This is a genomic window from Streptomyces sp. NPDC048612, from assembly GCF_043199295.1.
Lineage (GTDB): Bacteria > Actinomycetota > Actinomycetes > Streptomycetales > Streptomycetaceae > Streptomyces.
The window spans coordinates 111,250-226,592 of the sequence record NZ_JBICVV010000002.1; the positions used below are offsets into that span (position 1 = coordinate 111,250).

Annotated in this window: 79 protein-coding genes and 1 pseudogene (1 of these 80 running past the window's edge); 44 read left to right on the forward strand and 36 right to left on the reverse strand. The window is 70.8% G+C overall.

What is annotated here, in order from left to right; all coding sequences use genetic code 11:
• Positions 1-254: 254 nt before the first annotated feature.
• Positions 255-662: a rodlin gene (locus ACGFN2_RS03905; RefSeq protein WP_393357295.1), complete on the reverse strand. Its 408-nt coding sequence runs from the start codon at positions 660-662 to the stop codon at positions 255-257.
• Between the two features lie 243 nt (positions 663-905).
• Positions 906-1,151, reverse strand: coding sequence for a chaplin (locus tag ACGFN2_RS03910; protein ID WP_362611073.1), 246 nt, complete (start codon positions 1,149-1,151; stop codon positions 906-908).
• Positions 1,152-1,639: 488 nt separating this feature from the next.
• On the opposite strand from ACGFN2_RS03910, the gene ACGFN2_RS03915 reads away from it, so the two are divergent.
• Together ACGFN2_RS03915 and ACGFN2_RS03920 are read left to right on the forward strand one after the other, a co-directional pair.
• Positions 1,640-3,313 (forward strand): bifunctional 3'-5' exonuclease/DNA polymerase, encoded by a 1,674-nt coding sequence (locus ACGFN2_RS03915; protein ID WP_393357298.1) that lies wholly within the window; start codon positions 1,640-1,642, stop codon positions 3,311-3,313.
• A gap of 159 nt (positions 3,314-3,472) precedes the next feature.
• Positions 3,473-4,489 carry an alpha/beta hydrolase gene (locus tag ACGFN2_RS03920; RefSeq protein ID WP_393357300.1) on the forward strand — a complete coding sequence of 339 codons (1,017 nt, stop codon included), beginning with the start codon at positions 3,473-3,475 and terminating at the stop codon, positions 4,487-4,489.
• A 41-nt stretch (positions 4,490-4,530) separates the two neighbouring features.
• Here ACGFN2_RS03920 and ACGFN2_RS03925 read toward each other — a convergent pair whose 3' ends face one another.
• Positions 4,531-5,160, reverse strand: a complete 630-nt coding sequence (locus tag ACGFN2_RS03925) for a TetR/AcrR family transcriptional regulator (RefSeq protein WP_393357302.1) — start codon at positions 5,158-5,160, stop codon at positions 4,531-4,533.
• A 130-nt stretch (positions 5,161-5,290) separates the two neighbouring features.
• Between ACGFN2_RS03925 and ACGFN2_RS03930 the strand changes: the two genes are divergently transcribed.
• Entirely contained in the window at positions 5,291-5,989 is a 699-nt protein-coding gene (locus ACGFN2_RS03930; RefSeq protein ID WP_393357304.1) for a spheroidene monooxygenase, read from the forward strand.
• A gap of 815 nt (positions 5,990-6,804) precedes the next feature.
• On the forward strand, positions 6,805-7,257 hold the full coding sequence (locus tag ACGFN2_RS03935; protein WP_362611063.1) for a RidA family protein: 453 nt from the start codon (positions 6,805-6,807) through the stop codon (positions 7,255-7,257).
• 355 nt (positions 7,258-7,612) lie between these two features.
• Here ACGFN2_RS03935 and ACGFN2_RS03940 read toward each other — a convergent pair whose 3' ends face one another.
• Both ACGFN2_RS03940 and ACGFN2_RS03945 read right to left on the reverse strand, forming a co-directional pair.
• Positions 7,613-8,857, reverse strand: a complete 1,245-nt coding sequence (locus ACGFN2_RS03940) for an acyltransferase family protein (protein WP_393357989.1) — start codon at positions 8,855-8,857, stop codon at positions 7,613-7,615.
• A 362-nt stretch (positions 8,858-9,219) separates the two neighbouring features.
• Complete coding sequence (locus ACGFN2_RS03945) at positions 9,220-10,104, reverse strand: glycerophosphodiester phosphodiesterase family protein (RefSeq protein WP_362602947.1); 885 nt, start codon at positions 10,102-10,104, stop codon at positions 9,220-9,222.
• A gap of 419 nt (positions 10,105-10,523) precedes the next feature.
• Between ACGFN2_RS03945 and ACGFN2_RS03950 the strand changes: the two genes are divergently transcribed.
• The 7 genes from ACGFN2_RS03950 (at position 10,524) to ACGFN2_RS03980 (ending at position 16,318) form a co-directional block, all read left to right on the forward strand.
• The gene (locus ACGFN2_RS03950; RefSeq protein ID WP_362602949.1) at positions 10,524-11,198 is read left to right on the forward strand and encodes a response regulator transcription factor; all 675 of its coding nucleotides are present in this window, start codon (positions 10,524-10,526) and stop codon (positions 11,196-11,198) included.
• Positions 11,199-11,208: 10 nt separating this feature from the next.
• Positions 11,209-12,402 (forward strand): sensor histidine kinase, encoded by a 1,194-nt coding sequence (locus tag ACGFN2_RS03955; RefSeq protein ID WP_393357307.1) that lies wholly within the window; start codon positions 11,209-11,211, stop codon positions 12,400-12,402.
• A gap of 313 nt (positions 12,403-12,715) precedes the next feature.
• A complete protein-coding gene (locus ACGFN2_RS03960) occupies positions 12,716-13,207 on the forward strand; it encodes a hypothetical protein (RefSeq protein ID WP_393357309.1) in 492 nt (163 codons plus the stop codon).
• Between the two features lie 37 nt (positions 13,208-13,244).
• Positions 13,245-13,691, forward strand: coding sequence for a hypothetical protein (locus ACGFN2_RS03965; RefSeq protein ID WP_393357311.1), 447 nt, complete (start codon positions 13,245-13,247; stop codon positions 13,689-13,691).
• Positions 13,692-13,703: 12 nt separating this feature from the next.
• Positions 13,704-14,381 carry a two-component system response regulator CseB gene (gene cseB, locus ACGFN2_RS03970; protein WP_393357313.1) on the forward strand — a complete coding sequence of 226 codons (678 nt, stop codon included), beginning with the start codon at positions 13,704-13,706 and terminating at the stop codon, positions 14,379-14,381.
• Positions 14,382-14,386: 5 nt separating this feature from the next.
• Entirely contained in the window at positions 14,387-15,589 is a 1,203-nt protein-coding gene (locus ACGFN2_RS03975; protein WP_362602962.1) for a HAMP domain-containing sensor histidine kinase, read from the forward strand.
• 150 nt (positions 15,590-15,739) lie between these two features.
• Entirely contained in the window at positions 15,740-16,318 is a 579-nt protein-coding gene (locus ACGFN2_RS03980; RefSeq protein ID WP_362602965.1) for a hypothetical protein, read from the forward strand.
• Between the two features lie 70 nt (positions 16,319-16,388).
• On the opposite strand, the gene ACGFN2_RS03985 is transcribed toward ACGFN2_RS03980, so the two are convergent.
• The 3 genes from ACGFN2_RS03985 to ACGFN2_RS03995 all read right to left on the reverse strand — a co-directional run bounded on the left by ACGFN2_RS03985 (position 16,389) and on the right by ACGFN2_RS03995 (position 19,463).
• Positions 16,389-17,093, reverse strand: coding sequence for a class I SAM-dependent methyltransferase (locus ACGFN2_RS03985; protein WP_362602968.1), 705 nt, complete (start codon positions 17,091-17,093; stop codon positions 16,389-16,391).
• Between the two features lie 89 nt (positions 17,094-17,182).
• Positions 17,183-18,478 carry an acyltransferase family protein gene (locus tag ACGFN2_RS03990; protein ID WP_393357317.1) on the reverse strand — a complete coding sequence of 432 codons (1,296 nt, stop codon included), beginning with the start codon at positions 18,476-18,478 and terminating at the stop codon, positions 17,183-17,185.
• Positions 18,471-19,463, reverse strand: coding sequence for an alpha/beta hydrolase (locus tag ACGFN2_RS03995; RefSeq protein ID WP_393357319.1), 993 nt, complete (start codon positions 19,461-19,463; stop codon positions 18,471-18,473). The genes ACGFN2_RS03990 and ACGFN2_RS03995 overlap by 8 nt, the downstream gene beginning before the upstream one ends.
• Positions 19,464-20,486: 1,023 nt before the next feature.
• Between ACGFN2_RS03995 and ACGFN2_RS04000 the strand changes: the two genes are divergently transcribed.
• From ACGFN2_RS04000 to ACGFN2_RS04060, 13 genes are all read left to right on the forward strand, one after another.
• Positions 20,487-23,333, forward strand: coding sequence for a BTAD domain-containing putative transcriptional regulator (locus tag ACGFN2_RS04000; protein ID WP_393357321.1), 2,847 nt, complete (start codon positions 20,487-20,489; stop codon positions 23,331-23,333).
• Positions 23,334-23,492: 159 nt separating this feature from the next.
• Positions 23,493-24,674 carry a cytochrome P450 gene (locus ACGFN2_RS04005; protein WP_362602983.1) on the forward strand — a complete coding sequence of 394 codons (1,182 nt, stop codon included), beginning with the start codon at positions 23,493-23,495 and terminating at the stop codon, positions 24,672-24,674.
• Between the two features lie 113 nt (positions 24,675-24,787).
• The gene (locus ACGFN2_RS04010; protein ID WP_393357323.1) at positions 24,788-26,332 is read left to right on the forward strand and encodes a tryptophan halogenase family protein; all 1,545 of its coding nucleotides are present in this window, start codon (positions 24,788-24,790) and stop codon (positions 26,330-26,332) included.
• A gap of 146 nt (positions 26,333-26,478) precedes the next feature.
• Positions 26,479-27,057 (forward strand): flavin reductase family protein, encoded by a 579-nt coding sequence (locus tag ACGFN2_RS04015; protein ID WP_393357325.1) that lies wholly within the window; start codon positions 26,479-26,481, stop codon positions 27,055-27,057.
• Positions 27,051-28,430, forward strand: a complete 1,380-nt coding sequence (locus ACGFN2_RS04020; protein ID WP_393357327.1) for a cation:proton antiporter — start codon at positions 27,051-27,053, stop codon at positions 28,428-28,430. Before ACGFN2_RS04015 ends, ACGFN2_RS04020 begins: the two co-directional genes overlap by 7 nt.
• Before the next feature lie 162 nt (positions 28,431-28,592).
• Complete coding sequence (locus ACGFN2_RS04025) at positions 28,593-31,097, forward strand: amino acid adenylation domain-containing protein (protein WP_393357329.1); 2,505 nt, start codon at positions 28,593-28,595, stop codon at positions 31,095-31,097.
• Positions 31,081-32,076 (forward strand): TauD/TfdA family dioxygenase, encoded by a 996-nt coding sequence (locus ACGFN2_RS04030; RefSeq protein WP_393357331.1) that lies wholly within the window; start codon positions 31,081-31,083, stop codon positions 32,074-32,076. The genes ACGFN2_RS04025 and ACGFN2_RS04030 overlap by 17 nt, the downstream gene beginning before the upstream one ends.
• A 64-nt stretch (positions 32,077-32,140) precedes the next feature.
• Positions 32,141-33,178 (forward strand): 2,3-diaminopropionate biosynthesis protein SbnB, encoded by a 1,038-nt coding sequence (sbnB, locus tag ACGFN2_RS04035; protein ID WP_362603001.1) that lies wholly within the window; start codon positions 32,141-32,143, stop codon positions 33,176-33,178.
• Positions 33,179-33,190: 12 nt separating this feature from the next.
• Complete coding sequence (gene sbnA, locus ACGFN2_RS04040) at positions 33,191-34,186, forward strand: 2,3-diaminopropionate biosynthesis protein SbnA (protein ID WP_393357333.1); 996 nt, start codon at positions 33,191-33,193, stop codon at positions 34,184-34,186.
• Positions 34,183-34,419 (forward strand): MbtH family protein, encoded by a 237-nt coding sequence (locus tag ACGFN2_RS04045; protein WP_393357335.1) that lies wholly within the window; start codon positions 34,183-34,185, stop codon positions 34,417-34,419. The genes sbnA and ACGFN2_RS04045 overlap by 4 nt, the downstream gene beginning before the upstream one ends.
• Positions 34,419-35,402 (forward strand): TauD/TfdA family dioxygenase, encoded by a 984-nt coding sequence (locus ACGFN2_RS04050; RefSeq protein ID WP_393357337.1) that lies wholly within the window; start codon positions 34,419-34,421, stop codon positions 35,400-35,402. Before ACGFN2_RS04045 ends, ACGFN2_RS04050 begins: the two co-directional genes overlap by 1 nt.
• Positions 35,403-35,438: 36 nt before the next feature.
• A complete protein-coding gene (locus ACGFN2_RS04055) occupies positions 35,439-36,407 on the forward strand; it encodes an ATP-binding cassette domain-containing protein (RefSeq protein ID WP_393357339.1) in 969 nt (322 codons plus the stop codon).
• The gene (locus ACGFN2_RS04060) at positions 36,404-37,162 is read left to right on the forward strand and encodes an ABC transporter permease (RefSeq protein WP_362603016.1); all 759 of its coding nucleotides are present in this window, start codon (positions 36,404-36,406) and stop codon (positions 37,160-37,162) included. The genes ACGFN2_RS04055 and ACGFN2_RS04060 overlap by 4 nt, the downstream gene beginning before the upstream one ends.
• Positions 37,163-37,220: 58 nt before the next feature.
• On the opposite strand, the gene ACGFN2_RS04065 is transcribed toward ACGFN2_RS04060, so the two are convergent.
• On the reverse strand, positions 37,221-37,397 hold the full coding sequence (locus ACGFN2_RS04065; protein ID WP_362603019.1) for a hypothetical protein: 177 nt from the start codon (positions 37,395-37,397) through the stop codon (positions 37,221-37,223).
• A 150-nt stretch (positions 37,398-37,547) separates the two neighbouring features.
• A complete protein-coding gene (locus ACGFN2_RS04070; protein WP_362603021.1) occupies positions 37,548-37,733 on the reverse strand; it encodes a hypothetical protein in 186 nt (61 codons plus the stop codon).
• A 106-nt stretch (positions 37,734-37,839) separates the two neighbouring features.
• Between ACGFN2_RS04070 and ACGFN2_RS04075 the strand changes: the two genes are divergently transcribed.
• The 6 genes from ACGFN2_RS04075 to ACGFN2_RS04100 all read left to right on the forward strand — a co-directional run bounded on the left by ACGFN2_RS04075 (position 37,840) and on the right by ACGFN2_RS04100 (position 61,655).
• Positions 37,840-38,676, forward strand: a complete 837-nt coding sequence (locus ACGFN2_RS04075; RefSeq protein ID WP_393357342.1) for a Scr1 family TA system antitoxin-like transcriptional regulator — start codon at positions 37,840-37,842, stop codon at positions 38,674-38,676.
• A complete protein-coding gene (locus tag ACGFN2_RS04080; RefSeq protein WP_393357344.1) occupies positions 38,673-38,876 on the forward strand; it encodes a DUF397 domain-containing protein in 204 nt (67 codons plus the stop codon). Before ACGFN2_RS04075 ends, ACGFN2_RS04080 begins: the two co-directional genes overlap by 4 nt.
• Before the next feature lie 193 nt (positions 38,877-39,069).
• Positions 39,070-47,271 (forward strand): amino acid adenylation domain-containing protein, encoded by an 8,202-nt coding sequence (locus ACGFN2_RS04085; RefSeq protein ID WP_393357346.1) that lies wholly within the window; start codon positions 39,070-39,072, stop codon positions 47,269-47,271.
• 66 nt (positions 47,272-47,337) lie between these two features.
• Positions 47,338-55,212 carry an amino acid adenylation domain-containing protein gene (locus ACGFN2_RS04090; RefSeq protein WP_393357348.1) on the forward strand — a complete coding sequence of 2,625 codons (7,875 nt, stop codon included), beginning with the start codon at positions 47,338-47,340 and terminating at the stop codon, positions 55,210-55,212.
• The gene (locus ACGFN2_RS04095) at positions 55,213-60,879 is read left to right on the forward strand and encodes an amino acid adenylation domain-containing protein (RefSeq protein WP_393357350.1); all 5,667 of its coding nucleotides are present in this window, start codon (positions 55,213-55,215) and stop codon (positions 60,877-60,879) included.
• On the forward strand, positions 60,876-61,655 hold the full coding sequence (locus tag ACGFN2_RS04100; RefSeq protein WP_393357352.1) for an aspartate/glutamate racemase family protein: 780 nt from the start codon (positions 60,876-60,878) through the stop codon (positions 61,653-61,655). The genes ACGFN2_RS04095 and ACGFN2_RS04100 overlap by 4 nt, the downstream gene beginning before the upstream one ends.
• Here ACGFN2_RS04100 and ACGFN2_RS04105 read toward each other — a convergent pair.
• Positions 61,592-62,371: a thioesterase II family protein gene (locus ACGFN2_RS04105; protein WP_393357354.1), complete on the reverse strand. Its 780-nt coding sequence runs from the start codon at positions 62,369-62,371 to the stop codon at positions 61,592-61,594. The two genes, ACGFN2_RS04100 and ACGFN2_RS04105, sit on opposite strands and share 64 nt — an antisense overlap.
• Before the next feature lie 224 nt (positions 62,372-62,595).
• Here ACGFN2_RS04105 and ACGFN2_RS04110 point away from each other — a divergent pair, with 224 nt between their 5' ends.
• Complete coding sequence (locus tag ACGFN2_RS04110) at positions 62,596-63,795, forward strand: NAD(P)/FAD-dependent oxidoreductase (RefSeq protein WP_362603044.1); 1,200 nt, start codon at positions 62,596-62,598, stop codon at positions 63,793-63,795.
• Here the strand turns inward: ACGFN2_RS04110 and ACGFN2_RS04115 are convergent.
• Positions 63,752-64,276 carry a MerR family DNA-binding transcriptional regulator gene (locus tag ACGFN2_RS04115; RefSeq protein ID WP_393357356.1) on the reverse strand — a complete coding sequence of 175 codons (525 nt, stop codon included), beginning with the start codon at positions 64,274-64,276 and terminating at the stop codon, positions 63,752-63,754. The two genes, ACGFN2_RS04110 and ACGFN2_RS04115, sit on opposite strands and share 44 nt — an antisense overlap.
• Positions 64,277-64,288: 12 nt before the next feature.
• Positions 64,289-65,539, reverse strand: coding sequence for a threonine ammonia-lyase IlvA (ilvA, locus tag ACGFN2_RS04120; protein WP_362603049.1), 1,251 nt, complete (start codon positions 65,537-65,539; stop codon positions 64,289-64,291).
• 481 nt (positions 65,540-66,020) lie between these two features.
• On the opposite strand from ilvA, the gene nshR reads away from it, so the two are divergent.
• On the forward strand, positions 66,021-66,830 hold the full coding sequence (nshR, locus tag ACGFN2_RS04125) for an NshR/TsnR family 23S rRNA methyltransferase (protein ID WP_393357358.1): 810 nt from the start codon (positions 66,021-66,023) through the stop codon (positions 66,828-66,830).
• 128 nt (positions 66,831-66,958) lie between these two features.
• On the opposite strand, the gene ACGFN2_RS04130 is transcribed toward nshR, so the two are convergent.
• The 14 genes from ACGFN2_RS04130 to ACGFN2_RS04195 all read right to left on the reverse strand — a co-directional run bounded on the left by ACGFN2_RS04130 (position 66,959) and on the right by ACGFN2_RS04195 (position 83,304).
• Positions 66,959-67,333 carry a hypothetical protein gene (locus ACGFN2_RS04130; protein WP_393357360.1) on the reverse strand — a complete coding sequence of 125 codons (375 nt, stop codon included), beginning with the start codon at positions 67,331-67,333 and terminating at the stop codon, positions 66,959-66,961.
• 66 nt (positions 67,334-67,399) lie between these two features.
• Positions 67,400-68,068 (reverse strand): DUF5825 family protein, encoded by a 669-nt coding sequence (locus tag ACGFN2_RS04135; RefSeq protein ID WP_393357362.1) that lies wholly within the window; start codon positions 68,066-68,068, stop codon positions 67,400-67,402.
• Positions 68,069-68,091: 23 nt separating this feature from the next.
• On the reverse strand, positions 68,092-70,041 hold the full coding sequence (locus ACGFN2_RS04140) for a RiPP maturation radical SAM C-methyltransferase (RefSeq protein ID WP_393357364.1): 1,950 nt from the start codon (positions 70,039-70,041) through the stop codon (positions 68,092-68,094).
• 20 nt (positions 70,042-70,061) lie between these two features.
• Positions 70,062-71,198 (reverse strand): hypothetical protein, encoded by a 1,137-nt coding sequence (locus ACGFN2_RS04145; RefSeq protein WP_393357366.1) that lies wholly within the window; start codon positions 71,196-71,198, stop codon positions 70,062-70,064.
• Positions 71,199-71,319: 121 nt separating this feature from the next.
• Positions 71,320-71,475: a thiocillin/thiostrepton family thiazolyl peptide gene (locus ACGFN2_RS04150; protein WP_073444393.1), complete on the reverse strand. Its 156-nt coding sequence runs from the start codon at positions 71,473-71,475 to the stop codon at positions 71,320-71,322.
• Between the two features lie 97 nt (positions 71,476-71,572).
• Positions 71,573-71,728 carry a thiocillin/thiostrepton family thiazolyl peptide gene (locus tag ACGFN2_RS04155; protein ID WP_073444393.1) on the reverse strand — a complete coding sequence of 52 codons (156 nt, stop codon included), beginning with the start codon at positions 71,726-71,728 and terminating at the stop codon, positions 71,573-71,575.
• A 206-nt stretch (positions 71,729-71,934) separates the two neighbouring features.
• The gene (locus ACGFN2_RS04160) at positions 71,935-72,861 is read right to left on the reverse strand and encodes a thiopeptide-type bacteriocin biosynthesis protein (RefSeq protein WP_393357369.1); all 927 of its coding nucleotides are present in this window, start codon (positions 72,859-72,861) and stop codon (positions 71,935-71,937) included.
• Complete coding sequence (locus ACGFN2_RS04165; RefSeq protein ID WP_393357371.1) at positions 72,842-75,424, reverse strand: lantibiotic dehydratase; 2,583 nt, start codon at positions 75,422-75,424, stop codon at positions 72,842-72,844. The genes ACGFN2_RS04160 and ACGFN2_RS04165 overlap by 20 nt, the downstream gene beginning before the upstream one ends.
• 115 nt (positions 75,425-75,539) lie before the next feature.
• The gene (locus ACGFN2_RS04170) at positions 75,540-77,414 is read right to left on the reverse strand and encodes a YcaO-like family protein (protein ID WP_393357373.1); all 1,875 of its coding nucleotides are present in this window, start codon (positions 77,412-77,414) and stop codon (positions 75,540-75,542) included.
• Positions 77,411-79,123, reverse strand: coding sequence for a hypothetical protein (locus ACGFN2_RS04175; protein WP_393357375.1), 1,713 nt, complete (start codon positions 79,121-79,123; stop codon positions 77,411-77,413). Before ACGFN2_RS04175 ends, ACGFN2_RS04170 begins: the two co-directional genes overlap by 4 nt.
• Positions 79,124-79,150: 27 nt before the next feature.
• Positions 79,151-79,849 carry a tpaF gene (locus ACGFN2_RS04180; protein ID WP_393357377.1) on the reverse strand — a complete coding sequence of 233 codons (699 nt, stop codon included), beginning with the start codon at positions 79,847-79,849 and terminating at the stop codon, positions 79,151-79,153.
• A 3-nt stretch (positions 79,850-79,852) separates the two neighbouring features.
• A complete protein-coding gene (locus tag ACGFN2_RS04185; protein ID WP_393357379.1) occupies positions 79,853-81,466 on the reverse strand; it encodes a tpaE in 1,614 nt (537 codons plus the stop codon).
• Positions 81,467-81,507: 41 nt separating this feature from the next.
• Positions 81,508-82,116 (reverse strand): TOMM precursor leader peptide-binding protein, encoded by a 609-nt coding sequence (locus tag ACGFN2_RS04190; RefSeq protein ID WP_393357381.1) that lies wholly within the window; start codon positions 82,114-82,116, stop codon positions 81,508-81,510.
• 15 nt (positions 82,117-82,131) lie between these two features.
• On the reverse strand, positions 82,132-83,304 hold the full coding sequence (locus tag ACGFN2_RS04195; protein WP_393357383.1) for a YcaO-like family protein: 1,173 nt from the start codon (positions 83,302-83,304) through the stop codon (positions 82,132-82,134).
• A gap of 809 nt (positions 83,305-84,113) precedes the next feature.
• On the opposite strand from ACGFN2_RS04195, the gene ACGFN2_RS04200 reads away from it, so the two are divergent.
• The 5 genes from ACGFN2_RS04200 to ACGFN2_RS04220 all read left to right on the forward strand — a co-directional run bounded on the left by ACGFN2_RS04200 (position 84,114) and on the right by ACGFN2_RS04220 (position 89,535).
• A complete protein-coding gene (locus ACGFN2_RS04200) occupies positions 84,114-84,746 on the forward strand; it encodes a class I SAM-dependent methyltransferase (protein ID WP_393357385.1) in 633 nt (210 codons plus the stop codon).
• A 397-nt stretch (positions 84,747-85,143) separates the two neighbouring features.
• Positions 85,144-86,352: a cytochrome P450 gene (locus ACGFN2_RS04205; RefSeq protein WP_393357387.1), complete on the forward strand. Its 1,209-nt coding sequence runs from the start codon at positions 85,144-85,146 to the stop codon at positions 86,350-86,352.
• A gap of 416 nt (positions 86,353-86,768) precedes the next feature.
• Entirely contained in the window at positions 86,769-87,170 is a 402-nt protein-coding gene (locus ACGFN2_RS04210) for a very short patch repair endonuclease (RefSeq protein WP_393357389.1), read from the forward strand.
• A complete protein-coding gene (locus ACGFN2_RS04215; protein WP_393357391.1) occupies positions 87,167-88,162 on the forward strand; it encodes a DNA cytosine methyltransferase in 996 nt (331 codons plus the stop codon). The genes ACGFN2_RS04210 and ACGFN2_RS04215 overlap by 4 nt, the downstream gene beginning before the upstream one ends.
• Positions 88,163-88,173: 11 nt before the next feature.
• A complete protein-coding gene (locus ACGFN2_RS04220) occupies positions 88,174-89,535 on the forward strand; it encodes a DNA cytosine methyltransferase (protein ID WP_393357393.1) in 1,362 nt (453 codons plus the stop codon).
• Between the two features lie 21 nt (positions 89,536-89,556).
• On the opposite strand, the gene ACGFN2_RS04225 is transcribed toward ACGFN2_RS04220, so the two are convergent.
• The 3 genes from ACGFN2_RS04225 to ACGFN2_RS04235 are packed head-to-tail and all read right to left on the reverse strand — an operon-like array spanning position 89,557 to position 93,608.
• A complete protein-coding gene (locus tag ACGFN2_RS04225) occupies positions 89,557-90,435 on the reverse strand; it encodes a DUF6339 family protein (RefSeq protein ID WP_393357395.1) in 879 nt (292 codons plus the stop codon).
• Positions 90,432-91,427 carry a hypothetical protein gene (locus tag ACGFN2_RS04230; protein WP_393357397.1) on the reverse strand — a complete coding sequence of 332 codons (996 nt, stop codon included), beginning with the start codon at positions 91,425-91,427 and terminating at the stop codon, positions 90,432-90,434. The genes ACGFN2_RS04225 and ACGFN2_RS04230 overlap by 4 nt, the downstream gene beginning before the upstream one ends.
• Positions 91,428-91,430: 3 nt before the next feature.
• Entirely contained in the window at positions 91,431-93,608 is a 2,178-nt protein-coding gene (locus ACGFN2_RS04235) for a helix-turn-helix domain-containing protein (protein ID WP_393357399.1), read from the reverse strand.
• Positions 93,609-94,121: 513 nt separating this feature from the next.
• Here ACGFN2_RS04235 and ACGFN2_RS04240 point away from each other — a divergent pair.
• The 5 genes from ACGFN2_RS04240 to drmB all read left to right on the forward strand — a co-directional run bounded on the left by ACGFN2_RS04240 (position 94,122) and on the right by drmB (position 106,303).
• The gene (locus tag ACGFN2_RS04240; RefSeq protein ID WP_393357401.1) at positions 94,122-94,334 is read left to right on the forward strand and encodes a hypothetical protein; all 213 of its coding nucleotides are present in this window, start codon (positions 94,122-94,124) and stop codon (positions 94,332-94,334) included.
• Between the two features lie 191 nt (positions 94,335-94,525).
• On the forward strand, positions 94,526-99,289 hold the full coding sequence (locus ACGFN2_RS04245) for a sacsin N-terminal ATP-binding-like domain-containing protein (RefSeq protein ID WP_393357403.1): 4,764 nt from the start codon (positions 94,526-94,528) through the stop codon (positions 99,287-99,289).
• On the forward strand, positions 99,286-101,187 hold the full coding sequence (locus ACGFN2_RS04250) for a UvrD-helicase domain-containing protein (RefSeq protein WP_393357405.1): 1,902 nt from the start codon (positions 99,286-99,288) through the stop codon (positions 101,185-101,187). Before ACGFN2_RS04245 ends, ACGFN2_RS04250 begins: the two co-directional genes overlap by 4 nt.
• Positions 101,184-104,441 carry a helicase-related protein gene (locus ACGFN2_RS04255; RefSeq protein ID WP_393357407.1) on the forward strand — a complete coding sequence of 1,086 codons (3,258 nt, stop codon included), beginning with the start codon at positions 101,184-101,186 and terminating at the stop codon, positions 104,439-104,441. Before ACGFN2_RS04250 ends, ACGFN2_RS04255 begins: the two co-directional genes overlap by 4 nt.
• The gene (drmB, locus tag ACGFN2_RS04260; RefSeq protein WP_393357409.1) at positions 104,438-106,303 is read left to right on the forward strand and encodes a DrmB family protein; all 1,866 of its coding nucleotides are present in this window, start codon (positions 104,438-104,440) and stop codon (positions 106,301-106,303) included. The genes ACGFN2_RS04255 and drmB overlap by 4 nt, the downstream gene beginning before the upstream one ends.
• A 124-nt stretch (positions 106,304-106,427) precedes the next feature.
• Here the strand turns inward: drmB and ACGFN2_RS04265 are convergent, their stop codons facing one another.
• Entirely contained in the window at positions 106,428-106,661 is a 234-nt protein-coding gene (locus ACGFN2_RS04265; RefSeq protein WP_393357411.1) for a hypothetical protein, read from the reverse strand.
• 29 nt (positions 106,662-106,690) lie between these two features.
• On the opposite strand from ACGFN2_RS04265, the pseudogene ACGFN2_RS04270 reads away from it, so the two are divergent.
• Positions 106,691-106,837, forward strand: a pseudogene (locus ACGFN2_RS04270) (site-specific integrase); the annotation flags it as partial.
• Positions 106,838-107,131: 294 nt separating this feature from the next.
• On the opposite strand, the gene ACGFN2_RS04275 reads toward ACGFN2_RS04270, so the two are convergent.
• Both ACGFN2_RS04275 and ACGFN2_RS04280 read right to left on the reverse strand, forming a co-directional pair.
• Positions 107,132-108,067: an HNH endonuclease gene (locus ACGFN2_RS04275; RefSeq protein WP_393357413.1), complete on the reverse strand. Its 936-nt coding sequence runs from the start codon at positions 108,065-108,067 to the stop codon at positions 107,132-107,134.
• Positions 108,068-108,275: 208 nt separating this feature from the next.
• Positions 108,276-108,902 (reverse strand): hypothetical protein, encoded by a 627-nt coding sequence (locus ACGFN2_RS04280; RefSeq protein ID WP_393357415.1) that lies wholly within the window; start codon positions 108,900-108,902, stop codon positions 108,276-108,278.
• Positions 108,903-109,306: 404 nt separating this feature from the next.
• Between ACGFN2_RS04280 and ACGFN2_RS04285 the strand changes: the two genes are divergently transcribed.
• Positions 109,307-111,244 carry a DNA cytosine methyltransferase gene (locus ACGFN2_RS04285; protein ID WP_393357417.1) on the forward strand — a complete coding sequence of 646 codons (1,938 nt, stop codon included), beginning with the start codon at positions 109,307-109,309 and terminating at the stop codon, positions 111,242-111,244.
• A gap of 477 nt (positions 111,245-111,721) precedes the next feature.
• On the opposite strand, the gene ACGFN2_RS04290 is transcribed toward ACGFN2_RS04285, so the two are convergent.
• The 3 genes in view from ACGFN2_RS04290 to ACGFN2_RS04300 are tightly spaced (each overlapping or abutting the next) and all read right to left on the reverse strand, a layout consistent with a single transcriptional unit that may run on beyond the window.
• Positions 111,722-113,743, reverse strand: coding sequence for an AIPR family protein (locus tag ACGFN2_RS04290; RefSeq protein WP_393357419.1), 2,022 nt, complete (start codon positions 113,741-113,743; stop codon positions 111,722-111,724).
• The gene (locus tag ACGFN2_RS04295; RefSeq protein ID WP_393357421.1) at positions 113,736-114,743 is read right to left on the reverse strand and encodes a PD-(D/E)XK motif protein; all 1,008 of its coding nucleotides are present in this window, start codon (positions 114,741-114,743) and stop codon (positions 113,736-113,738) included. The genes ACGFN2_RS04290 and ACGFN2_RS04295 overlap by 8 nt, the downstream gene beginning before the upstream one ends.
• Positions 114,740-115,343, reverse strand: partial view of a Z1 domain-containing protein gene (locus ACGFN2_RS04300; RefSeq protein ID WP_393357423.1) — the 3' end only. 2,186 nt of this gene lie beyond the right edge of the window; the window shows 604 of its 2,790 coding nt (coding positions 2,187-2,790); its start codon lies beyond the right edge, outside the window; it ends in the stop codon at positions 114,740-114,742. Before ACGFN2_RS04300 ends, ACGFN2_RS04295 begins: the two co-directional genes overlap by 4 nt.

A 115,343-nucleotide genomic window follows, 5' to 3' on the forward strand; every position in this document is an offset into this window, starting at 1 on the left:
GGGACGAAACTCCCACCCGAAGGTTTTCGGAGGAATCGCCCGATGGGTGCAAGACCGTTTCGGGAGATTGCCACCATGCATACGACGCGGAAAAAGCACCGGAGTTTCGAACGGACGAGGCACTCGCCGAATGCGAATTCTTTCCGACAGGGGGATCGAGAAGTTCCGCCCCTCGGTTCCCTGGGGGGTACCGCAGGCCCCGGACCGCTCATGAAAGGAGAGCCGACGGTCCGGGCCTGCGGCCGACGGCCGACTCAGTGGTTGCCGACGCCGTTGCCCGACAGGATCGGGATGTCGCTGAGGATGTGCGACAGTGGCTCGTCACCCTTGGCCTGCGTCGAGTTCTCCGTGCACTGCTGGTTCTGCGGGTTGGACAGCACGTTGATGTCCTGCACCGCGATCGGGACCGCCCCTGCGAGGAGCTGGGCGGTCACCTTGCCCACAGCGAGGCAGGGCTTGTTCAGCGAGCCCTGGATGAGCTCCAGCTGCGGGCTCATGCTGCCGCGGGTGGTGGAGTTGCCGAACGCGCTCTTGGCTCCATTGCCGTTGACGGTCGACGTACCGTGGTGGTCCCCGATCGCCATCGCCTGGGGAGCGGCCGTCGCCGTGATTCCTACGACGGACGCGGCTACGGCCGTCGTGGCCAGGACCTTCTTGATCACGATTTACCCTTCTCGAAGCGGAGTGCCCGTATCCGGAGCGCACTGGTCAACTCGCTTCTGGGGGCGCGGTTTCGCCGTTTCACCCGAATGCCACGAAACCATAGATAGATATCACCGCGGACGGCCAACATTGCGTCCCACAGCGGGTTTTGCACGGCGAAGGCCGGTACGAATTCTTCGTACCGGCCTTTGCCGCGAGAGCCGGCCGCCCGAAGGCGGCCGGCCTCAAGAGCTCTGCGGTGTTCAGACGTTGAGGCAGGTGTTGCCGAACGCCGGGTTGAGCAGGCCGACGATGTTGATGGTGTTGCCGCAGACATTGACCGGCACGTCGACCGGAACCTGGATGAGGTTGCCGGAGACCACACCAGGAGAGTTCTGGGCAACTCCCGCCGCGCCGGCGCCGCCGTGCGCACTGGCCACACCGGCTCCGCCGACAACGGCGAGCCCCGCGACGGCGGACAGGACGGCGGCCTTGGAAACAAACTTCACGGTGAACCTCTTCACTGAGCAGCAAGCAGAAAACTGAACGCGTCGCTTAGAGCGACAAGCTGCTCAACTCATCAACCGCGCCGGAGGTAGCGGTTCAATCGGGTGAATGCGCGAGCGCAAGTCCGGGAGAAGTGGGCGGCATTGGCGAGCGGGATATGGCCGTGTGCGCCGGCGTCCCAACAAGGCGCCGGACAAAGCAGATTGTCGGCCGGGGTGTGTGTACGGGCGGTGGGGTGGTGGCCTGTGAGCCGTAATGGGGGCGGCGAATGCGGGGGGGGGTGGGGAGTGGAGGGTGTCTGAGCTCGTCCGCGGTGTGGGGCGCGGGCGGCTGTCCGGCGTGCGGGGCGGGGCAGCGGCCGGGTTCGGTCGTGGTTCCGTCGGGCCGGGGTGACGTCGTCGGCCGGTGTCGCTGCCGGGGCCCGGTGCCTCTGTCGGGGTATTCGTGCTGGTCAGGGTGATTGTCAGTGGGTGGTGCGAGACTCGAAGGCATGAGATGGGCGGTGGTGGAGACGGGCGACGGGGGTGCTCGTCTCTGCCCGCTCGGGGCGGACGGACGGGCCGCGGGGCCGGTGGTGCGGGAGCGTTCGCTCGCGGAGGCGGTGCGGGGGCGGCCGGAGGTCGAGCGGTGGGTGTGGCGGTCCACCGGGGAGATCTACCGGCGGCTGTGGGCGGCGGGGGTGCGGGTCGAGCGCTGCTATGACGTGGAGGCCGCGGAGGCGCTGCTGATCGGCCACGAGGAGGGCCAGTCGGGCCAGCCGCGTTCGCTGGCCGCCGCCTGGGCGCGGCTGCACGGTCTGCCCGTCCCCGAGGACGCGCCGGTGCGTACGGCCGAGACCCAGCCGTCGCTGTTCGAGCCGGGCCCGGTGCCGCTGCCGCCCGGGACGGACGAGCTGACGGCACTGCTGGAGGTCTACGCCGGCCATGTGGCGCGTACGGAAAGGGCCGAACATCCGGACCGTATGCGGCTGCTGCTGGCCTCGGAGTCCGCGGGCATGCTGGTCGCCACGGAGATGGGGCGGGCCGGGGTGCCCTGGCGGGCCGATGTGCACCGCGCGCTGCTCGACGGGCTGCTGGGCGGGCGGTATCCGGGCGGGCTGGAGCCGCGCCGGATGGCGGAGCTGGCCGACGAGGTGTCGCGGGCCTTCGGGGGTGCGCGGGTGCGCCCGGACCTGCCGAACGAGATCATCAAGGCCTTTGCCCGGGGGGGGATTTCCCTCACCTCGACCCGTAAGTGGGAGCTTCAGCAGATCGATCACCCGGCGGTGGCGCCGCTGCTGGAGTACAAGAAGCTCTACCGTCTGCACACCGCTCATGGGTGGTCCTGGCTGCAGCAGTGGGTGCACGACGGCCGGTTCCGCCCCGAATACCTGCCCGGTGGCACGGTCTCCGGCCGCTGGACCGCCAATGGCGGCGGCGCGCTGCAGATCCCCAAGGTGATCCGGCAGGCCGTGCGCGCCGATCCGGGGTGGCGCCTGGTGGTGGCCGACGCCGACCAGATGGAGCCGCGGGTGCTGGCGGCCGTCTCCCGGGACCGGGGGCTGATGGAGGTGGCCGGCAGCGGCGAGGACCTGTACGCGGACCTGGCGGCCCGTGCGTTCGGCGGGGACCGCGCCCGCGCCAAGCTCGGGCTGCTGGGCGCCATTTACGGGCAGACGTCCGGTGACGCCCTCAAGCACATGGCCGATCTGCGCCGCCGCTATCCGGCCGCGGTGGCGTATGTGGACGAGGCGGCGCGGGCGGGTGAGGAGGGCCGGCTGGTCCGCACCTGGATGGGCCGTACCTGCCCGCCCGCGTCCGTGGCGCCGCCCGACGAGGCGGGCCTCCCCCAGGAGGAGCCCGCGGGGTACGGCGGCAATACTGCGGCCGCCCGGGCCCGCGGCCGGTTCACCCGCAACTTCGTCGTGCAGGGCAGCGCGGCCGACTGGGCGTTGCTGATGCTGGCCGCGCTGCGCCACTCGCTGCGGGCGGGCGGACTCCGCGCCGAGCTGGTCTTCTTCCAGCACGACGAGGTGATCGTGCACTGCCCCGCCGAGGAGGCCGCGGCGGTCGCCGAGGCGGTCACGGCGGCGGCCGGGACGGCGGGGCGGATCGCGTTCGGGGAGACTCCGGTCCGCTTCCCGTTCACCACGGCGGTGGTGGAGTGCTACGCGGACGCGAAGTGAGGGCCGGCGGAGGCGGATGGGGCGACGCGGAGGCGGATGGGATGGCTGGATAGCCGGCTGGCTGCGGCACGTCGGCGGACGGCGGGCGGCGCGGGCAGGCAGAGTGAAGATCGTGAGCAGAAGTCGCAGCACGTCCGATCCGAACGAGGAGTGTCCCGTATGAGTGCTCAGTCCGAATTGCAGCTCCCGACGGCGATGCGGGTGCATCCCGAACTGGTCCCGGTGTTCGAGGCGTTGGCGCAGCGCTCCTCCGATCCGTACGAGGACATCGGGGCCACCCGCGCGCGGCTCCACAAGCTGCTGGCCTCGTTACCGGCCGACCGTACGGGGGTGCGCAGCGAGCGGTTCGAGGTCCCGCGGGCGGACGGCAGTGCCCTGATGGTCGAGGTCTACCGGCCGGAGGACGGGGCGGGTACCGGCTCCGAGGGGGCCGGTCGCGCGTTGCCCGCCGTGCTGCACTTTCACGGTGGCGGGTTCGCCGTCGGCCGGTCGCTGCCGGGGCAGGACCGCACGGCGCTCGCGCTCTGCCGTGAGCTGCCCGCCATCGTCGTCACCGTCGAATACCGCCTCGCCCCGGAACACCGTTATCCGGCCGGGGTGGAGGACTGTTATCGCGCCCTGGAATGGACGGCCGAGCGTGCCGCCGAGCTGGGCATCGATCCCGCGCGGATCGCCCTCGCCGGCAAGTCGGCGGGCGGTGGGCTCAGCGCCGCGGTCACCCTGATGGCCCGGGACCGCGGCGGCCCGGCGGTCCTCCACCAGTCGCTGTGCATCCCGGACCTGGACGACCGGGTCGGGGCGGAGGAGGGCGCGGCGGCGGCCGACGTGGCCGAGGACGCGCGGGTGACCACCCGGCGGAGCGTGCAGCGGGCGTGGCGGCACTATCTGCCCGAGGGGACGGGCGCGGCGGACGCCTATGCCGCGGCGGCGCGCGCCACCGACCTGTCCGGGCTGCCGCCGGCCTCCGTGCTGGTCTGCGATCTCGATCCGATGCGCGATGCGGGGCTGGCGTACGCCCGGCGGCTGATGGATGCCGGGGTGCCGGTCACGGTCCGCAATGTGCCCGGCGCCTGGCACGGCTTCGAGCTGTTCGCGCCGGACAGCCGGGTGGCGAGGGAGATGGCGGCGTACTGGACGGGGCAGTTGAGGGCGGCGCTGTATCCGGTGGTGGCCTGAACCGGAGGCCGGTCTCCCCCGCCTGAGCGGGGCGCCGGGGCTCAGTCCGGGGCGCCCGGCGTCTCCGTGGCCGGGCCGCCGACGGTGGAGATCAAGCCACGGGTGATCCGCGTCATCGTCCCGACCAGCAGCTCGCGAGGCTGGTCGGGGCGCTCCAGCCACCACAGCGCGAGGCCGTACAGCGCGCTGCGGATCGCCTCCCCCAGGGGCTCCAGCTCGGCCTCGGGGATACCGGGCACGAATGCGCGCAGCAGCTCCACGTCCGTTTCGCGCTGCCGGCGCTGCAGTTCGCGGTGGAAGGCCTGCACCTGGGCGTCCCCGGTGGTGTCCCGGAACATCATCCGCCAGGTGTACGGATGGCTCTCCACATACCCGAACCAGGCCTCGTACATCGCCGTCATCCGGGTGTCCAGGTCGCCCTCGCCGTGCAGGAGTTCGCGGACCGGGGCGGCGGCCAGCTCGTCGCGGTGCCGCTCCAGCAGGGCGAGGTGCAGCTCCTGCTTGGAGTCGAAGTGGCGGTAGAGCATCGGCTTGCTCAGGCCCGCCTCGGCGGCGATCTCCCCGATGGTGGTGCCCGCGAAGCCGCGCTCGGCGAACAGCCGGGCCGCGACCTCCTCGATACGGGTCCTGGCTTCCGCGCGCGCGGCGCGGCTCCGGTCGATCTCGCTCATCCGGGCCCCTCCCTGCGATCTGGCTCGATCTGGTGGTGAATTCGGCTCGCCATGGCCGGTCCGATCGAGGATACTGGATCGTGTACCACTTGGTATACGCACGAGTAACTCTGAGATGCGGGGGCTCATCGTGATCGTTTCCGTGCATATCGCCGACGTCGGCGTCCGCGCCGTGCGCAGTGTCCTGCGTGCGCGCCCACGGCCCGGGACGACCCCCGGCCTGCGGTACGCCGAGACCACGCTCACCGGTGCCATCGCGGCCGGACCGCCCAAGGTGCGCCCCGGCCGCGCCGCGCTGCTCGCCTCGTGGGACGACGATGCCGCGCTCGACCGCTTTCTCGCCGAGGACCCGCTGGCGCGGCTGCTGGCCGGCGGCTGGCATGTGCGGTTGCGGCCGCTGCGGTTCTCCGGTTCCTGGGGTCCGATGCCGGTCGAGATCGGGCCCGGCGCCGCGCAGGACGAGGAGGACGGGCCGGTCGCCGTGCTCACCCTCGGGCAACTGCGACTGCGGCGCGCCCTGCCGTTCCTGCGCGCCAACTCCCGCGCCGCCGGCCGGGCCGCCGCCGACCCCTCGATGACCGCTTCGGTCGCCCTGGCCCGGCCACCCCGCTTCGTCGGCACCTTCTCCCTGTGGCAGAGCGCGTCGGCGATGCAGCGCTACGCCTACGGCTCCGCACAGCCCGAGCACCAGGAGGTGATCAGGAACCACCAGGAGCAGCCGTTCCACCACGAGGCCGGCTTCCTGCGATGCCGCCCCTACGGCGCGCGGGGCCGCCTGGACGGCCACGAACCGGTCACCGAGGCGGGCCTGACGCCGCGCATACCGTGAGGCGCGGCGGGGCGAGGCTCCGCACGGGCGAGCGGGGCGGGGGGCGACGCGGCCGGTGCGGGTGGCGGGGACGGTGTCGGTGGCGCGGGTCCCACGGGGGTGGGCCCGCGTGGCCACAGACCGGGGCCGGGTGGGCCTGGCGGTTGTTCGGTGACGCGAGTTCCACGGGGGTGGACCCGCGTTGCCACGGGCAGAGGCCAGGCGGGCCCGGCAGCTGTTCGGTGACGCGAGTCCCACGGGGGTGGACCCGCGTGGCCACCGGCCGGGACCGGGCGGGACCGGCAATTGTGCGGCGTCGGGCCGTCGCGGCCGTGCGGCGTTATGACGCTGGTCCGGCGGGTGTGTACGGTGCGACGCCGTCCGTCGCGACCGTCCCGCACCGCCGGGCAGCGGTCCCGTCCCCCTTGCCGTGCGATGCCGTGGTGCCCTGGGGATCTGTCCGGTACGTCCTAGACTCGCCGAGGGGTGCCCGGTGGTGAGTGGTGGGTGCCTTCGGTGGTTGGTGAGCGGTGGTGCGGGCTTTGTGCCGGAAGGGCTGCGAGGGCTGTGGGAGCCGTGCCGTCCGGGTGGTGCAACCTCAGTGGTTCAGGTCTTCCCCAAGGGGAGCGGAGCGGCTTCAATCGCTGGACGGATGAGATGAGTTGGCGGCGGAGGGAGTCGGCTGGATGGGTGCCGGGACCGGGATGAACGCTGGGGCGGAGCGGCCTGCTGAGAACGGCCCGAATGCGGGGGCGGGGGCGGACGCCGGAGCAGGTGCGGACGCGGGTGCCGGTGCGGGTGCCGGTGCGGACACCGGAACGGGTGCGAGTGCCGGCATGGGTTCGGTGGCGGGGTCCGGCGCGGAGGCGGCGGGTGGGAGTGGGGGTGACGGCGGGCTGGAGCGGGTGAATCCCGGGCATCTTGCGCCGCCGACGGGGTTCAGTCATGCCGTGCGCGCGGCTCCGGGCACTCTGGTGTTCCTCGCCGGGCAGACCGCGCTCGACGGTGCGGGCCGGATCGTCGGCGACGGGGTCGTCGAGCAGTTCGAGCGGGCGCTGAGGAACCTTCTGGACGTCGCGGCGGCGTCCGGTGCCGGTCCGTCCGACCTCGCCAAGCTCACCGTCTTCGCCGTCGATGTCGCGGACTACCGACGGCATGCGCGCGAGATCGGGCGGGTGTGGAAACGGCTGGTCGGCGGCGACTATCCGGCGATGGCCGTGATCGGTGCCACCCGCCTGTGGGACGAGACCGCGCTGGTCGAGATCGAGGGCATCGCCGTCGTCCGCTAGCGAACCGGGGCGGGGCCGACCGGCCCGACGGCACCGGCCCGTTCCCGGCGCGCCCAGCCAGTTCCCGGCGCCCCGGCCCGCTCCCGGTCGCCGACCTGTTTCGGCGCCCCGGCTGGTTCCCAGTTCGCCGACCAGTTCCCGGCCCCCCGCCCGCCGTTCTGCGCGGCCGCCCGCCCCGTTACGTGCATGCCAGGGCCCCTTCCGTACACCTCAGGGGCGCCCGTCCCATACACACCAGGGGCGCGCGTCCCGCCGGTCTTCCGGCGGGGCGGGCGCCCCTGAGGCTGTTCTTGGACGTACGCCCTGTGCTGTACGACGCTGACGCGTCACCCCGTGCGGTGGGGAGTGCGGCCGGTCAGTTGCGGCTGCGGGCCATTCCCACCGGGTCCTTCTTGAAGGCCCAGGTCATCTTGGGTTCCATCGCCCAGCGGAAGGCCCGCTGCACGGGTGGTGTGCACAGCACGGTGACCACGGTGCCCGCGATCAGCGTGAGCACGACCGCGCCCCACGGCGTGTGCATCCACGGGTTGTCGTACCAGTCCCAGAAGCGCGAGCCCTTGGCGAGGAAGCCGTGCAGCAGGTAGCCGTAGAGGGTGCCCGCGCCCAGCGCCGTGCACCACATCGTGCGGCCCGGAATCCAGGCGAAGAAGCAGGCCACCAGCACCAGCGAGCAGCCGAACATGGCCAGCGTCATCACCGCACCGCTCCACCACGGGGCGGCGAGTTCCTGGGCGGCGTCACGGTGGTAGAACCAGGCGGCGTTCATCCGCGGGGCCGCCCAGTAGGCGAAGACCAGCGCCGCGGCGAAGACCGGTACGGCCAGGATGCGCGCCTTCTTGCGGCGGACCAGCTTGAAGTGCTCCGGCCGCAGCGACAGCCCGATCACGAAGAACGGCAGGAACTGCAGCACCCGCTGGAGGTCCATGTCGTCGCCGATGTCCGGGGACAGTGACGCGAGGACGGCGATGGTCAGCGCCAGTGGGACCGGCCAGCGCACGATCTTCCACAGCGGGGTGGTCAGCCGCCAGACGAACAGGGCCAGCAGGAACCAGGTCAGATACCAGGGGTCCGTCAGGCTCACCGGGTAACCCGGGTCGTCGTCCGCCCACCTCTTGAAGAGCGTGTAGGCGACTTCGAAGAGGATGTACGGGACGGCGACGCCGGTAATCAGCCGCTGGAGCCGGTCCTTGCGCATATCGAAACTGCGCGAGAAATAGCCGGAGATGATGATGAACGCCGGCATATGGAAGGCGTACACGGTGATGTAGAGCGCGGCGGCGGAGCGGCTGCCGTCGCGCAGCGGCTCCCAGGAGTGCCCCATCGCCACCAGCACGATGGCCAGATACTTCGCATTGTCGAAGAAGGCATCGCGCGGCTTCGCCGTGGCACCGGCCTTGGCATCGTTCTTCGCCTGGTCCGTGCCGCGGCCCTTGGCATGGCTTCTGGGCGCGGCGTGCGCGCTGCCGCCCGCCGCGGGCCGGTCGGCCGTCGCCGTCCCGGAGGCGGCCGCCGGTGCTCTCGTGGCCGTGGCCGTGCCCGTGGCCCCGGCGGTCTCCGGCGGTGCCGGTGTGCCGGTCCGACTCAGCGTGTCATGCGACATCTGCCGCGGCGGGGGGAGCGGCACCCGCCGTTCGCCGTACGCCGGATATTCGTTCTTCAAGGAGCCTCCCGAAAGGTTCCCAGGGGAGGAGCTGGACGCTGGCCCGCGCCGGGCCGTATATCGGAACCCAAAAGCCAAATCCTGCGTCTTAGTTCTTTTACGGGGAGTGTGGCGGCGTCGAACATCCCAGGCACCTTAGCCCCGCGGCGGGAATCACGTAAATCCCCGCCGGTCACGGCCACACACGGCGCATCCGCCCTCCACAGCACCTTCACGCACGGTAGAGGGCAGGCCGGACCGCGCGTGCGGGCCGGCACCCTGAGAGATCTGGACAATGCTGCCTTAATCTACGGCTGTTGCCCCTATTGAATAACACCTTCGACGCCTCTGGCCCGCACGGACCGCGCGGTGGTGTTCTTCGCCACGTCCCACGCATAGACCTCCAACCGGCGGCCGTGCGGGCCGTGCAGCCGGTGCACGGCGGCCAGCCAGCGTGAACTCAGCGCGGACACCCGGGGGTTGATCTGGTCCGCGAACCGCGCATAGCGCGCCAGGTCGCGCACATCGGGCGCGCCGAGAATGCCGGTACGCACCTGCGGCACAAGTTCGTGCACGGTTTTCACGCACCGCACGCAGAAGCTCTGGACCACCAGCCGGCTGCGGACATGGGCGCGATCCAGCCACCCTCGTGCCCGTAGTTCACGGATGACCTGTGCCTCGATTCCGGGATACTTCTCGGGTGCCTTGATCTCCAGCAAAAGGCGCTGCCCGTTATGGTCCAGACGGGACAGGTAGGCGGCGAGTGTGGGCACCCGCTCCCCTCTGAAGCGCTTGCCGAACCAGCTGCCGGCGTCCAGCCGCGCGATCTCGGCGGCGGTGAAATCCCCCACCCGCCACGGCGCCCGCCCGGGAAACACCCGGGCCGCGTCCGTCGTCCGCCGCAGCGTGGTGTCGTGCAGCACCACCAGCCGGCCGTCCCGGGTCCGCTGCACGTCGTTCTCGACCCAGACGAACCCGCGGCGGTGGGCGGCGTCGACGGCGGCGAGGGTGTTCTCGGGCGCGTGACGGGAGGCGCCACGGTGGGCGATCACCCGGGTCGCCGCGGTGCCGGGGCCGGCCCGCGTCCCGCTGCTCACGGCGACGTCCGCGAACTCGTCCGGCCCGGTCGCCATCGCGGACGCCGACACCGCGGCCAGCGTCAGGTAGGCGAGGCCGGCGGCGGGGACGCGCAGTGCTCTCCGATGCATGCGGCGGCCTCCTGCGTCCGCTCGCCCGACGGCGCCGGCCGCGTCGGGCATGCCCCCTGAGGCCCTTCCTCCCGTCCAGGAATGCCGCTGTCTCCTCAACATGCCCGCATCCCGCGCCACCCGCCACGCGAAGGCCGGCCGCCGCCACTCCGCCGCGCCCGCCCCGGCGGCCTTCTTCTCGCAGGTCAGGTGGGTGGGGGTGAGGTGCGGAGGGGGTGGGCGGGGCGGTGCAGGACGGCCCGCCATCCGTGCGGCCGGGGCCGGGCCGTACGTGGGCGAGGCACCGGTCCCATCGGCAGCGTGCCGCCCCTTCGGCCCGGCACCGCCCTCGCCGAGCCCCCGGGCAGCACCCCGCCCCCGCCCCCGCCGGTTGCCGAAGACCGCCCCCGTCCCCGCCCCGTACGGCAGAATCCCTGCCCGTGACGATTCGCTTATTGATCGCCGACGACCACGAGATGGCCCGCCGGGGGATGCGCCGCATCGTGGAGAGCCAGCCCGACATGGACGTGGTCGGTGAGGCGGCGAACGGCGAGGACGCCGTGGCGATGGGGCGGGCGCTGAGGCCGGATGTGGCGCTGGTGGACATCCGGATGCCGCGGATGGACGGCCTGGAGGTGACCCGCCGGCTGGCCGGGCCCGGGGCAGCGGACCCGGTACGGATCGTCATCGTGACCACCTTCGACCTGGACGAGTACGTGTATCCGGCGCTGCGCTTCGGTGCCTCGGGGTTTCTGCTCAAGCGCTCGGGGCCGGCGCTGCTGGTGGAGGGCGTCCGGGCGGCGATGGCCGGGGACAGTCTGATCAGCCCGTCGGTCACCGTCCGGCTGCTGGAGCACGTCACCGGCCCCACGGCCCGCCGCCCCCGGCGCCGCGACGCCCTGCTGACCGGGCGGGAGGCGGAGATCGCCGGCAAGGTCGCCGAGGGCCGGACCAACGCCGACATCGCCCGGGAGTTGTTCATCTCCGCGGGCACCGTGAAAACCCATCTCGCCAGCATCCAGCGCAAGCTCCAGGTCCCCAACCGGGTCGGAGTCGCCGTGCGGGCCTGGGAGTTGGGCTACGCCACCGGGCGGACACCCGGGCGGCCCGCATAGCCTCACCGCCATGAAGGACAACGTTGCGGGGCGGCGCGGGCGGCGCGCCGGGTGGTGCGGGGCGGCCGCCACGGCGATGCTCCTCCCCGCCCTCGTCTCGCCCCCGGGTGGCTGGATACCGGCGGTCATGGCCGCGCTGACCCTGGCCGTGGCGCTCGCGGGGTGGCCGGTGGGGCGGGTCACGCTCGCGCGGGCGGCGGCCGGGGCCGCGGTGCTCTCGCTCGCCGCGGACGCCGTCTCCTTCGGGAAGGCCGGTCTCGCCCTCCTCTGGCTGCCGTTCGAGGCGGTCGCGCTGCTGGTCCTGCTGGAGCGGGTGGTACGCCGGGTGCCGGGCCGCGGGGCGGGCCTCGTCGGCGGGCTGACCGGCGCCGCCGCGGTGCTGCTGCCGCTGCGCTTCACCCTGCACGCCCCGCAGACCGGGCTCAAGGAGTCGGTCTTCCTGGCCGCGCTGGCCTTCGTCCCGGCCGCGTGTGCGGCGGGCGCCGGGCTCCACCTCCGGTCGCTGGACCACCGGCGGGTGCATGCCGTGGCGCTGGCCCGGCGGGAGCAGCGGCTCGACATCGCCCGCGACCTGCATGACTTCGTGGCCCATGAGGTGACCGGCATCGTGCTGGAGGCCCAGGCGGCCCAACTGGACGAGGACGGCGGCCCGGTGGCGCACCACGCGCTGCTGCACCGCGTCGAGCAGGCCGGGCTGCGGGCGCTGGATTCCATGGACCGCACGGTGGCGGCGCTCCGCGGGACGGACGGCCGCACCGGGGCGGAGCCGCCGCCCACCCGGCTGTACGGGCCGGACGATCTGCCCGGACTCGTCGGCCGCTTCGGCGCGATGACGGCGGCCGAGGTGTCGCTGTCCCTGGAGGACGAGTTGGCCGGGGCGCTCTCACGGGAGGCCGGGGACGCCGCGTACCGCGTGGTGCTGGAGGCGCTGACCAACGTGCGGCGGCATGCGCCGGGGACCGGGTGGGTCGAGGTGCGCGCCGGCCGGACCGCGGACGGGGCGGTGGAGATCGCGGTCACCGACGGCGCGGGGCCCGGCGCCCTCCCCCGGCCCTCCCCGGGGCGAGCGGGGCGCCACGGCGGCGGCACCGGTCTCGCGGGGCTCACCGAGCGGGTCGGCGCCGTCGGCGGTGCCCTGGAGGCGGGCCCGTACGGGCAGGGGTGGCGGGTCGGTTGCCGGCTGCCGGTGCCCGCCGTCCGCTGACCCGATGCCGCCGAACGGGCTGCAGCACCCTCGGCATTGGCGCCGGATGCGGCGGAATCGCCTTCTGGGGAGTCGAGTTGGGGGTTGAGGTGGCGCGCGGCGTCGGGGTGGGTCCGGGACGGCGGGCGCCCGTCTCCAACGCCCTGACCTGGTCTTTCTCTTGGCGGTTAGGGCGCTACCGACGGCGCTCTCCCGTATGTCGATCACGTTACAGAGGTCGATGAGCGGCTGTTACCCAGCTGTCAGGCCGCCGAGAAACGCCCCTCATAGCTTCTGTGACGCCCCCACTGATCAACACGATGGAGCGAGAACCATGAAGCGCACCACGAGCATCGCCCGGCGCCACAAGACGGCCCTCGGAACGGCACTGGCCGGTCTCGCCGTCCTCGGCACGGTCGCCACCGCCACCGGGGCGCAGGCCGCCACGGCCTCGGAGCACACCGCGAGCGCCGCCCGCGCCAACAGCACCCCCTACGTCATGAACCACATCGGCGAGGAGCACGCGGACAAGGGCAAGGCCGAGCGCAGCCCCGAGGCGCTGGTGCTCACCGAGCACACCTCGGCGGGCAACCTCCACTGGAAGGAGTGGGGCACGAAGAAGGCCGTCGCCACCGGCGAGATCACCGGCCTGTGGTGCGGCCAGGCCTGCCTCGACAAGCCCCTGAAGGGCACCCTGACGCTCTCGGACCCCAAGACCGTGAACGGCAAGAAGGTCTTCTCGTCCTTCACCGTGAAGCTGGCCGGCGGGAACGGTTCGTACGATGTCGAGGACCTCAAGGGCAAGCAGCACCTCGCCACCACCTGAGGTACCGCCCGCCACCCTCTGACGGAGAAGACTCCCGATGAACAAGCCCACGGCCCTGCTCACCGTCTGCGTACTGGTGCTGGCGGCCGTGGGCTGCTCGGGGTGCGGCCCTTCCGAGCAGCCCCATGTCGAGGGGCCCGCCCCGAGCCCCAGCCAGGTCCGCGGCCCGGTCTATGTGTCCGACACCATGGGCCATCCGCTGACCCGCCCCACGGGGTTCGGGCTCACCGAGTTCTCCACGGTCTCGCAGCTGAGCTGGCGCTTCTGGGGGCAGGGGAAAGCCGTGGCCACCGGCAGGCTGCGCGGCATGTGGTGCATCCCCCACTGCCCCCGCAACGGCTATCCGGCCACCATCGAACTCAGCCGTCTGCAGCGCCGTGAGAACGTCTCGTACTACACCTTCGCCACCGTACGGTCCTCCCACCTCCCGCCCCCCGACACGGACGACCTCAGCGCGGTGCGGCTGCCCCTCCCCGAGCCCTAGGAACCGCCACCCATGACCGACGTGCTGCTCGTGGAGGACGACTCCCTGTTGCGGGAGGCCACCCAACTGTCCCTGGAACGCTACGGATACCGGGTGCGCGCGGCCTCCGACGGGCTGGCCGGGCTGGCGGCGTTCCGGGAGCGGGTGCCCGATGTCGCCGTGCTGGACGTGATGCTGCCGCGCCTCGACGGGGTGGGCCTGGTGCGTCTCCTCCGGGCGGAGAGCACGGTGCCGGTGCTGATGGTGTCGGCGCGCACCGACCCGGTGGACGTCGTCCTCGGCCTGGAGGCGGGCGCCGACGACTACCTCACCAAGCCGTACGACATCCCGGTGCTGGTCGCCCGGATACGCGCGGCGCTGCGGCGTGCCGCGGACGCCGCCCGGCGCGCGCCGCGCGCGGACGACCCGGTGCTGCGCTTCGGCGACCTCACGGTGGACACCGCCTCCCTGAAGGTCCGCCGGGCGGGCCGGGCGCTCGGGCTCACCCCCACCGAGCGGCGGCTGCTGCTGGAGTTCGCGGCCGAGCCCGGGGTGGTGCTCTCGCGGGTCACCCTGCTGGAGCGGGTGTGGGACTACACCTGCGGCGGCGACACCCGGGTCGTCGACGTCCATGTACTCCGCCTGCGCGCCAAGATCGGCCACGAACGCATCGTGACCGTCCGCGGGTTCGGCTACAAGCTCGTGCCCTGACCGCCATGGGACTCCGTACCAAGACCGCCCTGGTCATCGCCGCGACCGCGGCCATCGTCGCCACCCTCATCGGGCTGCTGGTGCATCAGCTCACCGCCGCGGACCAGCGGAAGAACGCGGCGCACGCGCTCGACGCCCGGCTCGTCGAGGCGGTGAGCGCCTACGCCTCCGGGGTCGACAACGGCGCCCTGGTGAATCCGCGGGGGCTGCCCGGGGCGCTCCGCCGGACCGTCACCGACCGCCCCGTGCGGGCCACCTTCCTCCAGCACGCCGACGGCTCCGCCCCGGTGCTGTGGGCGGCCACCCGCAGCGGCCGGGAGATCGTCGCGGTCCGGCGCTCCTACGCACCGCAGGTCCGGGCCCTCGCCGACCTCGACCGGGTGCTGCTCGGCTCCGGGGCGGCCGTCACCGCGCTGGGCTGTGTGCTGGGCGTGGTCGCGGCGGCGGGCGCGGGGCGGCGGATCACCGCGTCCGCGCGCACCGCGCAGCGGATCGCGGACGGCGATCTGACCGACCGGGTGCGGCCCCGGGGCAAGGACGAGATCGCCCGGCTCGGCGCCGCCGTGAACACCATGGCCGACGCGCTGAGCGCCCGCCTGGAGGCCGAGCGCCGGGTCACCGCCGACATCGCCCATGAACTCCGCACGCCGGTGGCCGGGCTGGTGACCGCCGTCGGACTGCTGCCGCCCGGCCGCCCGGCCGAGCTGGTCAGCGGTGGGGTGGACACCCTGCGCAGCGTGGTGGAGAACGTCCTGGAGGTGGCCCGGCTCGATGTGCCGGGCGTCGAGCAGGCGCAGTGCGAGGAGGTGCTGCCGAGCGCCCTGGCACGGCGGGCGGCCGCGCTGGCGGGCGGGGACGTCGAGGTGCGGGTGGACGGCGAGTCGGTGGTGACGACCGACCACCGCCGGGTCGAGCGGATTCTGGCCAACCTGGTCGCCAACGCCCGGCTGCACGGCGCCCCGCCGGTGACCCTGGAGGTGGCGGGGACCGCGGTGCGGGTGCGCGACCACGGGCCCGGCTTCCCCGGCGAGCTGCTGACGCACGGCCCCCAGCGCTTCCGCACCGGCGCCCGGGAGCGGGGTGCCGGGGTCGGTCTGGGCCTGACCATCGTCGAAGGCCAGGCGCGGGTGCTGGGCGCCCGGGTGACGTACGAGAACCCGCCGGACGGGGGCGCCCTGGCCGTCCTGGAGCTCGCGCCGGACGTCTGACGGAGCGCACGGGCCGCGGATGCCGGGCGGCCCGGGACCGCGTGCCCCGGTAGGCCGAACGGCCGTACCCGGCGCCCTACCGCGGTACGGGTGCGGGGACACCGCCGGGGAGTGACGCGGGCGGGCACGGCGCGAACCTACGGTCCCGGCATGACGAACCGATCCCCCGCCGGCGAGCGGCGTCCGGACAGCGCGTCGGGCCCCCCGCCCCGGCTGGCCGCGGCGGCCCGGCACGCCGGTCTCGCGGTGACCTTGTTCCCCGCCGGTGCCCTCGCGGTCTGCTCCACCCTCACCGGTCACCGGGAGGCCGCCCGGCGGCGCTGGCTGCGCGCCGGGCCGCTGCCGCTCGGCGCCCCCGCGCCGGGCGCCGCCCGGCTGGTGTTCCACGGCGCGCTGACCATACTTCTCGGCGTCCTCGCCCTGCTGCTGGCCGGTGCGCTCGCCCTGGCGGTCGCCCGGGGGCTGCTGTACGGCTTCGTCGACCGGGCCCCGCACGACCACTCCTGGGGCGGCCCGTCCCTGGCCGGTGCCTGGCTGGCGCACTTCGCCGTCTCGCTGCCCTGTGTCGCCCTCGCGCTGGCCATACTGACCGGCGTCACCCGGCTCAACCGCCATACGACGGCCCCGCTGCGCGGTGAACACCGTCCCGCCTGGGCGCTGCCCACCGCGGCCGTGGCCTGCGCCCTCGGCCTGCTCTTCGTCGTCGCCTTCGTGCGTCAGCTGCCGTAACCGGCGCCCGGAACACCGAAGTCCCCCGCCTCGGCCGAGACGGGGGACTTCGTGGTGTGCCGCGGCGGGGTCAGGCCTGCGGGAGGTTGAAGTAGATCATCGGGTTGTGGCGGCTCTCCCGGACCGGCTCGCTGAGGTTCAGTTCCTTCTTCACCTCGGCCAGTCGCGCCGTCACCTCGGGGGCCTTCGCCACGGACGGGGTGAAGTACTCGACGTTCTGGGCGGCCAGCCACTTGATGACCACCGAGCCCTCGCTCATGGGCTTGGGGCGGCGGCCGTGGAAGACGTCGTGGACGCTGGTCGGGGTCCCGGGGCGGACCACCGGGAAGAGGTTGTCGATGTACCAGCGCGCGAAGCGGGCGCCGTGGTCGGCGTCGATGAAGAGGTAGTCGGTCTCCGCCGGGACCTTGGCGATGGTGTCCCGCAGGTCGCCCTTGGTGAACGTCCAGCGGCCCTCGGAGAGTTCGGCCGGCACGTTCTTCACGACGTTGTCGACGATGTCGAAGGAGTGGAGGTGGCCGGTGCCGTTGTCCCGCAGCGCGCTCAGAATCCAGGTCGTGGACCAGCCGCGGAAGGTGCCCACCTCCACGACGACCTCGGGCCTGAGGTCCCGCAGCAGCAGGTAGGTGATCTCCGCCTCGTAGTCGTCGAGCTGGGCCTTCACCGTCTCCTTGTTGTCCTGGAGGAACGTCCGCTGTGCGTCGCGCACCGCCCGCAAGTCGTCCGCGTACTTCTCGTAGAGCGTGCTTATCGATTCGATCGTGAGGGTGGACATCAATCCTCCGGAGGGGAGACGAGTGCGGGTACTGCGGACGTACGGGGGCTGCTTCTACGGTCGACGCGGCGGCGAACTACCTTCTCACATCAGGTTATTGTTCGGTTATTGCTCCGTTTCGCACGCGTAGCGTCCCGGTCCCGGACGGCCGTGACCAGCACGGCGAGGACGAGAACGAACACCGGAATCCACCCGCAGCGCGCCGCGGTCCACAGCGGGGCGCCGGGGCTGGTGTGCAGGCCCGGGAGGACCTGGCCGAGGCCCAGCGGGATGACGGTGGTGACGAGCATCGCGGTCTGGTGCCAGAGGAAGACCGTGAGGGCCGCGACGTTGAGCAGGGCCACCGCCGCCCAGAGGAACTGCCGCGGGGTGGCGCGGACTTGGTGCACCGCGGGACCCGCGGGAGCCGGCGCGGTGACCGCGCGGCGCAGCGGGTTGCGCAGCAGCAGGGCCGCGCCCGACTGCGCGAGGCCGAAGGCGACCAGCGCGAGGGTGGGCGGGTGGAGGTTGGACAGGGTGGTGCCGGGGGCGCCGGCCATGCCCGCGGGGTAACCGCCCCAGAGGATCAGCGCCGCCATGGCACCGGCACCGCCGAGCAGCAGCGCCACCGCCTGCCGTCCGCGGGCGAACCCGCCGGCCGCCCAGACCGCGCCGAGGCAGTACGGGACGAGCCAGCCCGCCGGGAGGTTCAGCAGGCGGAGGGCGTCGGCCCAGCCGCTGTCCGGGAACAGCGCGTGGGCGGCGTCCAGCGCGGCCACGACGAGGCAGGCCGCCACCGCGACGCGGGCCGGGGCCCGGTGCACCAGGGGAGTCGCCGCGATCAGCAGCGCGTAGACGCCGAGGAACCACAGGGGCGAGTACGCCAGCCACATCAGCGTGTGGATCGTCTCGTGCGCGGTGCCGGCGAGCACCAGGCCCAGCCAGACGAGCCCCCAGGTGAGGGCGAAGGCCGTCGCCGGGCGCAGGAGCCGGCCCAGCCGCCGGGTCAGCCAGGCCCGGTAGCCGATGCCGCGGGCCCGCGCCACGCGGTAGCCCTGGGCGCTGACCCGGCCGCCCACCAGGAAGAACACCGCCAGTGGCTGGAGCACCCAGGTCACCGGGGCGAGTCCGGGCCGGTCCCGCAGCGGGCTGTCCCCGGCCAGGTGGCCGCCGGCCTGGAGGACGACGCCGCTCACCAGCCAGTGGCCCAGGACCACGGCCACGAGGGCCAGCGCACGCAGCACGTCCGCCGCCCGGTCCCGCTCCGCCGGGGTCGACGCGTCCAGGCGCAGGACCGCCGCGTGCAGGGCCTGCCAGGGGGTGCGCCGCGCGGGGCGGGGGCGCGGCGGGACGGGGGGCCGCGGCCGCCGGGCCGGTGCCGCCGGGCGGAGTTCCAGATCAGTCATCGGAGACCTCCGCGCCCCGGCCGAGGGCGATCAGGGATATGGCGCGCAGCGCCGGTCCGCCGGGGCGGAGGTAGTCGCTGTGGCTGCCGGGGCCCGCGGGGAAGATCCGTGCGCCGAACGCGGGGGTGACGGGGTCGGTGCCGAACCCGACCTGCTCGCCCGGCAGATCGAGGCTGACGTGCGGGACGCCCTCGATCCAGTCGGTGGCGCCGCGGCCCGCCCACACCGGGACCCGGGTGTGCAGTTCGGCCCGGGAGCCCACGCCCGTTCCCGGGCTGCCGAAGAGCACCACGTCCGCGAGGGCGGACTCCTCCCGCGCGTCCATACGGCGCAGGGCAGTGGCGCAGACCACGGAACCGTAGGAGTGGCAGAGCACCGCCACGGGGGCGGGGTTCACCGTCCGCAGGTCCCCGAGCAGCCCGGCCAGCCGGCGGCCGCCGTCCAGCGCCCGGTCGGTGGACACGATGTCCCGGCTCATGGTGCGCGGCGCCGGGTAGCCGTACCAGGCGACCACGGCGGTCCTCCGGTCCGGCTGGAGCCTGCGCATCTCGGCGTGCAGCGCGCGGGCACCGCCGTTCAACGACGCGTGGACGGTGCCCAGTTTGTCGAAGGTGTCGACGGTGGTGTCCGAGCCGGGCACCACGACCGCGATCCGGTCGGCGTGCGCGAGGTCGCCCAGGACCTCCACGGCCCGGCCGTCGCCGCGCGGGCTGAACGAGAGGAAGTGCCGGTCCTTCCGCGCCATCCGGGCGAGCACACCGGCCCGGCCGTCGTCGCCCATGGCGCGGGCCGCGCGCGCGGACTCGGTGAGGAAGCGGTGGTTCGCCGCGTACCGCGCGGGCAGTTGGTCCGCCCGTACGGCGGGGAGCCTGGGCTGCGTCGGGGTGCCCGGCACCGTGGAACGTGCCGCGGCGGCGACCGTCACCACGATGGAGCATGCGGTGAGGGCCATCGCCAGCCCACGCCTGAGACGTGCCGCGCGCATCGCCGGCCTTCCTTCCTGTCCGTTCGGGGAACTGGAAGCCGAGGTTAATGACGCGGGCGGCGGGAGGAATCACACTGCGGAACGGACTTCGCGGTAGCTCTCACGTAGGGGGTGGGCTACCCACCGCGGGGCGCACCGGCGGCCCGGAGGGCGGTGCGGACGGTCCCGTGGGACGGGCCGCGGAGGGCCAACCGGCCTGCTGTCACACCCAGTCCTGGTTTTCCCGGTGGTGCGCGGAAACCGTACGGTCCGTCAGGCGGGCGGTATCGGCGAAGGCTAAAGCGGTGCGGCGGCCGATAAGGGACCGCGGACGAACGGGAATATCACGTCGGATGGTGGCGCCGGGCAGCGCAGTCAAGATTCCCCCTAGTTCAGACGTGCACGGGCGGTGGTCGACCGTCGATGCCATGCGGCGTGAATTTATCCGGGGACGGCTTCACATCGTTATCGGCCTGCTTTTCCGGGCGGCGGACGGAAGCCGCTGAGCGTCGTTCCGGCCGGCCGCTGCGGACTGCCGGTGTCCGGTGGGTGAACGCCGGAACAACGGCGCCCCCGATGACGGAAGTTCTCTTCCCGGGGCGCCTTTCTCGCACGGGACGGTGCTGCGCTGTCAGGGCGGTACCGGCGGCCTCCGCCCTCCGGCCGGTGACCTCTCCCCGGCGCCCGGTGGACACCCTCTCCCTCCACCGCGGCACTCCGCAACGGCGGTTCCCGGCCACCGTCCCGGTGCCCCGATGCCCCGTTCGGCGACAAAAGTCACCGTGCGAAAGCCCGCAAAAGTGGTGGAGTAGACCTCTGCCCCCGGCCTCCGCAGGAGCCACCCTCAGTGATCGCGTTACGATCCCTATAGTGGCTGGATCACGGGCCTGTGGGTCGTGCTACACGGGGGGTAACACAGCCATGCCAGAAGACCGTTCCACGCCTCGCGCAATCACCTACTCCGTCCTCCGGCCGCTCCTGGTGATCACCGACGGTGGCCGGATCGTAGGGGTTCACGGCCCCCGGCAGCGCACGATTCTGACCATGCTCATCCTGGCGTGGGGGCGTGTCGTGTCGGTCGACAGCCTGGTCGACGCGGTATGGGGCGACGAACCTCCGGCCACGGCCCGTACCCAGGTGGCCATCTGCATCGGTGCGCTGCGCAAGTCCTTCAAACAGGCGGGCGTCGAGGGCGACGTCATTCTGACCACCCACCCCGGATACCGCCTGGAGACCGGCGGGAGCGACCTGGACGCCCTGCGGTTCACCTCGCTCGTCGCCGAGGCCGCCGCGCACGTCAAGCAGGGCCGCCACGAACAGGGCCGCGCCCTGTACCGGCAGGCGCTCGACCTGTGGAAGGGGCCCGCGCTGGCGGGGGTGACGGGGCGTCCGGTGGAGGACGAGGCGACCCGGCTCGACGAGCGGCGCTACGCGGCCTACGAGGCCTGGTCCGAGGTGGAACTGGCCCTGGGCCACCACCAGGACATCATCTCCGAGCTGACCTCGATCGCGAACAGCTCCCCCCTGCACGAGCAGCTCCGGTACAACCTCATGCTCGCCCAGTACCGCACCGGACTCCGGGCCGAGGCCACCGAGGGATTCCGGATGTGGCGCCGCAACTTCGTCGACGAACTGGGTCTCGAACCGAGCGTGGCCATAAAGGAATTGCACGCCTCCATTCTTCAGGACGACCCCGGTCTCACCCTTCCGGTGCAAGTCAAACCGCTGGTGGTGCCCGCCCAACTCCCCCCGGACGTGGACCTTTTCCAGGGCCGGGAGACGGAACTCGGGAAACTCGACCGGCTGCTCGGGGAGAAATCCCCGCGGATGGGTCTCATCACCGGAGTGGCCGGCGTCGGGAAGACCGGTCTCATCGTGCACTGGGCCCATAAGGTCGCCGGGGAATTCCCGGACGGCCAGCTGTACGCCGATCTGGCGCAGTACGACGGCCGGGAGCCGGGCTTTGTCGCGGGCGCCCTGCTGGGGCGTTTTCTGCGGGCGCTCGGGGTGCCCGGCGACCAGATACCCTCCGACGCCGCCGAACTCGCCTCGCTCTACCGCAGTGTGCTCGCCGACCGGAAGTCGCTCATCGTCCTCGACAACGTTCGCACGATGCACCAGATCACACCGCTGCTGCCGGGCACCGGCCGCAGCTGTGTCCTCGCGGCGAGCCGGGAACAGCTCGCCGCCGACTCCGGCACGGTGCGGGTCGACCTGGGGCTGATGGCCGCGCACGAGTCCCAGACCCTGATCACCAAGATCGCCGGCGAGGGCCGGGCCACCTCGGAGAAGGCCGCGGTCAACGAGCTGTGCCGGCTGTGCGACGGGCTGCCGCTCGCGCTGCGGATCGCGGCGGCCCGCCTGGTCGCCAAGCAGCACTGGTCCGTCCAGCACCTGGTGGACCGGCTGCGCGACGAGCACCGCAGGCTCGACGAACTCAGCACCGGCGGCCTGGAGGTGCGCGCCAGCTTCGCCCTGAGCTACCGCGGCCTGCCCGAGCAGGCGGCCCGGATGTACCGGCTGCTGGGGCTGCTCGACGTACCGGACTTCCCGGCGTGGGTGGGCGGCGCGCTGCTCGACGTCTCGCCGGCCGAGGCCGAGGACATGATCGAGCGGCTGGTGGACGCCCATCTGCTCGCCCCGGTCGGCAGCGACGCCACCGGCACCATGCGCTACCGCTTCCACGACCTGCTGCGGCTGTACGCCCGGGAGCGGGCCGAGTCCGACGAGTCCGAGGACGGGCGCCGCGGCGCGCTGCACCGGGTGTTGCGCACCTATCTCACGCTGGCGGAGCGCGGCCACATCCGGGAGTACGGCGGCGACTTCGCGATCATCCACGGGTCGACACCGCGCCGGCACCTCGACGCCCCGCTCGTCGGCCGGCTGCTGCGCTCGCCGCTCGACTGGTTCGAGGCGGAGCGCCCGTCGCTGGTGGCCTCGATCCTCCAGGCCTGCGCGCTCGGGATGGAGGAGCCGGCCTGGGACCTGGTGATGTCGAGTGTGGTCCTCTTCGAGACCCGTAACTACTACGACGACTGGCGCACCGTCAGCGAGCGGGCGCTGGAGGCGAACCGGAACGCGGGGAACGTCCGCGGCGAGGCGGCGATGTGCTACGAACTCGCCTCCGTGGAGATGTTCCAGCAGCGCTTCGACACCGCCATGCCGCTCTTCACCCGGGCCTTCCAGCTCTTCGACAGCGTGCGGGAGGTGCACGGCCGCGCGCTGACCCTGCGGAACATGGCGATCACCGACCGGGTGCAGGGCGGCCTGCGCTCCGCGATGAGCCGGCTGGACGAGGCCCGCAACACCTTCCGGGTGGTGGGCGACGCGTCCGCCGAGGCGCACACCCTGAACCAGATGTCCCAGATCGAGCTGGAGTGGGGGAACCCGGACGCCGCGGTCCGGCTGTCCCTGGAGGCCGTGCGGATCGCCACCGCGCTCGGGGAGACCCGCGGGGCCGCCCAGGCGCTCAACCGGCTGGCCGCCGCCTATGTGAAGCAGCACCGCTTCGACGCCGCCAAGCAGTCGTACGACGGGGTGCTGCGGATCGTGCGCAGCAAGGGCGACACCCGGGGTGAGGCGTACGCACTGATGGGCATCGGGGAGACGCTGGTGGCCTCGGGCCAGTGCGTCGAGGCCGAGCGCATCCTGACCGACGCGCTGGAGATCGCGGAGCGGGTCGACGACCTCTTCCTGCTGGCCAAGGTCCATCTGGCGCTGGGCAGTTGCAGTCAGCTGCTGAACCAGCTCAGCCGGGCGAGCCAGCATCTGCTGATCGCGCGCAACACCTTCCACGAGATCGGCTCCGTGTGGGGGGAGCTGCAGGCGAGCGCGGACATCAGCCGGCTGTCGGCGGAGGAGTGCCAGGGCCGGCCGCTCCCGGGGCGCTGACGGGCGGGACGGCGCGGCGGCCGGGCGGGACGGCGGCGGCCGGGCAGGGCGGTGGTGGGCGCCGGGGCGGAGAGTGGGCGCCGGGGCGATAACGCACGGAAAACGGGGCCGCATAGCGTCCGCCGTCATGCGAGCCGGCCACCACCGACAGAGGTTTTGATGACTGTGCGCGACGAGATCGCCGTCCCGGACGCCGACGGCGGCGACGAGCTGTTCGACTGGCTCCGCGGGATGCGGTCCGGCCACCCCGTGTGGCAGGAGGGGGACGGGCCCTACCACGTCTTCCGCTACGAGGACGTGCAGCAGGTCATCTCCGACCCGAAGACGTTCTCCAACGACTCCAGCCGGGTCATGCCGCATCTGAAGCCGCTGACCGAGGGCCACATCAACGCGATGGACCCGCCGGACCACGGCAAGCTGCGCCGGCTGGTCAACCAGGCCTTCACCCCGAAGACGGTGGCCGGGCTCGAACCCCGCATCGCGGCCGTGACGCAGGAGCTGCTGGCCGGGGTCGACGCGGAGCGGTTCGACCTGGTGGACGTGCTGACGTATCCGCTGCCGGTGATCGTCATCAGTGAGCTGCTGGGGGTGCCCGCCTCGGACCGCGACCTGTTCCGGGTGTGGGCGGACCGGTTCATCGCGCTGGGCGACCGGCCGATCCCGCCGGAGGACTTCGTCGCCACATTCCAGGCCGCGACCCGGGAGATGGACGCTTACCTGCTGGGCCACTGCCGAAGGCGCCGGACGGACCCGGAGGACGACCTGATCAGCCGGCTGGCCACCGCCGAGATCGACGGGGAGCGGCTGACCGACGACGAGGTCGTGAAATTCACCGGAATCCTCTTCCTGACCGGTCATCTCACCACGACGCTGCTGATCGGGAATGCCATGCAGTGTCTCGACAGCCATCCGGACGCGTATGCGGAACTCCGTGCCGACCGTTCGCTGATTCCGTCCGCCATTGAGGAAGTGCTGCGCTTCCGCTCGCCTTTCACCACGGTCAGCCGGGTCACCGTGACCGATGTCGAAGTGGGTGGCCATCTCATTCCGGCGGACCGGATGGTGACCCCGTGGGTGATTTCGGCGAATCATGACGAGGCGCAGTTCCCGGACGCGCACCGCTTCGACATCCGGCGCACGCCCAACCGGCACGTCGCCTTCGGCCGCGGCGGGCACTTCTGTGTGGGCGCGCCGCTGGCCCGGCTGGAGGCGGAGGTGGCGCTCAACGCCCTGCTGGACACCTTCCGTGAACTGCGCGTCGACCACGGCCCCGAGGTCGCCTATCACGCCCGTGGAATGTACGGCGCCAAGAATCTTCCGATGACGGCCCGGCGGCACTGATATAGATCGCCCGCCTCCCGATAACGAAGTAAAAAACCCGCTGTCTAACTTCTCTGCGTGAATCAGCCCATCCGCCCTTCCCAGGCCCGTTCACGAACAACAGGAGTCACAGCGTGATTAATTCAGTGGTCATTGTCGGCGGCGGCACTGCGGGATGGATGAGCGCCTCGTACCTCAAGGCGGCCTACGGTGACCGCATCAATGTCACTCTGGTGGAATCCGACCGCGTCGCGACCATCGGTGTCGGCGAGGCGACGTTCAGCACGGTCCGGCATTTCTTCGACTACCTCGGCCTGGACGAGCGCGAGTGGATGCCGGAGTGCTCCGGCTCGTACAAGCTGGGCATCCGGTTCGAGAACTGGCGCCGGCCGGGGCACCACTTCTACCACCCCTTCGAGCGGCTGCGGACGTCCGACGGCTACACCCTGGCCGACTGGTGGCTCCAGGAGGGCGACCGCAGCGAGCCGTTCGACCGGTCCTGCTTCATCACCCCGGCGCTGTGCGAGGCCAAGCGCTCGCCGCGGCTGCTGGACGGCTCGCTGTTCGCGGGCGGGCTGGACGGTTCGCTGGGCCGTTCCACGCTGGAGGAGCAGCGGGCCCAGTTCCCGTACGCGTACCACTTCGACGCGGCGCTGCTGGCGAAGTTCCTGGCCAAGTACGGCACCGACCGGGGCGTCCGGCATGTCGTCGACGACGTGACCGAGGTGGGCCGCGACGAGCGCGGCTGGATCAGCCATGTCGCCACCCGTGAGCACGGTGACCTCACCGGTGACCTGTTCATCGACTGCACCGGCTTCAAGGGCATGCTGATCAACGAGACCCTGGAGGAGCCCTTCGAGTCCTTCCAGGACGTGCTGCCGAACAACCGCGCCGTCGCGCTGCGCGTCCCGCAGGCCGACCAGGCCACCACCGGGATGAACCCGTACACCACCGCGACCGCGATGGACGCGGGCTGGATCTGGAACATCCCGCTGTTCGGGCGGAACGGCAACGGCTATGTGTACTCCGACGAGTTCTGCAGCCCGGAGGAGGCGGAGCGCACCCTGCGCAACCACGTCGCGCCCGGCCAGGACGACCTGGAGGCCAACCACATCCGGATGCGCATCGGGCGCAACCGCCGCTCGTGGGTCAACAACTGCGTGGCCATCGGCCTGTCCAGCGCCTTCGTGGAGCCGCTGGAGTCCACCGGCATCTTCTTCATCCAGCACGGCATCGAGCAGCTGGTGAAGAACTTCCCGGACGAGCGCTGGGACCCGGCGCTGGCCGACGACTACAACCACCGGGTCGCCGAGGTCCTGGACGGGGTCAAGGAGTTCCTGGTGCTGCACTACAAGGCGGCGCAGCGCGAGGACACCCCGTACTGGAAGGAGGCCAAGACCCGCGCGCTGCCCGACGGGCTCGCCGAGCGCCTCGCGATCGGCTCCTCGCACCTGCTCGACGAGCGCACCATCTACCAGCCTTACCACGGCTTCGAGCAGTACTCGTGGATCACGATGATGCTGGGTCTCGGTCACGAGCCGGAGCGGCCGCGCCCCTCGCTCGCGCACATCGATCCCACGAACGCCCGCGCCGAGCTGGCGCGGCTCCGGGCGGACGCGGACGAGCTGGTCGCCGCGCTGCCCAGCTGCTACGAGTACATCGCCTCCCTCAACAGCTGAGCCCCCGGGCTCACTTCCGCTGCCGACGCCCCTACCCCCATCCCCCGGCGGGTACGGGCGTCGGCGCTTCACCCGCCCGTGCGGCCGGGAGTCGGGGGGCGGGTCCCCGCGACGGCCCCGGCGCACCAACCGGAGGACGACCTCACATGGCTAGCCTTCCCCCGCCCCCGTCCGCGCCGGACACGGCCACCCGCCCGGTGCCGGCCGACGCCTTCCGCTCGCTGATGGGGGCCTTCCCCACCGGCGTCGCCGTGATCACCACGTACGGGACGGACGACCGGCCGCGCGGGCTGACGTGCAGTTCGCTGGCGAGCGTGACCACCGCGCCGCCGACCCTCTCGGTGTGGCTGACCACCCGCGGGGAGACCCTGCAGGCGCTGCGCGCGTACGGCGCCTTCGCGGTGAACCTGCTGCACGAGCGGGGGCAGCGGGCCGCTGAGGTGTTCGCGCACCCGGTCGCGGACCGCTTCGCCCGGGTGGGCTGGCGGCGCGCCCCGGACGCCGGGCTGCCCTGGCTGGCCGACGACGCCTTCGCGGTCGCCGAGTGCCGGGTGACGCAGCTGGTCGAGGTGAGCGACCACACCCTCGTGCTGGGCGCGGTCACCGGCGTCACCCAGGAGGCCGGGACGCCGCTGCTGTACGGGGCCCGGCGGTTCGCCTCCTGGCCGGGCGGCGGGGTCCCCGCCCCGCCGCTCGCCCTCGACACCCCCCTGACGTCATGCTGAAGGTGACCGCGGGCGTCGTCCTGCTGCTGGCGGCCGTGGGGCTGTGGTGGGGGCGGCTGGGCTCCGGGGGCCCGTCGGCCGAGGTCGACACGACGGCGCGGTTCCTGCTCGCCGTCATGGTGATCATTCTGCTCAGTCATCTGCTGGGCGCCCTGCTGGGCCGGCTCGGCCAGCCGCTGGTGATCGGTGAGATCCTCGGCGGGCTGCTGCTCGGCCCCTCGCTGCTGGGCTGGGTGTGGCCGTCCGGGCAGGCCTGGCTGCTCTCCGCCGATGTCGTCTCCGCCCTCAACACGGTGGCCCAGCTGGGGCTGATCGTCTTCATGTTCCTGCTCGGCTGCGAGCTGCGGCTGGAGAACCCCAGGAAGGCGTTCGGGACGGTCGGGGTGAGCGTGCTCGGCGCGATGGGGCTGCCCTTCGTGGCCGGGCTGGGGCTCGCGGCGGCGGTCCCCGGCATGCTGCGCGGCTCGGCGCCGCACGACCTCGGCTACCTGTGCTTCTTCGGGCTGGCGCTGTCGGTGACCGCGCTGCCGGTCCTCGCCCGCATCCTGACCGACCTGCGGCTGGACCGCACCCCCGTCGGCCAGTTCGCGCTGGCCAGTGCGGCGGTGGGCGACGGGATCGCCTGGCTCGCGCTGACCGTCATCCTCGCGGCGACCGGGTCCGGCGACGCCATGGGGATGGGCAGCACCATCGCACTGGTGGTAGCCCTGGTGGTGTTCACCGCGCTGGTGGTGCGTCCGCTGCTGGCGACCGCCGTGCGGCGGGCCGAGGAACGGCCCGGCACGGGCACCCTGCTGCCCCTGCTGCTGGTCGGCGCCATCAGCTACGCCGTGGTGACGCATCTGCTGGGGCTGCACGCGGTCATCGGGGCGTTCCTGTTCGGTACGGCGATCCCGCGGGACGCCACGGTCACCGACCGGATGAACCAGCAGCTGCAGGGCTTCACCCTGACCGTGCTGCTGCCGCTGTTCTTCGCCGGGGTGGGGCTCAATGTCTCGGTCGGGGCGCTGGGCCAGGACCCGTGGCACTGGCTGGTGCTCGCCGGGGTCGTCGTCGTGGCCACCGTGACCAAGCTCGTCGGTGCGGGCGGCGCCGCCCGGCTGATGGGGCATCCGCCGGAGGAGGCCTGGCGGTTCGGCGCGCTGATGAACTGCCGTGGGGTCACCGAGCTGGTGGTCGCCGGCATCGGCTGGCAGCGCCAGCTGATCAGCACGACGGGCCTGACGGTGCTGGTCCTCATGGCGGTCGGCACCACCGCGATGACCGGCCCGCTGCTCAAGCTGCTGGGCACGAGGCCGCCGGGGCCCGTGCCCGGGGAGAGCGCGGGGGCCCCGGCGGCCCCGCGGGGCGCGCCGGTGCGGGCGGATGTCTGAGCGGCCGGCTCCGGCCGCCGTACCGGCCCGTCCCCTACGGGGTATCGCCCCCGCTCTCCGGTGCGATATCTGGCCAATAAGCCACCGGCCTAGTTTTTCGTTCGCTCATGGACGGCACCGCGTCATGACAACCGGCTCGATCCCAAAGGAGGTTGCGGTGTGATGACTGCGGACCGCGCATTCCGGCAACGAGTTCCCGGCGGCGGATTCACCCCCCTGCCCCGGTGGTCGAGGACTCCGGCGGACCTCCCCGCCGTACACCGCACCGCGCTTCCCGGCGCCACCGCCGGGGAACTCCTGCGCCGGTCCGAAGGGCTGGGCCTGTCCCCGGACATCCTGCTGCTGGCCGCCCAGGTCCGTGTCCTGGCGGCGGTGACGGGCGACTCCTCCGTGGTGACCGGATACCTGGCCGGGGACGGGGCGGCGAACGGCCCGTTGCCGCTCTGGGTCCCGCTGCCGGACGGCTCGTGGGCGGACCTCGTCACCGAGGTCGCCCGGCGCGCGGACGAGGTCCGGGCGCACACGGGGGCGGACCTCGACGCGCCGCGGGACGGGACCGGCCGGACGGCGCCGCTGTTCGACACCGTCCTGGTCGCCGGGCGGGCGGCCGGTCCCGAGGACCTGACGGACGGCACGGTGCTCGCCGCCGGCCTCGCCCGGACCGGCGACCGCCTCGACCTGGTGATCGGCCACCGCAGGGACGCCGTGGACGAGGAGCAGGCCGCCCGGTTCGCGGGCTATCTGCTCGCCGCGCTGGACGAGCTGGCCGGGCGGCCCGGCGCTGACCACCAGGAGTGGAGCCCGGTGTCGGAGCGGGAGGCGGCGCGGCAGCTGACCGAGTTCGCCGGCCCGCACCGGGAGCTGCCCGACCGCCGGGTGCACGAACTCTTCGAGGAGCAGGTCCGGTTGCGCCCGGACGACGTCGCCGCCGTCCACGGCAGCGAGTCCTGGACCTACCGGGAGCTGAACGAGCGCGCCAACCGCGTCGCCCACGCGCTGCGCGGCGGCGGCCTGCGCGACGAGGACGCCGTCGCGGTGGTCACCGAACGCACCCTGGGGTGGCTGGCCGCCGTACTGGCGGTGCTGAAGGCCGGCGGTGTCTATCTGCCGGTGGAGCCGCACTTCCCGGCCGACCGGATCACCGGGATGCTGGAGCGCGCCGACTGCCGCCGGGTGCTGACCGAACGCGACGCCTCCCCCGGCCTGGCCGAGGCACTGGCCGGGCTGCCCGGCGTCCGCACGGAGCAGCTGGACGCCCTGCTCGCCGGGGACCACCCGGTCACCGACCCCGGGGTGCCGGTGGCCGCCGGGCAGAGCGCCTACCTCTACTTCACCTCCGGTTCGACCGGTGCGCCCAAGGGCGCGGTGTGCGAGCACGCGGGCTTCCTCAACCATCTGCTCGCCAAGATCGACGACTTGGAGATCACCGAGGGCACCGTGGTCGCGCAGACCGCGCCGCAGTGCTTCGACATCTCGCTCTGGCAGCTGGTCGCCGCCCTCGCCGTCGGCGGCCGCACGCTGCTCATCGGGCAGCCGGACATCCTCGACACCGCGCGCTTCCTCGACACCCTCGAAGGCGGCGGGGTCGAGGTCCTCCAGGCCGTGCCCTCCTACCTCGAAGTGGTGCTGACGGAGCTGGAGCGCGGCCCCCGCGCGCTGCCCCGGCTGCGCCATGTCTCGGCGACCGGTGAGGCGCTCAAGAAGGAGCTGGTGGAGCGCTGGTTCGCCACGTTCCCCGGGGTCGCGCTGGTCAACGCGTACGGCCTGACGGAGACCTCGGACGACACCAACCACGAGGTGATGCGCCGGGTGCCGGAGCAGGCCTCGGTGCCGCTGGGCCGGCCGGTCGCCAACGTCCGTATCCATGTGGTCGACGAGCGGCTCCGCCCGGTGCCGCTGGGCTCGCCGGGGGAGATCCTGTTCTCCGGTGTCTGCGTCGGGCGGGGCTACGTCAACGACCCGGAGCGCACGAAGGCCGCGTTCCTGCCCGATCCGCTGCTGCCCGGTGAACGGGCCTACCGCTCGGGCGACTTCGGCCGGTGGCTGCCGGACGGGCGGCTGGAGTTCCTCGGCCGCCGGGACGCCCAGGTCAAGATCCGCGGCTTCCGGATCGAGATCGGCGAGGTGGAGAACCAGCTGCTCCGGGTGGACGGGGTGCGCGACAGCGCGGTCGTCGTCACCGGCGAGGGCGAGGGCCGGCAGCTGGTCGCCTTCCACAGCGGCGCCGAACTCTCCGGCGAACGGCTGACGGAGGCGCTCGGCGCGACGCTGCCCGGCTACATGGTCCCCGCCCGGTTCCGCCGGCTCGACGCCCTGCCGCTCACCGCCAACGGCAAGATCGACCGCAAGGCGCTGACCCGGCTCGCCGGGCAGGAGGAGCCCGCGGGCGACGGCGTAGACCTGCGCACCGGCACCGAGCAGCGGCTCGCCGAACTCTGGTGCCGGGTCCTCAAGGTCCCGGCCGGCCGGATCGGCCGCACCTCCCACTTCTTCGACAGCGGCGGGACCTCGCTGTCCCTGCTGCGGCTGGCGATCGCGCTGGACCGTGTGGTGACGCCCGCCGAACTCCAGCAGAACCCGGTTCTCGCGGACTGCGCGGCGTTGCTCGACCGCCGGGCCGCCGAGGCCCCGCAACCAGGAAGGCAGCCAGTTGACAGCCACGTGTGACGGCCCGGCCGTCCCCGAAACCCTCGGCGAGGGCGTCGAGTTGCTCCTCTCCGAGGGCCGCACCCCGGTCCTGCGGGTGCCCGGTCCCGGCCTGCCCGGCGAGACCGTGCGCGCCCTGCTCGCCCGGCACGGCGCCCTGCTCGTCCGGGGCCTGGGGCTGGCGGCACCCGCCGACCTCGGCCGGGCCGCGCGGGAGCTGGGGGTGGTGCCGATGGCCGAGCGGGAGGGCTTCACCGGCCGGACCGACTTCGGCGACGGCGTGTACGGCGCCTCGGAGTGGCCGGCCGACGAGCCGATGTGCATGCACCACGAGCGCAGCTACGGCGACGAGGTGCCCGGCACCGCCCTGTTCGGCTGCCTGACGGCGCCCCGCTCCGGCGGCGCGACCGCCGTGGCCGACGCCCGGACGGTGCTGGCGGCGCTGCCCGCCGGCCTCGTGGAGCGCTTCGCCCGCGACGGCTGGCGGCTGGCCCGCACCTACCGTGACATCGGCGTGAGCTGGGCCGAGTCCTTCGGCACGGACGACGCCGGGCAGGTCGACGCGTACTGCCGGGCGCACGCCCTGGACCACGAGTGGCTGCCGGACGGCGCGCTGCGCACCGTCCAGCACCGGGCGGCGGTGGTGCGCCACCCCGTCACCGGCGAGCGGCTGTGGTTCAACCAGATCGCCTTCCTCAACGAACTGACCATGGACCCGGCGGTGCGCGAGTACCTGGTGTCGCTGTACGGGCCCGGCTCCCTGCCGTTCACCACCTTCCACGGCGACGGCGAGCCGGTCCCCGCGGAGACCGTCGAGACCATCAACGCGGCGTACACGGCGGCGACCGTGCGGGAGCCATGGCAGGCGGGCGACCTGCTGGTGGTCGACAACCTGCGGACGGCGCACAGCCGCGAGGCCTATGAGGGCGACCGCGAGATCGTGGCGCTCTTCGGCGACCCGGTGCGCCTCGACGGACACGTGCCGCCCGCCGCCGGCTGACCGTCCTGGCCGGTCGGCGACAGCCACCGCTCCCCTCCTCCTCTACGGTTCCACGGAGCTCTTCATGCCCCAGCAGCACGCCGCGCCTTCGTTCTCCGTCATCTCCGGAGCGCAGGTGCACCAGGTCCTCGACGCGCACCACCAGGGCGTCGTCGACCTGATCGAGACGGCCTACCGGCTGCACGGCGGAGGCGAGACGGTGAACCCGCCGTCGTACTTCCTCCGCTTCCCCGACCGCCCGTCCTCCCGGATCATCGCGCTGCCCGCCTCGATCGGCGGCGAGCTGCCCACCGACGGCCTGAAGTGGATCTCCAGCTTCCCGGAGAACGTCGAGGCGGGCCTCCCGCGCGCCTCGGCGGTGCTGATCCTCAACGACCACGACACCGGCTACCCGCTGGCCTGTCTGGAGAGTTCCATCATCAGCGCCGCGCGCACCGCGGCCTCCGCGGCGCTCGCCGCCGACCGGATCAGCGCCGCGCGCGGCACCCGCCCGGCCCGGATCGGGTTCTTCGGCACCGGGCTGATCGCCCGCTACGTCCACACCTATCTGGCGCGCACCGGCTGGGAGTTCGACGAGGTCGGGGTGCACGACCTGTCGGCGGCGCACGCGGACGGCTTCGCCGACTACCTGCGCCGGTCCGGCGGGTCCGGCACGGTCACCGTGCACGAGAGCGCCGAGGAGCTGATCCGCTCCTGCGACCTGGTGGTCTTCGCCACCGTCGCGGGCACCCCGCACGTCACCGAGCCCGGCTGGTTCGCGCACCATCCGCTGGTGCTGCATGTCTCGCTGCGCGATCTGTCGCCCGAGGTGGTGCTCGGCGCGGCCAACTTCGTGGACGACGTGGAGCACTGCCTGAAGGCCGACACCTCGGTGCACCTGGCGGAACAGCGGGTGGGCCACCGGGACTTCCTCGACGGCACCCTCCACGACGTCCTCACGGGGGCGGTGCGGCCGCCGGCCGACCGGACGGTGGTCTTCTCCCCGTTCGGCCTGGGGGTGCTGGACCTGGCACTCGGCAGGCATGTCTATGAGTCCGTGAAGGAGTCCGGCGAGCTGCGGGTCGTCGACGATTTCTTCCACGAGATGCGCCGATACGGCTAGGGCGGAGGACCCGTGCCGACCATCTCGGCTCCACAGGAGTTCAACGAGGAAGACCTGTACGTCGATCTCGACGCCGTCCTCGGTATCCCGCTCCATCTCAAGTGCGAGGGCTTCAACTTCACCGGGTCGGTGAAGCAGAAGGCCGCGCGGGAGATGGTCGAGGCCGCGGAGGAGGCCGGGCGGCTGTCGCCCGGTTCCGTCCTGGTGGAGTCCTCGTCCGGGAACCTGGGCGTCGCGCTGAGCGTCATCGCGGCCAGCAAGGGCTACCGCTTCCTCTGCGTCACCGACTCCCGCTGCAACCTGGCCTCCAAGCGTCTGATGGAGGCGCTCGGCGCCACCGTCCACACCATCGCCGAGCCCGCTCCCGAGGGCGGCTTCCTCGGCGCGCGGATCGCCTACGTCCGCGCGCTGTGCGCGCGGGACCCGCGGTACGTCTGGCTCAACCAGTACGTCAACCCCGCCAACTGGCGGGCGCACTACCGGTACACGGCACCGGCCATCCACCGGAGCCATCCCCGGCTGGACGTCCTCTTCGTCGGGGCGGGGACCACCGGGACCCTGATGGGCTGCGCCCGCTGGTACAAGGAGCACCGGCCCGGGGTCCGCATCGTGGCCGTGGACAGCGTCGGCTCGGTCGCCTTCGGCCACCCGCCGGCGCCCCGGATGATCCCGGGCCTGGGGTCCGGGGTCCGCCCGCCGCTGCTGGACGAGGACTACGTCGACGACGTGGTGCTCGTCCCGGAGCCGGACACCGTGCGCATGTGCCACCGGCTGGCCGGGCGCGGCTTCCTGTTCGGCGGCTCCACCGGGACGGTCGTCAGCGGCGCCGACCGGTGGCTGGCGGAGCGCGGCAGACCGGCGGGGCTGTCCGCCGTCGCCGTCTCGCCCGACATGGGCGAGCGCTATCTCGACACCGTTTACCACACCAACTGGGTGCAGGGCGTCTACGGCGAGGACACCCTCGGGCCCGCGCACCCCAGCCCTGAGACGAGAGAGGCAATACGATGACCAATCCGTTCGAGGACACCGAGGGCCGCTACCTGGCCCTGGTCAACGACGAGGGCCAGTACTCCCTGTGGCCGGCGTTCGCCGAGGTCCCGGACGGCTGGCAGGCCGCCCTGCCGGAGACCGGCCGCGCCGAGGCGCTGGAGTTCATCGCCGCGCAGTGGACCGATATGCGTCCGCTGAGCCTGGTCCGCGCGATGGAGGGCTCCGCCGACGCCCCGAAGGCGGCCTCCTGATGACCGTGACACTCGACACCGGGGCGGCGGCGCGGGTCGCGTCGCTGACCCGGGAGGAGTCCGCGGAGGCGGAGGCGGCCGCCCGCCGGGTGCTGGCGTCCGGTGCGGACCGGGTGGACAGCGCCGAGTGGGTCGGTGCCGCGCGGGCCGGCTGGCCGGAACTGCCGCTCGGGCTGCGCCGCCCGCTGCACACCTTCCGCCGCGACTCCGGGCCCAGCGGGGTGCTGCTGCTGCGCGGGCTCCCGGTGGACGAGGCCGCGCTGCCCGACACCCCGTCCGGCGCCGGTTCCGTGCAGCGTGCGGGCTCGGTCTCGGCCGCGGTGCTGACGATGGTGGCCTGCGGGCTCGGCGACCCGGCGGCGTTCCGGCCGGAGAAGACCGGCGCCCTGGTGCAGGACGTGGTGCCGGTACCGGGGAAGGAGGCGTTCCAGGGGAACGCGGGCTCGGTCCTGCTGACCTTCCACAACGAGAACGCCTTCCATCCGCACCGCCCCGACTTCGTGATGCTGCTGTGCCTGCGCTCCGACCACGAGAAGGTCGCCGCGCTGCGCACCGCCGGCATCCGCGGGGCGATGCCGCTGCTGGACGAGGAGACCCGGGAGGCGCTGTCCGCCCCGGAGTTCGTCACCGCTCCGCCGCCGTCGTTCGGCGGCTCCGAGGGCGGCACCGCGCCGCACCCGGTGCTCTCCGGCGCGCCCGAGGACCCCGATCTGCGGGTCGACTTCGCCGCCACCCGGCCGGTCACCGACCGGGCGCGCCGGGCGCTGGACGAACTCGGGGAGGCCTTCGAGCGGACCGGGCAGAGCACCGTGCTCGCCCCGGGCGACCTGGCGATCGTCGACAACCGGGTCACCACCCACGGGCGCAGCGCCTTCCGGCCGCGCTACGACGGCCGCGACCGCTGGCTCCAGCGCACCTTCGTCCTCACCGATCTGCGCCGCTCCCGCGGCTCCCGGGCCGGAGACGGCTACGTCCTTGACTGACCCCCGTACCGCACTTCCCGAAAGGACCCGGAGCCGATGACCGCTGCCATCCGGATCGAGGATCTGACGAAGAACTTCGGCAGCACGGCGGCGGTCCGCGGCGTCAGCCTGGAGGTCCCGGCCGGCCGGGTCCTCGGGCTGCTGGGCCCCAACGGCGCCGGCAAGACCACGCTGGTGCGCATGGTCTCCACGCTCATCCGGCCGGACGGCGGGCGCATCCTGGTGCACGGGCACGATGTCGTGCGCGAGGCCGCCCGGGTGCGCCCGCTGATCGGGCTCACCGGCCAGTACGCCTCGGTGGACGAGGACATCTCGGGCTGGGAGAACCTCTACCTGATCGCCCGGCTGTTCAACCTGCGCGGCCGCAGGGCCCGGGCCCGCGCCGACGAGATGCTGGAGCGGTTCAGCCTGACCGAGGCCGGCAAGCGGCCGGTGGGCGGCTACTCGGGCGGTATGCGCCGACGCCTCGACCTGGCGGCCAGCCTCACCGGCGACCCCCGCGTCCTGGTCCTCGACGAGCCGACCACGGGCCTCGACCCGCACAGCCGCAACAGCCTCTGGGCGGAGGTGAACCGGCTCGCCGAGCAGGGCACCACCGTGCTCCTCACCACCCAGTACATGGAGGAGGCGGAAGCGCTCGCGGACTCCCTGGTGGTGATCGACAGCGGCCGGGTCATCGCCGCCGGCTCCACCGCCGAACTCCGCTCGCGCCTGGGCGGTCAGACGCTGCACATCCGGCCCGAGCACCCCGGCGATCTCCCCCGTGTCCACCAGGTCCTGATGGCCGCGGGCCACACCGCGGCCACCGTCGTCGCGGACGAGGGGCACCTCCGGCTGCCGCTGACCGGCGGGGGCGGACAGCTCACCGCGGTGGTACGGGCCCTCGGCGAGGCCGATGTCCCGCTCGGCGCACTGCACACCCACATTCCGAGCCTTGACGAGGTCTTCCTCAAGCTCACCGGACCCGCGGCCGGGGCCCCCGTCGCCGCCAGGAGCGCGGCATGACTTCACTGGTACGTCACTCGCTGGCGCTCTCCCGCCGCAACCTGCGCAAGTCCCTCGCCAGTCCGGGCCAGGTGCTGGACACCGCCCTGATGCCGATCGTCCTCTCGGTCATCTTCATCTACGCCTTCGGCGGCGCGATCGCCGGAAACAGCGCGGACTACCGGCAGTACCTGATGCCGGGAATCATGGCCCTGAACCACACCATCGTCTCCCGCACCGCCGGCCTCGCCCTCAACACCGACTTCTCCTCCGGGGTGATGGACCGCTACCGCTCCATGCCCGTCGCCCGCTCCGCGGTCCTCATCGGCCGCGTCTCGGCGGACTCGGTACGGCTGCTGATCAGCCAGCTCGCGGTGTTCGCCTTCGCCCTGCTCATCGGCTTCCGCGCGGACAACGGCCTGTTGCCGACCGTCGCCGCCTTCGGTCTCCTCCTGCTGTACGGGATCGCCCTGTGCTGGGTGAACGCCTTCATCGGCCTGGCCGCCCGGAGCATCGACACGGTGCAGAGCGTGAGCACCCTCGCCATGCTGCCGCTCCAGTTCGGCAGTTCGGTCTTCGTCGCCCCGGACACCATGCCCGACTGGCTACGCGTCTTCGTCGAGCACAACCCCATGACCCTGGTCGTCGACGCCTCCCGCAACCTGATGATCGGCGGCCCGGTCGCGGCCTCCGCCCAGGGCGCCCTGCTGTGGATCGCCGGCCTGATCGCGGTGTTCCTGCCGCTGTCGGTGTGGAAGTACCGGGCGCGGACGTGAGTAGGGGCGGACGGGGAGTCGCCGGTCAGCGGCCGGCGGCGCCCCGCCCGCACAGGCGCTACTTGCCGTCCCCGCCCTGCGGCTGCGGCTCACGCGGGGCCTCCGGGGGCATTGGCCCGCCGTCGTGCTTGCCGCCGTCCGCCTCCATGTCCGCGGGGTGCCGGAACGGGAATCCGCGCCAGCCCTCGGCGTCAGGTGTCCGCGTCTCATAGGTCTCAACAGCCAAGGCGCTCATCCACCAGCCTCCCTTTCGCAAGGGGCCGTGCCGCCGTACCGTCGGGGGCATGACCCATAGGTCCGCAGAGGTTTTCCTCTGCGGTTGGTCACCCGTCCCGGCGCTCGCCTGTCCAGGGTTCGCACGCCGGGGCGGGAATCTCCGGGCCGCTCACCCCTCGTGCATGGGGTGGTTCCTGAGTTCGATGTTCAGGTCGACGACTTTGCTCTTGTCGCCCCGTGCCTCTGCCAACTGCCGCTCGTTTACCAGCGCCTGGCAGATATCGCACTCTGCTGCGGGCTTCGGGGCGGGCCGGGGTTCTCCGAGCTGTACGGGTGGGGTCAGACTTCCGGACATGACCACTCCTCTCCGTAGTGATTCCACTACCAGGAGTCCTCAGCGTGACCTACAGTCAGGGACCATTCAACGTGTCACTTGCGGACGGAAGGACAGTGAAGGCCTGGTGAATCGCAACGAGTTGAACCCGGAAGCCTCGCCCGAAGCGGCCTACGGAGCGCGTTTACGCAGCCTGCGAGAGGCGCGCGACTGGACTCAGGAGGAGCTGGCCGGTCGCTCGGAGTATTCCAGCGTGCATGTTTCGGCCGTCGAAAACGGTCGAAAACCTCCAACTCTCCGGTTCTCGCGTAGCGTGGACCAGGTCTTCGGCCTGGAGGGCACGTCGAACTCGTTCGAGCGCGAGTATCGGGAGATCAAGCACGGCAGCCTGCTGGAGGGGTTCCCGGAATACGTCAAGTACGAGGGCCGGGCCGCAGAGATTCGGCTGTACGAAATCGGGATCATCCCTGGGCTCCTACAGACACCGGAGTACGCCCGGGTACTGGCAGACAGCGCTCTACGGCGTGGGGTAATCGCACCCGATCAAGCAGTCGAGCGGGTCTCGTTCCTGGCTGAGCGGCAGGCCGCGCTAGAACGGCCTCGCCCTCCCATGATGCTGGTGGTGATGGACGAGAGCTGTATCCGTAGATGTGTCGGCGGACATGAGGTCATGGGGGCGCAGTTGGCGCGACTGGCCGAGTTCGCCGAGCTGCCGAACACCGTGCTCCAGATCGCGCCGTACGACATAGGGGAGCGCCGCACGTTCGACCTCCCGATGAACTTGCTGACGCTGTCGGACCTGTCCGTGATCGCGTACGCAGAGTCGCAGATGCGGGGACACCTGGAACGCGAAACGACATCCGTACTGCCTCTGTTGACGGCCTACCATCAATTGCAGGCCGAGGCGCTGTCGCAGGCGGCATCGATAGCAATGATCAACGAGGCACGAAAGGGAACCCCGTGACACCCACGACCGACTCCCCCCGCTGGTTCAAGTCCTCCTACAGCAACAACGGCGGTAACTGCATCGAGGTCGCCGACAACATCCCCGGCGCCGTCCCGGTCCGCGACAGCAAGGACCCCCACGGCCCGGCACTCACCTTCACCGCGAACGGCTGGTCGTCGTTCGTCGACGCCGTCAAGGGTGGGGAGTTCCCCGCCTGAACCCGCAGCAGACCCTGCGCAACCGGCCCTCGCCACACGGCGGGGGCCGTCGTCATGTCGGCAGCGCCCTGCCCTGCGCGGAAAACCCCAGCTCAGCAAGCGAAATGGCTTCAATAGCGCACTGAAATCCGGGCTCCTTAGCCTCCGCTCGGTTGATGTGCCGCGATTCTGCTGATGCACAAGGAGTTCCCCGATGAGTGGTCCGAAGGCCCAGGCGCAGTGGCAGGGAAAGACGCGGCCGTTCGACGCGCGGACGCTTCCCGAGCTGTTCGAGGACCAGGCGCGGCGGACTCCGGACGCCCCGGCGCTGGGCTGCGGTGACGAGCGGCTCAGCTACCGGGAGCTGAACGGGCGCGCCAACCGGCTGGCCCGGCTGCTGGTGGAGCGCGGGGTGGGGCCGGAGCGGACCGTCGCGGTGCTGGTGCCGCGATCCGTCGATCTCGTGGTGGCGCTGCTGGCGGTGGCGAAGACCGGCGCCGCCTATCTGCCGATGGACACCGACTACCCGGCGGACCGGGTGGCCTTCATGCTGTCCGATGCCCGTCCGGCCTGTCTGCTCACCACGTCGGGGACCGGTGCGGCGGCCGAATTCGCGGGGCAGAGCGTGCTGTTGGACGCGCCGGACGTGGCGCAGGCGCTGTCGCGGGCCGGGGCGGCGGACCTCGGGGACGGGGAGCGGACCGCCGCGCTGCGGCCGGCGCACCCCGCCTACGTCATCTACACCTCGGGCTCCACGGGCGTGCCCAAGGCCGTGGTGATCGAGCACCGGGCGCTCGCCGACTACCTCGGGTGGTCGCGGCAGACCTACCCGAGCGCGCGCGGCACCTCGCTGTGGCACTCGTCGGTGTCCTTCGACATGACCGTCACCTCGCTGTGGGTGCCGCTGGTCAGCGGCGGCCGGGTGCTGGCGGGTCCGCTGGCGGAGGACGGGTTCGGCGGGGTGCCGGAGTGCACGTTCCTGAAGGCCACCCCCAGCCATCTGCCGCTGCTCGGTGTGCTCCCGGCGGGCTTCTCGCCCACCGAGGAACTGATGCTGGGCGGGGAGGCGCTGATCGGTTCCGTGCTGGACGAGTGGCGGCGGCGTCATCCGGCGGCCACCGTGCTGAACGTGTACGGGCCGACCGAAGTGACCGTCAACGCGGCCGAGTTCCGGCTGGAGCCCGGGGAGCCGACGCCGGACGGGGTGCTGCCGCTGGGCCGGCTGATGGACAACGCGCGCGGCTATGTCCTCGATGCCGCCCTGCGGCCGGTCGGGGAGGGGGTCGCGGGTGAGCTCTACATCGCCGGGCCGGGGCTGGCGCGGGGGTATCTGGGGCGGCCGGGGCTGACCTCGGAGCGGTTCGTGGCCGATCCGTACGGGGCGCCGGGCAGCCGGATGTACCGCACGGGCGACCTGGCGCGGTGGCGGGCCAACGGGCAGCTGGAGTTCCTCGGCCGCACCGACCACCAGGTGAAGGTGCGCGGGCACCGGGTGGAGCCGGGGGAGATCGAGGCGGTGCTGAGGCGGCATCCGCGGGTCTCCCGGACCGTGGTGCTGGTCCGCGAGGATCGCGCGGGCGACCAGCGGATCGTCGCCTATGTGACGGGGGTGGCGGGTGCGGAAGCGCCCGAGCCGGCGGTGCTGCGGGAGCTGGTCGGGGAGTCGCTGCCCGACTACATGGTGCCGTCCGCCGTCGTCGTGCTGGAGCGGTGGCCGCTGACCCCGAACGGGAAGATCGACCGGGGGCAACTGCCCGCCCCCGACTACGCCTCGCACGCCGGGACCGGCGGCCGGGCGCCCCGCGGTGCCACCGAGGAGACCCTCGCCGCCCTCTTCGCCGAGGTGCTGGGCCTGCCCTCGGTCACCGTCGACGACAACTTCTTCCACCTGGGCGGGCACTCGCTCCTCGTCACCCGGCTCATCGGCCGGGTCCGCGCCACGCTGCGCACCGACCTCACCCTCCGCGACCTCTTCGAGCACCCCACGGTCGCCGCGCTCGCCCACCGGCTCCCCAGCGCCCCCGCCGCACAGCGCCCGCTGACGCCCGTCACCCCGCGCCCGTCACGGATACCCCTCTCCCCCGCGCAGCGCCGTCTCTGGTTCGCCTACCAGCTGGAAGGCCCCAGCCCGACGTACAACATCCCGCACGCCTTCCGGATCGGCGGCCCCCTCGACCACCCGACGCTGGCCGCCGCCCTGGCCGATGTCATCGAGCGGCACGAACCGCTCCGCACCCGGATCACCGAGCACGACGGCGAGCCCCATCAGACCGTCGTCCCCGCCGACGCCGTACGCCCCGGACTCCCGCTGCTCGACGCCACCGAGGAGCAGCTCCCCCGCCTCCTCGCCGAGCAGGCCGCGCACGCCTTCGACCTGACCCGCGAGAACCCGTTCCGCGCCGCCCTGTTCCGTCTGGGCGAGGAGGAGCACGTCCTGCTGCTCCTCACCCACCACCTCGCCAGCGACGGCTGGTCGACGGCCCCGCTCCTCCGGGACCTCGGTGCCGCCTACACCGCGCGCCGGGGCGGCGCCGCCCCGGACTGGCGGCCGCTCGCCGTCCAGTACGCCGACTACACCCTCTGGCAGCGGGAGATCCTGGGCTCCGAGGACGACCCGGCGAGTCTTGCGAGCCGCCAACTCCACTTCTGGCAGGACCAGTTGAGCGGGCTTCCGGAGCTGCTGGAGCTGCCGCTCGACCGGCCCCGGCCCGCCGTCGCCTCGCACCGCGGTGCGAGCGTCCGCTTCGCGCTGGACGCGGATCTGCACCAGGGCGTGGCGCGGCTGGCCCGGGAGTGTGACGTCACCGTCTTCATGGTCTTCCAGGCCGCGGTCGCCGCGCTGCTGTCGCGGCTCGGGGCGGGCACCGACATCCCGCTGGGCACCGCCGTCGCCGGCCGCGCCGACGACGCCCTCGACGACCTCGTCGGGTTCTTCGTCAACACGCTGGTGCTGCGCACCGACGTCTCCGGCGATCCGAGCTTCCGCGCGCTCCTCGCCCGGGTCCGGGACACCGACCTGGCCGCCTACGCCCACCAGGACGTGCCGTTCGAGCGGGTCGTCGAGGCGGTCAACCCGGCGCGGACGCTCTCCCACACCCCGCTGTTCCAGACGATGCTCACCTCGCAGAACATCCCCGACCACGGCCCCGGCCCGGCCGGTCTGGACGCCGTGCCCGAGGACGTGCCGCGGCGGACCGCGCGGTTCGACCTGTCCTTCCACACCTGGGAGCGCCAGGCCGCCGACGGCACGTGGACGGGCGTGGACGGTGTGCTGGAGTACGCCACCGACCTCTTCGACGCGGGCACGGCCGAAGCGCTGGCCGCCCGGCTGGTCCGGCTGCTCGGCGCCGCCGTCGCCGGGCCCGGACTGCCGGTCGGAGAGCTGGAGCTGCTGACCTCCGGTGAGCGGGACCGGCTGCTGCACACCTGGCAGGGCGAGCCGCGTGAGCTGTCCGGGCGGACCGTTCCCGAGCTGTTCGAGGACCGGGCCGCGCACCTCCCGGACGCCGTCGCGGTCCTGCACGAGGACAGCGCGCTGACCTACCGCGAGCTGAACGAGCGGGCCAACCGGCTGGCCCGGGTGCTGGCCGCGCACGGTGTGGGGCCGGAGAGCTATGTCGCGGTGGCGCTGCCGCGGTCGGTGGAGCTGGTGGTCGCGCTGATGGCCGTGCTGAAGACCGGCGGCGCCTACCTGCCGCTGGACCCGACGTATCCGGCGGACCGGCTCGGTTTCATGCTCGCGGACGTGGACCCGGTACTGGTGCTCACCCGGTCCGGGGTGATCGACGACGTCCCGGCGCCCTGCCCGCTGCTGCGGCTCGACGAGCCCGCCACCGCCGCCGAGGTGGCGGCGCGGTCCGCCGCCGATCTCACCGACGCGGACCGGCGCGGCCCGCTGTCGCTGGACAACGCCGCCTTCGTGATCTTCACCTCGGGCTCGACCGGGCGCCCCAAGGGCGTCACCGTCCAGCACCGCTCCCTCGACGGCTATCTGTCCTGGACCCGCTCCGCCTACCCCGGCGTCGCGGGGACCGCGCTGGTGCACTCGCCGGTCGCCTTCGACCTCACCGCGACCGGCCTGTTCGCCCCACTCACCTCGGGCGGCTGTGTGCAGCTGATCGAGCTGGACGCGTCGAGCACGGCGGACGGCGACCGGCAAAGTCCGAGCTTCGTCAAGGCGACCCCGAGCCATCTGCCGCTGCTGATCGAACTCCCCGACGTGTTCTCGCCCGACGAGCAGCTGGTGCTCGGCGGGGAGTCGCTGATGGGCGAGGTGCTGGACGAGTGGCGGGCCCGGCACCCCGGGGCGACCGTCATCAACGAGTACGGGCCCACGGAGACCACCGTCGGCTGCTCGGAGTACCGGATCGAGCCGGGCGACACCGTCCCGGCGGGCGTGGTCACCATCGGCCGGCCCGTCTGGAACACCCAGATGTTCGTGCTGGACGCGCGGCTGCGGCCGGTCCCGGCGGGCAGCCCCGGGGAGATCTACATCGCCGGTGACCTGGTGACCCGCGGCTACCACCGGCGCCCCGACCTGACCTCCACCCGCTTCGTCGCCAACCCCTTCGGCCCGCCCGGCAGCCGGATGTACCGGTCGGGCGACCTCGGCCGGTGGCGGGCCGACGGACAGCTGGAGTTCCTCGCCCGGGTCGACGACCAGGTCAAGATCCGCGGCTTCCGGATCGAACTGGGCGAGATCGAGGGCGTCCTCGGCGCCCACCCCGACCTCGCCCAGGCGGCGGTGATCGTGCGCGAGGACCGGCCCGGCGACAAGCGGCTGGTCGGCTATGTGGTCGCGGCCCCCGGGCGCTCCCCGGACCCGGCGGAGCTGCGCCGGTACGCCGCCGCGCAGCTGCCCGACTACATGGTGCCGGTGGCCTTCGTGCTGCTCGATGTGCTGCCGCTGACCGTGAACCGGAAGCTGGACCGCAGGGCGCTGCCGGTGCCCGACTACGGCGCCGCGCGCGCCCCGGGCCGGGGGCCGCGCACCGCCCACGAGGAGATCCTGAGCGGCGCGTTCGCCGAGGTGCTGGGCCTGCCGCGGGTCGGCGTGGACGACAACTTCTTCGACCTGGGCGGCCATTCGCTGCTGGCCACCCGGCTGATCGCCGGGCTGCGCGGCGCGCTGGGTGTGGAACTGTCCATCCGGGCGGTGTTCGAGACGCCGACCGTGGCGGGGCTCGCGGCCCGGCTCGACGGGGCGGAGCGGGCGCGTCCCGCGCTGGTGGCGGCGGACCGCCCGGAGCGGGTGCCGCTGTCGTTCGCCCAGCGGCGGCTGTGGTTCATCCACCGCCTCCAGGGCTCCAGCGTCACCTACAACATCCCCACCTGGATACGGCTGACCGGCCCGCTGGACCACGACGCGCTGCGGGCCGCGGTCGCCGACCTGGTGGCGCGGCACGAGGTGCTGCGCACCGTCTACCCGGAGGAGGCCGGTGAGCCGTACCAGCAGGTTCTGCCCGCCGGTGCGCTGACGCCGGACGTGACCTTCGTACGGGTCGCGGGGGAAGCGGAGCTGACCGAGGCGCTGGCGCAGGCGGCGCTCCACCCCTTCGGGCTGGTCGGTGAACTCCCGCTGCAGGTAAGGGTGTTCTCGCTGAACGAGCGGGAGCACGTACTGGCGGTGGTGATGCACCACATCGCCAGCGACGGCTGGTCGATGGCGCCGCTGGCCCGCGACCTGTCGGAGGCGTACGGCGCGCGCCTGGCGGGCGGGGACCCGGTGCGGGAGGCGCTGCCCGTCCAGTACGCCGACTACGCGCTGTGGCAGCGGGAGCTGCTGGGGTCGGAGGACACCCCGGGCAGCGTGATCGCGCAGCAGCTGGCGTTCTGGGAACGGGAGCTGGCCGGCGCCCCCGAGCTGCTCGCGCTGCCGCTGGACCGGCCCCGCCCCGCGGTGGCCAGTCACCACGGCGGCAGTGTGCGGCTGGAGCTGGACCCCGCGCTGCACCGGCAGCTGGTCGCGCTGGCGCAGGGCTCCGGCGCCACGCTGTTCATGGTGCTGCACGCGGCGATCGCCGCGCTGCTGTCGCGCCTGGGCGCCGGCACCGACATCCCGGTCGGCACCGCCGTGGCGGGCCGTACCGACGAGGCGCTGGACGACCTCGTCGGGTTCTTCATCAACACCCTGGTGCTGCGCACCGACCTGTCCGGCGACCCAACCTTCCGGGAGCTGCTGGCCCGCGCCCGGAGGACCGACCTCGCGGCCTACGCCCACCAGGACGTGCCGTTCGAGCGGGTCGTGGAGGCGGTCAACCCGGACCGGGTGCTGTCCCATTCGCCGCTCGTCCAGGTCGTGACGACGCTGCAGAGCTACCAGCAGGGCGCCCTGGACTTCCCCGGCACGGAGGCGACCGCGCCGAAGGTCACCAACGAGATCGCCAAGTTCGACCTGATCTTCTTCTGGGAGGAGCGGCAGGACGCCGAGCTGGTCCCGGACGGGATCGGGCTGGAGGTGAAGTACGCGACCGACCTGTTCGACCACAAGACCGTGGTGGGCGTCGCGGACCGGCTGCTGCGGGTGCTGCGGGAGGCCGTCGCCGACCCGGACCGCAGGGTCGGCGCGATCGAGATCCTCGCGCCGGAGGAGCGCGACCGGCTGCTCCCCGGCCGGCACGACACCGCCCGCGACACGGCTCCGGCGCCCCTGCCCGCGCTCTTCGAGGAGCGGGTGGCGCAGGCACCGGACGCCCCGGCGCTGGTCCACGGGGACCGTACGTACCGCTACGCGGAGCTGGCGGAGCGGGTGAACCGGCTGGCCCGGCTGCTGGTGGAGCGGGGCGTGGGCCCGGAGCGGGTGGTGGCGCTGGCGCTGCCGAAGTCGGCGGACCTGATCGTGGCGATGCTGGCGGTGGTCACGGCGGGCGGTGCGTATCTGCCGGTCGACCCGGAGTACCCGGCCGAGCGGATCGCCTACATGCTCGACGACGCCCGCCCCGCCTGCCTGCTCACCCTGACGGACACTCCGCTGCCCGAAACCGACTGCCCCCGGCTCCTGTTGGACGACCCCACCGTCGTCGCCGACCTCAACGACGCGCCCACCACGCCCCTCGGCGCCCGCGCCGGTCTCCAGCACCCCGCGTACGTCATCTACACCTCCGGCTCCACCGGCCGCCCCAAGGGCGTCGAGGTCACCCACGCCGGAGTGGCCGACCTGTCCGTCTCCGTGCGGGAGAACTACCTCCTCGACGGGAACAGCCGGGTGCTCCAGCTCTCCTCGCCCAGCTTCGACGCCTCGGTGATCGAGCTGGTCATGGCGCTGACCACGGGCGGCGCCCTGGTGGTGCCGGACGGGCCGCCGCCCGCCGGTGAGGAGCTGGCCGCGGTGCTGCGGGACGCCCGGATCACCCACACCCTGATCCCGCCGGCCACCCTGGCGACCGTCCCGGACGGTGCATTCCCGGACCTGCGCACCCTGGTGACCGGCGCCGACGCGGTGAGCGTGGAGCTGGCGGGCCGCTGGGCCACCCGCCACCGCATGGTCAACTCGTACGGCCCGACCGAGTCCACCGTGGCCGCCACGATGAGCCGCCCGCTGTCCGGCGAGGGCGTGCCGCCCATCGGTGTCCCGGTCGCCAACACCCGGGTGTACGTGCTGGACACGGGGCTGCGGCCGGTGCCGGCCGGTGTCCCCGGTGAGCTCTACCTGGCCGGGCGCGGCCTGGCGCGCGGCTACCGCGACCGGGCGGCGCTGACCGCGGAGCGCTTCGTGGCGAACCCGCACGGGGCGCCCGGCGAGCGGATGTACCGCACCGGGGACCTGGTGCGGTGGCGCGCCGACGGCGAGCTGGAGTACGTCGGGCGGACGGACGCCCAGGTGAAGGTGCGCGGCTTCCGGATCGAACTCGGCGAGATCGAGGCGGTGCTGGACGCCCATCCGCGGGTCAAGCGGACGGTGGCGCTGGTCCGCGAGGACAGCCCCGGCGACAAGCGCATCGTGGCGTACACCGAGCTGCTGCCCGAGCTGTCCGGCCCGGCGCCCGCCGAGGACCTGCTGGAGCAGATCTCCGGCAGCCTGCCCCGGCACATGGTGCCCTCCGCGCTCGTCGAGGTGGAGCGCTGGCCGCTGCTGCCGAACGGCAAGGTCGACCGCAGGGCGCTGCCCGCGCCGGGCCGTCCGGCGCCGGCCGCCGAGCACCAGGCGCCGCGCACCCCGCGCGAGGAGACGCTCTGCGGGCTCTACGCCGAGCTGCTCGGGCTGCCGGAGGTCGGCATCCACGACAGCTTCTTCCGGCTGGGCGGGCACTCCCTGCTGGCGACCCGGCTGATCAGCGGCGTCCGGGCCGCGCTCGGCGCCGAGGTCACGGTCCGGACGATCTTCGAGAACCCGACGGTCGCCCAGCTCGCGCAGCAGCTCGACGGCGCCCGCAAGGCCCGCCCGTCGCTCCGCTCCATGCGCCGCCGGCCCTCCTGACCGCCGCCGTCGCAGCCCGCAGCCGGTCCCTCTTCGTTCGTTCCTGAAGGAGTCCCTTTGTTCCCCATGTCGTTCGCCCAGCGCCGGCTGTGGTTCGCGTTCCAGCTGGAGGGACCCAGTGCGACGTACAACTGCCCGCTGTACGTCCGCCTGTCGGGCGAGCTGGACCGGGACGCGCTGGTGGCCGCGGTCGCGGAGGTGACCGGCCGGCACGAGGTGCTGCGGACCCGGTTCGCGGAGGAGGACGGGGAGCCCCGCCAGGTGGTGCTGTCCCCCGAGGAGGGGCGTCCCGAGGTCCGGTGCGTGGAGCTGGCCGGGGAGGCGGCGCTGAGCGCGGAGCTGGCGGAGCAGGCGCGGCACTGCTTCGACCTCACGGCCGGGGTGCCGCTGCGGGTCACCCTCTACCGGGTCGCCGAGCGGGAGCACGTCCTGCTGCTGCTGATGCACCACATCGCGGCCGACGGCTGGTCGATGGCGCCGCTGGCCCGCGACCTGTCGGAGGCGTACGCGGCCCGCTGCGCGGACCGGGCCCCGGAGTGGGAGCCGCTGCCGGTCCAGTACGCCGACTACGCGCTGTGGCAGCAGGACGTGCTGGGTTCCGAGGACGACCCGGAGAGCCTGCTGTCCGAGCAACTCGACTACTGGCAACGGCAGTTGGCGGGCACCCCGGAGCTGCTCGCGCTGCCGCTGGACCAGCCGCGTCCGGCGGTGGCGAGCCACCGGGGCGCGACCGTGCGCTACTCCCTGGACGCCGGTCTGCACCGGCGGCTGGTGGAGCTGGCCCGGGAGTGCGACGCCACGGTCTTCATGGTCGTGCAGGCCGGGCTGGCGGTCCTGCTGTCGCGGCTGGGCGCGGGCAGCGACATCCCGGTCGGCACCGCCGTGGCGGGCCGTACCGACGAGGCGCTGGACGACCTCGTGGGCTTTTTCGTCAACACCCTGGTGCTGCGCACCGATGTCTCCGGCGATCCGACGTTCCGGGAGCTGGTGGCCCGGGTCCGGGACACCGACCTGGCCGCCTACGCCCACCAGGACGTGCCGTTCGAGCGGGTCGTGGAGGCCGTCAACCCGGACCGGTCGCTGTCCCACAGCCCGCTCTTCCAGGTGCTGCTGACCCTCCAGAGCAACGCGGAGAGCACCTTCTCGATCCCGGGCGTCGAGGCCTCGTTCGGCGATGTGGCGACCGGGGTGGCCAAGGTGGATCTGACCTTCTACCTGGAGGAGCGGTACGGACCCGAGCAGGACCCGGCGGGCATGGCGGGTGAGATCCAGTACGCCGTGGACCTGTTCCGGGAGGAGAGCGCGGAGGTCCTGGCGCAGCGGCTGGTCCGGGTGCTCGACGCGGTGACCGCGGCGCCGGACCGGGCCGTGAGCCAGGCCCCGGTCCTGGACGCGGCCGAGCACCGGCAGCTGGTCGTGGAGCGCAACGCGACCGGCCGCACGGTCCCGCAGGAGACGATGCCGGAGCTGTTCGAGACCTGGGCGGCCCGCGATCCGCGGGCGCCCGCCGTGGTGTTCGAGGACCGGGTGCTGTCGTACGGGGAGCTGTCGGAGCGGGCGAACCGGCTGGCCCGGCTGCTGGTGGAGCGGGGCGTGGGCCCGGAGCGGGTGGTGGCGCTGGCGCTGCCGCGCTCACCGGAGATGGTGGTGGCGGCGCTGGCGGTGCACAAGGCGGGCGGCGCCTACCTGCCCGTCGACCCGGAGTACCCGGCCGAGCGGATCGCCCACATGCTCGGCGACGCCCGCCCCGCCTGCCTCCTCACCCTCACCGGCGTCGCCCTGCCCGAAGCCGGCTGCCCCCGCCTCCTGTTGGACGACCCCGCCGTGGTCGCCGACCTCGACGCGCGCCCCGACACGCCCCTCGGCGCCCGCGCCGGCCTCCAGCACCCCGCGTACGTCATCTACACCTCCGGCTCCACCGGCCGCCCCAAGGGCGTCGAGGTCACCCACGCCGGAGTGGCGTCGCTGGCGGCCGCCCACGCCGAGGCCTTCGGAGTGGGGCCGCGGTCCCGGGTGCTCCAGTTCGCCTCGCTGAGCTTCGACGCCGCGGCCTGGGAACTGATCATGGCGCTCACGACCGGTGCCGCGCTCGTGGTGGCGCCCGCGCACCGGCTGGCGCCCGGCGAGCCGCTGGCCCGGCTGCTGGCGGAACAGCGCGTCACCCACGCCACGTTGCCGCCCGCCGCGCTCGGCGTCATGGCGCCGGACAGCCTGCCGGCCGGGATGACCCTGGTGGTGGCGGGCGAGGCCTGCGCCCCCGAGCTGGTGGGCCGCTGGTCGGCCGGGCGCCGGATGGTGAACGCCTACGGGCCGACCGAGGCCACGGTCTGCGCCACCCTGAGCGCCCCGCTGTCCGGCGCCCAGGCGCCGCCGATCGGCGGCCCGATCCCCAACGCCCGGGTCTACGTCCTGGACGCGTCGCTGCGCCCGGTGCCCGCGGGGGTCGCGGGCGAGCTGTACGTCACGGGGCCGGGCCTCGCGCGGGGCTATCTGGGGCGGCCGGGGCTGACCTCGGAGCGGTTCGTGGCCGATCCGTACGGGGCACCGGGCAGCCGGATGTACCGCACCGGCGACCTGGCGCGGTGGCGGGCCGACGGACAGCTGGAGTTCCTCGGCCGCACCGACCACCAGGTGAAGATCCGCGGCTTCCGCATCGAACCCGGCGAGATCGAGGCGGCATTGAGCGCCACCGGGCTGGTGGCCGAGGCGCTGGTCACGGTCCACGACGACCCGGCCGCCGGGCGGCGGCTGGTCGCCCATGTGACGGGAGCCAGGGACGCGGAAGCGCCCGACCCCGCGGTGCTGCGGGAGCGGGTCGCGGAGTCGCTGCCCGACTACATGGTGCCGTCCGCCGTGGTCGTGCTGGAGCGGTGGCCGCTGACCCCGAACGGCAAGGTCGACCGGGACCGGCTGCCCGCCCCCGACTACGCCTCCCGCGCCGGGACCGCCGGCCGGGCGCCCCGCGACGCCACCGAGGAGACCCTCACCACCCTCTTCGCCGAGGTGCTGGGCCTGCCCGCGGTCACCGTCGACGACAACTTCTTCCACCTCGGCGGCCACTCCCTCCTCGCCACCAAGCTCCTCAGCCGTATCCGCAGCGCCCTGCACGCCGAACTCCCGCTGCGCGCCCTCTTCGAGCACCCCACCGTCGCCGCGCTCGCGCCCCGCCTCGCCACCGCGCGGACGGCGCGCGGCCCGCTGACCGCCGCCGCCCCGCGCCCGCCGCACATCCCCCTCTCCCCCGCGCAGCGCCGCCTCTGGTTCGCCTACCGGCTGGAAGGCCCCAGCCCCACCTACAACATCCCGCACGCCCTGCGGCTCACCGGACCGCTCGACCACCCCGCCCTCACCGAGGCCCTCGCCGACCTCACCGCGCGCCACGAGACCCTGCGCACCCGCATCACCGAGCACGAGGGCGAGCCCCGGCAGACCGTCCTCCCCGCCGGCGAGGCGCGCCCCGCCCTCCCCCTCGTCACCACCACCGAGGACCGACTCCCCGGTCTCCTCGCCGAACAGGCCGCGTACGCCTTCGACCTCACCCGTGAGACCCCGCTGCGCGCCGCCCTCTACCGCCTCGGCGAGGACGAGCACGTACTGCTGCTCCTGCTGCACCACATCGCGGGCGACGGCTGGTCCCTCGCGCCGCTCCTCAACGACCTGTCCACCGCCTACACCGCGCGCCACGGCGGCGCCACCCCGGCCTGGGAGCCGCTCGCCGTGCAGTACGCCGACTACACCCTCTGGCAGCGGGAGACACTGGGCTCCGAGGACGACCCGGACAGCCTGATATCCGGGCAACTCGACTTCTGGCGCACGCAGTTGGCGGGTGCCCCGGAGCTGCTGGAGCTGCCGCTCGACCATCCCCGGCCGGCCGTCGCCTCGCACCGGGGCAGCACCGTCGAGGTGGCCGTCGGCGCCGAGGTCCACCAGGGGCTGGCGGACCTCGCGCAGGCCACCGACTCCACGCTGTTCATGGTGCTGCACACGGCGGTCACCGCGCTGCTGTCGCGGCTCGGGGCGGGCACCGACATCCCGCTGGGCACCGCCGTCGCCGGACGCACCGACGACGCCCTCGACGACCTCGTCGGCCTGTTCATCAACACCCTGGTGCTGCGCACCGACGTCTCCGGCGACCCCACCTTCCGCGAACTCCTCGCCCGGGTCCGGGACACCGACCTCGCCGCCTACGCCCACCAGGACGTGCCCTTCGAGCGGGTCGTCGAGGCGGCGCAGGTCTCCCGGGTGCTCTCGCACATCCCGCTCGCCCAGGTGATGCTGCACCTCCAGAACAACGCGGAGGCGCCGCGCGGACTGCACGACGAGGTGCGGATGGCGGCCGAGCCGACCGCGCTGGAGGCGGCCAAGTCCGACCTGTCCTTCGGGCTGCGCGAACGGTTCACCGACACCGGCCGCCCGGCGGGGCTGACCGGCTCCCTCGAATACGCCGAGGACCTCTTCGGCCGCGACGGGGCGCGGGCCCTCGCCGAGCGCCTGGTGCGGCTGCTGACGGCCGCCGCGGCCGCGCCGGACCGCCCGGTGAGCGCGATCGACCTGCTGGCGCCCGGTGAACGGGACCGGCTGCTGACGGAGTGGAACGGCACCGCCGACGAGGCGCCCCCGGCCACGCTTCCGCAGCTGTTCGAGGCGCAGGCGGCACGCACCCCGGACGCGGTGGCCGTGGTGCACGAGGGGACCTCGCTGACCTACCGCGACCTCAACGCGCGGGCGAACCGGCTGGCCCGGCTGCTGGTGGCGCACGGCGCCGGCCCGGAGCGCTTCGTGGCGCTCGCGCTGCCGCGGACCGCCGAGCTGGTCGTGGCGTTGCTCGCGGTGGTGAAGTCCGGTGCGGCGTATGTGCCGGTGGACCCGTCCTACCCGGCGGACCGGACCGCGTACATGCTGGCCGACTCCGGCCCCGAGCTGCTGCTCAGCACCACCGGGGCCGCGGCCGGGCTGCCGGATTCCGGGCCCCGGACCCTGCTGCTGGACGACCCGGACACGGTCCGCGCGCTGGCCGGGTACGACGGTGGCGACCTCACCGACGAGGACCGCGGCGGCCCGCTCTCGCCGTCGAACGCCGCCTACGTCATCTACACCTCGGGCTCGACGGGCCGCCCCAAGGGCGTCGTCGTACCGCACCGCAATGTCGCCCGGCTGTTCGCGGCGACCGAGGAGTGGTTCGGGTTCGGCCCGGACGACGTGTGGACGCTGTTCCACTCCTACGCCTTCGACTTCTCGGTGTGGGAGCTGTGGGGTGCGCTGCTGCACGGCGGCCGGCTGGTCGTGGTGCCGTACGCGGTGAGCCGCTCCCCGGAGGACTTCCTGCGGCTGCTGGCCGACGAGCGGGTGACCGTCCTCAACCAGACCCCGTCCGCCTTCTACCAGCTGATGCAGGCCGACGCGGAACACCCCGGCCTGAGCCGCCGGCTGGCGCTGCGCCGGGTGGTGTTCGGCGGGGAGGCGCTGGACCTGGGCCGGATGGCCGAGTGGTACCGGCGGCACGGGGACACCGCCCCGGTCCTGGTGAACATGTACGGGATCACCGAGACCACCGTGCACGTCAGCCATCTGCCGCTGGACGAACGGGCGGTGGCCGGGCAGATCCGCAGCCTGATCGGCCGGGGCATCCCCGACCTGCGGGTGTACGTGCTGGGCGACCGGCTGGAGCTGCTGCCGCCGAACGTGCCCGGCGAGATGTATGTGGCGGGCGCCGGACCGGCCCGCGGCTATCTGCACCGGCCCGCGCTGAGCGCCGCGCGGTTCGTGGCCGACCCGTACGGCCCGCCCGGTGCCCGGATGTACCGCACCGGTGACGTGGCACGCTGGACGGCCGACGGGCAGCTCGAATACCTGGGGCGCGCCGACGACCAGGTGAAGGTGCGCGGCTTCCGGATCGAACTCGGCGAGATCGAGGCGGTGTTCGAGACCCACGCGGCGGTGGCGCAGGCCCGGGTCGTCGTGCGGGAGGACACCCCCGGGGACAAGCGGCTGGTCGCCTACGCGGTGCCGGAGGCCGGGGCGGACGGGCTGCCCGACGCGGGCGTGCTGCGGGCCCATGTGTCCGCCGCGCTGCCGGAGCACATGGTCCCGGCCGCGGTCGTCGCCCTGGAGGCACTGCCGCTGACGGCCAACGGCAAGCTCGACCAGAAGGCGCTGCCCGCCCCCGAGTACACCGGCGCCCCGGCCGGGCGGGCCCCGCGCACCGCCCGCGAGGAGACGCTGTGCCGGGTCTTCGCCGAGGTGCTCGCGGTCGCCCACGTCAGCATCGACGACAGCTTCTTCGAGCTGGGCGGGGACAGCATCAGCTCCATCCGGCTGGTCTCCCAGGCGCGGGCCGCGGGGCTGGAGGTGACGGTCCGGCAGGTCTTCGAGTGCCGTACGACCGCCGCGCTCGCCGCCGTCGCCACGGAGGTCGCCGGGGACGCCGCGCCGCGCCCCGCGGACGACGGTGTGGGCGCGTTCCCCCTGACGCCGATCATGCACTGGCTGTACGCCCAGGACGGACCCACCGACGGCTTCAACCAGTCGGTGACCGTCCGGGTCCCGGCCGGGCTCGGCGAGCGGCGGCTCACCGAGGCCGTACAGCGCTGGCTCGACCACCACGACACCCTGCGGCTGCGGATGGCGCGGGCCGGGGACGGCACGCTGTCGCCGGTGGTCGGCGCGCCCGGGTCCGTGCCCGCTGACTCCGTCGTGCGCCGGGTGGAGATCGCCGGACTGCCGGACGGCGAACGGGACCTGACCCTCACCGAGCACGGGGAGAAGGCCCGGCTGCGGCTCTCCCCGCACGACGGGTCCGTGGTCCAGCTCGTCTGGTACGACGCCGGGGACACGGCACCGGGACTGCTCCAGATCCTGATCCACCACCTCGCGGTGGACGGCGTCTCCTGGCGCATCCTGCTGCCCGACCTGCGGACGGCCTGGGAGGCCACGGCGGACGGACGGGACCCGGCGTTCGCCGAGGTCCGCACCTCGTTCCGGGAGTGGGCGCGGCGGCTCACGGAGAGCGCGCAGGAACCCCGTTGGGAGGACGGCCTCGCGCAGTGGACCTCGGTGCTCAGCGATCCGGCGGCGGGCGCGCTGCCCGGCGTACGGCCGCTGGACCCGCGGACCGACACCTCGGAGACCGTGCGCCATCTGACGCTCCACCTGCCGCCGGAGCGCCTGGAGCCGCTGCTGACGTCGGTGCCGGCCGCCTTCCACGCGAACGTCAACGACGTCCTGCTGACCGGCTTCGCGCTCGCCGTCCAGGAGTGGCGCCGCCGGCGCGGCGACCGCTCGGCGGGCGGTGTCCTGGTCGACCTGGAGGGCCACGGCCGCGAGGACATCCTCGACGGCGCCGACCTGTCGGCCACCGTCGGCTGGTTCACCAGCCTCTACCCGGCGCTGCTGGCCCCCGCGGCCGTCGACCCGTCGGAGCTGCGGGCCGGCGGCCCCGGCGTGGGAGCCGCGCTGAAGACGGTCAAGGAGCAGCTGCGCGCACTGCCCGGCAACGGCGTCCCGTACGGCATGCTGCGCCACCTCAACCCGCACACCGCGCCGCAGCTCGCCGAACTCCCTTCCCCCCGACTCGGGTTCAACTACCTGGGCCGGTTCGCGGCGGCGGACGGGGACGGCGGCGGGCTGTGGACCATGGCAAACGGTCTGCCGTCCCCCGCCCCGCGCGACGCCGGGGCCGTGGTCCCGCACGCCCTGGAGGTCAACGCCCTCACCGAGGACCTGCCGGAGGGCCCGCGGCTGAACGCCACCTGGTCCTGGCCGGCCGGCCTGCTCGCGGAGCCGGACGTGCGCGAGCTGGCCGGGCTCTGGTTCGAGGCGCTGGACGCCCTGGCCGCCCACACCGCCGGCACCGGGACCGGCGGCCACACACCCTCCGATCTCTCCCTCGGCCTCTCCCAGGACGAGATCGACGCACTTGAAGCAGAACTGGGGATGCTCTGAATGAAAAAGCAGTCCGCGCTGGAAGACGTCCTTCCGCTGACGCCTCTCCAGGAAGGCATGTTCTTCCACTCCTGGTACGACGACGAGGCGGTCGACGTCTACGGCGTCCAGATGGTCCTCGCCCTCGACGGACCGCTGCGCCCCGACCTGCTCAAGGCCTCGGTGGCGGCGCTCCTGACGCGCCACCCCAACCTGCGGGCGGGCTTCCGGCAACGCGCCAACGGCCAGCCGTTCCAGGTGATCCACCGCGAGGTGCCGCTCCCCTGGGAGGAACTCGACCTCGGCGGCCGGGACGACGCGCCGCAACGGCTGGCGGAGTTCCTCACCGCCGACCGCGCCCGCCGGTTCCCGCTCGACCGTCCGCCGCTGATGCGGTTCACCCTGGTCCGCCTCGGGCCCGAGCGGCACCGGCTGGTGCTCTCCAACCACCATCTGCTGCTGGACGGCTGGTCCACCCCGATCCTCGTACGGGAGCTGTTCACCCTGTACGAGCACGGCGGCGACGACCGGGCCCTGCCGCCGGCCGTGCCGCAGCGGAACTACTTCTCCTGGCTGGCCGCGCAGGACGACGCCGGGTGTGAACGGGCCTGGCGGGAGGCGCTGGCCGGGCTGCCCGGCCCCTCGCTGGTGGCGCCCGCCGACCCGGGCCGGGCGCCGGTCGCACCGGAGCGGGTGGCGGCCTCCTTCCCCGAGGGCTTCGGCGGTGACCTCGAACGGTTCGCCCGGCAGCGCGGACTGACCGTGAACACCCTGGTCCAGGGCGCCTGGGCGGTGGTCCTGGGCCGGCTGACCGGCCGTGACGACGTGGTCTTCGGGACCCTGGTCTCCGGCCGCCCGCCGGAGGTCGCCGGGATCGAGTCGATGGTCGGGATGTTCATCAACACCGTCCCGGTCCGGGTGCGGCTCGCCCCGGACGCCCCGGTGGCGGACCACCTCGCCCGGCTCCAGGACGAGCAGACCGTGCTGCTCACCCGGCACCACCTCGGCCTCGCGCGCATCCAGCGGCTGGCCGGGGACGGCGATCTCTTCGACACCTTCCTGGTGTTCGAGAACGCCCCCGGCGACGACGGCGCCCGGCCCTCGTACGCGGGGGTGCGGGTCGAGGTCACCGAGGGCCATGACTCCGCGCACTACCCGCTGCGGGTGGTCGCCGGTCTCACCGGGGAGCGGCTGCAGACCGAGCTGGAGTACCGTCCCGACCTCTTCGACCGGGACGAGGCCGCGGCCGTGCTCGGCGCGCTGGAAGGCGTACTGCGCGAGATCGTCGCCGGTCCCGGGCAGGCCGTCGCCGACCTCGTCTGCCCGCTGCCGGCCGTCTTCCGGCACCTGGACCCCGAAGGCGCCCCGGCCGCGGAGCCCGGCGCCGACGGCGAGGCCGGGGTACTGCCCCCGGTCGAGCGCACCGCGTACTCGGCCACCGAGGACCTCCTCCGCGGCCTCTTCGAGAGCGTGCTGGGCCGCCCCTGCCCGGGGGTGGACGACAGCTTCTTCGCGCTGGGCGGGCAGTCGCTCACCGCGATCCGGCTGCTCAGCCGCATCCGGGCCGCCTTCGGGGTGGAACTGCCGGTGCGCGCCGTCTTCGAGTCGCCGACGGTGGCCGGGCTGGCCGCGCGGCTGGCGCAGGCGGACGGCACCCGCCCGGCCCTGGTGCCGGCCGTGCGCCCGGAGCGGCTGCCGATGTCGTACGCCCAGCGCGGCCTGTGGTTCGCCTTCCAGCTGGAGGGGCTGAGCCCCACGTACAACATCCCGCTGCCGCTGCGGCTGCGCGGCACCCTGGACCGGGACGCGCTGCGGGCCGCCGTGTGGGACGTGATCGAGCGGCACGAGGCGCTGCGCACCCGGTTCACGGAGGTGGCCGGCGCACCCTGCCAGATCGTGGTGCCCGCCGAGGAGGCCCGCCCGGAGCCGGAGTTCGTCACCCTCGACGGCGAGGAGCAGCTGGCCGCGGCCCTCGCCAAGCGGACCGGGCGCGGCTTCGACCTGGCCGGGGAGCTGCCGCTGCGGGTGACGCTGCTGCGGATCTCGGACCGTGAGCACGTCCTGCTGCTGCTGATGCACCACATCGTGAGCGACGGCTCCTCGCTGGGGCCGCTGGTCCGGGACCTGTCCGTGGCGTACGGGGCGCGGCGGCGGGGCGGTGCGCCGCGGTGGCGGCCGCTGCCGGTGCAGTACGCCGACTACGCGCTGTGGCAGCGGGAGCTGCTGGGCTCCGAGGACGACCCGGACAGCCTGCTGTCGCGGCAACTCACCTACTGGCGTGCGCAGTTGGCGGGCACGCCGGAGCTGCTGGACCTGCCGCTGGACCGTCCCCGCCCGGCGGTCGCCGGTCACCGTGGCGCGAGCGTGCCGTTCGCCCTGGACGCCGCGGTGCACGAGCGGCTCACCGAGCTGGCCCGGCGGTCCGACACCACGGTCTTCATGGTGCTCCAGGCCGGGCTGGCGGTCCTGCTGTCGCGGCTCGGCGCGGGCAGCGACATCCCGGTCAGCACCGTGGTGGCGGGGCGCACCGACGAGGCGCTGGAGGAGCTGGTCGGCTACTTCGTCAACAACCTGGTGCTGCGCACCGATGTGTCCGGCGACCCGACCTTCCTGGAGCTGCTGGGGCGCGTCCGGGAGACCGACCTGGCCGCGTACGCGCACCAGGAGGTGCCCTTCGAGCGGGTCGTCGAGGCGGTCAACCCCACCCGGACGCTGTCCCACGCGCCGCTCGCCCAGGTCGCGCTGATCCTCCAGAACACCGGCCGCGCCACCCTGGAACTGCCGGGCCTGGACGTCACGTTCGAGGGCGAGGCCGAGGGCGCCGCCAAGGTCGACCTCGCGTTCAACCTGAGCGAGTCCCGTACCCCCGAGGGCCGCCCGGCGGGCATCGGCGGCCTGCTGGAATGCGCCGCCGAGCTCTTCGACCCGGCGACCGCGCGGCTGCTCTGCGACCGGCTGGCGCGGCTGCTGGCCCATGCCTGTGAGGGCCCCGACCTGCCGGTCAGCCGGCTGGCGGTGCTCTCCGCCGACGAGCGGGACGCGCTGCTCCAGGACGGGCCGCACCGGCGCACCGCCCCGCAGGCCGCCACCTTCGCCGCGCTCTTCGAGCGCCAGGTGCGCCGCGCCCCGGACCGTCCCGCGCTGGAGACGGACACCGTCCTCAGCTACGCGGAACTCAACGCGCGGGCCAACCGGCTGGCGCGGCTGCTGGTCGCGCGCGGGGCGGGCCCCGAGCGGGCGGTGGCGGTCGCGCTGCCGCCGTCCGGGCACCTGGCGGAGGCCGTCCTCGCCGTGCAGAAGGCCGGTGCGGTCTATCTGCCGCTGGACCCGGGCTATCCGGCGGAGCGGCTCGCCGCGATGGTGGCGGACGCCGGTCCGGTCCTGCTGCTGACCACCGCCGCGCTCGCCGGGCGGCTGCCGGAGACCGGTGCGGTGCCGGTGCTGCTGCTGGACGACGCCGCCACCACGGGCGCGTGTGCGGAGCTGTCCGGCGCCGACCTGACCGACGCGGAGCGGACCGCCCCGCTGCGGCCGGCCCACCCGGCGTACACCATCTTCACCTCCGGCACCACGGGGCGCCCCAAGGGCGTCGTGGTCCCGCACGCCGGGCTGGCCGCGTTCGCCGCCAACCAGGCCGCGCACTACGGCGTCGGCGAGGGCAGCCGGGCGCTCCAGCTCGCCTCGCCCAGCTTCGACGTCTCGGTCGCGGAGCTGTTCTGGTCGCTGCTGTGCGGCGGGTGCCTGGTCGTGCCGGAGGGAACGCCCACCGGCGCGGAGCTGGTCGCGGTCCTCCGGGAGCGCCGGATCACCCATCTGATGATCCCGCCGTCGGTACTGGCCGAGGTGCCCCGGGCCGAGCTGCCGGAGCTGCGCGTGATGATCACCGGCGCCGAAGTACTGCCCGCCGAACTGGCCGCGTTCTGGGGCCGGGACCGGATGCTGATCAACGCGTACGGGCCCACCGAGGCCACCTGCGACGTCAGCTTCGCGGTCCGCGACCCGCGGAGCGCGGACGGCGCGGCGGACGGGGCGGCGGTCATCGGGCGGCCGATCGACGGCGCCCGGGTGTATCTGCTCGACCCGGCCCTCCAGCCGGTACCGGCCGGTGTGGTGGGCGAGTTGTACGTCGCCGGCACCGGGGTGGCACGCGGCTATCTGCACCAGCCGGCGGTGACCGCGGAGCGCTTCGTCGCCGACCCGTACGGCGGCCCCGGGGCCCGGATGTACCGCACCGGGGACCTGGCGTACTGGGACGGCGACGGGCGGCTCCGCTTCTGCGGCCGGGCCGACAGCCAGGTCAAGGTGCGCGGCTTCCGCATCGAACTCGGCGAGGTGCGGGCGGCGGTGAGCCGGTGCGCCGGGGTGGGCCGGGCCGTGGTGACGGTCCGCGAGGACCGGCCGGGCGACCGCCGCCTGGTCGCGTACGTCCAACCGGCCCCGGACGCCGCACCGTTGAGTCCGGCGGCCCTGCGGGACGAGACCGCCGCGCTGCTCCCCTCGTACATGACGCCCTCCGCGTTCGTCGTCGTCGACGGCTGGCCGCTGACGCCCAACGGCAAGCTCGACCAGCGGGCGCTGCCCGCGCCCGCCCCGGTCACCGGGCGGCACACCCGGCCGCCGTCCTCCCCGCAGGAGGAGCTGCTCTGCCGCCTCTTCGCGGAGGTCCTGGGCGCCGAACAGGTGGGCGTGGACGACAACTTCTTCGAGCTGGGCGGGCACTCGCTGCTGGCCACCCGGCTGGTGAGCCGGCTCGCCGCGCTCCTGGGCGGCGCCCCGGCGCTGCGCGACGTCTTCGCCGCGCCGACCCCGGCCCGGCTCGCCGCCCAGCTCGCCGGGGGCGGCAGCAGCGCGTTCGAGGTGATGCTGCCGCTGCGCACGGCGGGCGGCACGGCGCCGCTGTTCTGTGTGCACCCGGTCGCCGGCTTCAGCTGGCGCTACGCCGCGCTGCTCGGCGCGCTGGACCCCGACCACCCGGTGTACGCCCTGCAGTCCCGGGGCCTGGACGGCACCGAGGAACCGGCCCGCTCGCTCGACGAGATGGCCGCTGACTACGTCCGCGAGATGCGCCGGGTGCAGCCGGCCGGTCCGTACCACCTGCTGGGCTGGTCGCTCGGCGGGATCATGGCGCACGCGGTGGCCACCGCGCTCCAGGCGCAGGGCGAGGAGGTGGCGCTGCTCGCCGTGCTCGACGCCTACCCGGCCCCGGCCGACGGGCCCGGCACCGGCGGTCCTGAGGAGATCCTCACGCAGATGTACGAGGGCTACGCCGGGATCTACGGCCTGCCCGAGGGTGCCTCGCCGGAGCTGCCGGACACGGAGGTGATGCGGGCCCGGATCACCGACTGGCTGGGCCGCGGCGAGAGCGAGCTGCGCCATCTCGACGACGCCCAGCGGGCCGTGGCGCTGGACATCATGGTGAACAACGTGACGCTCACCAACGCCCGCCGCCCGGACCGGTTCCGCGGCACGATGCTGCTGGTGGTGGCCACGCAGAAGCAGCAGGAGTGGACCAGCCCGCAGGCGTGGAAGGAGTTCCTCGACGGCGAGCTGGAGATCCATGAGGTGGACTGCGAGCACGCGAAGATGCTGGAGCCGGAGCCGGCCGCCGAGATCTGCGCCGTCCTCGCGCCGCGGATCACCCGGCCGGGGAGCCCCGCGTCCGGCGCGGCGGCGGGGAGCGCCCGATGACCACTCCGGTGCTGCCCGCCTCGGCGGTGCTCGGCGTCCTGGGCGGGATGGGCCCGCTGGCCTCGGCGGAGTTCCTCCGGACGCTGTACGCGGGCGAGTGGCACGGGCCGGAGCAGTCCCGTCCGCGGGTGCTGCTGGACTCCGATCCGGCCTTCCCCGACCGGACCGAGGCCATCCGGCAGGGCCGTACCCGGGAGATGACCGAGCGGCTGTCGGACCGGCTGGCCCAGCTGCTGGAGCGGGGCGCCGACCAGGTGGTCGTGGTGTGCTTCACGGCGCACCACTTCCTGCCGCTGATCGATCCGGTGCTGCGTGCGCGGGTGGTGTCCCTGGTGGAGACCACGGCGGCGGAACTGGCCGGTGTGCCCGGCCGGTTCCTGATGCTGTCCACGGAGGGCAGCCGCCGGGCCCGGATCTTCGAGTCCGAGCCCGGCTGGGACGCCGTGGCCCACCGGGTGGTGCGCCCCGGCGAGGACGACCAGGCCCGGGTGCACCGGCTGATCTACCGGATGAAGCGCCACGGCCCGCTGCCGCAGGAGGCGTTGCCGGAGGTGGACCGCCTCCTGCGGCGGTACGACTGCACCGGTGTGGTGCTCGGCTGCACCGAATTCCACCTGGTGTCCCGGGAGTTGACAGGGCGCTACGGCCCGGACCGGACGGTGGACGCGCTGCGCACCCTCGCCGTCCGGTTCTCGGCCGGGCTGCCGGCCCGTCAGCCGCTGGTGAGCAGCCTGCCCAGCTCGGTCACCAGAGAGGGTGCCTGCTCCAGCAGGTAGAAGTGGTCCCCGGGCAGCACCCGGAGCCCGAAGTCCCCCTCGGTCACCTCGGCCCAGGCCCGCATGTCGGCCTCCCCGACATGCGGGTCACGGTCGCCGAGCAGGGCGGTCACCGGCACCGCGATCCGGGGCGACGGCTCGGCCGGCCGGTAGTCGTCGATCAGCCGGTAGTCGGCGCGGATCGTGGGCAGCAGCAGCTCCCGCAGATCGGGGTGGTCGAGGGCGGCGGAGAACGTCCCGCCCAGCTCCTGCACATCGCGCACCAGCACCTCGTCGCTCGCCCGGGAGAGCCCGGAGGGCCGCAGCCGGGACGGGGCGCTGCGGCTGGAGACCACCAGCCGGCGCAGCACCCGCCCGTGGCGCCGCTCGATCCGCATCGCCACCTCGTGCGCGACCGAGGCGCCCATGCTGTGCCCGAAGAAGGCGAGCGGCCGGTCCAGGGCGGGCACCAGCGCCTCGGCGATCCGGTCGGCCAGTTCGTCCATCACCTCGACGGCGGGCAGCCCGATCCGGTCCTCCCGGCCGGGATAGCAGACCGCGGCCAGTTCGACGTCCGCCGGCAGCCACCGCGGCCAGTCACGGAAGAAGCTGGCCGCGCCGCCCGCGTGCGGAAAGCAGACCAGCCGCAGCCGGGGCTCGGACACCGGGCGGGGCCGGCGGAACCACTCCGGGTCGAGGGCGCTGTGCGGCCCCCTCGCGGCGCGGGAAACAGTCATGTTCAACCCTTCGGGAGATACGGCACAGGAGAGGTACGACCGGGGCCGGACTCGGCCGGAGACGGTAGCGGACGCCCCTATCGACGCCGTATCAGGACACCGCCGCCTCCCCCGGAGCGGCCGGGAATAACGTCACGATGACGCCGCGATGGCCGCCCTCCCTAGCGTCCCCGAGCAGGTAGTTGGCCCGCCCGGCGGGTCACGAGCGGGTCAGGGAGTCGACTGTGTACGACGTCATCGTGGTCGGGGCGCGCTGCGCCGGTGCCTCTACGGCCATGCTCTTCGCACGCGCCGGATACCGGGTGCTGATGGTGGACCGCGCCGAGTTCCCCCGGGACACGCTCAGCACGCTCTACATCCACCAGCCCGGTGTGGCGCTGCTGCGGCGCTGGGGCGTGCTCGACAAGGTGATCGCCACCGGCTGTCCGCCGCTGGACCGGGCGGTCTACCGGACCGCGGACATCCGCATCGAGGGCTGCTCGATCCCGGTCGACGGCCACCGCGCGGCCTACGCGCCGCGCCGCCACCTGCTGGACGAGATCCTCGCGGACGCCGCGGTCGCCGCCGGCGCGGAGTTCCGCCAGGGCTGCACCGTCACCGACGTCCTCTCCGACGACGAGGGCCGGGCCACCGGGGTGCGCTGCCGTACCTCCGACGGCACCACCACGGAGGAGCACGCCCGCCTGGTGGTCGGCGCCGACGGGATGCGCTCCCGTTTCGCCACCATGGTCGACTCCCGCATCACCACCGAGCACCCGGCCGTGACCTGCGCCTACTACACGTACTGGGAAGGCGTCACGGACCGCTTCGAGCTGTACGAGGCGCCGCAGCGCTGGGTCGGCACGGTGCCCACGAACGACAACGCCACGCTGATCGCGGCGTACTTCCCGCAGTCCGAGTTCGAGCGGGTCCGCAAGGACGCGATGGGCGCCTACCTGGAGGCGGTCCGCGACACCGCCCCGGAGCTGTACGCGAAGATCGCCTCGCAGACCCCGCTGGAGCGGCTGCACGGCACCGGCGACCAGCGGAACTACTTCCGGGAGGCGGCCGGGCTCGGCTGGGCGCTGGTGGGCGACGCCGGGCACCACAAGGACTCGATCACCGCCCGCGGCATCACCGACGCCTTCCGTCAGGCGCAGCTGCTGGTGGACTGCGTCGGCACCGGCCTGCGCGACCCGGAGAAGCTGCTCGACGGGCTGGAGGAGTACGCCTACCAGCGCGACGAGATCCTCATCGACGCCTACCACTCGACGCTGTCCGTCGCCGCACTCGAAGTGCCCGAGCACCGGTTGTCCATGCTGCGCACCGTCGCCGGTGACCAGCAGCTGATGGACCGCTACTTCGCCACGCTGGCGGGCGTGCTCCGGGTGGAGGAGTTCTTCACCCCCGACCTCCACGCCCGCCAGGACCTCGCCCACCCGTGAGGCCCCCCACCTCCCGGCTTCCCTCCGGCGCGACGGCCTCACTCAGCCGCAGATAGTGGCTGAGCCGGGCGGACGCGTCGAGCATGGCCAGGCCCCGCACGGTGAGCCGGCGCCGCCAGTCGTCCAGGACCGCGGCCAGGATGCCGGTGCCGCCGGCCGTACGGATCTGCCGCACCACACCCGCGATGCGGTCCAGCGGATACCCCCCGCGCCGGAGCAGCCGCCCGTGCCCACGGTCGATGAGCGCCAGCGCGTCCCCCACCTCGCCCGCGTGCACCGCGTTCATGATCCGCCCGCTCTCCGCGTGCCCGTACCCCGCAACCAGCGCGAGGTAGGCGCGAAGCGCCGCCGCATGCACCTCGGTGTACATCCGGTATCCACTACGGCTGCGCTCAGCAGCCGGCAGAAACCCGTCCCGCTCGTAGTCCCGCACCGCCTGCGCCGAAACCCCGCACTCCCGCCCGAGATCCGCCGGCCGCATGCCCACCCCCTCTCACAGCACGAGGGAGAACCAGGGAGATCCCGGCGCAATGCGATCGATCAGCAAAGGGCTGTCCTGCATCCGCCGCAACAGGCTGTCGAGATCCTGAGGACGCTCCAGCTCAATGCCCACAAGGGCCGGACCGGTTTCCCGGTTGTTCTTCTTCACGTACTCGAAGGCGACGATGTCCTCCCCCTTGGCGAGCACATCGTCGAGGAAATGCCGCAGCGCGCCCGGCTGTTGCGGGAACGTCACCAGGAAGTAGTGCCGCAGCCCCACATGCACCAGGGACCGCTCCACCACCTCGGCGTACCGGCTCACGTCATTGTTGCCGCCGGAGACGAGGCACACCGTGGTGCCCGCCCCCGTCCCCGGCAGAACCTGCCGGGCCGCCGCGCTGGCCAGCGCCCCGGCGGGTTCGGCGATGATGCCGTCGGTCTGGTAGAGGTCGAGCATCTCGGTGCACAGCGCCCCCTCGTCCACCGCGACGACCTCATCCACCAGCTCCTTGACCAGCGGATACGCCGTCTCGCCCACCTTGCCCACGGCCGCCCCGTCGACAAAGGAATCAAGCCCGTGCAGCGCGACCGGCCCGCCGTTCTCCAGCGCGGCCCGCATACTCGCGGCACCGGCCGGTTCGGCACCGACGATCCGGGTGCCCGGCGAGTGCTCCCGCAGCCACACCGCGACCCCGCTGATCAGGCCGCCACCACCGACCGGCACCACCACGGTGTCCACGGCACCGTCCGCCTGCTCCGTGATCTCCTGCGCGACCGTGCCCTGACCCGCCATGGTCCGCACATCGTCGAAGGGATGGACGTACACCGCGCCGGTGTCCTCGCTGTCCCAGTGCGCGGCGGCGCTGGCCTCGTCATAAGTGCTGCCGACGACGACCAGCTCGACGGCGTCACCACCGAACGCCGCGATGCGCTCCCGCTTCTGCCGCGGAGTATTGGACGGCACGAACACCCGGCCCCTTATGCCCAGCCGGCTGCACGCGAAGGCGACCCCCTGGCCGTGGTTGCCCGCACTGGCGCAGACGACACCGCGCCGCCGCTCCTCATCCGTGAGCGAGGAAATCAGATTGAACGCGCCCCGCACCTTGTACGAGCGGCAGATCTGGCTGTCTTCCCGCTTCAGCAGAACCCGGCTCCCGACGAGGGCCGACAACCGCGCGTTCTCCTCCAGCGCAGTACGCCGCACCACCGCCCCGAGCCGCCGCGCCGCCTCCGCAATTCCCGCTGCTTCCAACCTGGCCGACATCTCGGGATGGTAACGCGCAATACCCCCCACCCTTTCCGCAGCCCACCATGCGGACACCCGGCGCAGCCCGGGATATTCGCCCGCGCCGGTCACGGCCCCGGCGCGAGTTCGCTGTGCACGGTGCGGCCGGCCCGGCGGGGGCGGCCTTGCGGCCGCTGTCGCGGACGGTCCGCTGCTACGGGCGAGGGCCGGTGCGGCGGGCCACCGGTCGCTCTTCTGCTGCCAGTTGCACGTCTCGGCCACCGGTCCGCTGCCGGGAAGCGACCTCGACAGCCCCGGCGCCCGCGGGGCGAACACGGCCTTGCTATCGTCAAGCCGGATTGGCTCGACCCGACCCAGGAATGTACAATTCGGGCGAATGCTTCGTGTGCGGATTAGACCGCGCGGGCCGCCTCGGCTGGGGAAGAGCGGGGAGTTTTGTCAGAGGGCGACGACTTCCCCTTGCGTCGCGTCGCTGAAAACAGCAGCCGCTAGGACGACCATGACTGAGTTGGACACCATCGCCAATCCCTCCGATCCCGCGGTGCAGCGGATCATCGATGTCACCAAGCCATCGCGATCCAACATCAAGACAACGCTGATCGAGGACAGCGAGCCGCTCCTGCAGTGCATCGCGGCCGGCGTGGAGTTCATCGAGGTCTACGGCAGCGACAGCGTTCCTTTCTCCCCCGAGTTGCTGGAGCTGTGCAGGCGGAAGAACATTCCGGTCCGCCTCATCGACTCGTCGATCGTCAATCAGCTGTTCAAGGGCGAGCGGAAGCCCAAGACGTTCGGCATCGCCCGCGTCCCCCGCCCCGCCAAGTTCAGCGATATCGCAAGCCGGAGCGGTGACGTCGTCGTTCTCGACGGGGTGAAGATCGTCGGGAATATCGGCGCGATCGTCCGGACGTCGCTCGCGCTCGGAGCGTCGGGGATCATCCTGGTCGACAGCGACATCACCAGCATCGCGGACCGGCGTCTGCAACGGGCCAGCCGGGGTTACGTCTTCTCGCTTCCCGTCGTCCTCGCCGGGCGCGAGGAGGCCGTCGCCTTCATCCGGGACAGCGGTCTGCAGATGATGACGCTCAGCGCGGGCGGCGAGCTGTCCGTGAAGGACCTCGGGGACCGTCCCGACCGGCTGGCCCTGTTGTTCGGCAGCGAGAAGACCGGGCCTTCCGCCCTGTTCCAGGAAGCGTCCGCCGCCTCGGTGTCGATCCCCATGATCAGCTCGACCGAGTCCCTCAACGTGTCCGTCTCCCTCGGCATCGCCCTGCACGAGAGGATTCACCGGAACCTCGCGGCCAACCGCTGAGCACCTCTGCGCCTCGGACCCCCGGTTCCCCGGCCTCGGTTCGTCAGTGGTGAGCACCTCACACGGCAGCGGCCACCACTGACGAACCGGGGGCAGCGGTCCTTCCCGCCAGGTCGCACCCGGCGGTGTCAGGACCGCATACGCCATTCACCGACCGGGTCGGTGGCGGACGCCTCCTCGAAGGCGCGGCCGACGCCCGCGAACGACTCGATCACGCTGACGCCTTCCGCGATCGCCTCGACCGCGAAAACGCTCGTGGTGGTCGGCGGATAGCCGATGAGCTCGATCGCCCGGCTCACCGACAGCGGGTTCTCCATGTTCACGCCGTCCCAGAGGTACACCGCCCCCCAGTACCCCTTCTCGGCGTCCGCGAACCAGGTCTTCATCCGCATCCCCTTGAGCGTGGAGTACGCGTCCACCGCGTAGTCGCGAAGGTACTCACGAAGGCTTTCGACCGTGGCGTCCGACTTCTCCAAGTTCCACAAGACGATGCTGATGTACATGCTGTGCCTCCGAACGCCCCAGTCCCGCCAACCGTTGTCTTCCCCGCCGGGCCTTCGCCTCCGCGCTCATACCTCCCAGGACGGCGAGGCCCAGCGCCTCAGCCGGTAGGGCGCCCACCAGACACCGCCGCCGATCCGGACGGCCAGGCGGTGCTTCTCGAACGCCGACATCGCCGCGGCCGGCACGGAGTCCGCTCCGCGGTCGGCCACCAGCGACTCGATCGCGGAGACATAGGCGTCGTCCGAGACCGTGAGCCGGCGCAGACCGCCGTGGCGCCGGTCCCGGATCTGCAGGAATCCCGGACCTCGGCGGAAGAAGCACCTGCCCACGTGGTACCTCGCCCGCCAGATGCCCAGTGCCTCGGCACCGCGCGGCCCCTCCAGGACCGACGGGGGGAAGAGGTGGCTGAACACCCACCACTCGGGGCCGTCCGGCTCCGTCATCTCCGCCCGCCAGTCCACTTCCACGCCGTAACTGGTGAGGTCGCGGATGAAGGAGAGCGCGGGGATGACGTGCTCCGTCCCGGCGCGTCCACCGAGGTCGACGAGGGGCTCGATCGACACGAACCGCACGCCGGACTCGTAGATCCGGCGCGCCTCGTCCGCGGTGTCCCCGCCGAGCACACCGTCGCCGAGGTGCATGTCCGGCAACGCGCGTACCGTCGCCTGACCGTGGCGCCACATACTGAACCGGACATCGAACCCGTTACCGGGAAGGGTCGCGGCATCGTTCATCGTCGGCATGGCAGCCTCGCCTCTCACACTGCTACGGACTCTGAAGACGGACGGTCGGCCTCCGACAGCGCCGCCAGTCCCTGGCCCGCCCGGATCTGCATGAACCTCTGGTTGCGGTCCCTCGTGACGACGTGGATCATGCGGCCGTCGTCCGTGAAGAGCAGCCCCAGCTCCATCCACCGGTCGATCACGGCGCCGACGTCCGTCCCCCCGAACCGCTTGGTGCACTCGCGCTCCAGGTACGTGAGCGACCTCGGCTGGTCGAGCATCTGGAAGAGCGCGATCTCGACGTCGGTGGTGAGCTGGATGACGTCCCAGTCGAAGCCCGGCCGGGTGTTGGTGAGCGTGATGCCCTCTTCGGTCTCGAAGTACGACAGCTGGCTGCGCCAGCGCGCGTCGCGCCACTCCCCCATGGCGGCCCGCAGCTTCCACGCCGTGTCGTTCCCGATACCTTTGTGCGTCGCTTTGAAGATGTACGCGATGTCGAACAGTTCCTTCTCGGGAAGGTCATAGGTGAGTCCGTACTGAGGGGCCGCCCACCGCTCCTCGAAGCCGAGCGAGGGATTCTCGAAGTACGGGGCGAACCGCTGGACCGCGAGCCGGTCGTCGCCGCCGGCCGGCTCCAGGTGGTGCAGCTTGGGGAACTGCTCGATGACCTTCGTGTAGTCCTCTGCGGTTTCCCCGGGGAAGCCGTAGAGGTAGGCCCAGGCGACGGTCAGACCCAGCGACTCGGCGTCCCGCAGCATGCGCACGTTCAGGCAGCCGGAGACACCCTTGTCCATGAGCTTCAGCACCTTGCTGTTCAGGCTCTCGATCCCGGGCTGGACGCAGACCACTCCGGCCTTCGAGATGACCTCCAGCTGCTCGTAGCGCAGGTTGGCCTTGATCTCGTACATCAGCCGGAGGTCGATCCCGGCGTCGGCGAGCGCGGGAAGCATCGAGTCCAGGTAGGCCATGTCCAGGATGTTGTCCACGAGCATCACATCGAGAATCCTGTGACGCCTGGCGAGCGTCACGAGGTCCTCGATGAACTGGTCAGGCCGCTTGCTGCGGAACATCATGCTGGCGCCGTTCAGGCCGCAGAAGGTGCAGTGGTGCTTCTCGCCCCACCAGCAGCCGCGGGAACTCTCCAGGATCAGCCTGGGCTCCAGCCAGAACCGGGCGTGTGACTTCGCGAACTGCTCGACGTACTCGTCATAGTGGGGCAGCACCATCGCGGCGGGTGGCAGCGGCTTGGTGCTCACGGCGTTGTACACCGAGGAACCGCTCTCGTCCCGCCAGCACAGCCCCGGCACGGTCTCGAAGGCCGCCTCGTCCGTGGTCAACGCGCGCAGCAGCCCCGGCCAGGCCAGTTCGCCTTCGCCGCGGACCACGTAGTCGACGAAGTCGAAGTTGCGGTGCAGCGCCTCGCCCATCGACCCTTCGCAGTTGGCACCGCCGAACACGGTCACCGTCCGGGGCGAGAGTTCCTTGAGCCGCCGGGCGACCGCCATGGATGCGGTGAGGGTCTGGAATGTGGTCGTGAAGCCGACGACATCAGGTTCGCCGGCGGCGATCCGGCGGGCGAGTTCGTCGGTGAACTCCTCGACGTGCTCGTGCAGCCAGAGCGTGGTCCGCATCTGGTTTTCCTCGGTCGTGCCGTGCGCCAGATCCTGGCCGGGCACGGACTCCGACCGGGGGCCGAACTGCTCGAGGAACTCCGGGACCCGCCACTTCGGATCGTGATAGAGGGCCGAGGAGAACACCCAGTCCCCGGTCCCGATGTAGCAGCTCTCGAGGTCGTAGTAGCGGTAGTCCTCGTAATTGAAGTCGGGGCGACGAGAGGTGATCCAGTCGACGAAGTCGAGGTTTCCGTACACCACGTCGACCTGGGCGTCGGGAAACTCCTTGAGCGTGAGGCTCTTGAGCAGGCCGAGAGCCACCGACGGAAACCCGATCGGACTCCACGGCACATTAACGAGCGTGATGCGCATGATTCTCCCCCCGCAAATCCCTAGATCTGCTTGACAATTTCTTCACCGGATCGACGGTGCGCCTGATCCCGGTGGCTCGTGGTGACAGGCTGCCGATGCGCGATTTCCCGGGCGACGGCATCGAGTCCTTGCGCCAGCTCCTCGGTAGATTTTCCCGAAACTTCCTCGTTGGCGCGCGCGAGAACATAGCAGAACAGGAACCGTTCGGTCAGGCTGAATCCCATCGTGTGGAGACAGCTGTACAGCAGGCTCGCCTGAATTCGGTACGCCAGGAAGTCCGGGCTCCGATGCAGCAGATCTGACATTTCCGCGGACAGCTTTTTCGCATGGAAGCTGCTGGGCGACATCTGATCGTCGTGGTGCTCGTGGAAGTCGTCGAGAGTGGGGCCGAAATGGGTGATGAGACCGGCCCGGCACTCTTCGCGCAGTGCTCCGAAGTGCTGCCGTACGACATCCGCCCAGGCACCTGCCGGCTCGTCGTCATCGAGGGCGGGCACCGGTGATGCCGCACAGCTCCGGATGAATTCCCGGACATGCGTGCCGAGTTTGTCGTAGTACGCCGCGCAGCGACGCTCGAAGGAATCGGGGTCCTTGGCCAGCGCGTTCTTGGCGCCCTCGTAGTGTGACCGATAGCTGAGCATGCGCAGACCGAGCAGCTCGCCGAAGCCCCGGGAGGACAGCTGCCGCTGTTCGGACTCCAGCACGGTGGCTGCCGCGTTCGCGACCATCAGGTCCAACGCCAGCAGGTACGCCTTGGCCTTGTCGTCGCCGATCGCCGACACGCTGCGGGCGAGAAGGGGTGCCACGGCGCGGTAGAGGCGCTTGGCCGCGGCGTCGAACCCGTCCCCGCCGATCCCGGAGTTCCACAGCGGTGAAGGGATCTCCTCGAAGGGGAGTTCCGCCACGGCGGGCCGTAAGGCGTGGGCGTCCGCCGCACGTCGGAGCCGGTCACGCGCCTCGTCGGCCGTGGCCGTGCCGGACTGGAGGCTGACCTGGAGGCAGTCGCGCCCGTTCCCCCGGTCCCAGGTGCGCACGAAGTAGTAGTCACCGGGCCAGGCCGGCTGCTCCGGCCCGAACAGGTCGGTGAGGAAACCGCGGATTCTCCGCGTCACCGTCGCACCCCCCTCGTCGAGGGGAACCGTCACAAAGACGTGCACACGAACCTCCACAAAAACGATGCACCTTGCCATGGGGACTTGAGGACCCCCGGTGCGTCGCTGCCGGCGGGCGCGCACTCGTCGAATGGCGCCCGGCGGCAGCGACCCGTCTAGCCGCCGGTCAGGACGACGAGGACGAACACGAACTGGTCGTGCAGCCGGTGGTCGTGGTCGACGCTGCCATGGCCTGCGACAGCGTCTCGTCGCTGTAGTTCGAGTCCTCGATCAGGTCCGAGATCTCCAGCGCGTTCAGGTCCAGCTCCTGCGTGGAATCCATTCGAAATCACCCCCCTTCCTGTATCCGGAAAGGTCACTGCCGGTGGGCGCGCATTCGGTGAACAGTGCCCGGCAGCAGAGACATTTCTCGCTTCCGGTCAGGACGACGAAGACGAACACGAACTGGTCGTGCAGCCGGTGGTCGTGGTCGAGGCTGCCATGGCCTGCGACAGCGTCTCGTCACTGTAGTTCGAATCCTCGATCAGATCCGAGATCTCCAGCGCGTTCAGGTCGAGCTCCTGCGTGGAATCCACTTGGAATCACCCCCCTCCGCGACTAGATTTTCACCGTACCAGAATCGGTCGGCAGTATGGGAAGGCCTTTCAGGAAAAAATTTCCTTCAGCCGAGCCGGCGCGACGGCAACACAAAACCACATATGCAGTTGCGCAGGGAAAAGCTCCGCAAGTGCGGTCACAGCACTGCGGTTGACTTCGCCGAGCCGGCCCATGCGGTGTCACGTCATCGCAATTCCGTCAGGGCGCGACGGATGACATAGGCCAGAAATGCCTCGGCGGACGGAAGGATTCCGAGCCGATTGTTGGTGGTGTGAATGTAGTTCGCCAGGCAGTGGACATACGGAGTTTCTTCCAGTACGAGTTCCGCGACGTCACCGCCCGTCGATTTCAACTGTGCCGCCTGAGTGGACTTCAAGGCTCTGGCATAAGTGTCGTGGAAAACGTCGGTGACCCCGTCCCGCCAGACCGTACTGCACAGGCTCACCACCCTGCTTCGCGTTTTCTCATACATCCCGGCCCATTTTTCGTCGTACCCGGGCGGCACCCATCTTCGCCAGTCCTCCTCGTAATGGCTGAGGAAGTCCTGGCTCTGCGCCATGTCCAGTCCGGAACCTTTGAGGGACATGGCCATGACGCGAATGGCCGGACCTGCCGGCGACGCCACGAGTTGGCGGTCCGTCAGGCCGGAGAGGAGATCAAGGACCGCGGTCGATGTCGAGCGGAAGAGTTCTTCGGCGATGCGGAGTCCCGTGGTGCCGCCGTACTTCGCGTACTCGGGTGAGTAGACGGCCGCTTCGACGGTGCCCGCCGCCCTGACCTCGACGGGCTTCGCCCCTTCGAGTTCGGCCAGGCCGGGTTGGTGGGAGGCCTGTTGTTCGTACTCGGCGGATTGCTCGGCGTCGAGTGCCGGCATGGCCGCGGCCAGCCTGCTGCGTACCGACGCGACGGTCCCCTCCGACGCCTCGTGGAGCCGCAGCCTGATGTGCGGACCGCCCTGCCAGTACCGCAAGTACCAGAAGCGGTTCCGGATTCCGGCCTCGCGCACGACGGGGTGGACCACATCCCGCAGGAAGCCGGGCTGCAGCGACATCGGGAGATAGATGTGGAGCGGCGACCACTCACTGGCCCGCTCAGTCCCGGTAGAGCTCAACGAAAAACTCCTCTGCTGCCGACGGTCCCGGACCGCCGTACTCGTCGGGGGCCGGTACGCACTCTCGGATGGACGCGTAGACGTCGTCCCGTGTCAGCGCGGACTTCGCGAAGCTCCGGACCAGGTACGGGTTACGGAAGTCGACGTACATGGGCTTGTGGACACTCGCCCGCGTCAGATGCCTGAAATCGGACCAGTCTCTCGGGATCTCCTCGACCAGTCCGGACAGCAGGTTGTACTCGTCCAGACGCTGCGTCAGTACGAACGCGTGCTGGGGCAGGCCCTGTTCGCGACGCCACCGGTCGAAGCGCAGCAGCGCCGGGTAGGAGTCCTTGCTCAGCTCGGACAACTCGGGGATGTCGCGTGCGGGCACCGTCCAGGTCCGCCGGCTGGCGATGACGTCGCCGACCATCAGCCGCGGCGCCGATCCGGGGTACCCGCGATGCCCCATCGCCCGGCCGATGTCGTCCATCGGCGCGTAGTTGTACCGGATCGTCGGACTCAGGACCTCCAACAGGTTGTAGAGGACCGGAACCACGATGGGGAGCATGAAGTTCATGGGGGCCAGGTGGACGGCCTCGTCCAGCTCGGGGTCCCAGAGGAGCAGCCCGCGGTTGGCGTGGTCGATCCGGATGGCGAGCTTGTCGAGGCTGTAGGCCTTCATCTCCGGTGCGGTGGGCCAGGTGCCGGGGTAATTCAGCACCCGGTCGGTGAGGGGCGGGTGCAGGTTGAAGTTGAGGCCGGCGACCATGTTCAGGTCCACCTGCCCCGGGAAGGCCTTCCGGAGGTGTTCCCGGACGGCGGACCGAAGCGTCCAGTCGTCGGCCGCAGATCCCTGTACGAACGAGCTGAAGCGCGAGAAGTAGACGCCGTATCCGGTCAGGACGCCGTTCACCACGATGTCGGGCGACGGTGCGCCGCCTGCGAACTGGACGCGGAAGGTGATCGACTTCGGGTCGGCGCAGTCCTCCACTCCCGCGCACGCGTCGTTGAGTGCTTCGGGTGCCATCCGGACGACGCCGTCGTCGGGCACGAGCTGTTCGCCGATGTTCTGCAGGGCCTGGACCCGCTGTGCGACGAAGGCCCGGGCTGCGGCGGATTCATGGCCCCAGAACACCGCGTCCTGCTCACTCTCCGACAGCGATACGAGCTTGTCGAAGAACGTCAGGAACGGCACGGTCTCGCGGTCGCCGAACGTGGTGGTCGCGAAGTGGTACACCCCCAACCGCTTCGTGTGGCCGTAGTCGAGCAGCGACGACAGCCGCCACAGACTCTCCAGCGCGGGGACGTTCGCGGCCACGGCGTCCTGGCTCCAGGTGGCGGGCCGGTCGGGTGTCCAGAGATCCTCGTACACCGGTGCCCGGGAGATCTCCGCGGGGGGCGGGTCCATCTCGCAGACCTCGGCGACGTCGGTGAGGGCCTGCTCCGCGGCGCTCAGCAGCAGCCCGCGCTTCTCCGCGGGCGCGTCGGAGAGCTTCGTCTCCAGCTCCCGGAGGGTTTCGAGATGACCGCTCAGGACGGATACGGGCCGGGTCGTCCCGGCGCGCAGGACACCGGCGACCTTCTCGGAGTACTCCGGTCCCTGCTCGTCGAAGCCGGGGCTGACGTACAGCAACTCGATCCGCATCATGGCCCGCAGGGCCTTTCTGCTGATTTCGTCGCTGCCGGTCAGCGTGGTCAGCGCCCCGAGCACCTCCGGCACCGACGCCGTGCCTCCGGCCAGGACGGTCAGGAGGCAGTCGACGACCTTGTCGCGCTTGAGCCGGACGATCGACTCCGAGACGCCGTGCTCGGAGGAGTCGGGCACGAGGCCGATGAACTCGATCTTCTTGTCATCCACGCGCAGCGACGAGTTCAGCAGCACCTTGCAGAGGTCGATGCCGCCGTCGACCCGTCGCAGTCCGGCGGCCAGCCAGTTCACCAGCACCCGGTTCAGCGTGGACGTCGAGTACGTGCGGGACTCCGGCACGGTGTGCCCGGCCTCGGGCAGATCGGGCGGGAAGGCTCCGACCTCCGTGAACCGGCCGAAGGGAGACGGCTTCAGCGCGGCGCGGTAGGCGAAGTTCACCAGCGAGGACTCAAGAACCCGGGACCGGCTCGGCTTGACCGAGCCCATCTCGCCCGAGGTGTACCGGCGCAGGCTCTCGTAGAGCTGGTCGCCCGAGAGCTGGATGCTCCTCGCCATCGAGTCGTGCTCAAGGATACGGGCGAAGCCGGCGCGTGCCGAGCGCATCCGGTCCTCGAACAGCGTCCGCGCCTCGTCCTCACACCGCCGTGTCCGCTGCACGAGGTCGAACCACTCCCGCACTCCGGCGCGGGTGTCCTCGTCGAGGTGCGGCTCCACGGCCCCGACCCGCCGAGCCGCCGGCTCGGCACGCTGGTTGTAGATGTCACGGCGCAGCCGGACGAGCTCGGCACGCACGGACGCGTCCACGTGCGGTACGAGTCCGGCCAGCCGGTCGGACACGACGCCCGCACGCCGCGCACAGTCCTCCCGAAGGAGGCGGCTCTCCTCGATCCGGACCCAGGGCTCGTCGAACCGGAGGTCCTCAAGTCCGGTCACGGGCAGCCGACTACGCCGGAACACGACGTAGGGGCTGATCCTCGCAGTGGACTCAGCCGGGGGCCGTGAAGGCTCATCCGATCGCACGAAAGGTTCTCCTCGTCTTACCGGCGGGCTAGGCAAAGGGGTGGGGCGGAACGTCCGCCGGGGTCATGTCGTCGGGCAACTGGGAGGCGTACGGGAGCGATCCGCTGTGGAGCCGCGGCAGCCCTTCGAGACGGCGAGTGCCCTGCCCGAACGTCATCGGCACACATCCGGGTACGAAGCTGCGCGTACACACCAGTCCGCGCCAGCGCAGCTCCGGCGTGGTCACATCGGCCGCGTAGGCATGCGTGCCGGTGGCCTCGATCTGTGCCCGCACGTAGTCGAGATCCTTGTCGAGGGTGTCGAACTCCGGGGCTGCCGCGGCCAATGCCGTGAGACTCAGTTCGGGCCTGTCCGGTGTCGTCAGGAACGCGAACCACTCCCGGGACGTGGGCAGGGCGCCGAGCAGACTGTGGTCATCCATGTCGACGAGCGCGTCGAAGTCCTCAGCGAGCCGCTGCCTGTGTACCGGGTCGTTGTCGAAGGCATGCCGCAGGGAGGCCACGCGCGCGGACACCTCGAAGATGGCCGACTCGGCCGCCGCCCGTGGGTACAGGCCGGCCCCGGTCGAGACGAGAGTGCAGGGGCCGGAGTCCGCGTCGCGCTGGGCGAGCGCCAGCACGACCGGGATGTCGATGTCCAGCGTCGCCCAGAAGAGGCGAACGCGGAACCCCGTCACCACCTCGACGCGTTCCATCAGCTCCCTGATGTCGCTGTCGGCCGGGCCCAGCGTGAGTTCCGGCAGCAGCAGTTTGCGGTACCAGGTGAGCAGGAACGCGTCCCGCTCCACGATCTCGAACAGTCCGTGCAGCGTCGCTTCCTCGTGACTCTGGCCCAGCGCGAACCCGTTCGAGGTGTCGTAGAAGAACGGCTTCCGCGCTCCGGTGCGGCGCACCCACGACAGCGCGACTTCCGGCAGGTACCGGGCAGGGCCCTCGCCGAGCGGCGTGACCGGTACCCATTCCACCGATTCGGCCGCGTCCAAGGGCGACCAGAGAAAGCCGTCCTGCGCGTACTGGTCGGCGGAGTGATGTCCGAGGGTGCGGGGATCGAGGCCCTGTGTCCCCAGCTCCGCGAGCGAGGCCTCCACGAGGCCGTCGGCCGGCTGGTGACAGAAGCCGGTGTGGCGCTCCAGGCCCTCCAGCACCGCGGTCGTCCTGCTCTTGGCGAAGCTCCGGGTGCGCCCGACCCCGGGCTCCAGCATGCCGTTGCCCAGGGGCAGGCCCACCTGCGCCTGGGGCAGGGGGCCGTCCAGATCGACGAGCGGCTCCCGGAACAGCGAGTGCGGCCCCAGGTAGTCGGCCGTGAGCGTCGGCGGCAGCGGACGCCGGGCCCGGAGCGCCCCGTCGGACTTCGCCAGCAGCTCGGGCACGGAACCGAAGGCGATCGTGGTCGTGACCGTCGCGGGCCGACGTGCCGGACAGCCCGTTCTCGGAGGTACGTGTCCGCGTCGCACCGCGCCGCCGGCCCGGTCGACCGTGGCGAGCATGCCCCCGGCGGAGGGTTCCCGGAGGAGCTGGGCCGCGAGCCGGGTGACGGTCGCGCGCAGTGCCGGGCCGAGCTGCTGCCAGAGCGCGTGGCTGCGCCCGGCTCCCGCGGAGTCGTTCCCGGAGGCCTCCGCCGGCGGCATCTCCGCGAATTCCACGTTCCTGCTGAGGAACCATGCCAGGCACCGCGGGCATCCGCCGTCGCGGTCGTGCGCCAGGTCGTAGGCCAGGACGTGGACGCTGCCGCACCAGAACATCACCGCAAGGCCGCGCCCGGCCCCGCTTCCGCCGGTGTGTACCCGTGTGGGGTCGGTCAGCGGCCCCAGGAGCACCTCCGCCGGCTCCGGTGTGCCGGAGTCGGCCGACAGCGCGGAGATCAGGTCGGCAGCCGGCGGGGCAGCCTGCTCGTGGACACTCATATGACCTCCACCAGTCGGACCTTGCCCCGGGCGAAGGGCACCGTTCGCGCCGTCACCTCGGCACACTCCGGCCGTGCGATGTGCCGCCACACCTCTGTCCAGGTGAGGAAGTGCGGGTTGAGCGGCACCAGGGCGCCGTCGTCGTTGACCAGCCCGAGCAGCGCCATGGAGACCGCTTCCGCATAACAGGCGCCCGCGCCGTGCGCGACCGGCTTGCCGGCCGCGCGCCCGGTGACCCGGTGAATGCCGTTCGGCAGCCGGGTGCCGGTCCACCGCACCTCCTCCCCACCACGGTTGCGGGCGGCAGTCCGCTGGATGTACCGGCTGAATCCGGCGCACTCGCCGTGCCCCAGGTCGTCATCGGACAGGTGCGCCCACGCGGAAGGGTCCAGCGGCTGTGCCATCGACCACTTCAGCAGGGCGCGGTAGACCGCCTCGTCCAGCGACCATCCGGCGCCCACCGCAGGAGGCGCGAACCTCTCCAGGACGTTGAGCGCCGCCTGATAGATCGCCTCCCGGGGCGACAAGGTGGCGGTGGTGAGTTCATGGACCCGGCACTCGTCGGCAAGCCCGACGAGGGCCGTGGCCCTGGCCTGCCCGAAGGGGACCTGCGACAGATCGCCGCCGTCCAAGTAACAGAAGGGGCCAGCGAATTCGTCGGTCCAGCTGCGCAGGGTGTCGACGATCCGCTCGTGGACATCGTCCAGTCGGCCGTCGTCCTCGGGGCTGACGATGTTTCTGCGGACCAGCTCCTCGGCCGCGTCCTCGCGCTCGCCACCGGTGACCGATGGCGCCACGGCCCGGTGGCAGCGGCAACCCGCCGCCGACCACACCGGATGCGTGGTCACCGTCGGCAGGTTCGGTCCGAGAGGCATGGACACCGCCGCCGCGTGCTCGCCGAGTCCGGCGCTGCGCAGGTAGATCGCGTGGATCAGTGCCGCCGCGGTGGCGTCGTCCGGTGCCGTGGGTGCGGTGTCGGCCGGGGTGGCCGACTGTGCCGTGTGACCGTATCGGCACAGGCACTCCCAGCAGCCGGTTGCCGTGTCGTCGGACCAGAGAATCCAACGGCGCCCGCGGACCGCGCCCACGATGCCGTGCGGAACGCCGCGTTCGAGCAGTGCGTCCTGCAGTCGCACGGTGTGCTCGTACGAGAGACCGTCCGCGTCGACGACGGCCAGTCCGGCGTCCTCCCACTGCGGCACCGGTTCCTCCGCCGAGACCGCGTGAAACCCGGTCCGCAGGCCGAACAGAGGTGAAGCTTCCAGGAGTTGGCGCAACCGGTCGAGCCAGCCGGGGCGGCCGTACAGGTGGAGGGTGGTGGCGAGGACGCGGTCCAGCGCGCGCACCGGCTCCTCCGTCAGCTGCGCGAGGTACGGGATCAGCCACTCCGACGCCGGCCCTTTGGCCGCGACCTGCCGCGACATCGGCGCGTCCAGGACGGCCACGCACCGACGCGCCACCAAGGCGTCGAGCACACGCGACACCGCCGGGCGTGCCCCGGCCGGGAACTCGTCCACCACTTCACGGCCGGTACGGCTGCCGTCCGACCGGTTCAGCAGCGTCGAGACGACCTGGAAGGCGGACGCACCCCGCACGGTGAACGAAGAGGCACCGACGCCGATCCACGCGCCCTGCTTCGTCCGCAGCGGCGAGACATCAGGCCGGGCGAGAACGACGCCCGTAGCCGATGAAAGACCCCCGGAGGACATCACATCACTCACTTTCGTGCACAGCGGTCAAGACACTGGGTGGGCGTAGGTCGCGGCAAGCAACGGGTGCCTTGTCACACCGTCGCTCTGGATCAGGTTCCGGACAGCCGCGCCGATGAAGCCGCCGAAGATGGTGCCGACGAGCCCGTGGGACTGGCAGCGGAGATGGAAGTCGTAGAGAGACATGGAGGCGCGTACCGCGGACAGGCGGAATCCGTGCGCTCCGCCCCAGGAGTCCGCGGCGTCGAGATTCGCGCAGACGGTGACCATCCCGGCCGCATCGGCGAACTCGCGCTGGACTCCGAGGCGTTCGGGATCGCCGATGGCCGAGGCCGGGGCGATGAACGACGCCTCCTGCGCGGTGACCCGGTACACCCCGGCCGGCTTGCCCTCACTGCGCAGCGCGAAGACGAATGCCTCGAGCGGGCCGATGTCGTCATCGAGCGCCCAGTCGCCGGAGTCACGCGCCAACGCCTCGCGCACCGAGCTCAGGATGAGGTCCGTGCGCACGGGTGCATCCCTGTAATGCAGGGACGACCGGCGCGCCTGCAGGGTGTCGTGCAGATCGAGAGGGTGACCGGAACCCGCTGCCCGCTCATCGATGTCGACGGGCGTGGCGTCCGCGAACGGCATCGGCGACCGGTTCGCCGCGAGACCGTCGCTCGTACAGGTCCGCTCGGCGAAGGCGTCGAGCAGCGGCTCCATCATGGAGGAGTCGGTTCGCATCGTTCAGCCCACCTCCATCACGGCGGTGATGGGTTCTTCGGCGGTGGAGAGCCCCAGGTACTCGCTCAGGACCTGGTCGTCCCAGTCCGTGACCAGTGAGGAGGCCAGGTTCAGCTGGTCGGCGACCTTCCGGGCGGCGGACAGGGCAACGCCGCCGTCGCAGAAGGAGAGCCGGAGGCCGAAGGTGCCGTACTTGGCACCCATCTTCTTGAGGTTGGCGGTGACGACCAGCAGCAGCGGCCTCTCGCCCGGTAGCGCCGTGCTGGTGAGCTGGGCGAGGTCGTGGTCCCGTTCGCGGTACGCGTACCCGCCCACGGGCAGCACGGACGCGTCGCGGCTCACCACGTAGGCCGTCGCCGAGCCGATGTTTCCGCCGGCCGCGGTCCACCGCTGCACCCAGCCGTCGGACCGCTCGCGGATACCGAAGGCGACCGCGAGCATGAGGGCGACCTCGGGCCGGCCGACGCCGGCCCGATCCGCCACCGGCGGCGGAGCTCCGGCCATCCTCGACACGTCCGCTTCGGGCAGTGTCACCCGCGGGCAACTGGGCCAGTCGCGGAACTGCCACTGCAGTTTCATGTTCTTCGAGTGAAAGTGGGCCAGATGCCCGTTGGTGTCCAGGAACTTGCGTACCGGCAGGGCGATCGACGCCTCGTAGACCGCGCTGGACGGCGGTACGGACGCCGTGGTGCCCTTGCTGAACGAGCAGGTGGGACACCCGGGGCGGGTCGCACTCGGCCGGTAGCGCGTCGACAGGGTGGTCAGGTCGATGATGCCGGCGTCGAGCGGCAGGTAGGTCCGGATCGAACGCGAGGAGAGCGCGAGTACGTGGTGGGCGACGATACCTGCGACGAGGTCGTGCGCCTGCTGCGGCGGCTCGTCCGGCAGATCGTCTCCCTCGTCCGCGGCACCGCACTCCAGGCACGGGGTGAACGCGGGGTCCACGTACGGGCCCAGGGTCATCGAGGTGCCGTCGGCACGCACGCGCAGCAGGGACCGCCGCTCCAGCCAGCACCGGTTCCGCAGTTCGGCGAGCTCCGGCCGGGACCGCCGGGTCTCGAAGAAGACGACGAGGGCGTCGTCGGTGACCGGCAGTTCATCGAGGTCACCGACCACCTCGCACACTCCGTCCAGACAGCGCGCCGTGGCCTCCGCCAGGTCTTTGTCCCCCGCCACATGAACGGTGGCGCGATCGAGCCGCGCTGCGGCGTCGGTCCAGGACGGGTTCACCCCGGTGGAGTTGCCGAGTCGGGACAGCAGGCAGGCCAGCTCGGGCGACACCGCCGGGGATTCGCCGGGCCGGACGCCCTCCTCCAAGGCTCCTGACGCCCAGAGCAGCGCCAAGGACTTGAGGACGACCGCCTCGTCGAGGTTCACCGCGGCGGCGATGCCGGCACGCGTGGTGGTGCCGTCACAGGCGGCTGCCAGCCGGCCGAGGCTCTCGCGCGCGAACTTCCCGGTGAAGGCCTGCCGTTTGTCCGCGCCGTCCAGCATCACGGCGTCGCCGGACCGGCGCAGACGAACGCCCCTGCGGAGCACAGGACGTTCGGGGACGGCGATCTGCTTGTCCCGGCCCGCGGCCCGTCCAAGGGCTTCGGCCTTCAGCTCAACACCCATCGATTGCGCTCCTTCCTCACTGCGAAGACGTCAGGACAACTTCAGACAAGACCCGCCACCGCGCCGGCACCCGTCCGCCGATCGCCCCATCGGGCGCTGCACCGCGGACAGCGGTCCACGGCCACCGTCGACGCCGTCGACAGCCCGCCCGTGACCAGGTCGAAGGTCCGTACCGTGCCGCCGAGCCCGTCCGGGCCGTTGCGCAGCTCGGCCGTGGCCAGCGCCAGCAGACCGTGTGCGACCGCGAGGTGCATCCGGCCGAAGCCCTCCGGCAGGCCCCTCGTCGCCTCGGCCATGTGACCGGCCCGCGCGGGATCACGGTGCTGCTCGATCCGCCGCAGGTAGCACGCGTAGCAGGCGGTGGCTCCGGGGATCACGGCCGGACCGCACACGATCCTCGTGGGGAGCAGTTCGACCCCCACCGTCGGGACGCCCCGCTCGGCCCCGAGCCGGTCGAGCGCGTCACGCAGTTCCTCGTCCCGCCCGGAGTGCACGGCCACGACCACCGCGGCGCGCGACAGCCGGGCGTCGTCGGGAAGCTCGCTGCCGGTCACCCGGCTCAGTGCCGCCGGCCGGTACGCGTCGGCGTACTGCTCTCCGAAGGCATCCCTCACCAGGTACAGGCAATCCACCGACTTCTCAGACAGCACGTGCTGTGTCCCCCTTTACGCGACCGGCTGCGGTTCCGGATTCAGCGACTCTTCGCCGTGGCTTTCGTGGCCCATCGCCGTCGGCGCGGCGTAGAGCCTGGGCGTACCGAGGTAGCGCTCGCTGTGAATGAAGGACAGCGGCATGGCCTCGGGTACCAGCACCTTGACGGCGTGCATGCCGACTTGCCGCGCCTCGTCCGTGGTGATGTCCACGACGAGTACCTCGGCCCCCCGCGCGGCGACTTGGGACACCGCGGTCACCAGCGGGTCAGCGTCAGCGGACAGGTCGGGCAGCGCTTCGAGAGGCCGTACCTCCCGCTCGCTCTCCAGCAGGTGCCGGAAGGCGTCCCGTCGCCCGGCCGAAGCGTTGTACGCGGCCGACCCGACCACGCTGACCGTCCCGTCGTCGGGTCGCTCCACCGGCCGGCCGTCCACGCGACCGCGCAACGCCACACGCACGGAGGAGAGTTCACGGTAGATCTTGCCCACCGCCTGCTGCGGATCGACGTCGCAGGTCGCGCAGACGATCTGCGCCAGCTGCTCTTCGTGGGGTGAGAGCTGCACGGCGTACACCACGGGGACGCCGAAGTCCGTCGTCGCGTCGAAGAGCCGGACCTGGAGGTGACGTGCCGTCCCGGTCGCGTGGTAGGCGCGCACGAGCGGTTTCAGCAGCTCCGGATCGACCGACAGCTGCGGTAACCGCAGGCGCTGCAACCACGCGAGGGAGAGCGCATCCCGCTCCACGACCTCCAGCAGTCCGCCGAGGACCGCGCTGCGGAGGTCGGAGTGAACGGCCGCTCCCGTGGTGATGCCCCGGGTGAAGAGTTCCGACGGTGACTGCGGTGCCATGTGGAGGTAGACCGCGATGGCCGGCACGAGGACGGAGCACCGTCGGGTGAGTGACCAGGCCCGGACCCACCTGATCGGGACGGCCGGGTCGTACGGCACCAGACCGCAGTCCTCACGAGCGAACTCGCTTGCAGAGCACCGGGGCCACCGCGTGGGCGAAACGAACTCCTCGGTGAGTTCCTGCTCGGCGGCGACAAGGATGTCATCGTCGTGCCAGGAACAGATCGAATAGCGTTCGAGAGCCTCGGCGATCGAGACCAGCCTCGCCCGCTCGCCGGAAAGCGCCGTGCCGACACCGTCGACATTCCCCATGTCCCCGTCGTTTCTCCAGCCCTGCATGCTGTGCAGAACCTTCGAGGGGTCACCGATTCCGGAAACTCGAATGGCAAATTCCGGATCGCCGTCGGCCACGGAAAGGGCCGCGGTGCGGGATACGAGTCCATACGGCGAGACCAGAGAAGCTATTCGCTGTAACTCAGGCGTACTGAAGTCCACAGGCTCTCCCCCGTTGAGAATCCCAGACCCACGACGGCTGACCGCCGTGAGTGATCGTTGCCCAAGAGGTCCCGGCTGTCAAGCAAAATTCCTTTGATCATCTTCTCCGTCGCGCATTGTTATTCCCGCTGGTCAGAACCTCTTTCCGGGTGCGGCAAGCTGAGGCGCCGACAGCCGGCGGAAGCTCGCGGCCTCGGGTGGGACGGTGGCATTGTGCTGGTCGCGCAAGACCAGGGGCGGCCCGGCGCCCGATAAGCGGAATGGAAGAAACCGCTGGCGCGGATCGGTCACCGATCCAGCCGGTGGACATGCGGCGGAGGATGCGTCCCCACCTGCATGTACTGCTGGGTCCGGTGGGTTGTGCTGACGTACTCCCGCGTTTGAGGTGGCTCAGAACCGCCGGTGCGCACGCGGACCGGCATACGCCCCTTCGGCCCGGGACATTCCACTCGCCATCGAATCGCTATCGCCCCCGTATCAGCAGGTAAGAACGTAAGAACGTAGCCAGTGGCAAAACTTTCTGGCACAGTCTGCTGGCGCGAATCGCATCGGATCTGGTTCGCTGCCTTCATGCCGCGTCCGGTGCGGAACTCGCCGCAGTGGATTGGCTCCGGCCCGAGCGGGCACGGGGCGGATTGACAAGGGAGAACGACGTGACCGACGTGACCCAGGAGAACGAGCGGCTCCGCAAACTGTGGCAGGAATACGCGCCCCGCTACGACCGCGACATCGGACTCCTCGAACGCATGCTGCTCGATGACGGGCGTTCCTGGGTGTGCGGTCAGGCCAAAGGGGACGTCCTCGAAGTCGCCATCGGCACCGGGCGGAATCTGGAATTCTATCCGGCCGGGATATCGCTGACCGGGCTCGACCTGAGCCCGGCCATGCTGGACCAGGCCCGGGACCGTGCCGGCACCTTGGGGCTGGAGGTCGAGTTGCGGGAAGCAGAGGCCCACGCGATGCCGTTCCCGGACGACTCGTTCGACACGGCCGTCTGCACGCTCGGGCTGTGCAGCGTGCCCGACCACCGGGCGGTGATCGCCGAGATGTACCGGGTGCTGCGGCCCGGCGGACGGCTGCTGTTGCTCGACCATGTGGGCAGCCACCACCGGGTGATCCGTTTCGGGCAGCGCCTGCTGGAGAAGTCCATGCTGCGGCAGTGCGGGGACTACCAGACCCGCAGGCCGCTCCCGCTGGTCAAGCAGGCCGGATTCGTCATCGAGTACCAGAAGCGGCTCAAGGCGGGGATCGTCGAGCGGGTCGCAGCGCGCAAGCCCGGCGCATAGCGGTCACACCGCACCGCTGCGGCCGACGGACAGCCCGTTCGCCGTGCGCTTCGTGTCACCTGCCGGGTGCCACCTGCCGGCGGTGCGGGTGGGGAACATGCGGCCGTCGGCCTCCCGGAGGCCAAGGAGGCCGACGACGATCCGCACTTTCCTTCGGTCGGCCTCCCACCTGAGGGGCAATGCACGGTCCGGGTGAACACTCCGCCGCAGTAGGCGTGCTCAGGGACTTCGCCGGCAACTCCGCCCCGTACGCCGGGCTTTCCCCGGAGAGCCCGCAGCAGCGAGGACGGCTTCGCAGCAGATCAGCACGATGTTCGCGGAGGTGCTTCCAGGCTCCACCGGGCTTCCGGGCTTCCGGGCTTCCGCAAGCTGATCCGTACCCACCACCTAGCAAGGGATGACGAACGTGACGTCCATGGCCGACACCTGGGGAATCCACGAGGCCCAGTTCTGGCTACGCGGCCAGGCGCCGGAAGTCCCGGTGCGCTACGACGCGGAGGCCGGGATCTGGTGCGTCTACGGCTACCAGGAGGTCCAGCACGTCCTGGCCAACCCCGCGTTGTTCTCCTCGAACACCCAGCGCGCCGTGCCCCAGGAGATGATGGAGGGCGCGGAGCAGTTCAGCGAGGGCAACCTCATTCAGATGGACGCGCTGGAGCACAAGAAGCTCCGCGGGCTGATCAGCCATGCCTTCACCCCGAAGGTGGTGGCCGATCTGGAACCACGCATCGCCGAGCTGACCCACGAGTTGCTCGACGCGGTGCCCGACGGCAACCGGATGGAGCTGGTCAACGACCTGGCCTATCCGCTTCCGGTCATCGTCATCGCCGAACTCCTCGGAGTGCCCAGCTCGGACCGGGAGAAGTTCCGGGAGTGGGGGAGCGCGCTGATGGAGAGCACCCAGGAGTTCTCCTTCGTCGACCGGACCGAAACCCAGCGGCAGCGGCTTCAGGACGCGATGGCGCAGGTCGCGAAACTCGGCGACTACCTGCGCGAACACATGATGGACCGCAAGAAGAACCCCCGCGATGACCTGATCACCAAGCTGGTCCAGACCGAGGTGAACGGTGAACGCCTCAGCGACAACGAGGTAGTGAACTTCTCCAACGTCCTGCTGATCGCCGGGCACATCACCACCACGATGCTGCTGGGCAACTCGATCCTGTGCTTGGACACCCATCCGGAGTGGTTCGCCAGGGTGCGCGAGGACCGGAGCCTGATTCCCGCGACGATCGAGGAAGCGCTGCGGTACTACAGCCCGTTCGCGGGGACGGCCCGGGCCACCACGGCCGACACCGAACTCGGCGGCGAGCGCATCCCGGCCAACTCCTTGATGGTGACCTTCCTCGGCGTGGCGAACCGGGACCCGAAGGTGTTCACCGATCCGCACACCTTCGATCCGGCCCGGGACCCCAACCCGCATCTGGCGTTCGGCCGTGGCGCGCACTTCTGCATCGGCGCACCGCTGGCGAGGCTGGAAGGCAGGGTGGCGCTGAACATCCTGCTGGACCGCTTCCCGAACCTGCGAAGCGATCCGGACAGGCCGCCCCGGTTCCTTCCCAGCCTGAGCATGACCGGCGTCAGGGAACTACCACTGGTGTTCTGAGCACGACACCCCGAAGCCCCTCACCGGGGCACGCCGAGTGGTTCGTCCACCATGGACCGACCACTCGGCGTCCACCGGTCGCGAGCACGTCGGTCTCGCGCGGCGTCAAGCGCTCCATCCGGGCCCGGGCAGCGGCCGGGGCACCGTGCGCGCCGTGTGGTGAGGGTGCGCGATGAGTCGCCGGGCCGCAGCGGGGTGCAGCATCGCCTGGCCGTCGGCGACGACCTGGACGGCCCGGATGATCTCCCGCTGCCTACACACTGGCGTGGGCCCACTCACCGTGATGGAATCGACACGACAGCCGTAGCCCGGCGACTCGACCACCGGACTGGACTGTCGTCGGGACCGAGCCACGATCGTGAGGCACAGCCGCCTTGAGCACGATGAAGCCGTCGTCGCCCTCTGCCTCCGCGCGCATGAGTGGACAGGCGAGCAAGGACACGGCTGCCGAACTGCTGGTCCGACGCCTCCTGCATGCGGCCGGCCTGCGCTACCGCGTGGAGTACCCGGTACCGGGCATGGCGCGACGCCGGATCGACGTGGCGTTCACCTCGGTCAAAGTAGCTGTCCTGATCGACGGATGCTTCTGGCACGGCTGCCCCGAACACGCGACGCATCCGAAGTCGAACGCAGAGTGGTGGCGGCAGAAGCTGGACCGCAACATGGCGCGTGACACGGAGACCACGGAGCACCTCGTAGCAGCTGGCTGGGAGGTACTGCGCTTCTGGGAGCATGAAGCACCGGATGACGTGGCTCTCCGTATCGCGGCGGCGGTCGAGCGGCGAAAGAGCCGGCGGGGACGGGGGAGGAATCGTTGAGTGGGCTGACCTTTGTCGATGTGTGCTCGGGGGCGGGTGGACTCGCTCTGGGGCTGGAACGAGCGGGCTTCACGCCTCGACTTCTCCTGGACAACGAGTCGTCTGCCTGCGACACGCTCAAAGCCAACCGGCCGCATTGGAACGTGCTGAAAGCGGACCTCCTCGACTTCGATCCCGTGGACCACCCCGAGGTGTACGACGTCGATCTGCTGGCAGCCGGTCCCCCCAGGGTGAGGTCGAGCGCGACGGTGACGCGCCGGTCGTCGGACACCGAGTCACGCCTCATCGAGGCGACCGCCTATCTGGTCCACGCCGTCCAGCCACGTGCGCTGATCATCGAGAACGTGCCCACCCTGGTCGACGAGGACTCCCTGGCGCCGATACGGGACTTCCTCCGCGAAGAGCTGGAGCACCTCGGCTACGCGCTGACCTGGTTCATCCTGAACGCTTCCGACTTCGGAGTGCCCCAGGACCGCATGCAAGGCATCCTCGTGGCCGTCAAGCAGCAGTGGGCGAGTGCCTTCCGACCGCCCCGACCCGGCGTCCACGACCACGTGTCGGTCGGAGAGGCGCTGGCGCCGTCGATGCGTTCCTGCGGCTGGCCGGGCGCCGACCGTTGGGCGGCCCAAGCGACGAGTGTGGCACCGACCTTGGTGGGCGGCTCCAAGACGCACGGAGGCCCCGACTTCGGACCGAGCGGTACGAAGGCCAAGTGGCGACGGATGGGGGTCTACACAAAATCGTTCGGGAACGAGCCGCCCGGCCCCGATTTCACGTGGGATCCGTCACTCGGGGACGACGGACTGGTACGGATCACGGTGGACCAGACCGCCCTCCTCCAGGGCTTCCCCGCAGCGTGGGGTATCTCCGGACTCAAGACCGCCCGGTACCGCCAGATCGGGCACGCGACCCCGCCGCCTGTCGGAGAGGCGCTGGGGCGAGCCGTCGCCGAAGCGTTGAACGGGGAGCCGGGAGCCCCCGCGGCCGGCTAGACTTCCGCCACATGACCAGCTCGGCGCACCACCAGTCCGTCTTCGACAAGCCCTTTGTCCTGGACCTCTTCGCGGGTCCCGGAGGGCTGGATGTCGCTGGGCATGCGCTCGACATCCCGAGCCTCGGCATCGAGTGGGACAGAAGTGCGTGCCTCACGCGGTACGCGGCCGGGCTGGACACCCTTCACGCCGACGTGAGCGCGGTACGCAGGGATTCCTTCGAGTCCCTGCCGCCGGAGATCAACGTGCTCGCAGGTGGCCCTCCGTGCCAGACGTACTCGGTGGCCGGGCACGGCGCCGGACGCCAAGCCCTGGACCGGGTCAAGGAGTACATCGAGCGGCTGATGGCGGGCGAGTCCGACCAGGAGATCGACGAGGACCTGAAAACCCTCACCGATCCGCGCACTGCGTTGGTCCTCGAACCTCTCCGATACGCGATTCAGGCGACCAGGAGCCCGAGTCGGGAGCACCGCCCGTACGACGTCATCGTCCTGGAGCAGGTCCCCGCGGTGGCCCCGCTCTGGGAGCACTACGCCAAGGTGCTGGAGAAGACAGGGCTCCCCGACAGGACCAGGTACAAGGTCGTCGTCGACATCCTCGACACCGAGACCTACGGGGTGCCTCAGACACGATCCCGCGCGGTACTGATCGCTCGGCGTGAAGGGCTCGGCGAGCCCTCGCTGCCCGCCCCGACCCACCGTTCCTATGAAGCGAAGGAATGGAACCGGAAGAACGGAACGAGCGAAACCGACCAGGCTGCGGACCAGGTCCATCAGCCGACTCTCTGCGAGGGCACCACAGCGTCCAAGAGTGACACGGACCTGCGGTCCTGGAGATCGATGCGGGAGGCCCTCGCGAAACCGGTGGGCTCGCATCCGGGGCGTCCCACTCCCTTCCTGGTCCGCTCGAACTACGGCAGTTCCGGGAACCCGGGGAGGCGTGGAGTGCGGACCGACCAGCAGCCCGCCGCCACCGTCACCGGCCGCATCTCCCGCTTCGTGGTCTTCGAGCACCTCGACGAGAACATCGTCCACGAGGGCCCGCGGTTCAGCATGAACGAGGCCGGGATGCTGCAGAGCTTCCCGCCGGACTATCCGTGGTCCGGTACGGCGCAGGCCCAGCAGGTGGGCAACGCCGTACCGCCCCTGTTCGGTGCACACCTGCTGAGCGCCGCTCTAGGGCTCCCCAAGCCGGACCCGGAGGCGTTGAGGAAGCCGTGGCAGCCGGCCACGGAGGAACAGCGGGAAAAGCTGCGAAGCAACGGCTGCGGGGCCGTCGACGCCTGCACCGACAGGTGCCCGCGTCCCAAGGACCAGGTGCCGCCCCCCTCCTCCGTGCGCCCTCGTAAGAGCAAGAAGGCGTCGGCGAAGTAGTCCGAGCACGGCCCGCCCAGGTCAATCCCCGCTCTTCCTGCCCCTGACCGGCGCAGTCTCGAACAGCTCCGCGAAGTAGCTGGTGAGCGCGGCCACGGATTCCTCCGGGGCGGGGTCCTCGTCGGGCCCGTTCGGGAGTTCGTACCGCTCGACCGGTGGCGCCGATTCCGCTTCCGCGATCCAGTCCCGCAGATGGGCGGGGTCGCGGGGCTGGTCAGGCGCGAGGATGTCGTAGATCAAGGTCGCTCCCGCCGCGTTGATCGCGACGCTGAGGCCGTTGACTTCTCGCCCGCCGGAGACCTGGCCGCTCTTCAGAAGACGGACAAGGGCCTGAGCGGTGGGACGGTGATCGATCAACTCGCTCCGGAGAACGGTGTGGATAAGGTCCTGATTTCCGCAGGCGACCTCGACCGGCTCGTAGTCCGACCCGTTCCTGAAGAGTTCGGCCGCCCACCACAGGCGGGAGAAACACTGACGGTCCGCGGGACCACGGAAGCGCTCGGCAGCGATGCGCCTTTCCGGCCTGTTCGCCGTCGGCTCCGACAGGTGCCGCCAGACCACATAGTCCGGGGCCACAGCCAGGGCGAGGTGGTTCCACAGACGCTTGTCCGCCGCTTCTCGCCGCGTCAGGCGCAGCGTGGCATGGAGCCGTGGCGCGAGCCATGCGTCGGCTCGGGTACGGTCCTCCCGGAACTCGAACATGGCGTCTTCCACCAGGCTCCGGATCGGCTCGACCCACCACCGGGCGTCGTCCTCGGGGAGCGGCTCGACGACCTTGGCGAGATCGATGCCGCCGTGAACCTGTTCGCCTTTGAGTAGTTGCTCGGTGAGGAACGGATCGACGGCAGAGGTGGCGAGCAGCCCCAGGCGCTCAGGTACATGGTTCGGTTGGGTGATCACGTCTCACTCTCGCGGTTCATCTGTTCCAGGCTGCGGATGACAAAGGCAAGCGCCTTGGTGGCATCGGCGCGGCGGACCGCCGCGTAATGGATACGCGTCTGTAGCTCCACCCAGCCCGAGTCGCCGGTGCGCCGGCGATGTACCTGCCGTAGGGCCTCCTCGACATGGACGCCGGGAATCACGTCCGGGAGCATCTCCCGCAGCACCTCGCCCTGCCAGTCGGTGGGGAAGACCGGCCCGCCACCGGGTTCCACCTCCAGATCGCCGATGGCACCGTGAAACACCGCGGTCCAGACGTCGGTGGCCATCTGGGCGACCAGGAGGTCACGCACCTTGCTGTCCACACCCGAGCCATTGCTGTCCAACAGGTCGATGACACCTTCGACATCGGTGTTCACGAACACGGTGGGGACTCTGGCCGAGGTGTCCACGATCCAGGGCGCGTCGGCGTAGGCCTGGAGCCACTCCCGGGAGCTTTTCTTGAACGACGCTTTCTGGACGTCGAGTCGGAGCCCACGGACCGGCTCGTCGGAAACCGTGTCGATGATCCAGCTCCGGTCGGTCTCGGCGATCGACCGTCCGCGCACTCCGTCCACTGTCCCGACGGCGTACACGGCGAGGGAGGCCCGACCCAGGTGATCGTCGCGGAACACCTCCAGCGAGCCGGACCAGTCCCGGCCGTCCTCCGCGTCGAGCATGAGATGCGCAGAGGTACGGACATTGGTCTCGCCGTCCGTCAATGCGGCGAGGGCGCACAGATCCGACCAAGGCGCGTCCGGCGCGTTCGCCCCCGGCGGCAGCGTCGCCGAAAGACCGATCGTGGCGCTCACCCAGTCTGTGTGGCCCGCAATGCCGAGCGCCACAGCCTGTTGTTGGGTCGAGTACGCGGTGGTCTCCAACTGGTCGCGGGTACCGTCGGAGAGCTTGAGGGAGACCGAGGTCACTCTGAGCGTGACCGGCCGGTTGAGCCGCTTGTACGGGTAGAACTTCATGCGTCACTCCCCCTTGCCGGCACGGAGTTCGACAACGAGACGGGTGAGAGCGGTCCTGACCGGGTGGCTGGTGACGTCGGTGGTTCCTCGGAATTTCGCACGCCGCGCGCCGGATGTGAAGCGCAGTATGCCGTCCTCCGCCTCGCAGCCCTCGACGCCCACGAGTTCCGCCCAGTCCAGCCTGGGGCGGCCCCCCGAGCGCACGTCCAGCTGGGCCACCGGCACCATCGGAACGATCTCGTCGCCACGCGGGATGCTCACTTCGCCGGCGATCTGCCACTCCCCGCCGTCGCCCACCCTCGCGTCGAGCCCGTCCAGGACCGGAACCACCGGGCCGGTGGGCGCCTTGGCCTTGGGCCTCGTTCGCACTGTCAACGCCTTGCGCAGGGCCTCACCGCCTTCACCGCTGCTGCGCTTCGGCCGTGCGACAAGTTCTCTCACCGCATTGTTGGCCTCAGCGGTCAGCGCGTTGAGCCGCCGGTATGCGGACGGTGACCAACGCAGTGTCAGCTCTTCCGTCTGCCCCCAACGGTCGTGCTCGGGAGGTTCCGCCGCACGCAGGAATTCCTCGGCCTCCTTCGCGAAGGGGGCCGTCTCTCCGGCTGCCTCCCCCACCAGCAGAACGGCCTGGAATGGGTTGGTGCTGTTCGGCAGCCTCGGGACCACGGTCCTCTTGACGGTCATGCGATTGCCGCGCAGCGAGTGCATCCGGTTCTTCGCCCCGTCCCTGTCCCCCTCGGCGTCGGTGACGAGCAGAACCGCTTGGTGCGTACCGAACGTCCCATGAGCGCCTCCGGACAGCGGCAGCTTCAGCGGGACGCTCCGCGCCGCCACGTGCCCGGCCTCGGTGAGGCGATCCACCGTGGTGCCCTCGTAGTGCGCCCTCAGGGCACGGGTCCGGGAGGGCTGTTCGACAGACGGGTCCACCTGCCGCTCCGCCACGACCTCCTTGCCGTTCCGCAGGGCACGGACAGAGACCTCCAGGAGGGGGAGCTTGCTGCCCCCGCCGGTCATCGCGGCCCAGAAGTCACGCCCCAGTGCTTCGACCAGTCGAGCGTGCATCGTGGTGATGTCACGCGTGTCCTCGTCGCTCTCCTCGTCGCCGATGAACCCGTCGTCGGGATCGGAGGAGTTCGCCGCGAGGCCGGCCACATCGTGCGCACCGACGATGAGGAAGGACGTACCGGGTTCGTCGTTCTCCCGGGTCAGATGCAGGCTCTCCACGGTCTCCTCGTCCGCCCACCAGGAACGGGCGACCATGGCCGCGGGCGAGTCAGGATCAGGGCGCCCGAACCAGGCGGGGCCTGCGTACGACTCGCCGTCGACCTCACGCCAGGGCAGTTCGAGACGGCCGATCACCCGTCGCTCGGTACGTCCCTCATGCGGCACGGAGAGAGTGGAGTTGATGAGCACGAGCCCGAGGGCACTGGTGGCCCACAGGGTCGCCTTGCCCAAGCCGTACGAACCCCCGGCGCCGGGGCCGGACTTGAGGCTCTCCAGTTGGCGTCTGACCACGGCGGCGAACTTGCCGTCCGCGTAGTCGTCGCCGATGAGCCCGGAGGCGTTGTAGTCGTCGACGCGCAGCAGGACCAAGCGGCCCTTCTCGTACATGTCGCGCACCCCGGCGTCCACGACCCGACCGACCTTCTGGTTACCTGCGGTCTCCGAGACGGCGGAGTAGTGCGGAAAGAGATCCTTCCAGAGAATCGCGTCACGGAAGGCGTCCAGGGCTTCGCCGGTGATCTCGTGCAGGGTGTAGCGGACCTTGACCGGGCGGCCGTTCTCCGTCAGCCGCTCGTCCAGGCTGTTCTGACAAGTCTCTCGCGCGAGGACCTGCACGTCGGCGTCGAAGGCGAAGGCGGCGGCATTGCCCAGGTCGCGGCCGCCGTCGGGGTAGCCGGGACGGTGGTACCAGGTGACCGGGAGGCCGGCCTGGGTGTCGGTGGTGCGGGTGTGCACCGTGCCCACATCCGTGCCGAGCGCCTTGGCGATGTCCGCCATGACGGTCGGGCGAGGCGTCGACCTGCCGGTGATCCATGCGGACACAGCGGCCCGAGTCAGCTTGAGCTCGTCGGCCAGTTCAGCCTGCGTCTTCCCTGCGAGCTTGAGCTGTCGGGCCAACCAAGGTCCGAACTCATCACCTGTCTCCACGCGCCGCCTGCTCTTTCCTCGGAGTCCCATGCCGATCGCATGGTGCGCACCACGCTAATTTGACAAGCGCGGCAGTGTCAACCAACAGTTGATCGCGCCCGATCACCCAGACCGCTTCAGCTCGCTGTCCGACTTGCCTCGAATGATCAAGTTCCGCCCCACGTACGGCACTTCGGCAAGCAGGGGGGCCAACTCCCGCCATTGGAGCAGGAGTTCGGGTTGTGCGTTCGATTGAATACCGGATACGCTCGCCGACGATGGCAATCCATCTCGCTCGCGAAACCCGAAATCGGGAAGGCCGGGCGACCGGGGAAGAAGTGCGCCCAAATTCCGACCCCACGCCCAACCGGCCCCTCCACGGAGCCCCACCGGAAAAGCCTTCCGAAAGGGACTGGCTGCACGAGACCTCCATCCGCTAGCTTAATTCGGGGAAAGGGAGTATCAACCAGGGCGTCGACTTATCCATTTCGTTTCACACGGGGGACGTGTGCCCGAATACACCCCTGTGCAGCTGCAGGATGCGACCCGACAGGGGTATACCAGATGAATGAGCAGGACAGTGAATCGTTGGACTCACTTCGGGAGTCGAGCGCATTCGAGCTGGCAATTAAGACAGCGGAAAGCACGGCCGAGGTTCTGGGGATTCTTCGCGAACATGGCGTGTCCGAGGAGGCTTTCACCAACAGGTTCCCCGTCCTGGCGAAGGTGGCCCAGGGGCTGCCGAACGTTCCGGACGAGGCCGCTCCCCCGGTCTGATTCCGCACGTCACGGGCCCGAAGTCTCGGTCTCGCAACAACCGGCGACTTCACCGTGAACCCCTCGCTTCACGAAGGCACTGTGGAAAACAGCGCCCAGCGCCACGACGAACACGGGCCGGCCGACGAGCCGGTGGCCGGCCCGCCGTTCGCCCTTTCGTCCGGATCTTTACACCCAGGAGCGCAGAAGCAGTGCCGTCATCGTCCTCTTCGGTCGTTCAAACCGTTATCGAACAGTCCTCGCGCGTCCTGCAGACTTACGCCGTGGACCCCGGTCTCGTAGCCGAGCACGCCAATGGCGAGCGCCGTATCACCCAGGGCGGATATGGCGATCGTCAGCTTTTCGAGCTCGTTCAGAACGCGGCAGACGAAATGGCCGACGAGTCGAGTGGGCGAGTTCACGTAGTCCTCACGGAAACCCACTTGTACTGCGCGAACCAGGGTAATCCGGTGACCCCGGAAGGCGCAGAGGCAATTCTCCGAATGAGCATGTCGAAGAAGCGTGGCGGCCAGATCGGGCGTTTCGGGGTGGGCGTCAAATCGGTTCTCGTGGTGACCGACGCACCGGAATTCTTCAGCAGCACCGGAAGCTTCGGATTCGCCCGCGCCTGGTCGTACGAGCAGATCAGGGCCGTGCCCGGCGTGACGGCGCGCTACGGCCCGGAGTTCGACGCCCCCGTACTGCGGATGGCCCGACCTCTGGACGTGCAGGCCGAGCGCGCTTCCGATCACGTCCTGAACGAGCTGCTGAACTGGGCCACGACCGTCGTTCGTCTGCCCCTGCTCGCGAAGGCGGACGACCGGCTGGGCCGGGACATGCACGGCGGACGTGCCAAGGACCACGGCGAGCCCCGCGAGGAATTCCCTGTCGGCTTCCAGCTCTTCTCGCCGCACGTCGCGAAGGTCGTGCTGGAGGACCGCCGGCCACGGCCCATGGCCCGTCGGACACTGACCGCCCAGCAGAGCGGCGACCTGCACACCGTGGTCGAGGAGCGGACCGGGAAGGCCGTCGCCACCGATCGGTGGCGCGTGTTCACCACCACCCACGAACCCGGTCCGAGCGCTCGCGCGGACGCCGGAGAACTGCACGACCGGCTCTCGCTCGACCTCGCCTGGGGCGTCCCCGCTCTGGAGAAGGACCCGGAGAGCGGTCTGTACGTCAGCCCGCGATCGCGCGGACGCGGCAAATTCTGGTCCTTCTTCCCGACCAAGTACGAGATGTCGCTGAGCGGCATCCTCAACGGTGCCTGGAAGACGAACGAGGACCGCCAGAATCTCCTCGACTCCTCTCCCTTCAACCAGGAGATGATCCGGGTGTCGGCGAAGCTGGTCGCCGACTCCCTCCCTGCCCTGGCACCCGAGGAGGACCCTGCCGCCTATCTCCCCCTGCTGCCTGGCCGAGTCAAGGAGGCGATCAGCTGGGCCGACGAGTTCCTGACCCGAGAGATCTGGGCCCGCATCGCGGACCGTCCGTCGCTGCCCGACCAGGACGGCGTCCTGCGCATCCCGAAGGCACTGAGAATCCACCCGCGCCTGGACAGGGACCTGAAAAAACTGTCCAGTTGGCTGTGGATGTGGCACGAGTGCCCCGGGCGCCCCTCGAACTGGCTGCACCCGAGTGCCGACGCGGACGCCCTGCGCTCCGGAAAGGTCGAGCACATCATCGGCGCGGCCGGGCATGAGCGGACCGACGTCCGGGAATGGCTGGAGGCTCTGGTCGCGAGCGGCACCCCCGAGGCGTCGGCGGTGGCCGTTCGCATCCTCGCGGACATGATCGAGAACCGCTCTCCCTATGCCGAGGAGGCTCGCAAGGCCCACATCGTGCTCACCGAGGAGCACGGTCTCGTCGCACCCGTGCACGGCAAGGTGTTCCGCCGTGCCGACCAGGGCGGCCTGCGCGAGGCACTGGTGTACGTGGTCGACAAGCTCGCCCAGGACCCATCGCTGGCTCACGCGCTCAACGTCCTGGGCATCCGGGAGGCCGATGTCGAGGGCCGGTTCGTCAGCATCCTCGATCAGGGCTTCGGCCACTACAGCAACTCGGACTGGGAGCGGTTCTGGGAGCTGTTCCGTCAGGCGGGGGTGCGTCGGCTGGCCCACAGAGTCCTGGAGAGGGTGCCCACTCCGCGCTCGACGCTCCGGGTGCGGACCGCCGACGGTCGGTTCCGGCCGGTCGAGAACTGCATGCTGCCGGGTGTCGTGGCCGATGCGAAGCGCGACCCGAGCATCGCTGTCGACATGGCGTTCCACTCCGACGACACCCCCTTCTTCTCACAGATCGGCCTGCGGGAACGACCGTCCGGTGGGGTCCGCCCCCAGGAAGACGAAGCGTGGTTCGTGGAGTACCGCGAAGCCCTCCACGCCGCCTACCTGCGCGGCCTGGACAGTCGCGCCCCGCGCCCCGCACTGAACCGGATGAAGGTCGAGGGCGCCGCGATCGGCGGCCCGCTCCACCTCTTCCGCGCCCTCTCCGAGGAATCCCGCGCCGCCTTCCTGAAGGTGCTGCCCGACGACGCCGTGGTGGACAACTGGACGCGCCAGATCGGCGCACAGACCAACACCCGACAGGCCGTGCCCTCGCCGATCCGATGGATGCTGAAGAAGTTCGGCACGATCGCCACCTCCCAGGGGATCAAGTCGCTCAAGGAGGCCGTCGGACCCCAGCTCGCCGACTACCGAGATGTGCTGCCGGTCGCCGACATCTCTCCCGAGAAGGCACGCAGGCTGCGGCTCCCGACGACCGTCGACGATGTTCCCGCCGACCGATGGGACACGCTCCTCGACGAGGTGACCCGCAGCGAGGACGACTCCTTCGTGGGCGCAACCTACGTGATGCTGACCCGGTTCGGTGCGGACTTCCCCGAGGACTCCCTGACCCGTTGCAGGATCGGCGACACCTGGGGAACCCGGCCCGACGGTGAGATCACCGTCGCCGTCGGAGCCGCTCAGTACCAGGCACTGCGCGCCGAGCAGCTCCCGGCGCTGCTCGTACCGACCGCCGACGACGCCGAGCTGATGATCGAGAAGTGGGGCATGCTCCGCTACGCCGACGTGATCAGCCTGGAGACCCGCGAAGTACCGGAGGGCGACCCCGTGCCGCTGGTCGAGTTGTTCCCTGCCCTGCGGCAGCGTCTGAACAGCGGGAACCGGAACAGCATGGTGCAACGGTGCAGCGAACTGGAAGAGGTCACTCGTACGCCCAACGGCACGCGCACCTCCCCCCTGGACGCCGTGCGCCAGGACAGCACCGTCAAGGTCCGAGTTCCTCTGGCCCCCGAGCCGATGCTGCGCCTGATCGACCGCGAACTCGGCTTGGGCCTCGGCGCTGCCGGTTGCCGTGCGGTGCTGGAGCACCAGGACCGTATGGCTCGGGACAGCGAGATGAAGGCGGCGCGGAAGGCGGTGCGCGAGGCCGCCGACGTGGTGGCCAAGATCGAGCTGCTGATCGGTGCCGACGCGCTCCGGACCGGCCTCCCCGAGGGATTGATGGAGGCCGAACTGCAGGCGACCGACGGCGTCGAGCCGTCCGGGCGCCGAATCGCGCAGATGGCGTTCAACGCGCACGGAGACGGAGTGCTCCAGCAGCATGCCCGGGACATCCAGGCATGCTTCCCCAACGCCCCGGTCGCATACGGAGGTTCGTCAGCGGCCATCGCGTTCGTCTCGGAACTGAGGCTGCCTGTCGCGTTTGCCGGTTCGAGGACCCCGTCTCCGCCTCCGTTCGAGACCGTCGAGGGCCCTCGAGACTTCCCGAGCCTCCACGAGTACCAGGAGGACCTGGTACGGAACGTCTCCACCATGCTCGACCGCCTGGCGCCCCAGCGCGGCATGTTGTCGCTGCCGACCGGTGCCGGCAAGACCCGGGTCACCGCCGAGGCCGTGATCCGCTGGGTGAAACGGGTCGGTGACCTCAAGGGCCCGCTGCTATGGGTCGCGCAGACCGAGGAGTTGTGCGAACAGGCCGTCCAGAGCTGGAAGTTCGTCTGGAGCAAGGTCGGCGCCGAACGGCCACTGACGATCAGTCGACTGTGGAGCACCAACGAGGTCGGGGACGTCGTCGACCACCCGCACCTGGTGGTCGCCACCGACGCCAAGCTGGAGCGGTGCCTGGGCACCGACCAGTACACCTGGCTGTGCCAGGCCGCACTGGTGATCGTGGACGAGGCACACACCGCCATCTCCAAGCGGTACACCGAAATCCTCGGCCAGTTGGGACTCACCCAGTACGAGACCGGCCGGCATCTGCTCGGCCTGACCGCCACCCCGTTCCGGAACACCAACGAAGAGGAGACCCGCCGCCTGGTCAGCCGCTTCGGCAATCGGCGACTCGACGAAGGAGTCTTCCCGTCGGGCGATCCGTATCGCGACCTCCAGGACTGGGGGATGCTCGCCCAGGTCGACCACCGCACCCTTGAGGGCGGTCGTATCGAACTCACACGGGACGAGAAGACACATGCCGATCGCATGGCCATGCTCTCCCGCTCCGCCGAACAGCGGCTCGCCGACGACCACACACGCAGTCGACGCATCGTCAACTCGGTAGCGGAACTACCGGACGACTGGCCGACGTTGCTCTTCGCCACCTCCGTCGACCACGCCAAATACCTGGCAGCCATGCTCAACGACCAGGGCGTCCCGTCCGCCGCCGTGGACGCGACGACCAGCACGCAGGACCGTCGCAATCGCATCGAGAACTTCCGAAGCGGACGCATCAGGGTCCTCACCAACTACGGTGTGCTCACCCAGGGATTCGACGCTCCGGCCACTCGTGCCGTGGTCGTGGCCCGGCCGGTCTACAGCACCAACGTGTACCAGCAGATGATCGGTCGCGGACTGCGCGGACCACTGAACGGTGGCAAGGACAGCTGCCTGATCCTCAACGTCAGCGACAACATCGCCAACTTCGACACGCACCTCGCCTTCACGCAGTTCGAGCACCTCTGGAGCCGGAAGTGACCGACGTCTACCAGGACAGCCCCCCGCTCACCGACGAGCAACTGGCCGTGGTCGAGCAGCCCTGGGACGCCCGTGTCCTGGTCACGGCGGGCGCCGGCGCCGGAAAGACCCACACTTTGGTACGCCGGCTCGACGTGCTGTGCGGTCACGAGGACCACGAGCAGGCTCTGGAGGCCGCCGAGATCCTGGTGCTCACCTTCTCCCGGGCCGCCGCCCGGGAGCTGCGCGAACGGATCTCCCGGCACGGGGAACGAGCCCACCGAGTACGCGCCCGTACGTTCGACGCCTGGGCCTACGAGGTGCTCCTCCAGGCGCATCCGGACGACGAGTGGGGAGCGGTCGGCTTCGACGAGCGGATCTCCGCTGCGACCCGCGCGATCGAGAAGGGCGCGCTGGAGATCGGGGACGCGGTCCCGCCCTCCCATGTCGTGATCGACGAAGTGCAGGACCTGCTGGGTGGGCGACGCGAGTTGGTGGAGACGCTCCTCGACCGGTACCAGGACAGTTGCGGTTTCACCATCGTCGGCGACGCGGCCCAGTCCGTCTACGGCTTCCAGATCCAGGACCTGAGCGAACGCACCGACGAGACCGGTCGGTTCTTCGACTGGCTGCGCTGCTCCTACCCCGACGACTTGGTGGAGCTGCACCTCACCCGGAACTTCCGGGCCACGACCACCGAGGCCCGAGTCGCACTGGCGCTCGGCCCCCGCCTCCAGCAACTGAGCGATCCGGAGGAGGCAGGAACGCTCTACGACGAACTGCGCGACCTCCTCCTGGTTCCGGCGAACGGCATAGGCGGCCTGGACGATGAGCTCACCCTGACCAGCCTGCGGGATCTCTCCGACACTTGCGCCGTCCTCACCCGTGACAACCAGCAGGCGCTCGTGGTCTCCGACCTGCTGCACGCACACGGCATCGACCACCGGCTGCGGCGCCCGTTGGAGGAGCGCCCGGTGCCGTACTGGGTGGCCGAGTTGCTGCGCCGCACGGAGGCGAACATCCTCACCGAGGACCGGTTTCGCACGCTCCTCGCGGAAGTCGCTTTCCCGTACGAACCCGACGCCACGCTGTGGACGGTGCTGCGTCGAGCCGCGCGCGGAGCGGGACGCGGTGTGCTCGATCTGGATCGGTTGCGCCGGGCGATCGCCCAGGGCGGATTCCCCGACGAGGCGGCCGACCCGGAGACGGCCCGCATCGTCGTCTCGACGGTGCACCGGGCCAAGGGCCTGGAGTTCGACCGGGTGATCGTCCTGACACCACCGACCCTCGCCGAACTCCACAAGCGGTACCAGAACGAGCTGGACCTGCCTGCCGAGGCCCGCGCGCTCTACGTGGCGATGACACGTGCCCGCCAGGACCTGTACCACGTCTCCCCTCCCGAACTGCCGCTCTTCAGAAGGGCGGGGAATCGACGCAACGGCCGTCGCTACCTCGGATCGTGGCGGTCGTACGACAGGTACGGGATCGTCGCCGAGCCGGGCGACGTGAGCCGGGACGACCCGCCCGGCCGGGAGACCGACGCCGTCGCCACCCAGGCGCATCTCCTGGAACAGGTCCGTCCCGGCCAAGAGGTTCTGCTGCGCAGGCGCCACGACCTGCCGATGGGCGAGGCGGAGAGCCCGCCGTACGCCCTGGTGCACGCAGGGCGGGAGATCGGCGAGGCGTCGCGGAAGTTTCGCGAGGAGTTGTTCCAGGTACAGAAGGTGAACCGCACCTGGGTCCCTTGGTGGCCCGACGAGATCCACGGCTTGCGGATCGACACCCTGGAATCCGTGACGGGCAGCACCGCCGCCGGCGCCAACGCCGGTCTCGGGGAGCGAGGCGTGTGGATCGTCCCTCGAATCACCGGCATCGGCCGGTACCGGGGAGCCGACAACTATGAGGAGCAACACGCATGACGCAGGTGGCAGGCCGGCACTCCGAGCACTACCGGGTCCGGGACGAGGAACTCCTCGTGGGACTCCGCCGTGAGCTCCTCGGCCCCGCCGAGGACGCCGTGCCGGACGATCGGGGCGAGGTGCTCACCCAGGACGCCCCGATCGACCGGTACCTGACCGGCGTGCTGTATCCGCGTGCCGCGGACAGGGCCACGAAGGAGCAGCAGGACGACGGCGCCGGAGAACAGCAGGGCCTGGACGCCGCCCCTCTGCTCACCCGCGACGACGTCGAGGAGTCCGGCACCGCACAGGAGGTCGGCGCCTCGGGGGACAGGCGCCCCTCCTCGATGGGTCTCACCTTCGCGGTCAGCCCGGCCATAAGCAGTTCGATCGTGGTCTCGGCCCGCGCGGCCGTCTACGAGCCCACCGACACCGACGGCAGGCGCGTCCCGGCCCGCCGTGCCGAGGCCCGTACCACCGCCGACCAGCGGGAGCGGTGGCTGCGCAAGGAACTCGCCCTCCCTGACCGGACCATCGACGTGACCGAGCCGCATCCGCCGATGACGATCGAACTCGCCCCGGAAGCCTCGTTGCACGTCAACGTCCGGCGTATCGATCCGAACACCGGCACGGTCACGGTCACGGTCACGTTGATCAACACTCAGAAGGTCGGAGAATGGGATCTCCAGGACGCCTTCTCCCTGTTCCAGTGCGGTCTGACGGTGCGGGCCGCCGACGGCTCCACCGCGTTCGTCGAGCGTCCCGCCCCGGCGGCCGGCCATGACCCGGAGATCGCCACGAGTCGGTTGCTGCACCGCCACGCCCCGACCTTCGCGGTCGGCCACGGTTGCGCCGCCGAGTGGGACTGGAATCCACAGCCGATCGGCATGACCGAAGCCGAAACGCCTGCCGTCCCCGAGGTGCGGAGTCAGTTCGTGCCCAGCGTGGAGGTGCTGCTCACCGACTCCAACCCGGAGATCGACAGTTCGGCGCTGTCCATGCTGGGGCTGGCCGAGCAGTCCGACGCCGAGGTCCTGGCCGCTCTGGAAGAACTCGCCACGGGTTACGAGTACTGGATCGACAGCAAGTCGGCCGAGGCAGACGCTCTGACGGGCGGCCTCCACGAGAAGCCCGCGCGGGAGCAGGTGACGGCCTGCCGCGAGGCGCTCGACCGAATCCGTGAGGGCATCGAGTTGCTGCGGACCAAACCCGATCTCATGCACGCGTTCCGTCTCGCGAACCGCGCCATGGCAGACCAGCGTGCCCGCAGCAAGTGGGTGAAGGACGGCCGCGTCGGGGCTCCCGACCCGGCCGCCTGCCACTGGCGCCCCTTTCAGATCGCGTTCGTGCTGCTCTGCCTGGCCGGCATCGACGACCGCGAGCACCACGACCGGCAGATCTCCGACCTGCTGTGGTTCCCCACCGGTGGCGGCAAGACGGAGGCCTACCTCGGGCTGATCGCCTTCACGTCGTTCCTGCGTCGAATCCGCAAGGGTGCGGACGGTGGCGGTGTCACCGTCCTCATGCGCTACACGCTGCGGTTGCTCACCCTCCAGCAGTTCGAGCGCGCGGCGATCCTGCTCTGCGCCATGGAGCGCATGCGGCGCCGGACGCCCGAGTTGGGCCATGAGGAGTTCTCCGTCGGCATGTGGGTGGGGCGCTCGGCCACCCCCAACACGTTGGCCGTGGCAGGCCTGAAGCTCGATGAGCTGCGAAGGAATCTCGACAAGCGCCTCGCCACCGAGAATCCCGTCCAGCTACACGCCTGCCCCTGGTGCGGGACCCGACTCGACGCACGGAGCTACGAAGCCGACGAGGTGGCCAAGCGGATGCATGTCCGATGCCCCGGCGCGGACTGCGACTTCACCGACGGCCTGCCGGTCCATCTGATCGACGAGGCGGTGTACGACGCACGGCCGACCCTGGTGATCGCCACCGTCGACAAGTTCGCGTCGATGCCATGGCGCCCGGCGACCTCCGCGCTCTTCAACCGCGACGACGCCCCGGAGGGCGGCACCCCGCCCCCAGAGCTGATCGTCCAGGACGAACTCCACTTGATCTCCGGCCCGTTGGGTACGCTCACCGGCCTCTACGAGACCGCCGTGGACGCACTCGCCGACCGGCCCAAGGTGATCGCCTCCACGGCGACCATCCGTCGCGCCGCCGATCAGGGCCGCCACCTCTTCGCCCGCGAAGTGCGACAGTTCCCGCCCGCCGGTCTGGACGCTCGCGACTCGTGGTTCGCCGTGGAGACCCCGCGCGAGGAAAAGGCGAGCCGCCGCTACGTCGGCCTCCTGGCCCCCGGCACCAGCCAGTCCACCCTCCTGATCCGCACGTACGCCACCCTGCTGCACCGGGCCGAGCAGGCGAAGACGGAGGACGAGGTGCGCGACGCGTACTGGAGTCTCGTCGGCTACTTCAACAGCCTCCGACTGCTGTCCGCGGCCGAACTCCAGGTCCATGACGACGTGGTGGCCTATCTGGAGATACTCGCCGAGCGCGAGGGGGTGGAAGTCCGCTCGGTCGCCAACTATTCGGAGCTGACGAGTCGTATCGACGCCAGCGAGATCCCCACCCGCCTCAAGGGCATCGAGAAGCGGCTGCCCGGCGATGACACCGTGGACGTCCTCCTGGCCACCAACATGATCGCGGTCGGCGTGGACGTGGACCGCCTCGGCCTCATGGCCGTGATGGGCCAGCCTCAGACGACCGCCGAGTACATCCAGGCCACCAGTCGGGTCGGCCGCGCGCACCCCGGGCTGGTCGCGGTCATGCTCAACTCGTCCCGGGCCCGGGACCGTTCCCACTACGAGAGCTTCCAGCATTTCCACTCCGCCCTGTACCGCGAGGTCGAGTCCACCTCCGTCACCCCGTTCTCCGCCCGGGCCCGCGACCGGGGCCTGCACGCGGTGATCGTCGCCCTCGCCCGCATCATGATCCCGGCCGCTCGACCCAATGAGGGCGCCGGCCAGGTCGAGTCGTACGAGCACGTGCTCCGGGGGCGCATCAAGTCGATCCTCCTGGGGCGCGTGGAGGCAGTCACCAGCGAGGAGACCGGAGCCGTGTCGCAGGCCTTCGACGAGTTCGTCGAGTGGTGGTGCGCCGAGGCCGACATCCACAACGGCCTGCTGTTCGAGCCTCAGAGGGGCAGTCGTACCCCTTCGCTCCTGAAGGCGTACGACGACGAGTCACAGGACGCCGAGGCATGGTCCACGTTGTGGAGCCTGCGCGACGTCGACGCCGAGACCGCCCTGTTCATGGAGGGAACCCGATGACCCCACCCCCCGCCCGCCGCCGCCGGACCGGAGCGAACGGCGCCGCGCCCGCGCACAACCTTCCGCGGCGTGGTGCGGTCCGCCGCGCCCAGGTGATCACCACGTACGGCGTCGGGTCGCTCATCGCCGTCGACCACGAGTCCTTCATCGTCTCAGGACTCGACGAGGCCGAGCAGAGCTGGCGCCATGACGAGTCCCCAAGAATCCACGAACGGCGCCTGGCCCGAGTGCTCGACGTCGACTACTTCCGGCCGCCGCCCGCTTCCGACGACACCAGCAAAGACGGTCTCCGGGTACGACGATTCCCCTTGATGCACTTCTGCCCCGAGTGCAACGACCTGCAACGGCACCGCGACTTCAACCCGCCTGCCGGGCGAAGCGTCTGCGGCACGTGCGAGGTCGACCTCGTCCCCTCCCGCTTCGTCGTCGCCTGCGAGGCCGGTCACCTGGGCGAGTTCCCGTACCGGCAGTGGGTGCACCGCTCCACGGACCGTGGTGCCACGAGGACGCCGCAGTGCGGTGGGAAGCTCAAGATGCGCACGTCCGGGCGCACATCCTCGCTCCGCTCCATTCTCGTCTCCTGCGCCTGTGGGCAGGCTCCCGAGGTCTCGATGGAGGGTTCCTTCCGCAGGAGCGCGCTCAAGGATCTGGGCCTCAGGTGTCAAGGAACCCGCCCGTGGCTCGGTTCGTCCGTCCCCGCTCAGGAGTGCGGACTCCCTCTGCGCACACTTCAGCGAGGTTCGTCGGCATTGTGGCAGCCGGTGCTGAAGTCGGCGCTCTCCATCCCGCCGTGGAGCGACGGCCGCTCGGATCCGCTCGCCGAACACTGGGCAGCGCTCCGTGAGTACGGCGCACGCGAGCAGGTCGAGATCTATCTCAAAGGTGCTTTCAAGGGAAAGTGTCCGGTACCGCTGGACGAGGTGATGGCGCTCCTCGACGCGGAGCGCGAGGAGGACCCCGACAGCGAGACGGCCCCCACCTTCGACCACCGCTACCGCGCGCTGCGCAACAAGGAGTACGAGCGCCTCCGCGCGGGCAACGACGAGAGCGAGCACTCCCGCAACGAGCAGTTCGTCTGTGAGGCCCCGCTGGGCGACCAGAGCGCGCTCGACCCGCTCGGCGTCACCAGCCCGATGCTGGTCAAGAAGCTTCGCGAGGTGCGCGCCCTGCAGGCGTTCACCCGGCTCGTCGATGCCGAGTCGACGATCGACTCCACGGAGATGCCGCTGTCGGAACGTCCCCTTCGCTGGCTCCCGGCCATGGAGGTGCGGGGCGAGGGAGTCTTCCTCCGATTGGACGAGGACCGACTCGGCGCCTGGGAAAAGAGTGTGGCGGTGGCAGCCCGAGTCGAGCGGATGCGTACCGCCCACCAGCGGGTGCTCGAGCAGCGGGCCGATGACCCGAGCAGGGCCGTACCCTCCCCCGCGACCCCTCGCATGGTACTGCTGCACACGCTGGCCCACGTCCTCATCAACGAGTGGAGTCTGGAGGCGGGTTACCCGGCCGCGGCCCTTCGCGAGCGCCTGTACGCCGCCGACGACATGGCCGGGGTACTCGTCTACACGGCGACGAGCGACTCGGCAGGGAGCCTGGGTGGTCTGGTCGCCCAAGGTGAACCAGAGACTCTCGGTCGTACGGTGCGTTCGGCCGTCCGCCGTGCCGAGTGGTGTTCCTCGGACCCGCTCTGTATGGAGACCGAGACGTTCGGTGCCGGCGGAATCAACCTGGCGGCCTGCCACGCCTGCGTGATGCTGCCGGAGACGAGTTGCGAGCACAACAACATCCTGCTCGACCGCGCCCTGCTCGTCGGTACCCCCGACGACCCTCGACTCGGGTACTTCGAGGGCGCCCTGGGGCAGTGACGTCGAATCATCCGCAACGGCACCGAGGTGATGCGACACGTGCCGCTCTCCCGGCTTCGGAGCCAGAGAAACTGCCGCAACGGCTCCGAAGGTCGGGAGAGCGCAGCCCGGAGCGTCAGGTAGCTCACTTCGCCATACGCTCTGCGTCCGCCTCGAAGCGCAACTGGGCCCGGTCGAGGGACGTACAGGCTGCCGCACTTCGTAAGAAACCGATGACGTTTTCGCCCCTTGAGACATGCACGTTCCGGCTGTGACCGTGCGGGGTGCTCAGACTGGTCGTGAGTTCCACCCAGGTGACCTTGCGCTCGGCCTGAAGCTGAACGCCCCACCGGTCCGAGCGGGCGGCGACGAGTGCCATGCCGCGCCCCGTCTCGGGATCATCGGTAGCATGATCTCCGCCATGGCGCAGTTACGCTCACGCTCGCCGCCGGCGTCAAGGCCGTCTCCGACACCCTTGGGCACAGCGACACCCGGATCACGCGGGACATCTACCAGAGCGTCTTCCCGCAGGTCGCCAAGGACGCCGCCGAAGCGCCATGTCCCGAGCAAGACAAAACCCCAGGTCACGAGCTACGCGACCTGGGGTTTTCACGGAGCCGCCTTCGGGATTCGAACCCGAGACCTACGCATTACGAGGGGGTGCGAGATCGTGACGGGTGCTGCCGGATGATCACGTCAGATCCTGTTTTGGCTGCTCAGAGACTTGTCGACCTCGTGCGTCTGACGCCCAATCCAATGAGTGCTGCGCGGTCCGCTCACGCGTCGCTCACGCATGAGACTGGGCATCGTCTGGTCGAGGCCGTCGAGCAGTACGGCGCGGCGCCCCTGTCACGCGCGCGGTCGCTTGCTGAGCCAGTGGGCATCGAGCCAGACCCTGTGTTCTGGTCGCAGCTGCACCACCAAGGGCTGGCCATGCAGCTGCGCGTAGCACGGATAGCGGTGAAGGCTCGGGGCGACATCGAGCGTTCCGGAGGCAGTGTCCACTGCGACATGGCCAAGATCGAAGAGCCGGTGGATGTCACGTCGCAGCAGCAGTCCGCCGTAGTCGTGGTGCTCACCACTCTCGGCGTAGCTGTAGAGGTGAGCCGCTTCCAGGGCGGCAGCTGGTGTGGGGCCCGTGAAAGCGCATGTCTCGCCCTGCTCTCGCAGCAGCTGTTTGCGGAAACCCTCTTGGCCAACGCGTACTCGCATCAGCGACTCCCTGTGGCCTCCCGTTATAGCCAGGCGAGTGGCTGCGGCTATGTCCTTGACCGTGCTGGCTTGGCCGGTGACGTCAAGAAGCGCCTGCTGCAGCCGCTCCCATCGCGCAGGGCGCATGCTCAGCTGCGACCTCGGTGCATCACAAAGAGCCCGCAGCTCGGAGCCCGAGAGCAAACCGCGACCGTTCATCCATCGCTTGCCGTGCACGGACCGGTAGGTGGTCACTGGCCTAGTCTTCTGGCGCGGGGCGGAAAACAAGTGCCCACATTTGCCGCAGCGGTACGCTGGCTTCTCCCGTTGACGCCGCTTGATGTCGGCCTTCCCGCACTGCGGACAGGAGTACAGCGCCTTCTCAGCAGTCGCTGTGTCGATCGCCTCTATCACCGAGACGCCGATGAGCTCTTTCCTGTCCCACAGGGCTATCACGTCCCCCACCGCCACACGGGCGTGGTTCTGAACGGTGCTGTCCCAGCTGTAGTGCTGAGATGGTCTGTCGTCATAGCCGTCGTTCCCAGCGTGCTCCCGGCTGTTGCCCAGAGCCAGCACCAACCACGCAATGGTCATTCCGCCCCCTCGAGTCGCCTCGCCCTCAACCGGACAGCCTCTCTCTGGCCCAAGATTCGCGACTACCCAACCAGGAAAACGGAAGACACCCTCACGGCCGTGAAAGCCGATCCAGCGGGTTCGACCCCCTTCCGATCGTGATCGCTCACGCAATCCGGCTCTTCTCGCCCGGCACGCGCTGGGCTGCTGGAGAGGCCGAACCGCCCCGTCAGTGGTCGTTGACGCGCTCAAGCTCCTCTTCGAGCCCTTGAACCCAGGTTGGTTGTGGCAGGGCGTCAAAGGCTTCTCGGTGTTCCAGGATCGACTGGCCAAGAGCGTGGAAAGCGGTCACTGACTTGGCATACAGGTACCAGCGGCCCCATAGCTGACCGACTCCACAGCCCGAGCGCCTCGCAAGTTCGGCAATCCGAGCCGCGCGCTCTGCATCAGGGACGACACCTAGCGTCGGGTACTCGGCATGGTGGTTGGCGAGCCCGCTGGAGCAGGAGTAGAAGGTGGCTGTCCGAGCTGCACTGAGGGCGAGACTCACGCCGGCGACTCCGACGTCGTTCCAGTGGAAGACGGACATAAGTTCAGCGAACTCCACGTCGCCCTCTTCCTCAACCGCGTTGAGAATCTCCTCGATGCCGTCTGGCGCGCTCGAACAGGCCGCCCGCTTCAGAATCTCGGCTTCCCTATCGAGGCACTCTGCGGCTTCCTCCCAGCTGGGCAGACCGAGACACTGGTAGTCGTGGTGGTCGACGAACCCAGTGGCCACCTCCTCGGCCGTCAAGTCGGTCCGTAGATCGGCCAGTTCGTAGTCATAGCTGATCTCTACATCGAACTCGGGGATCATGTGCCCATCATGTCCGACAGGCGGCTGGCTCTGGGAGCTGTTTGACACCTCGATTCCCCAGGCTTCGGGCTGACCCGGCGCTGCGAAAGGCGGGCATCATGCAGCCCCAGGCTTGGTGCACCTGCCTCAGCTGGGAGAACGTTTGAACGTGTTCCCCTGGCGGGCCTTCTCGTTGAGCCGGTGAGGATCACGGCCTCTCGGTCGATTACGATTGGTCGCCTAAGAGCCCACCAGAGCGTCGGTTCGGACCTGGGGCCTGGAGGCCCAAGGACCGCGATACTTGGGGTCCACGGCAGGTGAGCAGCAGGTTTTCCTGGTGTCCACTTCGGCGGAATCATTGCTTCCACCAGCGCGTCTGTGATCTCCTGGTGCTCGTTCATGTCATGCGTACGAAGGGTTGTGCTGTGAAGAAGGGGCACTACGGCGTACCTCTTGAACGCAGTGACTACCTCAAGCTGGATCCGAACAAGAACAGCTGCGCCCCGGAGGGTTTCCAGGACTGGCTGGAAGGCTTCGGTAAGGGCAAGCGGCTGGCCGTGGATCTCTTCTCTGGCGCCGGCGGTCTCAGCGCCGGCGTCGAGCGGGCGGGATGGACCACTGCGGCAGCTGTGGACTTCGACGAGCGTGCGCTGGAAACTCACAGGGCGAACTTCCCGGGCCTCAGCCTGAAGATAGACCTCGGTGACCCCTCCGAGCGCGACAGGCTCGAGAAGATCCTCAAGCCCGCCAAGATTGACCTTGTGGCGGGAGGGCCTCCCTGCCAGCCCTTCAGTAGGGCTGGCCGCAACAAGATCCGTGACCTCGTCAAGCACCATGGCCGCGACCCGGAGGACCGCCGGAAGGAGCTGTGGAGCGCTTACCTGGACATGGTCAAGCGGATCAATCCGCGGGCAGTTCTCATGGAGAACGTGCCCGACATGGGGCTCCACGATGACTTCTTCGTCGTCAGGACGATCGAAGAAGAGCTGGAGGATCTCGGCTACGCGACGCAGGTGCGGCTCGTTGACGCATGGCACTACGCCGTTCCGCAGCACCGGAAGCGTCTAATCCTCCTGGCCAGGAAGGACGTCGACGACTTCACGTGGCGGAAGCCCGACCCCAAGCGCACCACCCTGCGTGATGCCATAGGCGACCTGCCCGAGCTGGAGGTGGTTCCCACAGAACGGGTCGGAGAAAGGAAACTCAAGTACCAGAAGCCTCGCAATCTGTCCGCCTTCGCCACGAAGATGCGTGAACAGGCACCTCGTGGGGTGATCTGGGACCACATGACCCGGAGGGTCCGGAAGGACGACTACCGGATCTTCGAGGTCATGGAGTCCGACACCAAGTACTCGGATCTCCAGGAGAAGCTGACCGGCGACGAGAAGAAGTACCAGCGGTACAACGCGAAGAAGTACACGGACAAGTACAAGAAGCTGGCGTGGGGCGAACTCAGCCGTACGATCACCGCCCACATCGCCAAGGACGGCTACTGGTACATCCACCCGAAGCAGCTGCGGACCCTCACCGTGCGGGAGGCGGCACGCGTTCAGACCTTTCCGGACCACTTCCGTTTCGCCGGTACCCGGAGCGATGCCTTCCGGCAGATCGGGAACGCCGTGCCCCCGCTACTGGGAGAGGCTGCTGCCGAGGTACTGAAGCCTGTTGGTGACGCCGCTATGGAGGCTGCAGGGCTTCAGCCTCGTTGGCGGGAGGTCAGGAACGGCCTCACGCAGTGGGCGAACCGCAGGCTTGATGGCGGAGACTGGTATCAGCTTCCCTGCGAGGAGCCGGTACCGCTTCACGCCGCCGTGGTCGCCATACTCTCCGGCGCGAAGATCAAGCCGGCCGCAATGGCGGAGTTGATGACCACCGTCAGAAGGTCGAAGACGCTCACCGCGACGCTGTTCGAGAAGCTGGGCAACGCGGCACCCACGGCGTCCGTCCGGGCCCGCGTGGACCGCATGGCACCACTGGTGGACAAGCCCTACGACTGGCAGTGGAAAAAGCGGTTCGACGTACCCGCCAAGCTGACCATGAAGCCAGCCGAGACGTCCCTCTATCGACTGCTGATCGGGGAGGACCTCATGCTGGTCGGCCAGAGCACGCTTCGGGTCGCGGCTCGCGTGAACGGTGTTGAAACGGATCATGCAAACCGCCTCAGCGATGGCCGCGTCAACCTGGTGAAGCTCGTGGGCGCGGGCGAGGATGCACCCCTGCGCATGGCAGCCATTCGACTCATCGGTGCGGGCCTGTGCAGGGAGGACCAACCCGTGTGTTCAGAGTGCCCGCTCGTCGCCCACTGTCTGAGCCGGGAGAACCTGTCCGACGACCTGCTAACTCTGGCCGTCACCCAGGGGTAGCGGATCGGCGAGGTTCCGCTCCGATCGCGTCCGTGATCTCCGCCACCCGCTTCGCGGCTCCCTCAACATCTCGACGGATCTCGCATTCTCAGATCAGCGCCGCGGTCCAGCCGGCGGCCGGGGCCAGCGCCGTGTTGCGCTGGTCCCGTTCCCTGCTCGTCTGGGTCTTCTCCTGCCAGAGAGCAGCGTTCGGCCCTCGGAACTCCTTGGGAGCGTGATCGGGGCAGCCGTGCCAGAAGCGACCGTCGACGAAGAGGCAACGCGGTACCGGGGAAGCACAAAGTCGGTCGTACGTCGTGGCGCCACCTTCCGCTGAGGCGGAACTTTAAGCCCAGCCCGTGCACTGCCTTCCTGAGCGCCCCCGGCCTTGGTATCCCTCACCCATCGGCCACGAAGATGCTCCCCTTCCGCGGTAGCGACCGGTCGGGGCGAGGGACCCCTGTGTCGGCAGCCCCAGCTGTTCCGGGACTGCCACGCTCACGCCGTCTCGTGGTCGAGGGCGAAGGGCACGGGGTGGAATCCTTGCTGCAGGGCACCTTCATAGACTTCCATCGCCTGCCTGGCCTGGGCCCCGATGACCCGTCGTCCCTGGGACAGACGCTGTGCGACACGGTCGGCGAGCTGCCTGTCGACGGAGCGCAGGAACCGGCCTTCGCGGGCCCAGTCCGCGAGAGCCCGCCACTCCTCGCTGGGGATGTCCTCGACGGCGGCTTCGGCCTCGTCGGACTCGGTGCTCTCGGGAGAGGCGATCTCGAAGGGCTCGGCCGTGAGCTCGGCAGCCAGCGCGTCGGGGAGTGTCCACGGGATGCGGGACACCTCATCCCAGCAGTCGGGTTTCTTCGCCCACTCCGACACGTGCCTGTCGCCGGAGATCACCGTCTCCATGACCAAGGGACAGAGTCCGTCGAGGGCGTCCCTCAGGGCGTCCGTGGTGCCCTGCTCGCTCCAGATCCTGTCGAGGTCGATCCTCTTCTCGGCTGCGAGCGAGAGCCGGGCGACTGTGTACGTTGTGATCAGCCGTTTGTGGCTGCCGGCAGAGTGCACGCGGGCAATCCGATCGGCGGCCTGGAACAGGATGGCGGTGGCTATGGCGCGCTTGCAGTACTGCACGTCAACGACGGGATCGGACTTCTCGATCCGCTCCATGAAGTGGGCGAAGTTCTTCTGGGCACCCCGACTCACCCAGTACGGGAGCTGCTCCCATGAGTGCACGAAGGTAGCCAGGTCGGACTTGCTGAATCTTTGCCCACTTGGCGTGATCAGCTTGAACTTGCGCTGGGCGGCGCGGGTCTCGTACTCGGCGGACTTGTCGGTGTACTGGCCCCGTGCCCGCTCGTAGAACCATCGCGTTTCCTGACCGCTACCGTCGGTCGAAGGAGCCCACAGGCTGCGAGAGACACGCTCAAAGGCGACGTGGAACTCGTGGTTCGAGCTGAAGTCGACCAACGTCACCTTGTTCTGGGTGTTGGAGTACCGGGAGATCCTCGGAACGATCTCGGACAGGTACGCGGGATCGACGATCGTGAGTTTCATCTGCACATGGACCCCATCCAAGTCCCGCTTGTCGCGAGTCAGGACGTGGTGCAGAGATGCGGTGGTCTGGCCGCCGTTGACGATCTGGAGGCCGGTCATGCTCCTAATGGCGACGGGACTGCCGGCCTCGTCGATCTCGAAGTCCACGTCCGAGGCGGTGGCGGTCACGCCGTTGTTGTACGCGAGGAAGCGGCCCGGAGCGTTCAGCAAGGTGTCGCGGATGCCCTTGTTCACAGCACCGCGGGTCTGGAGGAAGGAGCGGACGTTCAGTTCGAGCAACCTGGTCCGGTGCTCCTTGTACAGCTCAGCCAGCTGCCGACCGGGAATCACGGCTAGGACGACCGAGTAGTTCGGCTCGTCGCTGTGAGCCGCCAGACAGGGAAGAGGTCGCTCGAAGGTCACTTTGATGGGCTCGCCGATACTCCCGGAGGTCTCGTGCCTGTGGAGCCGAGCGAGGTCCCAGAGCTCGTGGGTGACGGTGATCCCCTCGAACTCCCTGGGCTCCGGGGCGCTAGTCGTGCTGACCCGGTTGCTGAGGAGGAAGAGGCGAATCTTCGGAACGTTCAGCAGCGCCTTCTCCACACCAACGCACATGTCGTGAACGTCGGTGTTGTCTTCCTGGTTGAGGCGGATGGCCTCGTGCTTGCCCAAGAACGCGAACAGCCTGCGGAAGAGCCTGTCGGACTCGGCCTTGGTCAACTTGCTGCTCAACGGGGTCAGGTTGAAGTCCGTGGTGTAGAGGTCGAGGCTGGACCCGTCCTCGGGCAGGCCGTAGCCGTAGATCTCCAGCCCCCGGGGGGTGGAGTGGTACGCGAGTGCGGCGTCTGTGGCGACACCGGCTTCCTCGAGGATCTCGAGTACGTGCTGGGTGAACGTGTTTGGGATCGAGCCGACCTCGGCGTCCGTCAGCGCCTGGATGTCCGCGACCAGCGCTCGTGAATACTCGTGGAGGTCGTGCTCAGCCATGGGTTCCTCGGATCAAGTCGACCAGTGTTTCGCCGGTCACGCTGTGGGTGGCGAGGGCCGACACATCGATGGTGTAGGTGCAGTTGCTGACCCCGACGGGCAGTTCGGCCTCAACGATCCGAGGGAAACCCTCCCCGACCGTCCAGAACTCACTGCGACGCAGGGTGTAGCGATCGTGGTCGTAAAGGTCCCGCTGGTTCGGCAGGTAGCCGGCCTGGACCAGCAGACCCTCGAAGCGCTGGGAGGCGGACGGCGAGGTCAGGCGGGCCCGTATCTCGTCCACCAAGGCGTTCAGAGTCATGCCGAGCCCCCGCTGCCGGTCGTCGAGGACGAATTGGGCCAGTGCGAGGGGCGTCGAGTCGGCCGTGTCCAGCTGCCGCTCGCTCACGATCTGGACCGTCCGGGGAGAGCGGGCCGTGGTCGCCTTCACCTCAACCGCGGCGCCGGGCAGCTGAAAGTCCTGGTTCGTCTGTCGTGGACCGGTCCAGGAGCTGACGGCTGAGTGCTGGTCGACAACCGTCAGCACGTACTCGAGGAGGAAGTGAAGTTCGCCGAAGAGGCCGCACCGGGCCTCTCGGGACAGTCCCGTGCGCGACACGGAACGCAGCAGCTGCTGCCACCGGACGTACCGGCGAACCGCGGCCTCCACCGCCGTCCCGGCCGTCGGCGCGTCCCGCACCACCTCTGCGATGTCGGAGACGAGCGGGGTGAACACCTCCCTGAGTTCGTCGTCGGTCAGCATGACCTGGAGCTCGTAGTGGTTGCCGGACACCGACGACATGTTCAGCTGCAGGCCACGGGTAGCCGGTAGTTCGTTGACCTCCTTACGTATGGTGTCGGCGGCCCTGGCGTCGGTGCCGAGCAGCAGCATCCGGCGGAGGGCAGGGTGCGTCACCGACACTTGGATGTCGTGCGGGGAGTCGGGGTGGAGCCGCCGGGTGGACCTACCCGGAGTCTGCTGGTGGGCCTCCAGCTCCTGCCACACGCTCTCGTCGATCACTCTTCGTCCTCGAAGTCGTCGAACTCCATGTCCTGCTTGAACCAGATGTCGTTCACCACGTACTCGGTCTTCAACTGCTGGTGCGAGAACGGGAAGCTGATGGCGAAGCCGACCAGCGGAGCGACCGGCTCGAGGTTCCCCGACGACTTGGCCACCTCGGCAGGGCTGAGGGGATAGAGCAGAAGCAATGGCTGGTCAGAGCGACGCTGGTGACGCAGAGGCCGACCGCGCGGGGTATCCGGATCGAGCGGTTCCCCCTTCCTGTTGAGCTTCCCCTTCGCGGCCTCCTTCGTTGCCTTGAGCGCACGGTCGAACTGTTCTTCGGTCAGGTCGAAGAGCTCGTCTGCGGGGCTGAGCACGCGCTTGATCGTGTGGCGGCCGGTAACGGCCTCCGATGACTTGGAGTGACTGCGTGTGATGAGGCCGACGGAATGCCCTGCGACCTCGACCGGCTCTCCCTCCGGCAGTCGGCTGGCGAGGCGGATCGTCCAGTTGCCCAGCTCACCCTGCCTGGCGCACTGACGTACGTACTCAGCGATGAAGGCCGGCCGCACCCGCTGGGCCTGCCGATCGGTAAGGTAGGAGTCAAGGAAACCCTCA

Excerpts from the sequence above, each read along its gene's own strand:
- ACGFN2_RS03915 (WP_393357298.1), top strand. The coding sequence starts at position 1,640 with ATGAGATGGGCGGTGGTGGAGACGGGCGACGGGGGTGCTCGTCTCTGC.
- ACGFN2_RS03920 (WP_393357300.1), top strand. The coding sequence starts at position 3,473 with ATGAGTGCTCAGTCCGAATTGCAGCTCCCGACGGCGATGCGGGTGCAT.
- ACGFN2_RS03925 (WP_393357302.1), bottom strand. The coding sequence starts at position 5,160 with ATGAGCGAGATCGACCGGAGCCGCGCCGCGCGCGCGGAAGCCAGGACC.
- ACGFN2_RS03935 (WP_362611063.1), top strand. The coding sequence starts at position 6,805 with ATGGGTTCGGTGGCGGGGTCCGGCGCGGAGGCGGCGGGTGGGAGTGGG.
- ACGFN2_RS03940 (WP_393357989.1), bottom strand. The coding sequence starts at position 8,857 with ATGTCGCATGACACGCTGAGTCGGACCGGCACACCGGCACCGCCGGAG.
- ACGFN2_RS03945 (WP_362602947.1), bottom strand. The coding sequence starts at position 10,104 with ATGCATCGGAGAGCACTGCGCGTCCCCGCCGCCGGCCTCGCCTACCTG.
- ACGFN2_RS03955 (WP_393357307.1), top strand. The coding sequence starts at position 11,209 with ATGAAGGACAACGTTGCGGGGCGGCGCGGGCGGCGCGCCGGGTGGTGC.
- ACGFN2_RS03960 (WP_393357309.1), top strand. The coding sequence starts at position 12,716 with ATGAAGCGCACCACGAGCATCGCCCGGCGCCACAAGACGGCCCTCGGA.
- ACGFN2_RS03965 (WP_393357311.1), top strand. The coding sequence starts at position 13,245 with ATGAACAAGCCCACGGCCCTGCTCACCGTCTGCGTACTGGTGCTGGCG.
- cseB (WP_393357313.1), top strand. The coding sequence starts at position 13,704 with ATGACCGACGTGCTGCTCGTGGAGGACGACTCCCTGTTGCGGGAGGCC.
- ACGFN2_RS03975 (WP_362602962.1), top strand. The coding sequence starts at position 14,387 with ATGGGACTCCGTACCAAGACCGCCCTGGTCATCGCCGCGACCGCGGCC.
- ACGFN2_RS03980 (WP_362602965.1), top strand. The coding sequence starts at position 15,740 with ATGACGAACCGATCCCCCGCCGGCGAGCGGCGTCCGGACAGCGCGTCG.
- ACGFN2_RS03985 (WP_362602968.1), bottom strand. The coding sequence starts at position 17,093 with ATGTCCACCCTCACGATCGAATCGATAAGCACGCTCTACGAGAAGTAC.
- ACGFN2_RS03990 (WP_393357317.1), bottom strand. The coding sequence starts at position 18,478 with ATGACTGATCTGGAACTCCGCCCGGCGGCACCGGCCCGGCGGCCGCGG.
- ACGFN2_RS03995 (WP_393357319.1), bottom strand. The coding sequence starts at position 19,463 with ATGCGCGCGGCACGTCTCAGGCGTGGGCTGGCGATGGCCCTCACCGCA.
- ACGFN2_RS04000 (WP_393357321.1), top strand. The coding sequence starts at position 20,487 with ATGCTCATCCTGGCGTGGGGGCGTGTCGTGTCGGTCGACAGCCTGGTC.
- ACGFN2_RS04005 (WP_362602983.1), top strand. The coding sequence starts at position 23,493 with ATGACTGTGCGCGACGAGATCGCCGTCCCGGACGCCGACGGCGGCGAC.
- ACGFN2_RS04015 (WP_393357325.1), top strand. The coding sequence starts at position 26,479 with ATGGCTAGCCTTCCCCCGCCCCCGTCCGCGCCGGACACGGCCACCCGC.
- ACGFN2_RS04020 (WP_393357327.1), top strand. The coding sequence starts at position 27,051 with ATGCTGAAGGTGACCGCGGGCGTCGTCCTGCTGCTGGCGGCCGTGGGG.
- ACGFN2_RS04025 (WP_393357329.1), top strand. The coding sequence starts at position 28,593 with ATGACTGCGGACCGCGCATTCCGGCAACGAGTTCCCGGCGGCGGATTC.
- sbnB (WP_362603001.1), top strand. The coding sequence starts at position 32,141 with ATGCCCCAGCAGCACGCCGCGCCTTCGTTCTCCGTCATCTCCGGAGCG.
- ACGFN2_RS04045 (WP_393357335.1), top strand. The coding sequence starts at position 34,183 with ATGACCAATCCGTTCGAGGACACCGAGGGCCGCTACCTGGCCCTGGTC.
- ACGFN2_RS04050 (WP_393357337.1), top strand. The coding sequence starts at position 34,419 with ATGACCGTGACACTCGACACCGGGGCGGCGGCGCGGGTCGCGTCGCTG.
- ACGFN2_RS04055 (WP_393357339.1), top strand. The coding sequence starts at position 35,439 with ATGACCGCTGCCATCCGGATCGAGGATCTGACGAAGAACTTCGGCAGC.
- ACGFN2_RS04060 (WP_362603016.1), top strand. The coding sequence starts at position 36,404 with ATGACTTCACTGGTACGTCACTCGCTGGCGCTCTCCCGCCGCAACCTG.
- ACGFN2_RS04065 (WP_362603019.1), bottom strand. The coding sequence starts at position 37,397 with ATGAGCGCCTTGGCTGTTGAGACCTATGAGACGCGGACACCTGACGCC.
- ACGFN2_RS04070 (WP_362603021.1), bottom strand. The coding sequence starts at position 37,733 with ATGTCCGGAAGTCTGACCCCACCCGTACAGCTCGGAGAACCCCGGCCC.
- ACGFN2_RS04085 (WP_393357346.1), top strand. The coding sequence starts at position 39,070 with ATGAGTGGTCCGAAGGCCCAGGCGCAGTGGCAGGGAAAGACGCGGCCG.
- ACGFN2_RS04090 (WP_393357348.1), top strand. The coding sequence starts at position 47,338 with ATGTCGTTCGCCCAGCGCCGGCTGTGGTTCGCGTTCCAGCTGGAGGGA.
- ACGFN2_RS04095 (WP_393357350.1), top strand. The coding sequence starts at position 55,213 with ATGAAAAAGCAGTCCGCGCTGGAAGACGTCCTTCCGCTGACGCCTCTC.
- ACGFN2_RS04100 (WP_393357352.1), top strand. The coding sequence starts at position 60,876 with ATGACCACTCCGGTGCTGCCCGCCTCGGCGGTGCTCGGCGTCCTGGGC.
- ACGFN2_RS04105 (WP_393357354.1), bottom strand. The coding sequence starts at position 62,371 with ATGACTGTTTCCCGCGCCGCGAGGGGGCCGCACAGCGCCCTCGACCCG.
- ACGFN2_RS04115 (WP_393357356.1), bottom strand. The coding sequence starts at position 64,276 with ATGCGGCCGGCGGATCTCGGGCGGGAGTGCGGGGTTTCGGCGCAGGCG.
- ilvA (WP_362603049.1), bottom strand. The coding sequence starts at position 65,539 with ATGTCGGCCAGGTTGGAAGCAGCGGGAATTGCGGAGGCGGCGCGGCGG.
- nshR (WP_393357358.1), top strand. The coding sequence starts at position 66,021 with ATGACTGAGTTGGACACCATCGCCAATCCCTCCGATCCCGCGGTGCAG.
- ACGFN2_RS04130 (WP_393357360.1), bottom strand. The coding sequence starts at position 67,333 with ATGTACATCAGCATCGTCTTGTGGAACTTGGAGAAGTCGGACGCCACG.
- ACGFN2_RS04135 (WP_393357362.1), bottom strand. The coding sequence starts at position 68,068 with ATGAACGATGCCGCGACCCTTCCCGGTAACGGGTTCGATGTCCGGTTC.
- ACGFN2_RS04140 (WP_393357364.1), bottom strand. The coding sequence starts at position 70,041 with ATGCGCATCACGCTCGTTAATGTGCCGTGGAGTCCGATCGGGTTTCCG.
- ACGFN2_RS04150 (WP_073444393.1), bottom strand. The coding sequence starts at position 71,475 with ATGGATTCCACGCAGGAGCTGGACCTGAACGCGCTGGAGATCTCGGAC.
- ACGFN2_RS04170 (WP_393357373.1), bottom strand. The coding sequence starts at position 77,414 with ATGAGTGTCCACGAGCAGGCTGCCCCGCCGGCTGCCGACCTGATCTCC.
- ACGFN2_RS04175 (WP_393357375.1), bottom strand. The coding sequence starts at position 79,123 with ATGTCCTCCGGGGGTCTTTCATCGGCTACGGGCGTCGTTCTCGCCCGG.
- ACGFN2_RS04180 (WP_393357377.1), bottom strand. The coding sequence starts at position 79,849 with ATGCGAACCGACTCCTCCATGATGGAGCCGCTGCTCGACGCCTTCGCC.
- ACGFN2_RS04185 (WP_393357379.1), bottom strand. The coding sequence starts at position 81,466 with ATGGGTGTTGAGCTGAAGGCCGAAGCCCTTGGACGGGCCGCGGGCCGG.
- ACGFN2_RS04195 (WP_393357383.1), bottom strand. The coding sequence starts at position 83,304 with ATGCAGGGCTGGAGAAACGACGGGGACATGGGGAATGTCGACGGTGTC.
- ACGFN2_RS04205 (WP_393357387.1), top strand. The coding sequence starts at position 85,144 with ATGACGAACGTGACGTCCATGGCCGACACCTGGGGAATCCACGAGGCC.
- ACGFN2_RS04210 (WP_393357389.1), top strand. The coding sequence starts at position 86,769 with ATGAGTGGACAGGCGAGCAAGGACACGGCTGCCGAACTGCTGGTCCGA.
- ACGFN2_RS04220 (WP_393357393.1), top strand. The coding sequence starts at position 88,174 with ATGACCAGCTCGGCGCACCACCAGTCCGTCTTCGACAAGCCCTTTGTC.
- ACGFN2_RS04230 (WP_393357397.1), bottom strand. The coding sequence starts at position 91,427 with ATGAAGTTCTACCCGTACAAGCGGCTCAACCGGCCGGTCACGCTCAGA.
- ACGFN2_RS04235 (WP_393357399.1), bottom strand. The coding sequence starts at position 93,608 with ATGGGACTCCGAGGAAAGAGCAGGCGGCGCGTGGAGACAGGTGATGAG.
- ACGFN2_RS04240 (WP_393357401.1), top strand. The coding sequence starts at position 94,122 with ATGAATGAGCAGGACAGTGAATCGTTGGACTCACTTCGGGAGTCGAGC.
- ACGFN2_RS04255 (WP_393357407.1), top strand. The coding sequence starts at position 101,184 with ATGACGCAGGTGGCAGGCCGGCACTCCGAGCACTACCGGGTCCGGGAC.
- drmB (WP_393357409.1), top strand. The coding sequence starts at position 104,438 with ATGACCCCACCCCCCGCCCGCCGCCGCCGGACCGGAGCGAACGGCGCC.
- ACGFN2_RS04265 (WP_393357411.1), bottom strand. The coding sequence starts at position 106,661 with ATGGCACTCGTCGCCGCCCGCTCGGACCGGTGGGGCGTTCAGCTTCAG.
- ACGFN2_RS04275 (WP_393357413.1), bottom strand. The coding sequence starts at position 108,067 with ATGACCATTGCGTGGTTGGTGCTGGCTCTGGGCAACAGCCGGGAGCAC.
- ACGFN2_RS04280 (WP_393357415.1), bottom strand. The coding sequence starts at position 108,902 with ATGATCCCCGAGTTCGATGTAGAGATCAGCTATGACTACGAACTGGCC.
- ACGFN2_RS04290 (WP_393357419.1), bottom strand. The coding sequence starts at position 113,743 with ATGGCTGAGCACGACCTCCACGAGTATTCACGAGCGCTGGTCGCGGAC.